The organism is Thermococcus kodakarensis KOD1 (assembly GCF_000009965.1).
Lineage (GTDB): Archaea > Methanobacteriota_B > Thermococci > Thermococcales > Thermococcaceae > Thermococcus > Thermococcus kodakarensis.
The window spans coordinates 1,378,600-1,489,688 of the sequence record NC_006624.1; the positions used below are offsets into that span (position 1 = coordinate 1,378,600).

Annotated in this window: 125 protein-coding genes and 2 tRNA genes (2 of these 127 only partly in view); 64 read left to right on the plus strand and 63 right to left on the minus strand. The window is 52.4% G+C overall.

The genetic code is table 11. From position 1 onward, the window contains the following. Positions 1-875: the 5' portion of an iron-containing alcohol dehydrogenase gene (locus tag TK_RS07830; RefSeq protein WP_011250520.1), read on the minus strand. 190 nt of this gene lie to the left of the window's left edge; 875 of the gene's 1,065 nt are visible here — the first part of the coding sequence; its start codon is at positions 873-875; its stop codon lies off the left edge, out of view. A 114-nt stretch (positions 876-989) separates the two neighbouring features. On the opposite strand from TK_RS07830, the gene TK_RS07835 reads away from it, so the two are divergent. Continuing rightward, positions 990-1,355, plus strand: coding sequence for a hypothetical protein (locus TK_RS07835; protein ID WP_011250521.1), 366 nt, complete (start codon positions 990-992; stop codon positions 1,353-1,355). Here TK_RS07835 and TK_RS07840 read toward each other — a convergent pair. The 3 genes from TK_RS07840 to TK_RS07850 all read right to left on the minus strand — a co-directional run bounded on the left by TK_RS07840 (position 1,322) and on the right by TK_RS07850 (position 4,019). After that, positions 1,322-1,786 (minus strand): hypothetical protein, encoded by a 465-nt coding sequence (locus TK_RS07840; protein ID WP_011250522.1) that lies wholly within the window; start codon positions 1,784-1,786, stop codon positions 1,322-1,324. The two genes, TK_RS07835 and TK_RS07840, sit on opposite strands and share 34 nt — an antisense overlap. Positions 1,787-1,872: 86 nt before the next feature. Continuing rightward, positions 1,873-2,625, minus strand: coding sequence for a Nif3-like dinuclear metal center hexameric protein (locus TK_RS07845; protein WP_011250523.1), 753 nt, complete (start codon positions 2,623-2,625; stop codon positions 1,873-1,875). Next, positions 2,622-4,019 carry an ATP-binding protein gene (locus TK_RS07850; protein WP_011250524.1) on the minus strand — a complete coding sequence of 466 codons (1,398 nt, stop codon included), beginning with the start codon at positions 4,017-4,019 and terminating at the stop codon, positions 2,622-2,624. Before TK_RS07850 ends, TK_RS07845 begins: the two co-directional genes overlap by 4 nt. Positions 4,020-4,125: 106 nt before the next feature. Between TK_RS07850 and TK_RS07855 the strand changes: the two genes are divergently transcribed. Then, positions 4,126-5,913, plus strand: coding sequence for a tRNA uridine(34) 5-carboxymethylaminomethyl modification radical SAM/GNAT enzyme Elp3 (locus tag TK_RS07855; RefSeq protein ID WP_011250525.1), 1,788 nt, complete (start codon positions 4,126-4,128; stop codon positions 5,911-5,913). Here the strand turns inward: TK_RS07855 and TK_RS12370 are convergent. Next, positions 5,910-6,317 carry a potassium channel family protein gene (locus TK_RS12370; protein WP_394295109.1) on the minus strand — a complete coding sequence of 136 codons (408 nt, stop codon included), beginning with the start codon at positions 6,315-6,317 and terminating at the stop codon, positions 5,910-5,912. The two genes, TK_RS07855 and TK_RS12370, sit on opposite strands and share 4 nt — an antisense overlap. Here TK_RS12370 and TK_RS12375 point away from each other — a divergent pair. Next, a complete protein-coding gene (locus tag TK_RS12375) occupies positions 6,304-6,558 on the plus strand; it encodes a hypothetical protein (protein WP_394295110.1) in 255 nt (84 codons plus the stop codon). The genes TK_RS12370 and TK_RS12375 overlap by 14 nt on opposite strands. A gap of 133 nt (positions 6,559-6,691) precedes the next feature. On the opposite strand, the gene TK_RS07865 is transcribed toward TK_RS12375, so the two are convergent. The 4 genes from TK_RS07865 to TK_RS07880 all read right to left on the minus strand — a co-directional run bounded on the left by TK_RS07865 (position 6,692) and on the right by TK_RS07880 (position 11,311). Next, positions 6,692-7,255, minus strand: coding sequence for an HdeD family acid-resistance protein (locus TK_RS07865; RefSeq protein ID WP_011250527.1), 564 nt, complete (start codon positions 7,253-7,255; stop codon positions 6,692-6,694). A 146-nt stretch (positions 7,256-7,401) separates the two neighbouring features. After that, positions 7,402-9,339, minus strand: a complete 1,938-nt coding sequence (locus tag TK_RS07870) for a COG1470 family protein (RefSeq protein ID WP_011250528.1) — start codon at positions 9,337-9,339, stop codon at positions 7,402-7,404. Positions 9,340-9,344: 5 nt separating this feature from the next. After that, entirely contained in the window at positions 9,345-10,391 is a 1,047-nt protein-coding gene (locus tag TK_RS07875) for an ABC transporter permease (protein ID WP_011250529.1), read from the minus strand. Then, positions 10,388-11,311, minus strand: coding sequence for an ABC transporter ATP-binding protein (locus tag TK_RS07880; RefSeq protein ID WP_011250530.1), 924 nt, complete (start codon positions 11,309-11,311; stop codon positions 10,388-10,390). The genes TK_RS07875 and TK_RS07880 overlap by 4 nt, the downstream gene beginning before the upstream one ends. 137 nt (positions 11,312-11,448) lie before the next feature. Here TK_RS07880 and TK_RS07885 point away from each other — a divergent pair, with 137 nt between their 5' ends. From TK_RS07885 to TK_RS07940, 12 genes are all read left to right on the plus strand, one after another. Next, positions 11,449-11,958 (plus strand): YkgJ family cysteine cluster protein, encoded by a 510-nt coding sequence (locus TK_RS07885; protein WP_011250531.1) that lies wholly within the window; start codon positions 11,449-11,451, stop codon positions 11,956-11,958. Between the two features lie 38 nt (positions 11,959-11,996). Further along, complete coding sequence (locus TK_RS07890; protein WP_011250532.1) at positions 11,997-12,506, plus strand: PUA domain-containing protein; 510 nt, start codon at positions 11,997-11,999, stop codon at positions 12,504-12,506. Between the two features lie 231 nt (positions 12,507-12,737). Next, positions 12,738-13,010 (plus strand): hypothetical protein, encoded by a 273-nt coding sequence (locus tag TK_RS07895; RefSeq protein WP_143598703.1) that lies wholly within the window; start codon positions 12,738-12,740, stop codon positions 13,008-13,010. Positions 13,011-13,026: 16 nt separating this feature from the next. Further along, the gene (locus TK_RS07900) at positions 13,027-13,764 is read left to right on the plus strand and encodes a hypothetical protein (protein ID WP_011250534.1); all 738 of its coding nucleotides are present in this window, start codon (positions 13,027-13,029) and stop codon (positions 13,762-13,764) included. A 44-nt stretch (positions 13,765-13,808) separates the two neighbouring features. Then, complete coding sequence (locus tag TK_RS07905) at positions 13,809-14,048, plus strand: hypothetical protein (protein WP_143598704.1); 240 nt, start codon at positions 13,809-13,811, stop codon at positions 14,046-14,048. Then, the gene (locus TK_RS07910) at positions 14,045-14,347 is read left to right on the plus strand and encodes a hypothetical protein (RefSeq protein ID WP_011250536.1); all 303 of its coding nucleotides are present in this window, start codon (positions 14,045-14,047) and stop codon (positions 14,345-14,347) included. The genes TK_RS07905 and TK_RS07910 overlap by 4 nt, the downstream gene beginning before the upstream one ends. Before the next feature lie 44 nt (positions 14,348-14,391). Further along, on the plus strand, positions 14,392-14,814 hold the full coding sequence (locus TK_RS07915) for a hypothetical protein (RefSeq protein ID WP_011250537.1): 423 nt from the start codon (positions 14,392-14,394) through the stop codon (positions 14,812-14,814). Beyond that, on the plus strand, positions 14,811-15,227 hold the full coding sequence (locus TK_RS07920) for a hypothetical protein (RefSeq protein WP_011250538.1): 417 nt from the start codon (positions 14,811-14,813) through the stop codon (positions 15,225-15,227). Before TK_RS07915 ends, TK_RS07920 begins: the two co-directional genes overlap by 4 nt. Further along, complete coding sequence (locus TK_RS07925) at positions 15,224-15,880, plus strand: ABC transporter ATP-binding protein (protein WP_011250539.1); 657 nt, start codon at positions 15,224-15,226, stop codon at positions 15,878-15,880. Before TK_RS07920 ends, TK_RS07925 begins: the two co-directional genes overlap by 4 nt. Continuing rightward, positions 15,837-17,459: a PEGA domain-containing protein gene (locus tag TK_RS07930; protein ID WP_011250540.1), complete on the plus strand. Its 1,623-nt coding sequence runs from the start codon at positions 15,837-15,839 to the stop codon at positions 17,457-17,459. Before TK_RS07925 ends, TK_RS07930 begins: the two co-directional genes overlap by 44 nt. Before the next feature lie 85 nt (positions 17,460-17,544). Then, positions 17,545-18,291, plus strand: a complete 747-nt coding sequence (locus tag TK_RS07935) for a KaiC domain-containing protein (RefSeq protein ID WP_011250541.1) — start codon at positions 17,545-17,547, stop codon at positions 18,289-18,291. 25 nt (positions 18,292-18,316) lie between these two features. Beyond that, a complete protein-coding gene (locus tag TK_RS07940) occupies positions 18,317-18,862 on the plus strand; it encodes a hypothetical protein (protein ID WP_048053855.1) in 546 nt (181 codons plus the stop codon). Between the two features lie 5 nt (positions 18,863-18,867). On the opposite strand, the gene speD is transcribed toward TK_RS07940, so the two are convergent. After that, the gene (gene speD, locus TK_RS07945; RefSeq protein ID WP_048053856.1) at positions 18,868-19,290 is read right to left on the minus strand and encodes an adenosylmethionine decarboxylase; all 423 of its coding nucleotides are present in this window, start codon (positions 19,288-19,290) and stop codon (positions 18,868-18,870) included. A gap of 320 nt (positions 19,291-19,610) precedes the next feature. Here speD and TK_RS07950 point away from each other — a divergent pair, with 320 nt between their 5' ends. The 19 genes from TK_RS07950 (at position 19,611) to TK_RS08040 (ending at position 37,009) form a co-directional block, all read left to right on the plus strand. Then, positions 19,611-20,516: a protein translocase subunit SecF gene (locus tag TK_RS07950; protein WP_011250544.1), complete on the plus strand. Its 906-nt coding sequence runs from the start codon at positions 19,611-19,613 to the stop codon at positions 20,514-20,516. Next, positions 20,513-22,033 carry a preprotein translocase subunit SecD gene (locus TK_RS07955; protein WP_011250545.1) on the plus strand — a complete coding sequence of 507 codons (1,521 nt, stop codon included), beginning with the start codon at positions 20,513-20,515 and terminating at the stop codon, positions 22,031-22,033. The genes TK_RS07950 and TK_RS07955 overlap by 4 nt, the downstream gene beginning before the upstream one ends. Further along, positions 22,033-22,722 carry a potassium channel family protein gene (locus tag TK_RS07960; RefSeq protein WP_011250546.1) on the plus strand — a complete coding sequence of 230 codons (690 nt, stop codon included), beginning with the start codon at positions 22,033-22,035 and terminating at the stop codon, positions 22,720-22,722. The genes TK_RS07955 and TK_RS07960 overlap by 1 nt, the downstream gene beginning before the upstream one ends. 119 nt (positions 22,723-22,841) lie before the next feature. Then, positions 22,842-23,153 (plus strand): V-type ATP synthase subunit H, encoded by a 312-nt coding sequence (locus TK_RS07965; protein WP_011250547.1) that lies wholly within the window; start codon positions 22,842-22,844, stop codon positions 23,151-23,153. 1 nt (position 23,154) lies between these two features. Then, a complete protein-coding gene (locus tag TK_RS07970) occupies positions 23,155-25,146 on the plus strand; it encodes a V-type ATP synthase subunit I (RefSeq protein WP_011250548.1) in 1,992 nt (663 codons plus the stop codon). A gap of 17 nt (positions 25,147-25,163) precedes the next feature. Next, positions 25,164-25,649 (plus strand): V-type ATP synthase subunit K, encoded by a 486-nt coding sequence (locus TK_RS07975; protein ID WP_011250549.1) that lies wholly within the window; start codon positions 25,164-25,166, stop codon positions 25,647-25,649. A 39-nt stretch (positions 25,650-25,688) separates the two neighbouring features. Then, complete coding sequence (locus TK_RS07980; protein ID WP_011250550.1) at positions 25,689-26,300, plus strand: V-type ATP synthase subunit E; 612 nt, start codon at positions 25,689-25,691, stop codon at positions 26,298-26,300. Between the two features lie 2 nt (positions 26,301-26,302). After that, positions 26,303-27,400, plus strand: a complete 1,098-nt coding sequence (locus TK_RS07985) for a V-type ATP synthase subunit C (protein WP_011250551.1) — start codon at positions 26,303-26,305, stop codon at positions 27,398-27,400. After that, complete coding sequence (locus TK_RS07990; RefSeq protein WP_011250552.1) at positions 27,397-27,705, plus strand: V-type ATP synthase subunit F; 309 nt, start codon at positions 27,397-27,399, stop codon at positions 27,703-27,705. The genes TK_RS07985 and TK_RS07990 overlap by 4 nt, the downstream gene beginning before the upstream one ends. A gap of 6 nt (positions 27,706-27,711) precedes the next feature. Continuing rightward, positions 27,712-29,469 (plus strand): ATP synthase subunit A, encoded by a 1,758-nt coding sequence (locus tag TK_RS07995; protein WP_011250553.1) that lies wholly within the window; start codon positions 27,712-27,714, stop codon positions 29,467-29,469. Between the two features lie 5 nt (positions 29,470-29,474). Further along, the gene (locus TK_RS08000; RefSeq protein WP_048053740.1) at positions 29,475-30,866 is read left to right on the plus strand and encodes an ATP synthase subunit B; all 1,392 of its coding nucleotides are present in this window, start codon (positions 29,475-29,477) and stop codon (positions 30,864-30,866) included. Positions 30,867-30,894: 28 nt separating this feature from the next. Next, complete coding sequence (locus tag TK_RS08005; protein WP_011250555.1) at positions 30,895-31,539, plus strand: V-type ATP synthase subunit D; 645 nt, start codon at positions 30,895-30,897, stop codon at positions 31,537-31,539. A 94-nt stretch (positions 31,540-31,633) separates the two neighbouring features. Next, positions 31,634-32,401 carry an MBL fold metallo-hydrolase gene (locus TK_RS08010; protein ID WP_011250556.1) on the plus strand — a complete coding sequence of 256 codons (768 nt, stop codon included), beginning with the start codon at positions 31,634-31,636 and terminating at the stop codon, positions 32,399-32,401. 9 nt (positions 32,402-32,410) lie between these two features. Continuing rightward, positions 32,411-33,166: a methyl-accepting chemotaxis protein gene (locus TK_RS08015; protein WP_011250557.1), complete on the plus strand. Its 756-nt coding sequence runs from the start codon at positions 32,411-32,413 to the stop codon at positions 33,164-33,166. Then, positions 33,159-34,379, plus strand: a complete 1,221-nt coding sequence (locus tag TK_RS08020; protein WP_011250558.1) for an alanyl-tRNA editing protein — start codon at positions 33,159-33,161, stop codon at positions 34,377-34,379. The genes TK_RS08015 and TK_RS08020 overlap by 8 nt, the downstream gene beginning before the upstream one ends. Before the next feature lie 79 nt (positions 34,380-34,458). Then, on the plus strand, positions 34,459-35,172 hold the full coding sequence (locus TK_RS08025; protein WP_011250559.1) for a DUF257 domain-containing protein: 714 nt from the start codon (positions 34,459-34,461) through the stop codon (positions 35,170-35,172). After that, entirely contained in the window at positions 35,147-35,854 is a 708-nt protein-coding gene (locus tag TK_RS08030; RefSeq protein WP_011250560.1) for a DUF257 domain-containing protein, read from the plus strand. Before TK_RS08025 ends, TK_RS08030 begins: the two co-directional genes overlap by 26 nt. Then, the gene (gene pbp11, locus TK_RS08035; protein WP_011250561.1) at positions 35,848-36,153 is read left to right on the plus strand and encodes a tRNA-binding protein Pbp11; all 306 of its coding nucleotides are present in this window, start codon (positions 35,848-35,850) and stop codon (positions 36,151-36,153) included. Before TK_RS08030 ends, pbp11 begins: the two co-directional genes overlap by 7 nt. A gap of 10 nt (positions 36,154-36,163) precedes the next feature. Beyond that, entirely contained in the window at positions 36,164-37,009 is an 846-nt protein-coding gene (locus TK_RS08040; RefSeq protein ID WP_011250562.1) for a TatD family hydrolase, read from the plus strand. A 2-nt stretch (positions 37,010-37,011) separates the two neighbouring features. Here the strand turns inward: TK_RS08040 and TK_RS08045 are convergent, their stop codons facing one another. The 4 genes from TK_RS08045 to rtcA form a co-directional block, all read right to left on the minus strand. Beyond that, on the minus strand, positions 37,012-39,867 hold the full coding sequence (locus TK_RS08045; RefSeq protein WP_048053741.1) for an NAD(P)-binding protein: 2,856 nt from the start codon (positions 39,865-39,867) through the stop codon (positions 37,012-37,014). After that, positions 39,867-41,669, minus strand: coding sequence for an NADH-quinone oxidoreductase subunit NuoF (gene nuoF, locus TK_RS08050; protein ID WP_011250564.1), 1,803 nt, complete (start codon positions 41,667-41,669; stop codon positions 39,867-39,869). Before nuoF ends, TK_RS08045 begins: the two co-directional genes overlap by 1 nt. Continuing rightward, complete coding sequence (gene nuoE, locus TK_RS08055) at positions 41,662-42,126, minus strand: NADH-quinone oxidoreductase subunit NuoE (RefSeq protein ID WP_011250565.1); 465 nt, start codon at positions 42,124-42,126, stop codon at positions 41,662-41,664. The genes nuoF and nuoE overlap by 8 nt, the downstream gene beginning before the upstream one ends. A gap of 134 nt (positions 42,127-42,260) precedes the next feature. Then, the gene (gene rtcA / locus TK_RS08060) at positions 42,261-43,292 is read right to left on the minus strand and encodes an RNA 3'-terminal phosphate cyclase (RefSeq protein WP_011250566.1); all 1,032 of its coding nucleotides are present in this window, start codon (positions 43,290-43,292) and stop codon (positions 42,261-42,263) included. Between the two features lie 88 nt (positions 43,293-43,380). Here rtcA and TK_RS08065 point away from each other — a divergent pair, with 88 nt between their 5' ends. Next, positions 43,381-43,971: a hypothetical protein gene (locus TK_RS08065; RefSeq protein WP_011250567.1), complete on the plus strand. Its 591-nt coding sequence runs from the start codon at positions 43,381-43,383 to the stop codon at positions 43,969-43,971. On the opposite strand, the gene TK_RS08070 is transcribed toward TK_RS08065, so the two are convergent. Continuing rightward, positions 43,952-44,800, minus strand: coding sequence for a hypothetical protein (locus TK_RS08070; RefSeq protein ID WP_048053742.1), 849 nt, complete (start codon positions 44,798-44,800; stop codon positions 43,952-43,954). The two genes, TK_RS08065 and TK_RS08070, sit on opposite strands and share 20 nt — an antisense overlap. 28 nt (positions 44,801-44,828) lie before the next feature. Further along, on the minus strand, positions 44,829-45,341 hold the full coding sequence (locus TK_RS08075) for a metallophosphoesterase (protein ID WP_011250569.1): 513 nt from the start codon (positions 45,339-45,341) through the stop codon (positions 44,829-44,831). A gap of 163 nt (positions 45,342-45,504) precedes the next feature. Between TK_RS08075 and TK_RS08080 the strand changes: the two genes are divergently transcribed. The 9 genes from TK_RS08080 (at position 45,505) to TK_RS08120 (ending at position 55,657) form a co-directional block, all read left to right on the plus strand. Further along, positions 45,505-45,999, plus strand: coding sequence for a hypothetical protein (locus TK_RS08080; protein WP_011250570.1), 495 nt, complete (start codon positions 45,505-45,507; stop codon positions 45,997-45,999). Continuing rightward, positions 45,999-49,472, plus strand: a complete 3,474-nt coding sequence (locus tag TK_RS08085) for an MCM2/3/5 family DNA replication licensing factor (RefSeq protein ID WP_011250571.1) — start codon at positions 45,999-46,001, stop codon at positions 49,470-49,472. The genes TK_RS08080 and TK_RS08085 overlap by 1 nt, the downstream gene beginning before the upstream one ends. 45 nt (positions 49,473-49,517) lie before the next feature. After that, positions 49,518-49,946 (plus strand): translation initiation factor IF-2 subunit beta, encoded by a 429-nt coding sequence (locus tag TK_RS08090; protein ID WP_011250572.1) that lies wholly within the window; start codon positions 49,518-49,520, stop codon positions 49,944-49,946. Between the two features lie 107 nt (positions 49,947-50,053). Next, on the plus strand, positions 50,054-51,622 hold the full coding sequence (locus tag TK_RS08095) for a carboxyl transferase domain-containing protein (protein ID WP_011250573.1): 1,569 nt from the start codon (positions 50,054-50,056) through the stop codon (positions 51,620-51,622). 10 nt (positions 51,623-51,632) lie between these two features. Then, positions 51,633-52,019: an OadG family protein gene (locus TK_RS08100; RefSeq protein ID WP_011250574.1), complete on the plus strand. Its 387-nt coding sequence runs from the start codon at positions 51,633-51,635 to the stop codon at positions 52,017-52,019. Between the two features lie 2 nt (positions 52,020-52,021). Then, the gene (locus TK_RS08105; protein WP_011250575.1) at positions 52,022-52,495 is read left to right on the plus strand and encodes an acetyl-CoA carboxylase biotin carboxyl carrier protein subunit; all 474 of its coding nucleotides are present in this window, start codon (positions 52,022-52,024) and stop codon (positions 52,493-52,495) included. A 6-nt stretch (positions 52,496-52,501) separates the two neighbouring features. Next, a complete protein-coding gene (locus TK_RS08110) occupies positions 52,502-53,695 on the plus strand; it encodes a sodium ion-translocating decarboxylase subunit beta (RefSeq protein WP_011250576.1) in 1,194 nt (397 codons plus the stop codon). A gap of 72 nt (positions 53,696-53,767) precedes the next feature. Continuing rightward, positions 53,768-54,610, plus strand: a complete 843-nt coding sequence (locus tag TK_RS08115) for a CBS domain-containing protein (protein ID WP_011250577.1) — start codon at positions 53,768-53,770, stop codon at positions 54,608-54,610. Between the two features lie 42 nt (positions 54,611-54,652). After that, a complete protein-coding gene (locus TK_RS08120) occupies positions 54,653-55,657 on the plus strand; it encodes a homoserine dehydrogenase (RefSeq protein ID WP_011250578.1) in 1,005 nt (334 codons plus the stop codon). Here TK_RS08120 and TK_RS08125 read toward each other — a convergent pair. Continuing rightward, a complete protein-coding gene (locus TK_RS08125) occupies positions 55,644-56,036 on the minus strand; it encodes a hypothetical protein (protein WP_011250579.1) in 393 nt (130 codons plus the stop codon). The two genes, TK_RS08120 and TK_RS08125, sit on opposite strands and share 14 nt — an antisense overlap. A 49-nt stretch (positions 56,037-56,085) precedes the next feature. Between TK_RS08125 and TK_RS08130 the strand changes: the two genes are divergently transcribed. Further along, positions 56,086-56,610 (plus strand): ASCH domain-containing protein, encoded by a 525-nt coding sequence (locus TK_RS08130; RefSeq protein WP_011250580.1) that lies wholly within the window; start codon positions 56,086-56,088, stop codon positions 56,608-56,610. Here TK_RS08130 and TK_RS08135 read toward each other — a convergent pair. The 9 genes from TK_RS08135 to TK_RS08175 form a co-directional block, all read right to left on the minus strand. Next, a complete protein-coding gene (locus TK_RS08135) occupies positions 56,607-57,311 on the minus strand; it encodes a ZPR1 zinc finger domain-containing protein (protein ID WP_011250581.1) in 705 nt (234 codons plus the stop codon). The two genes, TK_RS08130 and TK_RS08135, sit on opposite strands and share 4 nt — an antisense overlap. Positions 57,312-57,391: 80 nt before the next feature. Then, positions 57,392-57,805 carry a cell division protein SepF gene (locus TK_RS08140; protein ID WP_011250582.1) on the minus strand — a complete coding sequence of 138 codons (414 nt, stop codon included), beginning with the start codon at positions 57,803-57,805 and terminating at the stop codon, positions 57,392-57,394. A gap of 51 nt (positions 57,806-57,856) precedes the next feature. Beyond that, on the minus strand, positions 57,857-58,138 hold the full coding sequence (locus TK_RS08145) for a hypothetical protein (protein ID WP_011250583.1): 282 nt from the start codon (positions 58,136-58,138) through the stop codon (positions 57,857-57,859). A gap of 31 nt (positions 58,139-58,169) precedes the next feature. Then, the gene (rrp42, locus tag TK_RS08150; protein WP_011250584.1) at positions 58,170-58,988 is read right to left on the minus strand and encodes an exosome complex protein Rrp42; all 819 of its coding nucleotides are present in this window, start codon (positions 58,986-58,988) and stop codon (positions 58,170-58,172) included. Then, positions 58,981-59,730, minus strand: a complete 750-nt coding sequence (rrp41, locus tag TK_RS08155; protein WP_011250585.1) for an exosome complex exonuclease Rrp41 — start codon at positions 59,728-59,730, stop codon at positions 58,981-58,983. Before rrp41 ends, rrp42 begins: the two co-directional genes overlap by 8 nt. Further along, positions 59,714-60,487 (minus strand): exosome complex RNA-binding protein Rrp4, encoded by a 774-nt coding sequence (gene rrp4 / locus TK_RS08160; protein WP_011250586.1) that lies wholly within the window; start codon positions 60,485-60,487, stop codon positions 59,714-59,716. The genes rrp41 and rrp4 overlap by 17 nt, the downstream gene beginning before the upstream one ends. After that, the gene (locus TK_RS08165) at positions 60,484-61,194 is read right to left on the minus strand and encodes a ribosome assembly factor SBDS (RefSeq protein ID WP_011250587.1); all 711 of its coding nucleotides are present in this window, start codon (positions 61,192-61,194) and stop codon (positions 60,484-60,486) included. Before TK_RS08165 ends, rrp4 begins: the two co-directional genes overlap by 4 nt. 11 nt (positions 61,195-61,205) lie before the next feature. Beyond that, the gene (psmA, locus tag TK_RS08170; protein ID WP_011250588.1) at positions 61,206-61,988 is read right to left on the minus strand and encodes an archaeal proteasome endopeptidase complex subunit alpha; all 783 of its coding nucleotides are present in this window, start codon (positions 61,986-61,988) and stop codon (positions 61,206-61,208) included. 63 nt (positions 61,989-62,051) lie between these two features. Beyond that, the gene (locus TK_RS08175) at positions 62,052-62,273 is read right to left on the minus strand and encodes a hypothetical protein (protein WP_011250589.1); all 222 of its coding nucleotides are present in this window, start codon (positions 62,271-62,273) and stop codon (positions 62,052-62,054) included. A 53-nt stretch (positions 62,274-62,326) separates the two neighbouring features. Here TK_RS08175 and TK_RS08180 point away from each other — a divergent pair, with 53 nt between their 5' ends. Further along, positions 62,327-62,794, plus strand: a complete 468-nt coding sequence (locus TK_RS08180; RefSeq protein WP_011250590.1) for an HIT family protein — start codon at positions 62,327-62,329, stop codon at positions 62,792-62,794. Here the strand turns inward: TK_RS08180 and TK_RS08185 are convergent. Further along, positions 62,769-63,089: a nucleotide pyrophosphohydrolase gene (locus tag TK_RS08185; RefSeq protein WP_011250591.1), complete on the minus strand. Its 321-nt coding sequence runs from the start codon at positions 63,087-63,089 to the stop codon at positions 62,769-62,771. The two genes, TK_RS08180 and TK_RS08185, sit on opposite strands and share 26 nt — an antisense overlap. 10 nt (positions 63,090-63,099) lie before the next feature. Continuing rightward, on the minus strand, positions 63,100-63,387 hold the full coding sequence (locus tag TK_RS08190) for a hypothetical protein (RefSeq protein ID WP_011250592.1): 288 nt from the start codon (positions 63,385-63,387) through the stop codon (positions 63,100-63,102). 92 nt (positions 63,388-63,479) lie between these two features. Here TK_RS08190 and TK_RS08195 point away from each other — a divergent pair, with 92 nt between their 5' ends. Both TK_RS08195 and iorA read left to right on the plus strand, forming a co-directional pair. Beyond that, on the plus strand, positions 63,480-63,737 hold the full coding sequence (locus TK_RS08195) for a hypothetical protein (RefSeq protein ID WP_011250593.1): 258 nt from the start codon (positions 63,480-63,482) through the stop codon (positions 63,735-63,737). An 85-nt stretch (positions 63,738-63,822) separates the two neighbouring features. Continuing rightward, positions 63,823-65,736 carry an indolepyruvate ferredoxin oxidoreductase subunit alpha gene (gene iorA / locus TK_RS08200; RefSeq protein WP_011250594.1) on the plus strand — a complete coding sequence of 638 codons (1,914 nt, stop codon included), beginning with the start codon at positions 63,823-63,825 and terminating at the stop codon, positions 65,734-65,736. Here the strand turns inward: iorA and TK_RS11840 are convergent. From TK_RS11840 to TK_RS08215, 3 genes are all read right to left on the minus strand, one after another. Beyond that, entirely contained in the window at positions 65,733-66,179 is a 447-nt protein-coding gene (locus TK_RS11840; protein WP_011250595.1) for a PIN domain-containing protein, read from the minus strand. The genes iorA and TK_RS11840 overlap by 4 nt on opposite strands. Further along, positions 66,166-66,387, minus strand: coding sequence for a hypothetical protein (locus tag TK_RS08210; RefSeq protein ID WP_011250596.1), 222 nt, complete (start codon positions 66,385-66,387; stop codon positions 66,166-66,168). The genes TK_RS11840 and TK_RS08210 overlap by 14 nt, the downstream gene beginning before the upstream one ends. A gap of 112 nt (positions 66,388-66,499) precedes the next feature. Next, positions 66,500-67,183: a DUF4152 family protein gene (locus TK_RS08215; protein WP_011250597.1), complete on the minus strand. Its 684-nt coding sequence runs from the start codon at positions 67,181-67,183 to the stop codon at positions 66,500-66,502. 56 nt (positions 67,184-67,239) lie between these two features. On the opposite strand from TK_RS08215, the gene TK_RS08220 reads away from it, so the two are divergent. Further along, positions 67,240-67,626 carry a hypothetical protein gene (locus TK_RS08220; protein WP_011250598.1) on the plus strand — a complete coding sequence of 129 codons (387 nt, stop codon included), beginning with the start codon at positions 67,240-67,242 and terminating at the stop codon, positions 67,624-67,626. A 6-nt stretch (positions 67,627-67,632) separates the two neighbouring features. On the opposite strand, the gene TK_RS08225 is transcribed toward TK_RS08220, so the two are convergent. Next, a complete protein-coding gene (locus TK_RS08225) occupies positions 67,633-67,956 on the minus strand; it encodes a hypothetical protein (RefSeq protein WP_143598706.1) in 324 nt (107 codons plus the stop codon). A gap of 45 nt (positions 67,957-68,001) precedes the next feature. On the opposite strand from TK_RS08225, the gene TK_RS08230 reads away from it, so the two are divergent. Then, on the plus strand, positions 68,002-69,039 hold the full coding sequence (locus tag TK_RS08230; RefSeq protein WP_011250600.1) for an AI-2E family transporter: 1,038 nt from the start codon (positions 68,002-68,004) through the stop codon (positions 69,037-69,039). Here TK_RS08230 and TK_RS08235 read toward each other — a convergent pair. After that, positions 68,975-69,511, minus strand: coding sequence for a nicotinamidase (locus TK_RS08235; protein WP_011250601.1), 537 nt, complete (start codon positions 69,509-69,511; stop codon positions 68,975-68,977). The genes TK_RS08230 and TK_RS08235 overlap by 65 nt on opposite strands. A gap of 54 nt (positions 69,512-69,565) precedes the next feature. Then, positions 69,566-69,967, minus strand: coding sequence for a DUF2240 family protein (locus TK_RS08240; RefSeq protein WP_048053860.1), 402 nt, complete (start codon positions 69,965-69,967; stop codon positions 69,566-69,568). Positions 69,968-70,016: 49 nt separating this feature from the next. Between TK_RS08240 and TK_RS08245 the strand changes: the two genes are divergently transcribed. Then, complete coding sequence (locus tag TK_RS08245) at positions 70,017-70,439, plus strand: PaaI family thioesterase (RefSeq protein WP_011250603.1); 423 nt, start codon at positions 70,017-70,019, stop codon at positions 70,437-70,439. On the opposite strand, the gene TK_RS08250 is transcribed toward TK_RS08245, so the two are convergent. Further along, positions 70,436-70,921 (minus strand): hypothetical protein, encoded by a 486-nt coding sequence (locus TK_RS08250; RefSeq protein ID WP_011250604.1) that lies wholly within the window; start codon positions 70,919-70,921, stop codon positions 70,436-70,438. The two genes, TK_RS08245 and TK_RS08250, sit on opposite strands and share 4 nt — an antisense overlap. A gap of 63 nt (positions 70,922-70,984) precedes the next feature. Between TK_RS08250 and TK_RS08255 the strand changes: the two genes are divergently transcribed. The 3 genes from TK_RS08255 to TK_RS08265 all read left to right on the plus strand — a co-directional run bounded on the left by TK_RS08255 (position 70,985) and on the right by TK_RS08265 (position 73,560). Beyond that, the gene (locus TK_RS08255; RefSeq protein ID WP_011250605.1) at positions 70,985-71,284 is read left to right on the plus strand and encodes a PadR family transcriptional regulator; all 300 of its coding nucleotides are present in this window, start codon (positions 70,985-70,987) and stop codon (positions 71,282-71,284) included. 3 nt (positions 71,285-71,287) lie between these two features. Beyond that, on the plus strand, positions 71,288-72,484 hold the full coding sequence (locus TK_RS08260) for an MFS transporter (RefSeq protein ID WP_011250606.1): 1,197 nt from the start codon (positions 71,288-71,290) through the stop codon (positions 72,482-72,484). Between the two features lie 89 nt (positions 72,485-72,573). Continuing rightward, the gene (locus TK_RS08265; RefSeq protein WP_011250607.1) at positions 72,574-73,560 is read left to right on the plus strand and encodes an asparaginase; all 987 of its coding nucleotides are present in this window, start codon (positions 72,574-72,576) and stop codon (positions 73,558-73,560) included. Here the strand turns inward: TK_RS08265 and TK_RS08270 are convergent. From TK_RS08270 to snatA, 3 genes are read right to left on the minus strand one after another with little or no spacing between them, the layout of a single operon-like run. After that, on the minus strand, positions 73,557-73,769 hold the full coding sequence (locus tag TK_RS08270; RefSeq protein WP_011250608.1) for a hypothetical protein: 213 nt from the start codon (positions 73,767-73,769) through the stop codon (positions 73,557-73,559). The genes TK_RS08265 and TK_RS08270 overlap by 4 nt on opposite strands. Before the next feature lie 58 nt (positions 73,770-73,827). After that, a complete protein-coding gene (locus TK_RS08275; RefSeq protein ID WP_011250609.1) occupies positions 73,828-74,082 on the minus strand; it encodes a hypothetical protein in 255 nt (84 codons plus the stop codon). A gap of 50 nt (positions 74,083-74,132) precedes the next feature. Further along, entirely contained in the window at positions 74,133-74,783 is a 651-nt protein-coding gene (gene snatA, locus TK_RS08280; RefSeq protein WP_011250610.1) for a neutral amino acid NAAT transporter SnatA, read from the minus strand. A gap of 107 nt (positions 74,784-74,890) precedes the next feature. Between snatA and TK_RS08285 the strand changes: the two genes are divergently transcribed. Then, complete coding sequence (locus TK_RS08285) at positions 74,891-75,166, plus strand: hypothetical protein (protein WP_011250611.1); 276 nt, start codon at positions 74,891-74,893, stop codon at positions 75,164-75,166. Here the strand turns inward: TK_RS08285 and TK_RS08290 are convergent. From TK_RS08290 to twy1, 11 genes are all read right to left on the minus strand, one after another. After that, the gene (locus tag TK_RS08290) at positions 75,121-75,873 is read right to left on the minus strand and encodes a DUF2101 family protein (protein WP_011250612.1); all 753 of its coding nucleotides are present in this window, start codon (positions 75,871-75,873) and stop codon (positions 75,121-75,123) included. The two genes, TK_RS08285 and TK_RS08290, sit on opposite strands and share 46 nt — an antisense overlap. Beyond that, complete coding sequence (locus tag TK_RS08295) at positions 75,874-76,992, minus strand: hypothetical protein (protein ID WP_011250613.1); 1,119 nt, start codon at positions 76,990-76,992, stop codon at positions 75,874-75,876. Continuing rightward, entirely contained in the window at positions 76,992-79,583 is a 2,592-nt protein-coding gene (locus TK_RS08300; protein WP_011250614.1) for a hypothetical protein, read from the minus strand. The genes TK_RS08295 and TK_RS08300 overlap by 1 nt, the downstream gene beginning before the upstream one ends. 1 nt (position 79,584) lies before the next feature. Then, positions 79,585-82,074, minus strand: coding sequence for a hypothetical protein (locus TK_RS08305; protein ID WP_011250615.1), 2,490 nt, complete (start codon positions 82,072-82,074; stop codon positions 79,585-79,587). Continuing rightward, positions 82,071-82,574, minus strand: a complete 504-nt coding sequence (locus TK_RS08310) for a hypothetical protein (RefSeq protein ID WP_011250616.1) — start codon at positions 82,572-82,574, stop codon at positions 82,071-82,073. Before TK_RS08310 ends, TK_RS08305 begins: the two co-directional genes overlap by 4 nt. Continuing rightward, positions 82,555-82,998 carry a hypothetical protein gene (locus TK_RS08315; RefSeq protein WP_011250617.1) on the minus strand — a complete coding sequence of 148 codons (444 nt, stop codon included), beginning with the start codon at positions 82,996-82,998 and terminating at the stop codon, positions 82,555-82,557. The genes TK_RS08310 and TK_RS08315 overlap by 20 nt, the downstream gene beginning before the upstream one ends. Further along, entirely contained in the window at positions 82,998-83,663 is a 666-nt protein-coding gene (locus TK_RS08320) for a class III signal peptide-containing protein (protein WP_011250618.1), read from the minus strand. Before TK_RS08320 ends, TK_RS08315 begins: the two co-directional genes overlap by 1 nt. Before the next feature lie 42 nt (positions 83,664-83,705). Then, complete coding sequence (locus TK_RS08325) at positions 83,706-84,320, minus strand: hypothetical protein (RefSeq protein WP_011250619.1); 615 nt, start codon at positions 84,318-84,320, stop codon at positions 83,706-83,708. Continuing rightward, positions 84,317-85,459 (minus strand): cell division protein FtsZ, encoded by a 1,143-nt coding sequence (locus TK_RS08330; RefSeq protein ID WP_011250620.1) that lies wholly within the window; start codon positions 85,457-85,459, stop codon positions 84,317-84,319. The genes TK_RS08325 and TK_RS08330 overlap by 4 nt, the downstream gene beginning before the upstream one ends. A gap of 7 nt (positions 85,460-85,466) precedes the next feature. After that, positions 85,467-87,734 (minus strand): prenyltransferase/squalene oxidase repeat-containing protein, encoded by a 2,268-nt coding sequence (locus TK_RS08335; protein ID WP_083755810.1) that lies wholly within the window; start codon positions 87,732-87,734, stop codon positions 85,467-85,469. A gap of 76 nt (positions 87,735-87,810) precedes the next feature. Continuing rightward, a complete protein-coding gene (gene twy1 / locus TK_RS08340; RefSeq protein ID WP_011250622.1) occupies positions 87,811-88,812 on the minus strand; it encodes a 4-demethylwyosine synthase TYW1 in 1,002 nt (333 codons plus the stop codon). Between the two features lie 168 nt (positions 88,813-88,980). On the opposite strand from twy1, the gene TK_RS12125 reads away from it, so the two are divergent. Further along, positions 88,981-89,118 carry a hypothetical protein gene (locus TK_RS12125; protein ID WP_011250623.1) on the plus strand — a complete coding sequence of 46 codons (138 nt, stop codon included), beginning with the start codon at positions 88,981-88,983 and terminating at the stop codon, positions 89,116-89,118. On the opposite strand, the gene TK_RS08345 is transcribed toward TK_RS12125, so the two are convergent. Together TK_RS08345 and TK_RS08350 are read right to left on the minus strand one after the other, a co-directional pair. Then, complete coding sequence (locus tag TK_RS08345) at positions 89,103-89,687, minus strand: HemK2/MTQ2 family protein methyltransferase (RefSeq protein WP_011250624.1); 585 nt, start codon at positions 89,685-89,687, stop codon at positions 89,103-89,105. The two genes, TK_RS12125 and TK_RS08345, sit on opposite strands and share 16 nt — an antisense overlap. A 22-nt stretch (positions 89,688-89,709) precedes the next feature. After that, positions 89,710-90,231 (minus strand): flavin reductase family protein, encoded by a 522-nt coding sequence (locus TK_RS08350; protein ID WP_011250625.1) that lies wholly within the window; start codon positions 90,229-90,231, stop codon positions 89,710-89,712. Between the two features lie 245 nt (positions 90,232-90,476). Between TK_RS08350 and TK_RS08355 the strand changes: the two genes are divergently transcribed. After that, positions 90,477-91,745, plus strand: a complete 1,269-nt coding sequence (locus tag TK_RS08355) for a S8 family peptidase (protein ID WP_011250626.1) — start codon at positions 90,477-90,479, stop codon at positions 91,743-91,745. Positions 91,746-91,820: 75 nt separating this feature from the next. On the opposite strand, the gene TK_RS08360 is transcribed toward TK_RS08355, so the two are convergent. Then, positions 91,821-92,993: a nicotinate phosphoribosyltransferase gene (locus TK_RS08360; protein ID WP_011250627.1), complete on the minus strand. Its 1,173-nt coding sequence runs from the start codon at positions 92,991-92,993 to the stop codon at positions 91,821-91,823. A 100-nt stretch (positions 92,994-93,093) separates the two neighbouring features. Between TK_RS08360 and TK_RS08365 the strand changes: the two genes are divergently transcribed. After that, the gene (locus TK_RS08365) at positions 93,094-93,885 is read left to right on the plus strand and encodes an SDR family NAD(P)-dependent oxidoreductase (protein ID WP_011250628.1); all 792 of its coding nucleotides are present in this window, start codon (positions 93,094-93,096) and stop codon (positions 93,883-93,885) included. Between the two features lie 38 nt (positions 93,886-93,923). On the opposite strand, the gene TK_RS08370 is transcribed toward TK_RS08365, so the two are convergent. From TK_RS08370 to TK_RS08385, 4 genes are all read right to left on the minus strand, one after another. Continuing rightward, positions 93,924-95,426, minus strand: coding sequence for a hypothetical protein (locus tag TK_RS08370; RefSeq protein ID WP_011250629.1), 1,503 nt, complete (start codon positions 95,424-95,426; stop codon positions 93,924-93,926). Continuing rightward, positions 95,411-95,791 carry a hypothetical protein gene (locus TK_RS08375; protein WP_143598708.1) on the minus strand — a complete coding sequence of 127 codons (381 nt, stop codon included), beginning with the start codon at positions 95,789-95,791 and terminating at the stop codon, positions 95,411-95,413. Before TK_RS08375 ends, TK_RS08370 begins: the two co-directional genes overlap by 16 nt. A gap of 151 nt (positions 95,792-95,942) precedes the next feature. Further along, positions 95,943-96,140, minus strand: a complete 198-nt coding sequence (locus TK_RS08380) for a hypothetical protein (protein ID WP_011250631.1) — start codon at positions 96,138-96,140, stop codon at positions 95,943-95,945. 143 nt (positions 96,141-96,283) lie between these two features. Next, positions 96,284-97,183 carry an MBL fold metallo-hydrolase gene (locus tag TK_RS08385; RefSeq protein WP_011250632.1) on the minus strand — a complete coding sequence of 300 codons (900 nt, stop codon included), beginning with the start codon at positions 97,181-97,183 and terminating at the stop codon, positions 96,284-96,286. Between the two features lie 130 nt (positions 97,184-97,313). Between TK_RS08385 and TK_RS08390 the strand changes: the two genes are divergently transcribed. Both TK_RS08390 and TK_RS08395 read left to right on the plus strand, forming a co-directional pair. Next, entirely contained in the window at positions 97,314-98,243 is a 930-nt protein-coding gene (locus TK_RS08390; RefSeq protein ID WP_232500572.1) for a hypothetical protein, read from the plus strand. 75 nt (positions 98,244-98,318) lie between these two features. Further along, on the plus strand, positions 98,319-98,786 hold the full coding sequence (locus TK_RS08395; protein ID WP_011250634.1) for a hypothetical protein: 468 nt from the start codon (positions 98,319-98,321) through the stop codon (positions 98,784-98,786). A 9-nt stretch (positions 98,787-98,795) separates the two neighbouring features. Here TK_RS08395 and gltA read toward each other — a convergent pair whose 3' ends face one another. Next, positions 98,796-100,241, minus strand: a complete 1,446-nt coding sequence (gene gltA, locus TK_RS08400) for an NADPH-dependent glutamate synthase (protein ID WP_011250635.1) — start codon at positions 100,239-100,241, stop codon at positions 98,796-98,798. Beyond that, positions 100,242-101,096, minus strand: coding sequence for a sulfide/dihydroorotate dehydrogenase-like FAD/NAD-binding protein (locus tag TK_RS08405; protein ID WP_011250636.1), 855 nt, complete (start codon positions 101,094-101,096; stop codon positions 100,242-100,244). A 203-nt stretch (positions 101,097-101,299) separates the two neighbouring features. Between TK_RS08405 and TK_RS08410 the strand changes: the two genes are divergently transcribed. Beyond that, positions 101,300-102,085 carry a 4-phosphopantoate--beta-alanine ligase gene (locus TK_RS08410; protein WP_011250637.1) on the plus strand — a complete coding sequence of 262 codons (786 nt, stop codon included), beginning with the start codon at positions 101,300-101,302 and terminating at the stop codon, positions 102,083-102,085. Between the two features lie 86 nt (positions 102,086-102,171). Here TK_RS08410 and TK_RS08415 read toward each other — a convergent pair whose 3' ends face one another. The 4 genes from TK_RS08415 to TK_RS08430 form a co-directional block, all read right to left on the minus strand. Beyond that, positions 102,172-102,993 (minus strand): cysteine synthase family protein, encoded by an 822-nt coding sequence (locus TK_RS08415; RefSeq protein WP_011250638.1) that lies wholly within the window; start codon positions 102,991-102,993, stop codon positions 102,172-102,174. A 267-nt stretch (positions 102,994-103,260) separates the two neighbouring features. Then, positions 103,261-103,992, minus strand: coding sequence for a helix-turn-helix domain-containing protein (locus TK_RS08420; protein WP_011250639.1), 732 nt, complete (start codon positions 103,990-103,992; stop codon positions 103,261-103,263). Positions 103,993-105,057: 1,065 nt separating this feature from the next. Continuing rightward, positions 105,058-105,135 (minus strand) — tRNA-Ile (locus TK_RS08425). Between the two features lie 13 nt (positions 105,136-105,148). Next, positions 105,149-105,226 (minus strand) — tRNA-Glu (locus TK_RS08430). A 407-nt stretch (positions 105,227-105,633) separates the two neighbouring features. Here TK_RS08430 and TK_RS08435 point away from each other — a divergent pair. Further along, positions 105,634-107,625, plus strand: a complete 1,992-nt coding sequence (locus TK_RS08435) for a S8 family serine peptidase (RefSeq protein ID WP_011250640.1) — start codon at positions 105,634-105,636, stop codon at positions 107,623-107,625. Positions 107,626-107,668: 43 nt separating this feature from the next. Beyond that, on the plus strand, positions 107,669-109,423 hold the full coding sequence (locus TK_RS08440; protein WP_011250641.1) for a membrane protein: 1,755 nt from the start codon (positions 107,669-107,671) through the stop codon (positions 109,421-109,423). 41 nt (positions 109,424-109,464) lie between these two features. On the opposite strand, the gene bpsA is transcribed toward TK_RS08440, so the two are convergent. Further along, on the minus strand, positions 109,465-110,520 hold the full coding sequence (bpsA, locus tag TK_RS08445) for a N(4)-bis(aminopropyl)spermidine synthase (protein WP_011250642.1): 1,056 nt from the start codon (positions 110,518-110,520) through the stop codon (positions 109,465-109,467). Between the two features lie 108 nt (positions 110,521-110,628). Here bpsA and TK_RS08450 point away from each other — a divergent pair, with 108 nt between their 5' ends. After that, positions 110,629-111,089 carry the 5' portion of an ATPase gene (locus tag TK_RS08450; protein ID WP_011250643.1) on the plus strand. Its footprint extends 280 nt past the window's final position, so the window shows 461 of its 741 coding nt (coding positions 1-461); it begins with the start codon at positions 110,629-110,631; its stop codon lies beyond the right edge, outside the window.

Here is a 111,089-nt window from a genome sequence, read left to right on the forward strand (position 1 = left end):
GCGAGCTCTGCAGCCTTTCTGTCGTTGCTCTCGTAGACCCCGAAAACCTCCCTGCCAACGATTGCAAGGCGCTCGTAGGCGTGATCGAGGATGTACTCGAACAGGTATGGCCCCAGGATGCACAGTCCCAACCCGTGGGGCACTTCGGGGTAGAACCCGCTGAGCCCGTGTTCGAGAGCGTGGTTCGCTATAACTCCCGTTAGGGTCTCGGTTATCCCCGCCTCGGTGCTCGCCCAGGCGAGCTGGGTTCTTGCTTCCAGGTCTTGGAGGTTTTCGTAGGCTATCGGGAGGTAGGTAACAACTCGTCTCATCGAGTCGAGGGCCAGGACGTCGGAGTATGGCTGGGCCCTGACGTTGAGGAAAGCTTCGATGGAGTGGTAGAAAGCGTCCATCGATGTGTAGACGGTCTGGTTCTGTGGCAGGGTTACCATGACCTCAGGGTCGACTATTGAAAACTTCGGAAAGAGGACATCGTACCCTATCCCCTGCTTCTCCTTCGTTTCAGGGTTGGTTATGACCGCGTAGGGGTCTGCCTCTGTGCCAGTCCCGTGGGTTGTGGGGATCGCCACTATCGGCAGCGCCCCGCTCGGCTTTTTTCCTCCGCCGACGGCCGGAACGTAGTCCCAGTACTTGCCCCCGCTCTTGGCGGTCATGGCTATTGCCTTGGCGCTGTCTATCGCGCTTCCGCCGCCGAGCCCCACGACGAAGTCCACATTCTCCCTCCTCGCGAGCTCAGCGGCTTCATCCACGTGGGTTGAAATCGGATTCGGAATGACTCTGTCGAAGACGATGCTCTCAACGCCCGCCTTCTTGAGAAGCTCCTGAACCCTGTAGAGGAGGCCAGTTTTCTTAGTGCTGCTCCTCCCCGTGACCATCAGGGCCTTTCCTGAAAGCCCGTGCCTTTCTAAAAGCTCGGGGAGCCTCTTTCTCCCAAAATTTTTGTTCGAGCTATCGCAAAGATTTTGAAGGAAGGGTAGAAAAAAGGAGGGGTGCCAAAAATTAAGGTCAAAACTCTGACCCGCCAGATTGTAGAGCTTTCAGAAAAGCTTGGTCTTCAGGCCGTTCCCGAATACAGAACTCCAGACGGCACGAGAATAGACGTTGCAATTCTCAACGGAGATGAGAAAATTCTCGCCATCGAGCTTGAAGCTTCCTTCAAGTGGTTTCCCCAAAGACTCCTCTACGACGTCGTTAAGGCACAGAGGGCGGGTTTCCCAGAGCTGTGGGTGGTAACTTCAATGCCCCAAAAGCCCGGCTGGATTGAGGGGTACGCAGAAGAGATTGGGATAAAACTCAAATTAATAAAGGAGAAAGAAGTCCTTCAGCTCTTCTCTTCCTTGCGGTACTTAATGTAGATGACATCTTCACTGTGCCAGAATGGGAGTTTATCGCCAGTTATTTTGATTTCTGGAGTTGCCCCTTCGTAGATCACTTTCTTGGTGAGATCCTCCGGAAGCTGAAAATGAACGTAAACTTCCTGAGGAGCGTCTCCCTTGTGAACCTTAACCTTGAACGTTGTCTCTCCCTTAAACTGCTCGGAACCATAGCGGACGAGGTAAGTGGTGCCCTCCGGGAACTCAATCTTAAGCTCGAAGTTGTCCACGTGCGGGCTAACCTTCATTGTGAACAGCCCAAAGCCGTCCTGGGTAACAAATGTAACGCTCTGGTTATCCACGTAAAAGACCTCCGTGTACTCTATACTGGCCGGTGGAAGCTGGGCGGTTTCAAAGGCATAAACCACCAGCGCTATTGTGATGACTGCCATGATGACGAGAGCTTTGTTCATAGTGGTCCCTCCAAATAGGTTACGCCCATTCCGTTATTAACCCTTTTGTGTAGGTTGTTACGCGCCATGATGAAGAAAATCAAAAATCAAAGGCCGGTCGGCTCGTCGATGAAAAATACATCCAGCCCGAACTTCTTCCCGAGGACTGGCATCAGGGCCTTAACGCCAAGGGTCTCCGTTTTGTAGTGGCCGGCAACGAGAACGCTCTGCGGCAGGTCAACGGCCGTTAGGTAGTCCGCGTGCCCAAACTCCCCTGTTATGAGCAGGTCGATTCCCTTTCTCCAGGCCTCTTCAAGGGCAAACGCCCCCGCCCCGCTGATTGCTCCAACGGTCTTTATCTCCCTCTTCCCGAACTCGTAGGCCCTAACCGTCGTGTCGAGCTTCTCCGCGACTATCTGCGCGATCTTCTCTATGGGCTGAGGCTCCTCAAACTCGCCCCAGAAGCCTATGGTCAGCCCCCTATACTCGCCAAAGGGCCCCTTCGGCTCCAGGCCAAGGAGTCTGAGCAGTTCCACGTTGTTCCCCACCTCTGGGTGGGCATCGAGGGGAAGATGGGCAACGTAGAGGTTCAGACCGTTCTCTATGAGAGCTTTCAGACGCCTGTAGTGCACCCCCGTTACGTACTCTAACCCGCCCCAGATCATGCCGTGGTGGACTACCATCATGTCAGCCCCGGCTTTAGCGGCGCGTTCTATGGTTCTGAGTGTAGTGTCAACGGTGAACGCTACCCTCTCAACTTCTTCATTCCCCTCAACCTGAAGGCCGTTGCTCGACTTGTCTGGGTAGGCAGATATGTTTAGGTACTCGTCGAGGAAAGAGACGAGTTCATCGCGGTTCATTCTGATCCCTCCAGGAGTTCTCTAATCCTGTCCTCATCTATAACCTTAACCCCCTCAGGGACGTGCTTGAAACTCTTACCAATCAGGAGATAGTGGGCTTCCCCCTTCCAGCCAGTCAGCTCTACATTCTTTCTGAGTTCTTCCACGAGTTTCTTCCCATTCTGGGCACGGTTTCTCCATTTGCACTCTCCGAATATTGCGCGCTTTCCGGTCTCGTCAAGGGCGACAACGTCTATTTCGTACACCTTCTTAACTCCGTCTTCCCTGTAATATCCCCAGTGTCTTCCGATGGTCGCTGGCCTGAAGGGCAGTTCCTCAAGGAGAACCAGCTCCCTGCAGGCGAAGTCAAACCTCTTGCCCATGTAATCGCCCAGCCCCTTTTTCACTTCTTCCCACACTTTCCTTCTCTCGAACTCGTACATGCTCAGCTTTGGCTGAACGAACCTGAACCAGAAAGCTATCAGCGGGTGGCTTATGTGGAGGATGCTCCTTTTCCCAAGAACTGCCCTGTCGTAGTCAACAAGTCTGAAATAGTAAACGAGCTCCCTGAGCTGTCTAGTCAGAGAAGTTTCGTCCCTGTTGAGATAGCCGGCTATTCCGCTTATCGAGGTGGCCCCGTTGGCTATGGCCTCCAAGATATCATAGTAAACCCCAGATCTCTTTCCGAACTCAAGGGAGAGCATCTTGGGCACTTCTTCGGCGAGAGGGGCGTATTCCTCGAAAAACAGCTCCCTCAGGATTTCCTCTGCGCTTCTCCCTTCCAGACCTTCATCCTCGATGGCCACCCAGTAGCGCGGAAAGCCCCCGAACACCGAGTGAACCTTAAAGAAATCGTCCAGCTTTACAATATCGAGTTCTCTCGCCATTTCGTAGCTCCCACGGATGTCCAGCGGCTTAAGGTGAATCTCACGCTTTATTCTCCCGTACAGGGGCTCCTTTGAATCCCTGAACAGCTTTTCGATCATCCCGATAGTTGAACCTGTAAAGATCAAGAGGAGGTTTTTCCTCTCCTCGTTCTCATCGATGAGCCTCTGAAGGGTAGGGTAAACCGAGGGCTCTACAAACCTGAAGTCCTGGAACTCGTCGAAGGCGACCACTCCTTCAAACCTCTCAAAGAGAACCTCAAAAAAATCGTCCCAGCTTTCTATTCTCTCCCTCTTCGTTATCACGCCCTTTTCCCGGAGGATGTTTTCGTATTCCCTGAGCAACCCTGTGCTTCCCTTCTCCCGATTAACGAAGAAATAAATGTCTTTCTCCCCTAAGAATTCTCTCAAGAGCCGCGTTTTGCCAACCCTTCTCAGACCGTAAATGGCTAGGGTGTAGAGCTTTTTTCTGCTCCTTTCCCTCGCTTTACGCAAGACCTCAAGCTCCCTCTCGCGGTCGATAAACCGCATTATATTCACCAACTGAATTATTCACTAACTGAATATAAACTTTTCCTCAATTCTGTCTCCAAACCCTTTTAAAACCGCCCCTCAAGTAGTGCCGAGAGGTGTTGGTATGGGCGAGATGAGAGACGGTGAGAAATTCAGGAGGGCAGTTGAGGAGATAGCGAGAGCCGTGTTAGCGGGTGAGATAAAGGATAGGGACGAGCTCAACCGCTACAAGATCATCGTGTCGCGGAAGTATCACCTTTCAAAGATTCCAGGCAACTCAGACATCCTGAAGGCCATTCCAGAGGAGGAGCGCGACAGATTTAGGGAACTCCTCAAGAGGAAGCCGACGAGAACCATCAGCGGAGTTGCCGTTGTGGCCATGATGACAAAGCCCTTCCCCTGCCCGCACGGCAGGTGCATCTACTGCCCGGGCGGGCCCTCAGTTGGTTCGCCGCAGAGCTACACCGGAAAGGAGCCTTCAGCACTGAGGGCGGTCCAGAGCGCTTACCATCCATACATCATCATGATGCGCAGGCTAAAACAGCTCACCGACATCGGCCATGACGTTGACAAGGTGGAAGTCATAATCCAGGGCGGAACTTTTCCGGCCGTTGACCTCGACTATCAGGAATGGTACGTTAAGTGCGCCTTCAAGGCCATGAACGACTTTCCGTACTTCAAGGACATAGAGAACCTTGAGGAGAAGCTCGTGAGGCTCATAGTTAAGGGCGACAAGTCTGTTTTCGAGGAAGACCCCGAGTTCAAGAGGGCCTGGGAGCTGACCCACAGGAAGCCCTACTACTACCTCGAAGACGAGCAGAGGAAGAACGAGAAGGCCAAGGTCAGGATGGTCGGCCTCACTATAGAGACCCGTCCCGACTGGGCCTTCGAGAGGCAGATAGACAGGATGCTCAAACTGGGAACGACAAGGGTCGAGCTCGGAGTTCAGACGGTATTCAACTTCATCCACGAGAGGACTAAGAGGGGTCACGGCGTTGAGGAGATAATAAAGGCCACCCAGTTGCTTCGCGATGCCGGCTTGAAGATAAACTACCACATAATGCCCGGCCTGCCGGGGAGTAACTTTGAGAGGGATCTGTACACCTTCAGGAAGATATTCGAAGATCCCCGCTTCCGCCCGGACATGCTGAAGATCTATCCAACCCTCGTTACCGCAGATGCTCCTCTTTACGCATGGTACAAGGCTGGCAAGTACAGGCCCTACACGACGGAGGAGGCCGTTGAGCTCCTCGTTGAGGCCTACAAGCTCTTCCCGAAGTGGGTTAGGGTTATGAGAATCCAGAGAGACATACCGGCTAAGCTCATCGTTGCGGGGGTTAAGCACTCAAACCTCGGCCAGCTCGTCTTCAACGAACTGATAAAGAGGGGAATACGGCCGAGGGAGATCCGCTTTAGGGAAGTCGGCCACATGATGCAGAAGTTCGGAGTCCAGCCCGAGGTTGAACACATAAAACTCCTCCGCGAGGACTACGACGCCGCTGGGGGAAGGGAGATATTCCTGAGTTTCGAAGACGTGAAGAACGACATACTGATAGGCTTTATCCGCCTCAGAATCCCGAGCGAGAAGGCTCACAGGAAGGAGATAAACTGCTGTCCGTCTGCCATAGTGAGGGAACTACACGTATACGGCCCGCTCGTGCCCATAGGTGGAAAGCCGAAGTACGAGTGGCAGCACCGCGGGTATGGCAGGGAGCTTCTAGCAGAGGCCGAGAGGATTGCTCGCGAGGAGTTCGAGGTCAAGAAGATGCTCGTCATCAGCGGCGTCGGTGTCAGAGAGTACTACAGGAAGTTCGGCTACAGGAAGAACGGACCGTACGTGGCGAAGAGACTCGACAAGGACTATGCTGAGTACAAAAAGAGCAAAGAGTTCGACGCACACCTGAACACCTAACTACCGGAGAGCATCTCCTCTTCCATTCTTTTAAGTTCTGCTTTTTTAACGGCCTCTTCGTGCTCTTTATCGCCCTTTATACCCCTGACGCGCTTTGACAGATTTAAGAGTGCCTCTTCGGGACCGTAGCAGATCAAAATGTCTCCTGGAAGAACTTGAGTGTCGCCTCGCGGTGCCCCCAAGTACTTCTCGCCCTCGGGGGTCTTCCTAAATATTCCAAGCACTAAAACTCCCTCTTTGTCCAGTTCAAGCTCTCTCAGCGTCTTGTTCGCCAGCCAGCTGTTTCTCTTAACCTGTATCCTTGAGATCGAATACCCCCTCGAGAGTCCAAGAAGCTGGTTGTAGTCGTAAACTTTGAGCTCTGGAAACCTCTTTTCAAGGAACCTCTTTATGACCCTCCTCATCCACCTCTCGACCCTCTTTGAGGTGAAGAAGACGTATAGGAAGACAAGACTAACAACGAGTATTACAAGGGAATTCAGGGCTTCCCCTCTGCTCTTTCCAACGAAAGTAAGGACGAGCGTCGCTATTGCCGAGGTTATTCCAGCGCTCCCAAGGAATATCAGAAGCCTGATAATCTTTCTCCTGACAGGATGGGAGACCACGTATTCGCTTTCACTCGTTGTGAACCCCGTGCCAGAATAGGCAGACTGTGCCTGAAAAGCTGCCACATCCCTGGATAGGCCCGTCAGCTCGAGGGCTATTGCGCCTATCCTGACGATTATTACAGAGAGCACAACCACGAGAATAAAGGAAAGCAGGGCAAACACTTTCCACATCACCCGCCTGCAGCTTTTGCCTCCGCCTCATGCTCGACCTTGGCAGCGAGGGCTATCGCTATGTAGTTGGCACCGGCCATTATAAGGTCTATGGATATGAACAGGCCAACCGCCCAGAGGCTGGACCACGGCCACTGGAGGACTATCAGCAGGCCCAGAAAGACAGTCAGAACTCCAGAGAGCACCATGAGTGCCCACTGGGAGACGTCCTTGTTCTGGAAGGCAACGGCAATCCTGAGAAAGCCTATGAACATCAGAGACAGGCCGAGGATAAGCGTGTATATTGCAGTCGCGAGGACGGGGTTTATCATTGCGAAGATTCCACCGAGGACATAGATGAGTCCCATTACGATGTGTAAGGTTCTGCTCTTCCACTCCCTAGCCTTTGTGATACCCTGAACCATCTGGAGAACTCCACCGACGACCATGAACGCTCCAAAGAGAGTTACACTGGTTATGCTGAGCAGGGGCAGAACCATCAGCCCGGCAACTCCAAGGGTTATGAATATCAGTCCAAGTCCGAGCATCCAGACCCAGTTCTTCCCGACTTCTCCGTACTTCATCTGACCACCTCCAGATTATTCTCACCAAAGGTTAATTTATTGGTTTAAAAATTTTTCTGTATTTGTGTTATCAAAATAGCAATAGTCTCGATGGAAATCTGCCTCGGATTATGTCTCAAAAAAGATGAAACCAAAAGCCGCCACAATTAGCGGCGGCCGTACTTCCGTAGAAGGATTCCCAGGAGCACCAGAGCACCAAGAATTACCGCTATACCGATGTATTCCGAGCCGCCACCCTTCGTAACAGTGACTCTGATCTTCTCCTCTGACTTGTCCTGGTCACTGACTGCTGAAATCTTGACAACGTAGTCCCCAGAATCAACGTTTGCGGGGACTGTAAACTTTACTGTGAACTCGGCCACTTCGTCCCTCCCTAGCTCTGACATCCTCTCAGGGGTGATTTGGGCCTTTGTTTTCCAGTCCTCTGGTAGCTCAACATTGAGTTTAACATTGGTGAGTGGACTCGTTCCAGTGTTGTAGACCCTAACATGGAGCTCGGCACTCTTTCCAGCTTCTATTTTCAGACTGTACTTGCCAGGGGATAGTGCTATTCCATAGCTGCCCGAGAGGGAGGCCGTGAAGTTTAAGATTTTCTCCTCGCCGCTTCCCAGGGAGGTGATTTTGAGCGCCGCGTGGTAGTCCCCGATTTCGGCGGTGTCGGGTGGGATCAAAACAACGTACAGCCGAGTATCCGAGCCGCTCTCGACGTACACGCTTCCCATGCCCCTTCTCGAACTCGGGTCGTCGGTCACAAGTGCCCCCCATCCCTCAGGAGCTTTCAAATCGAACGTGTATGTATCGTCGTTTTCCCCCAGGTTCTTCAAAACAACCTCGTAAACGAACACATCACCCAGAACTCCGCTCTTGGTTGGGCTAAGTGCATCGGCGGTAAAGTAGTAGGGGAGCTTTTTCAGCGAGACTTTCACTTCAACCTCAGAACCCGCGGTTACCCTGATCGTCCGCCTTACCGTATTGTACGCATCCTTCGTGACGATCAGAGTGTATTCCCCTTCGGGGGCTTCAATAACGGCGGTTCCATCGGAGAGCGTTCTGGCAGAGACAACGGTTTCGCCATCACGAAGGAGCTGAACAGAGGCCCCCGGGATGTAGTTTCCCGACTCGGGATCGAGTACCTTAACGGTCACTGTTCCATTCTCCCCAGCATGGCTTTTTGATACGTAGACTGATAGGGTAGTCCGCGCGTCTCCGGCGCCTACCTCAATGGGATACCAGCCAACCGAAGCGTTGCTAGGCACGCTGACGAGGAGCTCAACGGTGCTTTCTCCAGAGAGGTAAACTCCCCTAACGAAGTCACCCCCGGCCAGGAACTTCCCCTCCCATCCAGAAGGGAGGGTAACGTTGAGGGGCACCGTGACGGGTACCTTCGAAGAAAGAACGAGCGAAAACGAGACGTTCCTGCCCGCTTCAACTTCCTTAACGGGGTAAAGACAGGTTATCTCAACACCCCCACCAACTACAGTAACCCACAGAGTCAGCTCGGAGTCCCCCGCTTGGAGGACAACAGGGTACTTCCCAGGACGGGAGGGAGGCCTCAAAACAACCGAGACCTCAGCGGTCTCGCCGCTCTTGAGGTACACCCCATCAACTTCCGAGTTGCCGGCCAGAACTTTCGCATCCCACCCCCTCGGAGCTGTTACGACCACCGGAACGAACCCTTCCTGGCCGAGGTTCCGTACCCGAACGGTAAACACGACATCCTCCCCTGGCTGAGTAATCTTGCTGGGAAACCTGCTCTCAAGCTGGATGTTGGATGGTTGCTCCCCCATGCTGATGTTTTCCCCATAGAGGACAAGCAGCACTGAACTCTCAGAAAAGCTCAAGCTACCCACTGTCAGGTTTATCCCCTTCACTACCTCGATGGTGTCTCCATAGGAAAGCACGTGAGTAGTCCCCTTGACCTGTACTGCCACCCGCCCGTCCTCTGAAAAGTCTAGGAACCGAACCGTAACCCCGTTCACGGATATACTCTGGCCAGTATGCAGGACAATGGTAAAGGTCTCTGCCGAGGCCAGAGCCGAAGTGGCAAGCAACACTGCAAAAAAGACGATAAAGATGCGCCTCATGGCGATCACCTGATCTCAGCCCTCACGAAGCCCAGGTATGCAATAACCGTCCAGAGCACGAGGTATGCCACCATCATTCCGAGCTCCTTCTTGACGAAGGACAGGCTCTCTGAGAGGCTGTAGCTCGGGGGCTCCTCTTCATCAAAGTCTCTATCGTAATAAACGAACCAATCCTCAGAGCCCTTCTCTGGGTTGAGAACGTACTCAGACACCTGGTCGAAGTCATATTCAGGCGATATTATCTGAACGTACTCTATAGTTTTCCAGTACTTTTTGCTCCACTCCTCAATTTTTTGGCTGTACTCCTCCTGCAGTACCTCCATCTTTTTCTGAATATCCTCCATCTTTGCCATGTCTTCGGGGGTCACATTTTCACTGCTGAATATGCGCTCCATTTCCTCGTAGTAAGCCCTCAGCTCCTCAGGCTCCTGCGGCCTTGGACCGGCGACGCCGTAGGCAACGAGCTCCGCCACGGGGAGGGTTAAAGTGGTGAGAATTAAAAAGGCCACTAAGGCGTACATGAGGGCGCTGCCACTTGAGCTGGAGTGGGCCGAAAACGCCACCCCCATTGTGAAAAAGACCATGAAGTAGAGGTACATTACGAGGAAGTACATCACCATCCTAGCGTAGCTGTCGATAGTAACGCCTATCCACAGGAGAAGCCCGGTCATTATGAGGGCAGTTATGAGGACGGAGACCGCCAGCGTTATAGCCCCCCCAAGTATCTTCCCCAGTATCACCTGGTCTCTGAAGACGGGATGCCCCATCAGAACGTTCATGGTTCTGTTCTCCTTCTCCTTCGTCACGGCGTCGAAGCCGAGGGCTAGGGCAAAGATCCCTCCAACGGAGCCGATAAGGTAGTTGACGCCCCAGAGGACGTGGTACACCTTGGGAGCTTCATCATCCCCGCCCGGCATGTACATTCCGTACAGGTCCAGTTTAACCAGGATCAGGGACAGTACGACTACTGCAAGAAGGAAACCGAACACTACAAAGAACCTTTTACTCGTTAGATTATCTCTAAACTCTTTTTCAGCAATAGCACCGATCATAGATTCTTCCCCCCATAAACAAGCTCCATGAACACATCCTCCAGGGTGGGTTCCTGGAGGTGAACGTCGAGAACCGTGTACCCGGCGCTCTCCAACATCCTGAGGAGCTCAACCCTGATGTCCCTCTCAGAATAAACCACAAGGCGGTTCTGACCCTCGAGCCTAAGGTCCGCTGCGTCGAGATCAAGCGAGCCAACGTCAATCGGCTCCACTGTCTCGGCGACTATCATGTACCTTCCCTCAATGAACTTGCGCTTTATCTCGTCCTGACTGCCGCTGATCAGGAGCTTCCCCTTGGAGATTATGCCTATCTCATCGCTTATGATCTCTACTTCAGAGAGGATGTGACTTGAAAACAGGATCGTCTTCCCATCTTTCTTCAGATCCCTGAGAACGTCTCTGAGCTCAACTACGCCCCTAGGATCGAGTCCGTTGGTCGGTTCGTCAAGGAACAGGACCAGTGGATCATTTATGAGGGCCTGAGCGAGAAGGAGTCTCTGCTTCATTCCTGTTGAAAAGCTTCCAACCTTTTTGTCCGCGACATCCTTAAGTCCAACGAGCTCCAGAAGCTCCCTGGCACGCTTCTCTGCCTCGGATTTGGGCATCCTGTAGAACTTGGCGAAATAAAGCAGATTATCAAGGGCGCTCATGTTGGGGTACAAGCTACCCTCACCAGGCATGTAACCGCTTATCCTCTTAACTTCCACAGGGTTCTCCTGAACATTTATGCCGTTGACGTACGCCTCCCCCTTTGTAGGCTGAATTAGTCCCAGGAACATCAGTATGGTCGTCGTCTTTCCGGCGCCGTTGGGCCCAAGGAAGCCGAAGATCGTTCCTTTTTTGACCGCGAGGTTCAGCCCATCAACGGCGACGGTGTCTCCATAAACCTTCGTCAAACCCCTTGCCTCAATCATGTTCATACTATCCACCATCAATCAGTAACAACTTACAGTTATAAATTTTTTGACTGAAATAGACACGTATTAGTTGATATTGATGAATATTAAATCCAATAGGTAAGGACAAGTTTTTAAGGCACATCCATGAATGGGGAGCCATGCGCTTTAAACCCAAGCCATTTACAGAACCGGTTGGCTTCCGCTGTCTCTACTGCCTCGACTGCTGCAGGGGGAGGCACGTCTACCTGACGCTAAAGGACATCGAAAGGATCGCCAGGACTGGGAAAGACCCACAGGACTTCGTGACTTTCTCCATTGAAGGCGAAAAAATCCGCTTCGTGCTCTCCGTTAGGGAGTGGGACTTAGGCTGCGTCTTCCACGACCCCGAAACCGGAAAGTGTACTATTCATAAGGCCAGACCCCTTATCTGCAGGATTTATCCATTCATGGTGTCGAAAAAGCCGCTCGGCGTTGAAGGGGAGAAGTCCTTTGAATACAGGGGAGAAAGGCTCTGGCTATACTACGACGAGAGCTGTCCGGGAGTAAACGCAGAAGAGCCAGAAACCACGATAACGCCGGAGGAGATAGCGGAGCTCGGGCTAGAGTTCGAAAAGGAGCTGGAAGAGACTGATATGGACGGTTTAGCCGAACTTCTTGAGAGGCTGTGAACGCTCACGTTTTTAAGTACCCCGCCTAAATTTCCCCGATGACCCAGGAAGAACTCCGCTACCGGCGTGCCTCATCATGGGAGTACGACCTCATCCTCCGTGAGGCGGAAAAGTATGGCGAGCTTAGACATCACTTCTTTGCAGTAGTTGAGGGCAAGTTCCGTGACGTTTATGCTGTGAATGAGAGGGTGTGGAGAGAGATAGAGAGCCTGGATCTCAAGCCCTACGCCTACGGAACTTTCGTCGGCACGATAAAGGTCGATAAAAACCTCGTCGAGAAGTTCTATCCAAACATAGAGTTCTTCTACTTCGTAGATGTGCAGAAGAACTACGCAGTTCTAAGCCCAAAGGCGGGCTTTCTCTTCACGACCGGAAAGGACGTGCCTAAGAGAGGTGTAAGGAAGTATGACTGGCAGGGCACCAAAAAGCTCGTGATTTACGACGAAAACGGGATAATCCTTGGAATAGGCAGAATAAATCCAGGGAGCAGAAATAAGTTCATTCTCAACGTCACCGACATCGGGGAGTTTTTGAGGAGAAAGAGGTAACTTATCACCCTCATTTTTAGAATCTGTTCTCCCGATAAAACATCACTGTTTACTAAAAATTTTTATAAAATTTAGATACTATTAAAAAGTGTCAAAACCTCAAGAAAGGTGATACATGTGAAAAAACCCATAAGATTAAGTTTGGTCCTCCTCCTAGTGAGTTTGATTTCAGCGGCCGGCGCGTCCGCTTGGGTCTCAAAGCCCACCGTTCTATCGTCAGAATGCCAAAGAATGTATGACCACGACACAGATACCCCCCAGTGGGGCCAAGATGAGTGGGTCTGGGCAGGTGTCTCCGGATGGCTGATCATATGCAACGGGAGGATAACCGTAGACACCCCAACCGTGAAACACGTCGCGTACTGGTCCAGCGTCACCGTTGACAGATCCCGCGTCCAGGAGTACACGGGAGCGAAAATATCCTTTACCAGAATACCCTACGAGAGGCACAACGGCGAAACCGGTGGGGCACTTGCACTGATTCCCCACTTTTATAAACGTTGAACCCAGGTGACGCCGCGTGCGGGCTAAAATCATTTTCGTTCTTTTGTTTTTGATTCTCGCGGAGACGGCCACTGTGTCCGCCGCCCCGGCCTGGCTTAAATCCGGAACCTACGTGACCTATGCAGTTATCGTTCCGAAGGACGCGAGGTTCGGGACAAACAGCGTTATGATCAAGCTCAACATGCTCAACGGACGCTCCTTCGAGGCGCTTTATCCTTACCTCACCTGGACGATGGAGAGGAACGTCTCAAGGGATGAGAACTACGTCACCGCACTCTGGCCGATGGGAACTTCTTACCTGACCTTCGAGATCCTCTCCGTGAACAACGACACCGCCAAAATCCTCGTCACACTTGAACTCCACGATGTCGTTGTTGAAAGGCCCGACCTCGCGAACGCTAGCAAGCTCGTGCTCTCAGAGGTTCTCACTCTCGACCTGAAAAACGGGATGTACATGCAAAACGGCACACCCGTTGCCAGGCCGAGCTTTTTCATAGACCCATCCAATCCACCCAAACCAGGCGCACTCCTGTTGAACGTCACCGTCCCGGAAGGGGGAGTCTGGGTAATGAGAATCAAAAACCTAAGTTACTCCCGCTACCGGGACGTTGAGGTTTTGACGCACCTGCGCACGTTTAATCCCCCCTTTATCTACCTCGAATCCGACGTGGTGAGGTTCAACCTCCACGGCCCGGACTACAGCTTCTCGGGGGGTACGGGCTTCTCTGCCCTCTACGACCCCCCAACGGCCTGATGATAGCGTCCGACATGTTCTCAACTCCTCCTGAGCTAGTTCTAATGGGCGTGATCAGTTCCACGATGGAGGACGTGAACGCCTCGCGGGCCCTCCGCAGGTTTCTTGCCGAAGGCTCAAACAAACGATGGCTCCAGGGCTGGAACCTCTACGCGACCAACGTGGAGTTTCAGGATGAACATCCCTTCGAGAGACCCAACAGTCCCTTCGTATACTACCTCGTTCTTCTGGCCATTATAGCCCTCGCAGTCGGTATCAGGGACTTCTGGAGGTGGGTTCGATGAAAATCCTCTGCTGGGAGCTCGAAGACCCGCTCAACCTAACGGCTTTTGCCTTCGGCTTCCTGCTCATCGGAACTTCCCTCTTCATCCGGGGAATCAGGGTCTCGACCCATTTCATAGCCTCCCCACCGAGCGAGGACATCATCAGGGCTTCTTCCTGGAGAGCCATGGGCATCACCGTTCCCCTCCTGTCCGATGAGGTTTACACCACCTTCATGCTAACTGCGGTTCTCCTATCATCGCTCGTCCTGCGGAACGACAGGACACACGCTTTGCTCTCTCGCTCTACTCCTTACCCGTAGGGAGAAAGAAACTTGTTCTCACAAAGATTCTGACCGTTTTCATAATGCTCTTTACGGCATCCTTCCTCCCGTTCATTCTGACGGTCACCTACATCTTCGGCGATACCGGTGACTTCATACTCACCGCCCTACTCTCGAAGGGCCTACTTCCCCTGTATCTGTTCTATTGGGCCCTAGCCGTTCTCTACGCGGTCGCGGTTTCTTCCCTGGTGGCGTTGGCCTCTCCCAACACCTTCGTCTCAATAATGGCAGGGCTTGCCCTTCTCCACGTCCCGTTCTCCCTGGGGATATCCTTTCTGCCCCCCACAGTCCTTAACTTGGCGATATTTCACGCTTACACTTCAGGTACTTCCACTTCAGGCTGGGTCTCCGAGTTGGCCTCGTCCGCTTTCATCTCCTGCGTTCTCCTTCCCCTTTTCCTCATCAGACTGACACTGTACGTCGCGGAAAGGAGGGACGTTAGATGAGGTTCCCCAGGCTCATCCTCTTCCTTATCACGGCCTTCACACTGGTGGCGCTCACGGTTCAGCACGTCGAGCTCTCGAAGCCGTATTCGGACTTTGCAGTTGGGGCATCGTGCACCGTCGTTCCCTCCGCGAGGGTTCTCGTCCTCAACGTGAACAGTGAGGGCCACTACTCGGTGACATTCTACGACCCCGTTGAGGATAGGGTCGTCAAATCCACCGTCCAAGATAGTGGGAGAACAGTTGTCGAGTTCAACCATTCCGGCCCCTACTGCGTCGTAGTCTCAGCTGAAGCACCCACTTCCGTGGCGATCTCCGGCCGGGAGAGTTACCCGTCTTCAAAAGCCCTCTCAATCGAGTACATCACAGGAGGTACCTCTGCCCTTCTCTTCACCCTTCTGGGGGTGAGGAGATGATCATTCGGGCAGAGCATCTAACGAAGCATTTTGGCCACGTAATCGCGCTCGACTCCTTGGACCTTGAAATTGAGGAGGGAGTTACCCTCATTATGGGACCCAACGGTGGGGGAAAGAGCACGTTCCTGAACCTCTGCGCAGGAACTTATCGACCGACGGCCGGGACCATAAGGGTGTTCGGCGGTGACCCCTGGGCCAATGAAAAGGTTAGGGTGAAGCTCGGCGTATCCTTTGACCCTCCCGCCCTGCCAAAGCACAGAACGGGCCGTGAGTGGCTTGAGTTCCTGGCTGGAATCCGGGGGAGCCCACTGTCGGATATCGTCGAGGCTTTCTCCCTAATGGGCTTTCTCAACAGGAGGATTTCAACTTACTCGGCAGGGATGGCAAAGCGCCTGAGCATAGCATCCGCCTTTGTGGGTACTCCTGAGCTGATTCTGCTGGATGAGCCCCTCGCCAACCTTGACTTTGACGCGATACCCGAAATAGCGAGCCTGTTGAGACGTTTTGCCTCCGAGGGTATCTCGATGGTTATAGTCTCCCACGTATGGAAGCCCTTCGTCGGGTTCGCCGACAGGGCGGTTGTTATGGCTGGGGGGAGGGTGAAGTTCCATGGGGAAATTGAGGAGGTTGTTTCTGCTCTCAATCTTGTTTAGCGTCCTGATGACGCCGGTGTCCTCAGTGCCGGTCCTCTTTCAGTTCCAGGGACAGATCAGCGTGGGGAACCTGAGCGCAACCGCCCCTGTCCTGCTCAACCTAAGTGTCGGGGAGTGGCAGGTTGAGGCGTCTATTGGAGACATCACCGTTATCTTCAACATGAGCGTTGGGAGTGTACCCCTGGTTGTGGAGATCAACGGCTCACTTTTGGACGATTCCCTAAAAGGGTTCTCAAGGGCAATCGTTTTCTCTGATGGGAAAAGAGTCCCAGCGCTTGAATCGGAGGAAATGCCCTCAGCGTCATCGCCGGACTGGACCACCGGTGAGGGTGCAAGCTTAATGATAGGACCATCAAAGCCAGTCCCTATGGGGACTGTCATTCTTTCACACTCTACAAGAGAATATCTCCTCCTTCCCGGCGGCCTTCCTGTGGCTGCCGAGTATGCGGGTGTTAAGAAATACTGTCTAATCGATATATCAGGAGATAAGAACAGCTGGAGTGCCTACGGCAGCTGCTCCCGCCAGCCGATTAGCAACGCTACTATCCCGGTTCCAGTAGGCATAACTTCAAAACCTGCCAACGCCACCGTTTACGTCAACGGCTTTCATCTTTTCGGTGAGTGGTTTACCCCGATGAGGCTCTACCTCCCCTTTACCTCCCGGCTGAGCTCGTACAACGTCTCGCTCGGCACCAACGGCTACCCATTTGTCTCTGGCGTCGTGGTTTCCGCCGGGAGGAACCTCACTCTCCAGGTAGACCTTCTAGCGCTGTCTAGGTCGGTTTCGATTCATCCAAAGGAAGGAACACTAAGAGTCTCAACGACGCCCCCGAACGCAAGTATTGCAATTTTTGCTGGAAATCAGAAGGTATTCTCCGGAAGAAGCCCACTTAGGCTGTCCCTCCCTGCGGGTACCTATACCATCAGCGCCTATCTGGCAGGATACGGAGGCGTCGTGAAGAACGTGACGGTTCCGGCCAACGGAAGTGTCTCGTTGAACATGACTCTCAGCTCCCTGCCGGCTGAGCTCAACGTTGTCACGGTTCCTCCGGGGGCGAAGGTGAAGGTCGGGAACAGAACGTGTACCTCCCCCTGCTCCCTAAACCTGACTGCCGGTGTTTACAACGTTTCGGCCTTCCTTAGGGGCTACCTTCCGAACTCCACCCTGATCCACCTGTCCCCTGGCACTTTCAGAAACGTCTCGCTGAACCTGGTTAAGATGCCGGTCCTCGTAGTTGCGACCTCTCCAGCTGGAGCCACCGTTGAAGTTGGCGGAGGGGAATGCATTACGCCCTGCAACCTCTCCATAATGCCGGGCAACCACAGCCTCAAGGTCGAGAAAGGGGGCTACGAGGAAGCATTCATGATAATCACTCTCAGGGCAGGAGAGGTGACCCACATCAACATCACACTCAGAAAAACTTCTGATAAAATTTTCACTCGAACTCCCATAAAAACTAGCCCAACATCCAACAAAAACCCCGACCAAGGATACAAGGAGATAAACAATAAATGGCTCCTTCCGGCCGCGCTGGTACTGCTCCTCATTATCGCCCTTGTCCTCAGGAGGAAGCGCTGACTTTTCTTACCCAACGTAATCTTTTTAAGCCCTTCCACACAGGAACATAATGGTAACTAAAAGTAAATTTAAGGGGGTGGTCACGATGATCAAGAGGGTAAAGACCGGCATCCCGGGCATGGACGAGATACTCCATGGGGGAATACCCGAGAGGAACGTCGTTCTTCTCAGCGGCGGGCCCGGAACCGGAAAGTCAATCTTCTCACAGCAGTTCCTCTGGAACGGCCTCCAGATGGGTGAGCCAGGAATCTACGTGGCTCTGGAAGAGCACCCGGTTCAGGTGAGACAAAACATGGCTCAGTTCGGCTGGGATGTCAGGAAGTACGAGGAAGAAGGATTATTCGCGATGGTAGATGCCTTCACCGCTGGAATCGGCAAGAGCAAGGAGTACGAGAAGTACATCGTCCACGATTTGACGGACATCAGGGAGTTCATAGACGTCCTCAGGACGGCCGTCAAGGACATTGGAGCCAAGAGGCTGGTCGTTGATTCAGTTACGACGCTCTACATCAACAAACCAGCTATGGCGAGAAGCATTGTGATGCAGCTCAAGCGCGTTCTGGCCGGCCTCGGGGTCACGAGCATCTTCGTCAGCCAGATAAGCGTTGGTGAGCGCGGTTTCGGTGGTCCCGGTGTCGAGCATGGCGTTGATGGCATAATTCGCCTCGACCTCGACGAGATTGACGGCGAGCTGAAGCGCTCTCTGATAGTCTGGAAGATGCGCGGAACGAGCCACAGTATGAGAAGGCACCCGTTTGATATCACCGACAAGGGAATAATCGTCTATCCCGACAAGGTCCTCAAGAGGAAGGCCGTCATCGAGCTTGAGTGAAAACCGAAGGGAGGTGATGGAAATGGTGGAGGTTCCACTGAACCCGATTGGAAGGGAGGAAATCCACAGGCTTGAGAGCATACTCCTGTTTGCGACGCTCTTCAGGCCCGAGGTCATAGAGCTCATCAAGGACCCGGCGGAGAGGCTTACCTGGGTTGACAGCCTGGCAGTGGCTGCCGGTGCAATAGCCAGGGAGAAGGCTGGCATGACCGTCAGCGAGATAGCCGAAGAGCTCGGCAGGACGGAGCAGACAATAAGGAAGCACCTCAAGGGCGAGACAAAAGCAGGACAGCTCGTCAGGGAGACCTACGAGCTCATCAAGCAGGGCAAGCTCGACGAGCTCGTAAAGAACGTTGAGGTTCTAGCCAAGGGCGGCCAGCTCGTTGCGATGGAGGAGTACGAGAAGCTCAAGAAGGAGAAGGAGGAGCTCGAAGCAAAAGTCAGGGAGCTTGAGGAGAGGGTCAAGACCCTCGAGGAGGAGAACCACCAGCTCAAGGCAAAGCTTGAAAACGTTAGAAAAGTCCTAAACGACGCCCTGGAGAGAGTGAAGGAAATAGAAAAGCTGCTCTGAACTTCTTAGCCGCTTCCGTTTCCGTTCTTTCTTAATGCTTCTTCCCAGGTCATTATCATGTGGGTGAAGGTCTCGTCGTCCTCTTCGATGCCACGCTTTATCTCTGAGACGTGAGCGTACTTGGCCTTAAACTGCTCGAGGATGTAGTCAACGGCCTTCTCGGGGTTGGCCTTGGTGCCGCAGGTGTAGACGTCGAGTGCGGCGTAACCCTTCTCCGGCCAGGTGTGGACTGAGATGTGGCTCTCAGCGACTATGACGACGCCGCTGACCCCTGTCGGGGAGAACTTGAAGAAGTAGCTTGCCTTGACCTCCATGTTGCCCACTTTGGCCGCTTCGAGGAATATCTGCCTTATCCTGTCAGCGTTACCGAGAACCTCAGGATCGCAACCGGCAGCCTCAACAACGTAGTGAAAACCTATCGTCTCTATCTCGGTCATGGCTCTCACCTGAACCTTTGGTTGTTGACACCCTTTTTAAAGTTAATCCCAAAATAGAAGGGCAAGTAACGGGCCGATTCTGGACTGAGCGGACATTTACCGTTTTCTATCGATTTAAACCGACTTTTTCTGGGTGTTTTTGATTATAACTGCAATTTTTATCCCAATTGGGCATAAAGTCTACCACAACGGCCCGAACCCAAAAAACAAACACCGAAGAGTGAATCCATGAAATCCACCACTAATTTTAAAACCGTCGGGGTTTTTATTAACCAACAAGTTACCGAATCAAAACTTTCAGGGGTGAACGTATGGCCAAGGGTAAAACTCAAAAGCCCGGACAAACCGCCGAAGTTCGGGCAAAAAGCAGGGAAAAGCTGAGGTTTCTTGCTGAAATGGAGCCCAAGAAAATGATAACCTACCCGCTTGTTGTTTTCATAGTGGCACTCCTCCTGCTGGCAGTGCACTTCCCGCCCCTCGGAATAGACCTCAAGGGCGGTGTTGTGGTAACTGGAGAGGGAATCAGCGCAAACCCTGACCAGCTGGAGAAGGAACTGAGCGGCTGGCTTGGCATCGAAGCCCACGTTGAGAGCTTCACCAGCGTTAGTGGATCAAAGGGAATAAGGGTCTATGCTCCCGCTGGAACCGATCCTCAAAAAATAATAGACATCCTCAAGGAAAAGTACCCCAACGCAGACTTCACCCACAGCGATGTTCAGCCGACCTTCGGAGAGATGGCAAAGAAACAGGGCACTAGGGCGATCATCTTCGCATTCATCGCAATGGCGATTGTTGTGTTCCTGTTCTTCAGGAACCCAGTGTCATCTCTGGCGATAATCTTCTCGGCGCTCTCCGACATGATCATAGCCGTTGCCGTTATGGGAATATTCGGAATTCAGCTCACAACCGCCACGATAGCTGCTCTCTTGATGCTCATAGGTTACACCGTGGACAGCAACATCCTCCTCACAACAAAACTGACTAAGAGAAAGGAGTACACCATCGAAGAGGCCTATCTAAGCGCTGTTTCAACCGGCTTCACGATGAGCACAACAACACTCGGTGCCCTCCTGATGCTGTGGATAATATCAACCTCACCCGTCCTGGACAACATAGCGGCTGTCCTGATATTCGGTCTGCTGGCCGATTTTATGAACACATGGATTTTCAACGCAGGTGTTCTGCGGTGGTACCTCTCGAGGGGGGTTGAACTATGAACAGAAAGCTCAAGAAAATCCTCCTGAACTGGAAGGTTCTCCTGCTCATTATATTCCTCATAGGCTCAATAGGTTCTCTCTACACAAGGGGACTCACCTTCGGAATAGACATCTCCGGCGGTGTCGCGCTTATCGCGCAGACGGAAGAGCCCGTTGACTCAAAGACAATGGAGCTCGTCGTGGATTCCCTCCAGAAGAGGCTCAACACCTTCGGTCTAAGGGACATCTCAGTTGAAGGTCAGGGCAACAGCATAGTCGTGGTTAAGGTTGCAAACGTGAGCTCAACAGAAGAGGCAAACCAGCTCAAACAGGTTATTGAGAGCCAGGGTGTCTTCTTCATGGAGTTCAACGGTGTTGTCTTTGGAACCGGAAAGGACATCACCTACGTCGGCCCCTATGAGATAAAATCCGACAACAGCTGGGCGGTTCCGTTCAGGATATCGAAGAGCGCCGCCGAGAAGTTTGCGGAGCTGGCCAAGGGAAAGGCGGGATGGCCAGTTGATATGTTCCTCGATCCACCGATTAATTCCCTCCTTGTTGTTCCTCAGGATGTCTTCATGACAATGAACGGAACGGCCTTTAACGCGGGCGCCCCCGATGCACCACCACTGGCCGCCAGGATAGAGAAGGCCCTTAACATAACGACCATAATGTACACCAACCAGAGCGCCACCGAACTCAAGGAAATGGCAAACGGCAGGGCAATCGTCCTCGCAGGAGTTCCCAGGGAGCTCTACGACGGGCTGAAGGATATGAACGTGAGCGTTAAGTACATCCCGAGTGAGCCAAGTGCTGACACTACATCCTTCGTCAAGGAAATACTCGGACTCTACGGCCCGTATTCGCTCGGTGAAGGACTTGCCAACGGTGTTCCTCAGACCGACGTTCAGATAACCGGACGCGCATCCAACAGGGTTGAAGCGGAAAGGGAAGCTAAAACTGTGTACACCGTGCTCAAGAGCGGTTCCCTCCCGGTCAAGCTCAAGGTCATCAGCATGGAGTTCATATCTCCAAAGCTCGGGCAGGACTTTAAGAAGCAGGCCCTTTATGCGGGCCTCGCCGCACTGGTGGCGGTCCTCCTCATCGTTTACTTCCACTACAGGAACTGGAAGATAGCAATACCCGTCGCGAGCACCAGCCTCTTTGAGGTCATAATCATCCTCGGAATAGCTGCCCTTATCAAGTGGAACCTCGATCTGCCGAGCATAGCCGGTATAATCGCGGCAATAGGTACGGGCGTTGACCAGCAGGTAGTCATAACCGACGAGCTCCTCGGCGGAGAGAGGAGCACAAGGATAACCAGACGTGCCGGAGCTCTCAAGAGAATCGGAAGGGCGTTCTTTATCATATTCGCCTCGGCGGCAACCACCATAGCGGCAATGAGCTTCCTCCTCGTGTACTTCGTCGGAACGCTCAAGGGCTTCGCGGTGACGACGATAATCGGCGTCCTCATCGGAATATTCGTGACGAGACCCGCCTATGCAGAGGTTGCCAAGTACCTCATCGGTGAGGAGTGATGTACGTCATAATAATGGGCGCTGGAAGAGTGGGATACCTCGTGGCAAAGATGCTTGAAGAGGACGGCCACGACGTAACGATAATAGAAATGGACCGGGACAGGGCGAAGGAGCTCTCCCTAATGATAAACGGCCTGGTAATCGAGGGAGATGCGACCGACACGAAGACGCTGGAGGAGGCCAACATAAAGCAGGCAGATGCCTTCGCGGCTTTAACGGGAAGGGACGACGCAAACCTCCTAGCCTGCATACTGGCGAAGAGCCTCAACCCGAACATCAAGACATCCCTGAGGGTCAGCAACCCCAAGAACAGGAGGATATTCGAAGAGGTCAAAGACCTGAAAAAGTACTTTGACTTCGTCATATCCCCCGAGGAGATAGCGGCGGAGTACATAAGCAGGAACATCGTTACTCCTGGCTTTGACAGAGTCCTGTTCCCGAAGGAGGGTGCCGAGATAGTTAGGTTCACCATAGACGAGAACAGCAAGGTTGCAGGAAAGCTCGTGAAAGACCTCAACCTTCCGAGGGATGCTCTGATAGTGGCCATCTACGACGGCAAGGGCAACCTGATAATACCATCTGGAGACACCAAACTGCCAGAGAAGGGCCAGATAATAATATTCGCAAAGAACTCTGCCCTCAAAGAGGTCAAAGAGCTGTTTGAGGATAGAAAAGAGGAATCCGAATAAATTCCAATTTTACCTCTTTTTTCTCAAACTTTCTAGACCGACCATAAACTATTTAAAGCGATTAGGCTAGCCAAAGCTGTCAGAGGAACCTGTTTTCACTGTCATCGGAGGGACGGCTCATGGAAGACGTCATCAAGCGGATTGTTGAAGCAGAAAAAGAGGCAGAGACCCGCATTGAAAAGGCAGAGCATGAGGCAAAGGAGATAATAAGGAAAGCAAAGGAAGAAGCTAAGAAAATTGAGGAAGAGACCATCAAAAAGGCCGAGGAGGAGTCACAGAACCTCATAGAGAAGGCCCGCCTTGAGGGTGAAACCGAAGCCAAGAAAATCCTCGAGGAGGGGGAGAAAGAGATTTCTGCACTCCGCGAGAGGGCGGAGTCAAACTTTGAGACAGCTATCCAGGAAGCCATAGAACTCGTCAGGGGGGCCTGATGTGTTCCGGCCCGAAGAGATGGTAAAACTCGAGGTAATTACACTTAACAGGTATAAGGACACCCTTCTAACGTACCTCCACGAGGCTGGAGCGGTCGAAGTAAGAGAGGTTAAAGTCGAGCTCGCCCAGAAAGACACTCCAAACGAGTACCACAGAAAAGCCGCGTCCTACAGCATAAGCATGTCCAGGCTCGTCGAGTTCCTTGGGACATACAGGAAGGCCGCTGGAGGGGGCATCAAAGAGTTCTTCTTCCCGAAGGAAAAGCCGAAGAGAACATATAGATACGAAAGACTTGAAAAGCTCATAAAAGACGTGGAAGAGTTCTTGGGGAAAGTAGAGCCAGAGATAAAGGCCATTGAAGGTAGAATGAACTCTTTGAGCACAGAAATCGAAAGAATAAAAGAGCAAATTGGCATTTTGGACATCCTCACACCCCTCAATATAGACGTAAGTTATCTAAGACATTGTGGTGTCGTGGAGGTAACCGTTGGTCTCGTAGACAGGACAAGAGTGAAGGAGTTAGCAGACGCCCTAAAGAAAGAAACCGAGAACCACGTTGCCATTATCACCAAAGAAGCCAGCGACAAAGCACTTGTAGTCATTGTCAACCTGGCTAGAGACCATGACAAGGTGAACACCCTCCTAGCCAAGTTCTCCGTTGAGAAACTCGAGATTCCAGAAGGCGAGGGCACTCCGAAGGAGCTCATGAAGGAGTACTCAAAGAAGCTCGCAGAAAAAGAGAAGGAACTTGAGGAGGCCAAGAAAGAAGCCTCAAAGCTCGCCGAAAAGTACTACGACGACGTCTTATTCTACAAGGAACTGGTGGACAACGAGCGCGACAAGTCAACGGTACTGCCAATGCTCGCGAGAACCAACATGACGTTCGCTCTTACAGGCTGGGTGCCGAGGCCGGACGTCCAGAAGATACTCGAGGGCATCAAGAGGATAACGGAAGGAAAGGCCTACATAAACGTCCGTGAACCAAGGAAAGAAGAACTCGAAGAAATGCCCGTAAAGCTCAAGAATCCGGGATGGGCCAGACCCTTCGAGATGCTCACCGAGATGTACGGTGTTCCTAGGCACGACGAGATAGACCCAACGCCGATAATAGCCTTTACATACTCGTTCTTCTTCGGATTCATGCTCACCGACTTCCTCTACGGTCTGATAGTCGGCATAGTGGCGGCTCTCCTAGTTAAGGGCCACAAGAAGTTCAACGACGGAACCTACAAGTTTGCATACATCCTACTCTGGAGCGCGTTCTTCACGATGCTTCTCGGAGCACTCTTCGGAAGCTACTTTGGAAACGCTGCAGACATAATGCTCCAATACATAACCGGTGATCAGAACGCCCACGCGTGGCGCCTCCTCGATCCGCTCAGAGAACCTATGCCTATGCTTCTAGCCGCGCTTGCCATAGGCTTGGCACACCTATTCCTTGGGTACACGCTAGGTTTCGTCATCAAGTGGAAGAATGGAGACAGAAAGGGCGCAGTGTTTGAGCAGCTTCCGTGGATGATCATCATCATAGGTGTTGCTCTCCTCGCTAGCCAGAGGGAAGGTCTCGATGCAGCAGCAAAGGCCATCCTCGGTACTGGCATAGCCCTGTTTGCGGTGGGCGAGCTGGTAATCAACGGTGGACTAGCAGCACTGATGATAATCTCAGACTTCTTCGGCTTCGTCGGCAACTGGCTCAGCTACGCAAGACTGATGGCGCTGGCGCTGGCAACGGGCGGAATAGCGATGGTCATAAACGTTCTCGTTGGAATGGTCTGGGCCATAAAGTTCCTCTACATAGGGCCGATAATAGGCCTGATAATATTCTTCGGCGGCCAGCTGTTTTCAACGGCCATAAACGCACTCGGAGCATTTGTTCATGCCCTACGTCTGCATTATGTTGAGTTCTTCGGAACGTTTTACTCAGGTGAGGGTAAAAGGTTCGAGCCCTTTAAATCCAAGAGGGAAGTCTCAAAGCTTGAACTTGAGGTCTAGTTAGGAGGTGCAAAGAGATGGATCCGATAGTTTACGTCGTGTTGGGCGCCGCACTCGCGGCGGGAATAGCGGGTATAGCCTCAGCTTTCGGTATAGGAATCGCTGGAGCTGCAGCGGCAGGAGCGGTTGCGGAGGACGAGAAGAACTTCAAGAACGCCCTCATCCTTGAGGGTCTGCCGATGACCCAGAGCATCTACGGTCTCATCACCCTGTTCCTCATTATGCTCAGCGCTGGGATCATCGGCGGCGGATTCAAGTTTGCCGAAGCGACCACAGAGAACCTTGTGAAGAGCGCCATACTATTCGGCGCCGGTCTTACCGTTGGCCTCACCGGTCTCTCAGCTATACCTCAGGGTATCATCGCCAGCGCAGGAATAGGCGCCGCTGCCAAGAACCCGAAGACCTTCACTCAGGGCGTCATATTCGCGGCTATGGCCGAGACCACGGCGATCTTCGGTCTCGTCGGTGCGCTTATCATGATCGCCACTGGAGTTGGCTTCTGAAGCCCTCTCCTTTTTATAATCTTTGAGGGGGACTGAATAATGGAAGGCGCAGAACTGATAATTCAGGAAATAAACAGGGAAGCGGAGCAGAAGATACAGTACATCCTCAGCGAGGCCCAGAAAGAGGCTGAGAAGATCAAGGAAGAGGCTAGGAAGAGGGCCGAGGACAGGGCCCAGTGGATACTCAGGAAGGCCAAGACCCAGGCTGAGATGGAGAAACAGAGAGCGATAGCCAGCGCCAGGCTGGAGGTAAGGAAGAAGAGGCTCGAAGTCCAAGAAGAGATGATAAGGGCAGTTCTCTCGGCCTTAAGGGAGAGGCTCGCTTCACTTCCCGCTGATGAGTACTTCCAGACCCTCGTCACGCTCACTACCGAAGCCCTTGAGGAGCTCAACATCGACTCCGCCGTCGTCCGCTCCAACGAGGAGACCCTCAAGCTCATCGTTGAAAAGCTCCCAGAGTTCAAGAAGAGCGTTTCAGAGAAGCTCGGGAAAGAGGTCGAGATAACGGTTGGAGAACCGATAAGCACAATCGGCGGCGTCCTGGTTGAGAGCTCCGACGGAAGCGTCAGGGTTGACAACACCTTTGAAGCCAGGATTGAGAGGCTCGAAGCGGATCTGAGGGCCAGGATCGCCAAGGCTCTCTTTGGGTGAGGATGATGAACGTAATCGAGGGAATCCTCAACACGACGCTCGGCGTTGTCTTCACCTGGGTCGGGTGGAAGACATACAAGATACTCTGGAAGTACACACCCTACTCCTACCCGAACGCAAGGGTTAGGGCAATGGAGGCAAAACTCCTGACGGAACAGCGCTTTAACGAGCTCGCCGAGAGCAGAACCCTTCAGAACTTCGTTGCCAGCCTTGAGGACACCGACTACAAGGAGACCCTCTCGAACGTCTCAAGCTATTCGGTGGAGGAGATAGAGAGGGCGCTCGATGCTTCCCTCGCGAAGACCTACGAGCTCATGTTCAAGATACTTCCCAAGCGTTCAAGGGACTTCTTCAGGCTCATGATGGAGGAGTGGGACGTCAGGAACATAGCCAACGTCGTGAAGGCGAAGCTGGCAAACGAGCCCGCCTCGGACTACATTATCGAACTCGGCCCGATGCTTCCGAAGGTCAAGGCAATGGCGGAAGCCAAGACCCTAGAGGAGATACTCGTAATCCTTGAGGGCACTCCCTACGAGGGCCCATATCAGGAGCTAATCGCTGGAAACATCGACGTCAGCACGTTTGAAACCGAACTCTACAGGATGTACTATAAGAAGCTTCTCAACTATGCCCGCTCAAGGAAGGACGATGAAAAAACTCTTCTCACGGAGTTCATTAAGCTCAAGATAGACAAACTCAACTTAATGACCACACTCAGGGGGAAACTGGCAGGGCTTTCAGCCAAGGAAATACGCTCAATGCTCATCCCCGGTGGTTCACTGGACGTTGAGCCCCTCTTGCACATAGATTCCATCGAAATGACGCTTGCCCAGCTGGACTCAACGGAGTACGGTGAGTTCATAAGGAAAGTCCGTGAGGAGGCCGAGAAGGACATCAGCGTCATCGAGAGGGCCTTTGACGAGCACCTGATCAAAAAGGTCACGGAGTTCGACAGGTTCCATCCGCTCAGCATAGCTGCTCCCCTCGCCTACGTGCTCAAGAAGGAGAGGGAAGTCAGGAAGCTCAGGGCCATGGTAAAGCTCATAGGTGATGGCCTCGAACCTGAAGTGATCAAGGAGTTTGTGGGTGAGGTCGCATGAAGATAGCCGTGCTCGGGGACAGCGACACCGTACTCGGTTTCCGCCTTGCAGGTGTCCACGAGGCTTATGCCTTCGAGGAAACTCCACTGGACATTGAAAGGCTCAAGAATAAACTCAACGAACTTATTGAGAGAGAGGATGTTGGGATAATCCTGATAACCGAGAGACTGGCAGAGAAGGTCGAAATTCCCGATGTTAAGCTCCCTATCATCCTTCAGGTGCCGGACAAGTCCGGCTCTAAACTGGGTGAAAAGGCCCTCAGGGAGATAGTAAGGAGGGCCATTGGTGTCGAGTTGAAGAGGTGAAGGAAAATGGGAAGGATAATACGCGTTACAGGACCACTCGTCGTTGCGGACGGCATGAAAGGGGCCAAGATGTACGAGGTCGTCCGCGTCGGAGAGATTGGACTCATAGGAGAAATCATCCGCCTTGAGGGTGACAAGGCCGTCATACAGGTCTACGAGGAGACCGCTGGTATAAGACCGGGTGAGCCCGTCGAGGGAACGGGTTCATCCCTGAGCGTTGAGCTCGGTCCCGGGCTTTTGACAGCAATGTACGACGGTATTCAGAGGCCGCTCGAGGTTCTCAGGCAGCTCAGTGGAGATTTCATAGCGAGGGGTCTCACCGCTCCCGCTCTCCCGAGGGACAAGAAGTGGCACTTCACTCCAAAGGTCAAGGTCGGCGACAAGGTCGTCGGTGGAGACGTCCTCGGTGTAGTTCCCGAGACCAGCATCATTGAGCACAAGATACTCGTCCCGCCATGGGTCGAAGGTGAGATAGTTGAGATCGCCGAGGAGGGCGACTACACCGTCGAGGAAGTCATAGCCAAGGTCAAGAAGCCCGACGGAACCATCGAGGAGCTCAAGATGTACCACCGCTGGCCCGTCCGTGTCAAGAGGCCCTACAAGCAGAAGCTCCCGCCGGAGGTTCCGCTCATCACCGGTCAGAGAACCATTGACACCTTCTTCAGCCAGGCCAAGGGTGGAACGGCCGCAATCCCTGGCCCGTTCGGTTCGGGTAAGACCGTCACCCAGCACCAGCTCGCGAAGTGGAGTGACGCTCAGGTCGTCGTCTACATCGGTTGCGGTGAGCGCGGTAACGAGATGACCGACGTTCTTGAGGAGTTCCCGAAGCTCAAGGACCCGAAGACCGGAAAGCCGCTCATGGAGAGAACCGTTCTCATAGCCAACACCTCAAACATGCCCGTCGCTGCCCGTGAGGCTTCAATCTACACAGGAATCACCATCGCCGAGTACTTCCGCGACCAGGGCTACGACGTCGCTCTGATGGCAGATTCGACTTCAAGATGGGCAGAGGCCCTCCGTGAGATTTCAGGCCGTCTCGAGGAGATGCCCGGTGAGGAGGGTTATCCAGCCTATCTAGCCTCCAAGATAGCCGAGTTCTATGAGAGAGCTGGTCGTGTCATCACCCTCGGAAGCGACGAGAGGGTAGGCAGTGTTTCGGTCATAGGTGCCGTTTCACCGCCCGGCGGTGACTTCAGCGAGCCGGTCGTCCAGAACACCCTCCGTGTCGTCAAGGTCTTCTGGGCCCTCGACGCTGACCTCGCGAGGAGAAGGCACTTCCCAGCTATCAACTGGCTTAGGAGCTACTCGCTCTACATCGACGCCATCCAGGACTGGTGGCACAAGAACGTCGACCCAGAGTGGAGGAAGATGCGCGATACGGCAATGGCGCTCCTCCAGAAGGAGGCGGAACTCCAGGAAATCGTCCGTATCGTCGGTCCGGATGCCCTGCCAGACAGGGAGAAGGCGATACTCATCGTCACCAGGATGCTCCGTGAGGACTACCTCCAGCAGGATGCATTCGACGAGGTCGACACCTACTGCCCGCCGAAGAAGCAGGTAACGATGATGCGCGTCATCCTCAACTTCTACGAGAAGACCATGCAGGCAGTTGACAGGGGGGTTCCTGTTGACGAGATAGCCAAGCTCCCGGTCAGGGAGAAGATAGGCCGTATGAAGTTCGAGCCAGATGTGGAGAAGGTTAGGGCGCTCATCGATGAGACGAACCAGCAGTTTGAAGAGCTCTTCAAGAAGTACGGGGCGTGATGATCATGCCGGGTATGGAGTACTCAACCGTTAGCAAGATTTACGGGCCGCTGATGATAGTCCAGGGCGTCAAAGGCGTTGCTTACGGTGAGGTCGTTGAGATAGAGACCGAGAGCGGCGAGAAGAGGAAGGGACAGGTCCTTGAGGCAAGGGAGGACATGGCCATCGTCCAGGTCTTCGAGGGAACCAGAGACCTCGACATCAAGACCACCAGAGTCCGCTTCACCGGCGAGACCCTCAAGGTTCCGGTTTCAATGGACATGCTCGGAAGGATATTCAACGGTATCGGTAAGCCGATCGACGGCGGCCCGGAGATCATCCCGGAGGACAGGCGCGATGTTCACGGTGCGCCGCTCAACCCGGTCGCTCGTGCCTACCCGAGGGACTTCATCCAGACCGGTATCTCGGCCATAGACGGTATGAACACGCTCGTCCGCGGCCAGAAGCTCCCGATATTCAGCGGTTCAGGTCTGCCGCACAACATGCTCGCGGCTCAGATAGCGAGGCAGGCAAAGGTCCTCGGTGAGGAGGAGCAGTTCGCGGTAGTTTTCGCGGCCATGGGTATCACCTACGAGGAGGCAAACTTCTTCAAGAAGAGCTTCGAGGAGACCGGCGCAATAGAGAGGGCGGTCCTGTTCCTTAACTTGGCAGACGACCCGGCCATCGAGCGTATCATCACCCCGCGTATGGCCCTCACAGTTGCAGAATACCTCGCCTTCGACTACGACATGCAGGTTCTCGTTATCCTTACGGATATGACCAACTACGCCGAAGCCCTTCGTGAGATTTCAGCTGCCAGAGAGGAGGTTCCCGGAAGGCGTGGCTATCCGGGTTACATGTACACTGACCTGGCAACTATCTACGAGCGTGCTGGTCGTGTGAGGGGCAAGAAGGGAAGCATAACCCAGATGCCCATCCTCACAATGCCTGACGACGACATCACCCACCCGATTCCAGATTTGACCGGTTACATCACCGAGGGGCAGATCGTTCTCAGCAGGGAGCTCCACAGAAAGGGTATCTACCCACCAATTGACGTTCTTCCGTCCCTCAGCCGTCTGATGAAGGACGGTATCGGTAAGGGAAGGACAAGGGAAGACCACCCGCAGCTCAGCCAGCAGCTCTACGCGGCCTACGCCGAAGGTAGGTCTCTCAGAGACCTCGTCGCAGTCGTCGGTGAGGAAGCTCTGAGCGAGACCGACAGGAAGTACCTCAAGTTCGCGGACAGGTTCGAGAGGGAGTTCGTCGCCCAGAGGTATGACGAAGACAGGAGCATCTTCGAAACCCTCGACCTTGGCTGGGAGCTTCTCGCTGAGCTCCCGGAAAGCGAGCTCAAGCGTGTCAGGAAGGAGTACATCCTCAAGTACCACCCGAAGTACAGGAAGAGGGGCGAGTGAGCCCCTTCAAAATTTTTAGGTGGTCGAGATGGCAGAGCTGCTCAACGTGAAGCCCACCAGGATGGAGCTCCTCAACCTCAAGAGGCGCATTACTTTAGCCAAGAAGGGCCACAAGCTCCTCAAGGACAAGCAGGACGCCCTCGTCATGGAGTTCTTCACGATCTACGACGAGGCGCTCCGCCTGAGGGAAGAGCTGAACGAGAAGATGATGGAGGCCTTTAAAGCCCTCCAGAGAGCGGAAATTGACGTCGGTACACTCCGCATGAAGGAGATAAGCCTCTCAGTCAAGCCAAACAGGGAGGTTGAGGTAAAGACCAGGAACGTGATGGGCGTTCCAGTCCCGCTCATCGAGGCCGAGTCCTTCAAGAGGAGCGCCGGAGAAAGGGGATACGCCTTCGTCTCAAGCTCGGCAAGGGTGGATCTGGCCGCAGAAAAGTTTGAAGAAGTTCTCGACCTTGCCGTCCGCCTTGCCGAGGTAGAAGAGACCCTCAAAAGGCTCGCCAAGGAGATCGAGGTCACTAAGAGGCGCGTCAACGCTCTCGAGTACATCATAATTCCGCGCATGGAGGCAACCGTCAAGTTCATCAAGCAGCGCTTGGATGAGATGGAGCGCGAGAACTTCTTCAGGCTGAAGAGGGTCAAGGCCCTCATTGAGGCCAGAAGTGGCTCTTAAGTGTTTTTCTTTTTTGTTCCGGTTTATGTAGGTTCTTATGTAGGCAAACTGCTTAAATATTTCCTTTGTTAAACTTTTCTGGAGAGTGGTGGCTATGGGAGAATACTTCATAGAACCTGGACTCGACCCTCGAAAAGACCACGTTCTCTACAGGGATGAGGAGCATACGGTCGTTTACCTAGGCACCCAGGAAGGTGGTGAGGACGTTGACGTCAACAGCTATCTGATAGTCAGCAGAGGGAGAGGTTTCCTCCTGGATCCAGGAGGGTACAAGATATTCTCAAAAGTTCTCGCAAACGCCTCCAAGTACGTCGATCCAAGGAACATAGAGTACATCTACATCTGCCACCAGGATCCCGACGTTGCCGGAAGCCTCCCCCTGTGGAGGGAGATAAGCAACGCCAAAATAGTTACCCACTGGCTCTGGACGAGGTTTCTGCCGCACTTCGGCTTTGAGGACTCCAAGAGTGTAACCCACGAGCTTCCCGATGAGGGCGAAACCCTGAACTTTGGCGCCACTACGCTTGAGTTCATACCTGCACATTTCCTCCACAGTCCGGGGCACTTCACGGTGTACGACCGCAGGAGCAAGTTTCTGTTTACTGGGGACATAGGAATAGCCCTCCTAGACGATCCCTACATAGTCGTTGAAAACATGGAAAGACACATACAAGCTATGAGGCCCATACACGAGAGGCTCATGGCGAGCAACAGGGCCATAAAGGCCTGGCTCAACAGGGTGAGACACCTCGATGTAGAGGCTATACTGCCACAGCACGGCGCTATAATTCCAAAGAGACACATTCCAAGATTCTACGACTTCCTTGAGAACCTCAAGTGCGGGGTCGATCTGCTCCGCTGAGGTGGTAGCATGGATATCAGGAACATAGAAAAGGCATCGAGCGCACTTGCACAATCGGTTAGAATAAAAACCTCGAGCAAAGAGTCCAGCAGGATAATCAGTGAGCTGGCGGAGGAAATCAGTGGGCAGTTCATGGATAACAACACGACCATAATAGAGAACATCGCCAAGCTTTCCGAGGTTATGGAGCAGCTTGAAACGTTTCAGCGGGACTTTCTTCCTTTCTTTCAGCGTTTTGAGACCTTCGCCAAGGAGTTTAACACCCTCGTGGAAAACCTGGAGTACGTTTCAAGGATAAGCGACTCAATAGCAACCGTTGCAAAGCAGACAAACCTCGTTGCCTTAAACGCCTCTATTGAAGCGGCAAGGGCGGGCGACGCTGGAAGGGGTTTCGCCGTTGTGGCTGAGGAGATAAGAAAGATGGCAGTCCAGACGATGGAGCTGGCCAAGGAGATAAAGGACTTCAACTCCAAGGTAATGAACCAGCTTGAAACTCTGAGGGATGCACTGGCGGTTATGGACAGAATAAAGGAGGGAACAGAAATCCTTGGCAAAGATATAAGCACAATAGTTGAGATAAGCTCCGTCCTCAGTGAGATCTCCAAGGAGCAGGAGGAAATCGTTAACGATATCAAAAGGCTCAACGGAATAGCGGTCGCCCTCAAAAAGTTCTCGGAAATGCAGGACAGATACAATAAAGAACTAGCGTCCCTGCTTAGGAATATGGTTAGCGAATACTCGAAGGAGAGTGGTGCAAATGACTGAAAAGCTGTTTTATAAGGATCCCTACCTTCGTGAAGCTAGGGCAAAGATTGAAAAAATTGAAGCCGTAGAAGACGGGAAGATAAGGGTTCTTCTCGACAGAACAATATTCTACCCAGAAGGGGGTGGCCAGCCCTCGGACAGGGGGATTATCGAGGGAGACGGTTTCAGGGTTCTAGTCGAGAAAGTCAGCGGAAAAGAAGAGATATGGCATGAAGGAAAGTTAGAAGGGAGGCTGCCAGAGGCTAGGGAAGAAGTTAGGCTCGTTCTCGACTGGGAGTGGAGATACGAGAACATGAAGAACCACACTGGCCAGCACGTTCTTTCGGCGATAATCAAAGGGCTCTACGGGGCAGAGACAACGGGCTTCCAGATTTTTGAGAACTACAACAAGATCGAGATTGACTATCCTGGAGAACTTACGTGGGAGATGATACAGGAGATAGAGAGAAAGACCAACGAAGTCATCTGGGGCGATCTTCCGGTGGAAGTGGAGGAGTACCAGTACCTCCCGGAGGACGTTGTGAAAATCCTCAGAAAGCATGTCAGCAAAGTCCACGACAGGATAAGGATCATCAAAATCGGAACCGTTGATGCAACACCATGCGGAGGAACCCACGTGAAGAGCACCCGCGAGATTGGCTTCCTCAAGATACTCAGGTTCTACAGGAAGAGCAGGAAGCTCTGGAGGATAGAGTTCGTCGCGGGGAACAGGGCTTTAAGGACGCTTAACGGTATCCTGTCGGATTACTGGAACGCACTAGACGAGATGCCAAACAAAAACCCGCCTCTAGTTGAAAGGATTCAGGAGCTTAAAGAGACAATGGACAAGCTGGAGGCAGAGAAAGATGAACTCAAGGAGGAGCTCTGGGAATGGAAGGGCAAGTACCTCCTAGAGAAGTCCGAGAAGATAGGGGACATCAGAGTGGTAACCCTGATTGAAGGCAAGCCTATGAAAGAAGTCCAGGGCTTTGCGGTGAAATTCGTTGAGAAGAACCCCAGAACGGTACTGCTCGTGGTAGGAGAGAACTATGTACTATTTGCCAGAAACGAGGATGTAAACGTTTCAATGAGGGAGCTCTTTGAGCGAGTGGCTTCGCAGCTGGGAGGAAAGGGCGGAGGAACCGACAACCTGGCCAGAGGGAAAGTTGATGCAGAGCCGAGAGTAATACTGCAGACCGCCAGGGACGTACTAAAAGAACTGCTGGAGGGTTAAGCGGGAGAAAGGATATAAACACCGAACACGAAAGTATGGACACCAATCACACGTTACTAACTCAAAAGTGGTGATCACATTGGATCAGGCAATCCCCAATGTTGAATTCGTGGACTTCTCACATCTAGTCGAGACAATACAGCCAGGTGAGACGGTACTGATAGAGCACAGGACATCATACGTCCCAGAATTCACGTTAAAACTGGTCGCAGATTACACCAAGGAGAATGGAGTACCTCTCGTAATAGACGACAATTTTGACACGCTGTACACTCTAATCCTCCACCTCAGGCTCATGGGCGTGGAAGTCGACCTTGACCATGCATACGTCATAAAAACTGGGGGAACTCACAATATCGGAGGAAAAGTCAAGCGGATAGAGTTCCATCCCGACCCGAGGGTGTTCCTTAGAAACTACACCAACGCAAGTTCTGAGATTTTGGTTGAGGGAAAAACACCTGCGATAAATCTGGTTCTTGGGTTAGAAAACATCCTTATGATCATGCGCGATTCCAGGGACTTCTACCGACTTCTGCTAAGCCTCCAGAGATACGTTGGGAACAAAAATAGAATTGCACTCTACCTGATAAACAGGAACATAGTCGAGAGCATGATGCCCGGCTTCTTCCTCCCAGAGCTTGAGAGGATAGCGACTACCGTCATCGAAACGAACTCCTACCCCACTGGTGCGATTCTGACGTTTAAAAAGAGTATTAATCCTGCCGTGATAGGCACCACTGTTGGAATAGACGTGGGAGGGATCGTTAGTGGAGAACGAAACCAGAACCCATGATTATTCAAGAATCCCATTTTTCCAAGGCAAGAACCTTAAACCAGGTAGTCTTGTTCTTATTGAAAACATCTCCTCCCCAGGTGCGAAACTGAGCTTCTATGCACTTCTAAAGGTATCCAAGGAAAAAGGGATTCCCCTGATCGTGGAAGACATATTCGACACCCTCCCGATTTACGTAAAACACATTGAGCTGATGGGTTTCCATGTCCCATCGGAAAGCATTAACGTCATTAAAGTGGCCGGGATAGATAGCGTTGGGAACGTCGTGGAAAAGCTATCTTTTGAGGCCGATCCAAACTTCTACATCCCGAAGAAGGAGAGAGCAGTTTCAAAGATTGTCGGAGATAATACTCCCCACATCCTCCTCATTCTCGGCCTGGAACGGTTGTTAATGTTCCAGCGCAATCTGCGTGACCTGTATCCAATAGTGAGGTACTTCAGGGAAAACCTAAACTCCCCGAACAGGGCCACGATAAGCATCATAGAAACGCCCGTCCTGAATAGCATTAAGCCAAACCCACTGCCAATGCTCGAATCAGTCGCCTCTTCAGTTATAGAGCTCTACATGGAAAATGAGGCACTGATAGTACGTCCCAAAAAGGCCCTCTCACTATTTACCGTCAATGCTGAGAGGTTCAAAGTCAGCCTGGGCGACATCGTTGAGGTGCTGAGGGAATGGTAAGGATACTCGGGAGGAAACGACATAAAGGGGAAATAATAGCGTCAAGGTACCCCGTTGGAAAGTTCAGGGTCGAGAAAGTCCTAAAAGTCGCGTTCAGAGAGGTTTTGGTGGGGGAAGTCCTCGAAGGGATTATATATCCCGGCTACAAGCTCAAGGGGTCGAGCGTTGGGGTCATCAGGGCTATTGAACGAGAGCACAGAAAAGTTGACTTTGCCGTTGCTGGAGACAAAGTTGCCATTATGATGGAAAGCCCAACAAAAGCCGAGGAAGGCCAGATTCTTGAGGTTTACCAGTCGTGAGGTGGTTAAGATGATAATCTGGGACGACCACTTCCACGTTGACCCGTACCACGGTCTCTTTCTGGAAGCGGTGAAGCAGTTCCACAGGGCAGGGGGAACACATCTCGTCGTTGTTTACAAAACAGCCCACGACTACGGATTTCCAGGACTTAGGGCTGAGGACTTCATGAAGGCGATGGACTTCCACGTTGAACTCGTCGAAAAGATAAACCGGGAGACGCCGGTTAAGGCCTACGCCGTCGTTGGAGTCCACCCGGCTGAGTTCGACTACCTGGCGAGGCAGAAGGGGCTTGAGTACGCCAAAAACGAAGTTATGAAAGCCCTGGAGTACGCCCAGAAGCTCTGCCTCGAGGGAAAAGCGATAGGCATAGGAGAGATAGGAAGACCCCACTACGAGGTTCCAGCGGAGATCTGGGAAGCGAGCATAGAACTGATGAAGTACGGGATGAGCCTAGCGAAGGAAGCTGACTGCGCCGTCCAGCTCCATACGGAGAGCTTCAACGAGGAGAAGTTCAGGGAGCTTGGGGAGTACGTGAAGGAAGTCGGGATAAAGCCCCACAAGGTCGTCAAGCACTTCTCCCCACCTCTTGTGAAAGTGGCAGAAGAAGTTGGGGTCTTCCCGAGCGTCATAGCGAGCAGAAAGAACATCGAAGAGGCAATAAAGCAGGGAAACCGCTTCATGATGGAGACCGACTACATAGACGACAAAAGAAGACCCGGAGCCGTTCTCGGGCCAAAGACCGTCCCCAAGAGGACGAAGGCCTTCCTCCAGCAGGGCATATTCACTGAGGAAGACGTCTACAAGATTCACGTCGAGAACCCGAAAAAGGTGTATGGAGTGGAAATAGAGGGGTGAACTCAGGAGAAAAGCTCCAGCGGAGAGTAACCCTCCACAACCTTCTTCACTTCCAGCTCCATCCCGAAGGCGTTTGTAATGGTTCCTTCCTTGGCCGCCCAGAGGCCCGCGGGAAGAACCAACACGTCCCCATCGAGCTCCCTCTCGGCCCTTCCAATCACTACGTAGGCCTTGCTCTCCGGGATTCCGACTATTCCAGCCCTTATGAGTCCGGCGGCGTTAACTCCCTCGTGGAGGATGAGCGTCGGGGCTTCGAGAGGCTCCGCTGGCCCCTCGAGTATAGCAACCTCGTAGTCTTCCTCGACCACATCCTTGTCCTTCAGCAGGAGCTTTAGGAGCGGGTACTTCTCGGGGTCGGCCTTCAGGAGAACGCGCTTTGCCTTTCTAATGTCTTCGAAAGTCGCGGTTGAAAGCCCTCCCTCGACCGTTGAGCCTATGGGAATGCCGCGCTTCTCGGCGAACTCCTTAAAGAAGGCTATCTCCTCGTTGGTGAGCTCCGGAGTGAGTATGAGCGCGTAGTCCCTCTCGGCTATGAACCTCCTAGCCTCCTCCCAGCTCACGGGCTCTCCGTTTAGGAGTGGTCCAGCTAAGTCCTCGGCCCAGGGTCTCATGAAGCGGCAGACGTCGCAGAGGTGTCCGTTCCAGCCCTCCTCAACCCTCGAAGCCCTAACGAGCATGCCGTCGTAGACCTCTATGTTCATCTCGCACGCAAAGGAACACCCGTTGCAGACCGTTTTAACGGGGGTTGTCTTCCAAGGCCCGGGCTTGAGGAAGGGAAGCTTCTCGGTTATCGCTCCAACAGGACAGAGGTCTGTCATCTCGCCTATGAAGAGCCCTTCAGCGTCCCCGAGAGTGTCGCCCAAGGGCGGAGAGATCATCGTCTTGAAGCCCCTGAACATGTAGTCAACGACGCCCTCTCCCGCAACCTCGTGGGTGAAGCGGACGCACTGGCCGCAGAGGACGCACTTGTTGTTGTCGAGGGTGACGAACGGGTGGCTCTCGTCGAGCTCGAACCTGTTCCCCTCCCCCTCGAAGGCGTCCTGCCTCGCGTTGTAGAGCGTGGCATATTCTCTCAGCTTACAGCGGAAGACCTCCATACAGCCGCAGCTCATACAGCGCTTTGCCTCCTCAAGAACCTGCTCCTCCGTTAGGGGAGGCTCAACCTCCTCGAAGTTCTGCTTCCTGACCTCTGGATCAAGGAGCTCCACCTTCGCCCTCGGCCTTCTCTCCACGTGCTCGTAGTCCTTCTCCGTGGCCTTCTTCCAGTGGTTGTATGGCCTGAGGTCGAAGAGAACCCTGTAAAGGTCTTCATCGTTCAGAACTTCTTCGATGTGCTTCTCGGGTTCAAGCAGAACTTCCCTCGCCTTCTCAAGCTTGCCCTTGAGGTAGAGGTCTATCATTATCGCCGCCCTTCTTCCGGTGGCGATGCTCTCTATGACGGTCGAGGGACCGAGGACGAGGTCTCCACCTGCGAAAACTCCCGGAAGGTTTGTCTGAAGGGTTACATCGTCCACAATGGCCTTCCCGCGCTTGGCCTCGATGCCGAGACTCCTTAGGAACTCCTCATCGCAGTACTGGCCTATCGCCAGGATGACGTTGTCGGCCTTAACGCGGAACTCGGAACCCTCTATTGGTATCGGCCTCCTCCTGCCGCTCGCGTCAGGCTCGCCGAGGCGCATCTTTATCAGCTCGACCTCCTCAACTTTGCCGTCTCCGAGTATCCTAACCGGGTTCGTGAGGAACAGGAACTCGATGCCCTCCTCAATGGCCTCCTCGACCTCGCGCTCGTTGGCCGGCATCTCCGCCTTGGAGCGGCGATAAACGACTGTAACCTTAGCCCCGAGCCTCAGAGCCGTCCTTGCCACGTCCATGGCAGTGTTCCCACCGCCGACGACGATGACGCGCTCGCCGAGCTTCACTTCTTCGCCAGTGTTGACCATCCGCAGGAACTCTATGCCGTGCATCACTCCCTCAAGCTCCTCTCCCGGGATGCCCATCCTCCTGCTCTTCCAAGCACCAACGCCGAGAAAGACGGCATCGTACTTCTCCATTAACTCATCAAGGGTTACGTCCCTCCCGAGGGCAGTATTTGTCTTCACTTCAATGCCCGTCTCGATGACGGTCGCGATGTCCTTGTCAAGGACATCCCTTGGGAGCCTGTAGGGTGGGATTCCATAGCGCATCATTCCGCCTAGCTCGGGCATGGCCTCAAAGATGGTGACCTCGTGGCCCATCGTGCGCAGGTAGTAGGCGCAGGCGAGGCCAGCTGGGCCGCCTCCAACGACGGCGATGCGCTTCCCCGTCGAAGGCGGAATCTCGGGTATCCACGGGCCGTGCTCAAGGTCGTAATCAGCGGCAAAGCGCTTGAGCTGCCTTATCGCCAAGGGCTCGTCAACGAGATTCCTCCTGCAGGCCTCCTCACAGAAGGCAGGGCAGACCCTTCCGAGGACGGCAGGAAGAATGTACTTCTCCTTCATCAGCTTCACGGCCTCGTGGTACTTGCCCATCGCTATGAGAGCTAAATACCCCTGAACGTCGCTGTGGGCCGGACAGCCGTCCTGGCACGGCCCTATACAGTCGCCGTAGTGGTCTGAGAGAATCAACTCCAGGGCGGTCTTCCTCATCGAGACAACTTCGTCCGTGAGCGTTTCAACGCTGAGACCTTCCATAGGCTTTAGGGTGCAGGAGGTTGTAACGCCCCTCGGAGTGCTAACGAGGCAGAGGCGGCAGGAGCCGTAGGGGTCGAGCTCTTCCGTATAGCAGAAGCCAGGGACGTGGGTAATCTCCCTTAGAAACTCTATGAGGGGCTTTCCATCAGGAACCTCGGTTTCCTTACCGTTGAGAATAATCTTGACCATCACTCCTCCCTCCCGGTGAGGATTTCAATGGCGTTGAAGCGGCACACTTCGTAGCAGGTACCGCACTTGATGCACGCCTCTTGGTCAATGAAGTGGGGCTTGAGCCTCTCGCCGCTGATGGCATTGGCCGGGCAGAAGATGGCGCAGGCGGTGCAGCCCGTACACTTATCCGTTATTATGACGTACCTTATGAGCGGCTTGCAGACCTTCGCCGGACAGCGGCCGTTTATGTGCTCTATGTATTCTTCCCTGAAGTAGCGGAGCGTCGTTAGAACCGGGTTCGGGGCGGTCTGCCCGAGACCGCAGAGCGAGCCGGCCTTAACCTGATAGGCGAGCCGCTCAAGCTTTTCAAGGTCCTCCTCGGTCGCCTCTCCCCTAGTGAACCTGTCAAGGATTTCCCACATCCTCTTGGTGCCTATGCGGCAGAAGGTGCACTTACCGCAGGACTCCTTGACCGTGAAGTCGAGGAAGAACTTGGCGACGTCAACCATACAGGTGTCCTCGTCCATAACCACCATTCCGCCGCTTCCCATTATCGCTCCCGTTGCATTCACGCTCTCGTAGTCAACGGGAGTGTCGAAGAGCTCCTCTGGTATGCAGCCGCCGGAAGGCCCGCCGAGCTGAACAGCTTTAATCCTCTTACCCGTCTTCGTCCCGCCGCCTATCTCGTAGAGTATCTCCCTAAGCGTGATTCCCATCGGAACCTCAACGTTGCCGCCGTGCTTTATCTTGCCCGACAGCGCGAAGACCTTGGTGCCCTTGCTCTTCTCCGTCCCAAGTGAGGCGTAGGCCTCCCAGCCATGCCTTATTATCCAGGGCACGTTCGCCCAAGTCTCCACGTTGTTTATGTTGGTTGGTTTGCCCCACAGGCCCTTCTGGGCAGGATAAGGCGGCCTCGGCCTCGGCATTCCGCGCTTGCCCTCTATGGAGGCAATCAGGGCAGTCTCCTCACCGCAAACGAAGGCACCGGCGCCCTCTTTGATGACGATGTCGAAGGAGAAACCGCTCCCGAGGATGTTCTCGCCGAGGAAGCCCCTCTCCCTAGCCTGTTTCAGGGCTATCTTTAGCCTTCTTATCGCCAGCGGGTACTCGGCACGGACGTATATGAAGCCCTTCGTTGCCCCGATCGCGTAGGCGCCGATTATCATTCCCTCGATCACGCGGTGTGGATCCCCTTCAAGGACGTTCCTGTCCATAAATGCCCCAGGATCGCCTTCGTCGGCGTTGCAGATAACGTACTTCTCGTCTCCCGGGGCTTGGCGAGTGAACTTCCACTTCAGGCCGGTGGGGAAGCCCGCGCCTCCCCTACCCCTCAGGCCAGACTTGGTGATTATTTCAATTATCTCCTCCGGATCCATCTTAAGGGCCTTTTTAAGCGCCTCGTAGCCGCCTGCCTGGATGTACTCGTCTATGTTCTCGGGGTCGATGTAGCCAGAGTTCTCGAGGACTATCTTCTTCTGCTTGGCGAAGTAACCATCCACGTCCCACGTCTTCCTCTCGCCGTTCTCCCACCAGTCGCGCTTGACTATCCACTCCTTTATGGGCCTCCCGTTGATGACGTGCTCCTCTATGATCCTCGGAACCTTCTTTGGGTCAACGTGGCCGTAGGTTATGATTTCGTCCTCAGTGATTATGTCCACGAGGGGCTCGCGGTAGCACATACCGACGCAGCCGACTATCTTGAGCTTGATGTTGAGGTTCCTCTTCTCCAGCTCCGCCTTAATTGCCTCGTAGGTCTCCCTGGCACCGGCCGCTATACCACAGGAGTTCATGCCGACCGCTATGGCCTTGATCTCAGACATCGAGCTTCCCCTCCTTGAGTTGCTTGACCAGCTTCCTCACCTTGTCGGGCGTGAGCTTGCCGAAGACCTTCTCGTTGATCATTATTACCGGCGCGAGGCTGCAACAGCCGAGGCAGGCGACGCGCTCAAGCGTTACAAGCCCGTCCTCTGTCGTCTGTCCTTCCTCTATGCCGAGCTCCTCCTTTAGGGCCTGGGCTATGTTGACGGCACCGTTGACGTGGCACGCTGTCCCGTGGCACACCTTCACCACGTACTTCCCGAGCGGCTCAAAGCGGAACTGCGCGTAGAAGGTGGCAACGCCGTAGACCCTGCTGAGCGGAATTCCAAGGTAGTTCGCAATCTCCTCAAGAACTTCCCGCGGGAGATAGCCGAAGCGCTCCTGCGTCCTCTGGAGGAGGGGAATAAGCGAGCTCGGCTCGGGTGGATAAGAGCGGATGTAATCTAAGCCAGCCCCCATTTTTCTCACCCATTAATCACATGTTAGAGAAATCTGAGCGGTGATGTTTATAAAAGTGCACTAAAGTACAAGTTTTTAACAAAAAGTTTAGAACACTAAGTTCAAATCCCCACAGACAAGAAAAATAGAGCAGACTACAAAACTGATTTTACCACTCTCAAGGTTCCTGGCTTTCCGACCTCTCCTTCAACCTCGAAGACATTCCCGAAGAACTTCTCAACCACCCAGACGTTCGTGACGAGATGGTTCGTTATCTCGCTGACTCCAACCTCGCCGCCCGCGAAGGCCAGGAACGGTATGAGCTGGTCGCCGAGGAATCTGTCCGCTGCCATTCCCGTCTTCAACGCCTCGATGAGTTCATCGGCGGCTTCTCTGCCTACGACCTCAGCCGGCTTCCCCCTCTTCCCCAGTGCATCCCCACCAAGCCTGAGCTTATCCGTCTCAGCCCAGACCACTATCCCGCTCCCCGGGCCGAGAGAGCGAGAAACCTCGGTCTCTATCTCAACCGGCGCACTGTAAACCTCACTCAGCCTCTCCCTAGCTGCCTTTGCCTGCCTCTCCGCGACGTGGGCTGGAAGGTTCGTCGCGTGGCTTATCCCGGCAAACCACTCTATCCTTTCCCACTTCAGGGCTTTCAAAGGCTTCTTTTCTTCCCAAGGCTCAATCCTACCCACTACCAGCCCGCCACCCCTGGGGTAGTGGCCGCGCCTCTTTATCTCAAGCTCGACCTTTATGCCCATCTTTTCGAGAGCGTAGAGAGTAACGTGCTTGAGATAATCGACCGGCGGGCTCCAGGGGACGTCCGTCCCTCCCGTTATCTCGAAGCTGCCACCGATGAACGCCATAGCTGGAAGAAGGGCTTGAAGGACGAGCGTAATGCTCCCAGCGGTTTTTATGGGAACCCGTACGTGCTTTGGCTCTGCCTTCCCGGGAATGAACTCCAGCTCGGTCGAGCCGACGCTTGCCCCCTTGATCTTTGCGTTGCTGAGTTCTTTTAGAGCGAGAATACCATGGAGGTGCTGGGGCCTCAGCCCGGGGTTCGGCCTGTTTGCGCGGATGTTGTAAATCCTGACCGGCTTGCCCGTGATCACCGAGAGTGCAACACTCGTCCTGAGTATCTGACCGCCGCCCTCACCGTAGGAGCCATCTATTTCAACCCACTCCATACTCTCACCCGATTGATGTTGATAGCCAGTCCTAAAAACCTGACGAAAGTGTTTTCAGTGAAAAGTCCGACCTTTCACTGGTGGAAGAATGGACGAGCTTGAGTTCTGCCTGAAGAGCATAAGCTACCCCCTCGGCATGCTCCTCGAAGGGAAGGAGCGCAAAGCTGGAGATGTCGTGAGAGTCTCAAGCAAGGCCATTACCCTCCCAAAAGTCCCGTTTGCTGCACTCTGCTACTTAACAGGCCTGGCCCTATTCGATTCACTGGAATTGGTTGATAAGAAGAGGCTGGCTGAGGACTACGATGGGTTGGAGGCCTTTAAAAAGAAGCTCCTCGCCTCAAAGCTCGGGGAAAGCCTAAAGCCATATCTCACAAACCCGGGCCTCTTTATTTCCCCGTTTGAAAGGCTCTCCTTTGACTGGCTTGAGTTTCAGAAGAGGAAGGAGAAAGTCGAACCGCACCTCAAGCGACTGAGAGAGCTAATTCGGGAAAGCAGGAGCAGGAAGGAGTACCTCGAAAGGACTTCGTTCGTGAGAGAACTGACCGTTGATGAAGGACTTCTTTTGGGATATCTAGCGGAAAGCGAGAAGGAACGCGAGCTGATAAACTCTGCACTCGGAAAGCACAACCATGACTACCGGGAAATGGCGAAGATGTACTTCAAAGCCCTTCGAGGTTGAGTCTAACTGCCAGCTTAAGGGCTTCTTCCCTCTCCACTTTCCACTTCTCCACGATCGCCTCAACAAGGCGAACGAGTGCTCTAACGTTCTGCATATTGAGCTTTTCAGGGGGATATGAGGAGAAAAACGAAGGATCAACGTCAATTCCGAGCCTTGAAGAGAGTTCCGCCGAGAACTCCTCAACAGTGAGCGGCGGCAATCTCACGACAACCGCAAAGTCGAGGAAGGAGTATCTCCTCGCGTCTTTGGTCTCGACCACAACTGGGTAATCCCTCTCCTCGGCGAGAAGTTCGGCGACTTTCTCAACGGGTGGCTCTCTGAGAAGGAGAGCGTTTTCAGGAAGGAACTCCGAAATGTCCCTGCCAGAAAGGTTCTCCACGAGGGTGTCGACCCCCAGGGAGAGAACCTCCTCGGGCTCGGGAAGACTCCCGGTTTCCTCTTTTTGCGGCGGTTTCTCAACCTCTTTTCCAGCGATTGAAGAGTACAGGCTCTCACTGACGAGGGTTATCTGATACAGCGTTTCAACGCCGTCCAGGTAGAGGATGCCGTTGGAGAGTAGCCTAAGACCAAGCCTGGCAAGTGCCGAGCTAAGGGCCGTCTCGCTTCTCGTTGTTATAGCTTTTCTGTCGCCAACTGGTTCAGTTCCCCTGCTTACCAGCCGGTAGTCGGTAGGGAAGAGGCCCTTCGCGTTGAAGAACTCCTCAAGGACCCGCTTAGCCCTCTCCTCACTGACGGCATAGATTCGGACGAACTCAACGCTGTCCCTCTCGTCCACCCCTATGAGGACGACGGCATCCCGCCGCTCCTTTGGAAGGAGTATGTCCTCCATTTTCACCGCCTTCGGGAAAATTGGAAGATTAAAGGCTCATGGCGCCGAGAAGCTCCCCGTTGTCGATGTTTATTATCTGCACTTCCCTCTTTCTGGTATCGAGGAGAGCAACGCTCTTCACTCCAGTTACATAGCCGCAGACCTCTCCAGGATTTACGAGGACGGTTCTACCAACTTCCTGTATCTCGTAGCGGTGGGTGTGACCGACAACGACAACATCGTAGAGCCTGCTGTGGGCGAGGGCCTTGACCAAAACCTCGTTCGTACCGTGCGTTACGGCGATCTTCATCCCATCGGCCTCAAGCTCTATCAGCTCGTCGTAAATTCCCAAGGCCTCGTAGAGACCCTTTCTCTCGCCGTCGTTGTTGCCAAAGACGCCCTTGAGAGGTGCTTTAAGTTTCTTAAGCTCCCTGGCAACGAAGGGCGCAACGTAGTCGCCCGCGTGTATAACCAGGTCAACGTTCCTCTCGTTGAAGAACTCAACCGCCTTCCTTATGGCCGGCAGGTTGTCGTGTGTGTCGCTCATAATCCCGATCAACATCTCTGACTCACCTGGAGTAATTTAGGGAGAAGGCTTATAGGGTTATCGTGAACTGCCCTGACAGAATGATCAAAAATGGCCAGCCAATCTCGGTTCATTCAGGCCCAAATGTATTCGGGAAGATTTATTAGACGACGTGACAATCCTTGGAAAGGTGCAAATCATGTTCACGGGTAAAGCCCTCATAGCCGTCAAGGTCATGAAGCCATTCGGAGACTGGAAGAGCGGAGATATCGTCCTCGTGGAAGACTGGAAGGCGAGAGAGCTCTGGGAAGCGGGGGTAGTTGAGATAGTTGACGAGACGGACAAGATAATCGGCGAGATCGATAAGGTCATAGCGGAGGAAAGGGAGAGCGAGCCCCTGACTCTCCTTCCGGAGGGACTCTACGAGAGGGCCGAGTTCTACGCCTATTACCTCGAGAACTACGTGAGGCTGAACCCAAGGGAGAGCGTCGATACTATAAACGTCAAGCTCACCAAACTTGCGAACCTGAGGAAGAAGCTGAGGGATCTAAAGCTCATAAGGTTCAACAAGATTCTGAAAGCCGTGATGCTGAGGCCAAACAGCCTGGAACTTCTCTCGAGGCTCGCTCCCGAGGAGAGGAGAATATACCTCCAGATGTCGAAGATAAGAAACGAGTGGCTCGGTGATGCCTGATGGACAGGGAAGAGATGATAGCACGCTTTGCCAAGTTTCTGCGGGAGTACGTTGACGATGAGGGCAACGAGGTTTACATAAACCGCCTCAAAGACCTCCTCACGGTCACACCAAAGCGCTCGCTGGCAATCGACTGGGCACACCTTAACTCCTTCGATCCCGAGCTTGCCGACGAACTCTTAAACAACCCGGAAGAGGCCATAGCGAGTGCCGAGGATGCCATCCAGATAGTCCTAAGGGAGCCGCCTCTCCTCGTGGAGAGGGAGTTTAAAGTCCACGCCCGCTTCTACAACCTTCCGAAGACCCTCCTCGTCAAGGAGCTCGGAAGCGAGCACATAAACAAGCTCATCCAGGTAGAGGGAATAATCACGCGTGTGAGCGAGGTCAAGCCCTTCGTTGAGAAGGCCGTTTTCGTGTGCCGTGACTGCGGCAACGAGATGGTGAGACTTCAGAGACCCTACGAGAACCTCGTTAAGCCGGCCAAGTGCGACGCCTGCGGAAGCAGAAACATAGAGCTTGACGTTGACAAGAGCCGCTTCCTCAACTTCCAGAGCTTCCGCCTTCAGGACAGGCCAGAGAGCCTCAAGGGCGGCCAGATGCCGCGCTTCGTTGATGCAATACTCCTTGATGACCTCGTGGATGCCGCCCTTCCCGGTGACAGGGTTCTCGTTACGGGCGTTCTGAGGGTCATCCTGGAACAGAGGGAGAAGAGGCCCATATTCAAGAAGATTCTTGAGGTAAACCACATTGAACAGCTCAGCAAGGAGATAGAGGAGCTGGAAATCTCACCGGAAGACGAGCAGAAGATAAGGGAACTGGCAAAGAGGAAGGACATCGTTGATGCCATCGTTGATTCGATAGCCCCCGCCATCTGGGGACACAGGATAGTCAAGAAGGGGATAGCTCTGGCACTCTTCGGTGGCGTCCAGAGGACTCTCCCAGACGGAACGAAGCTGAGGGGAGAAAGCCACGTTCTTTTGGTTGGAGATCCTGGAGTAGCCAAGAGCCAGCTCCTCCGTTACGTCGCCAATCTGGCTCCAAGGGCTATTTACACGAGCGGGAAGAGTTCATCGGCGGCGGGCCTATGTGTTGCACCGGATTCAATAATCAAAACGAATCTTGGACAGTTCAAAATAGGAGAGCTGGTTGAAAAGGCCATACCAGAAAAAGTTCAGGACTACAAGAGCGTTAATGCCGAAAAGCTCGGACTCTACATTAAAACACTGGATGGTGATATGAGAGTCCTTAGACTGTGGAAGCTCAGAGCCCCAGAGAAGCTGATAAGAATAGAAGGAGACGGATTGAGTATTACAGTGACACCCGAGACCAAGCTCCTGACTCCCAACGGATGGGTAGAGGCCAGAAACGTCGATGGAGAAGTCGTCACTGAAAATGGCCCAGTCAAGGTCTCCAAACAGGAAATTGAATCTCCCCACGATTACGTCTACGACCTCACCGTTGAAGGTTCTCACAGCTTCATAGCAAACGGTTTCGTCGTCCACAACACTGCAGCAGCCGTCCGCGATGAGTTCACGGGCTCCTGGGTGCTGGAAGCGGGTGTTTTGGTTCTCGCCGATGGCGGATTCGCCCTAATTGACGAGTTCGACAAGATGAGCGACCGCGACAGGAGCGCGATACACGAAGCGCTGGAGCAGCAGAGCTACCACCACGACTTTGAGCTCCTCTTAGCTGACGGCAGGAAGGTAAAGATAGGAGAGCTCGTTGATAAGCTCATCGAGAAGAACCGCGATAGGGTGATACTCGGCAAGGACACGGAGATACTTCCCGTTGAGGACATCGAGCTTCTGGCTTACGATCTCGAGAAGAGGGAGATAGTAAAGGTCAAAGCAGACAGGGTTAGCAGGCACAAGGCCCCAGAGAGGTTCATAAAACTCCGCTTCTCGAACGGCAGGGAGATTACTGTAACGCCCGAGCACCCAGTTATGGTGTGGGAGAACGGGGAGATAACCGAGAAGCCCGCCGAGAAGATCACACCCGGGGACATTGCTCTTGGCGTTCTCAGGTATCCCATTCAAGTGGATGGAAAATTTAAAGAACGCTACAGAGACATGAGAGAAGCCGAAGATTACCAGGATTATCTCTACTCTCGAGGAGTGGTCTCGAAGATCAAGAGAACTGGCATATACTTCACTGTTGAAAAGGCCAGGAGAGCCCTTCCAAGGGAGCTTGTAAAACCGCTGATCAATGCAGGCAAGATACTCCGAGTAACACAGACACCAAAAGAGCGCGCCAGCTTCAATCAAAAGCTCGTGAGGGAAAACATCATCGAAGGTTATCTTCAGAGGATTATAGAAAGGATGGATGAGCTTGAGAGGCTCTCCAGAGAAGACCCCGCGAAAGCCCTTGAACTCCTGCCAAAGACCCAGCTTTACTATAAGTACGGGATAACGTACGGAAAACTCAAAAAGCTCGCAGAAGCCAGAAATTCCTGGGCAGAGGGCATAATACAGAGTGCGGTTGCGGAGAGAATCTCCCTCGCTAAGAGGGAGCTGGAAGAGTTCTTCAAGTGGTGGAACGCCAACGTGAACTTCCTGAAGGTGAAGTGCGTCGAGGAGATCAAAAACGACCGCTGGGAGTGGGTCTACGATGTTACGGTTGAGCCGCATCATCTATTCGTTTCCCATGGATTAGTCCTCCACAACACAATCAGCATCTCCAAGGCCGGAATTACCGCAACTCTGAACTCAAGAACGACCGTCATAGCGGCGGCCAATCCAAAGTTCGGAAGGTTCAACAGACACAAGAGCCTCCCGGAGCAGCTCGACCTCCCGCCGACCCTTCTCAGCCGTTTCGACCTGATATTCCTGCTCCTCGACGAGCCCGACGAGAAAGTAGACGCCAGCATAGCCGAGCACATCCTCAAGGTCAGAAGGGGCGAAGCTGAGGCGGTGACGCCTAAGATACCCTACGATCTGCTCAAGAAGTACATAGCATACGCCAGAAAGAACGTTCACCCTGTTCTGAGCAGAGAGGCAATGGAGGAAATAAAACGCTACTACGTCAAAATGAGAAAGGGCCTGCGGAGAGGAGATGAAGACGGCGTCCAGCCAATACCGATTACCGCTAGACAGCTTGAGGCCCTCATCAGGCTCAGCGAGGCCCACGCGAGGATGAGATTGAGCGAAACGGTGACGAGAGAGGACGCGAGGGCGGCGATAGAGATAATCGAGGCAATGATGAAGACGATAGCCGTTGACGAAGAGGGCAACCTTGACGTCTCAATCCTCGAAGTCGGCAAGAGTTCAAAGAAGATAAACAAGATCGAGAAGCTTGTTGACATCATAAAATCCCTTGAGAGCGAGGGAGAGTTCGGAGCGCCGGAGGAGAAAGTTATAGAGGCCGCCAAGCAGGCAGGGATAGGAACCAAGGCGGACATCGAGAAGCTCCTCAACGAGCTGAAGAGCGACGGCAGGGTCTATGAACCGAGAGCTGGATTCTACCGCGTCATCTGACAAAGGTTATAAAGCGAAGTGAAGAGGTAAGTAGGAGGTGAGAAAATGAGCGAGAAGGTAGACTTTTACGACTTTGAGAAGCTCCTCGATAAGGCTTATGAAGAACTCCCGGAGAACGTCAAGCACCACCACTCACGTTTCGAGGTGCCGCCGGCACAGGTCACGATAGCCGGAAACAGGACGATCATAGAGAACTTCGTGGACATAGCCGAGGCCATGAACCGCGACCCGAACCATCTCCTCAAGTTCATCCTGAGGGAGGTCGCTACCGCTGGAACCCTCGAGGGCAGGAGGGCAATTCTCCAGGGACGCTTTACGCCGTACCTCATAGCAAACAAGATGAAGAAGTACCTCAAGGAGTTCGTTATCTGTCCCGTCTGTGGAAGCCCAGATACGAAGATTATCAAGAAGGGCCGCTTCCACTTCCTCAAGTGCGAAGCCTGTGGTGCTGAAACACCGATCCAGCACCTCTGAAGTGCCTTTTCTCCACTTTTTGTATCACTCTCGGTGAAAAGAGAGTTGTGAAAAACGCTTTTAAACTTTACAAATAACAAAGGTCAGCAAAAACAGGGGGAGTTCTCATGAGCATGGAGGAGAAGCTCAACGAGCTGTATGAGAGGAAAAAGAAGATTCTGGAGATGGGTGGCGAGAAGGCCATCGAAAAACAGCACGCAAAGGGCAAACTAACGGCCAGGGAGAGGATTGAAAAGCTCCTTGACCCGGGAAGCTTCGTCGAGATAGGAATGTTCGTAAAGCACCGAGGAACTGAGTTCGGCCTCGACAAGAAGGAACTGCCCGCCGACGGCGTCATAACCGGCTACGGAACCATCGACGGAAGGCTAGTCTTCGTCTACGCCCAGGACTTCACGGTTATGGGCGGTTCCCTCGGCGAGATGCACGCGGCGAAGATAAAGCGCATTATGGAGCTGGCCCTCGAAGCCGGAGCTCCGGTCATAGGCCTCAACGACTCCGGCGGAGCGAGGATTCAGGAGGGCGTTGACTCGCTCAAGGGCTACGGCGAGATATTCAAGATGAACACCCTTCTCAGCGGTGTAGTCCCACAGATAACGGCAATTATGGGTCCCTGTGCTGGCGGAGCGGTTTACAGTCCGGCTATTGGAGACTTCATCCTGATGGTGGACAGCGATTCCAGCTTCATGTTCATCACTGGGCCGCAGGTCGTCAAGGCCGTTACGGGCGTTGAGGTGACCCCCGTCCAGCTCGGTGGTGCTATGATACACGCCCAGAAGAGCGGTCAGGCCCACCTCATAGGGAAGAGCGACGAGGAAGTTCTCGCCCTCATAAGGAGGCTCCTGAGCTACCTGCCGTCAAACAACATGGAGAAGCCGCCGCGCGTTAAGACGAACGACCTGCCCTTCAGGAAGACCGAGAACCTGTACAACATCGTTCCAGATGACCCGAACAAGGGCTACGACGTCAGGCAGGTTATCTACGAGATAGTTGACCGCGACGAGAACGGAAACCCGGACTTCCTTGAAATACTCCCGTACTTCGCCCCGAACGCTGTTGTCGGCTTTGGAAGGATGAACGGGCAGACTGTTGGGATAGTCGCCAACAACCCGATCTATTTCGCCGGTGTTCTCGACATAGACAGCTCGGACAAGATAGCTCGCTTCGTTAGAACCTGCGACGCCTTCAACATCCCGATAGTTACCCTCGTTGACGTTCCGGGCTACCTGCCTGGAACAGACCAGGAGTACCGCGGAATCATCAGGCACGGAGCTAAAGTCCTCTACGCCTACGCCGAGGCAACTGTTCCAATGGTCACTGTCATCCTGAGGAAGGCCTACGGTGGGGCTTACCTCGCTATGGGAAGCAAGCACCTCGGTGCCGACTTCGTCTTCGCATGGCCAACTGCGGAGATAGCAGTCATGGGTCCCGAGGGAGCGGCCAACATCATCTTCAGGAAGGAGATAGCCGCCGCCGAGAACCCGGAGGAGGTAAGACAGCAGAAGATACAGGAGTACCGCGAGAAGTTCGCCAACCCGTACGTTGCTGCTGCACGCGGCTACATTGACGACGTCATAGACCCGGCCGAGACCAGGGCGAAGATAATCCTGGCCCTCGAGGCTATGGAGAGCAAGAGGGTAAAGCTCCCGCCGAAGAAGCACGGCAACATACCGCTGTGAGGTGTGAAGGATGGACGTCAAAGCCGTCATGGAGGGCCTTAACATAACTGTCATAGGTGTTGTAGTGGTCTTTACCATACTGGGAATACTGGCCCTCGTCCTCTACTTCGTGGGCTGGCTCGAGAGAAGGTTGGTGGAGAGGGAAAAGCCCGCTACCGCACCCACACCAGCCCCCACTCCTGCCCCTGTGGAGGCCAGGCAAGAGGAGAAGCCGAAGATACCGCCGAGAGACCTGGCCGTTATCACAGCGGCTATACTCGCTTACACGGCCGAAAAGGCCAGCCAGCTCAGGCCCCTGCCATTCAGGAGGAAGGTCTCAGATTCCTGGCGCCTCTACGGCCTCCAGACCCAGATGGAAGATGTTGAAGACTTCAACTACGAGATAGGGAAGTGGTGAGAATGGCGAAGGTTAAGGTCATCGTTGAGGGTGTTGAATACGAGGTCGAGGTTGAGGAACTGCCCGGAGGAAAGTTCAGGGTGAGCTTTGAGGACAAGACCTACGAGGTCGAGGCCAAGGGACTTGGAATAGACATGAGCGCTTTAGCAAGTGCCCAGGTCTCTGCTCCGGCCCCTGCTCCAAGTACCCCCTCTGCACCGTCTCCGGTTCCAGCTCTCGCACCAGCGCCGGCAACTCCATCACCGGCTCCAGCCGCCGCTGGTGAGGGTGTTGTTACAGCCCCAATGCCTGGAAAAATCCTCAAGATACTCGTGAAGGAAGGCGAGCAGGTCAAGACCGGACAGGGACTCCTCATTCTTGAGGCAATGAAGATGGAGAACGAGATTCCAGCACCAAAAGACGGTGTCGTAAAGAAAATCCTAGTCAAAGAAGGCGACACCGTAAACACCGGAGATCCTTTAATAGAGATAGGGTGAAGGACTATGGCAACGTTCGTTGACTTCATCAACACCCTCGGCCTCCTCCACCTCACGGTAGGGAACGTCGTAATGATCCTAGTGGGCCTGACGCTCGTCTATCTGGCTATCAGGTACGAGATGGAGCCTCTCCTGCTCCTCCCGATAGGCATAACGGCGGTGCTCGTCAACTTGCCGCTCTCCCATGTAGCCAACTGGCCGGTGGCCGTGAACCTGCCCGAGAACGTCAGCGACAGCATCTTCAAGACGATAGCCTACATGAGCGAGCACTACGGTGAGCCGGGACTCTTCGACCTCATCTACTACCTCCTCATCAAGACTGAGGTAGTTCCACTACTCATATTCTTCGGCCTCGGAGCAATGACCGACTTCGGACCGATGATAGCGGATCCAAAGACGGCCCTCCTCGGAGCGGCGGCGCAGATAGGTGTCTTCGTGGCCATGCTAACCGCTTTGGCTCTCGGCTTCAACCTCCACCAGGCGGCAAGCATAGGCATCATCGGCGGTGCCGACGGGCCGACGACTATCTACTTAACCACCAAGCTCGCCCCGGAGATACTCGCGGCAACGGCGGTTGCGGCCTACTCCTACATGAGCCTCGTCCCCCTCATTCAACCGCCAATCATCAAGGCCCTCACAAGCCCCGAGGAAAGGAAGATACGCATGGAGCAGTTGAGGCCCGTGTCAAAGAGGGAGAAGATACTCTTCCCAATAATCTCCATGATCGTCATTGGGCTTCTCGTCCCGAGCGCCGCGCCGCTGATAGGGATGCTCATGATAGGCAACCTCTTCAGGGAGAGCGGTGTCGTGGAAAGGCTGAGTAAAGCGGCACAGGAGGAGCTGATGAACATCGTCACGATCTTCCTCGGACTCGGTGTCGGCTCAACAATGCGCGCTGAGAGCTTCCTGACAGCCCAGACCTTAATGATACTCGGACTCGGTGTCGTCGCCTTCGCCAGTGCAACCGCTGGAGGAGTTTTCTTCGGCAAGATCATGATGAAGCTCAGCGGCGGAAGGATAAACCCGATGATAGGCGCCGCCGGAGTTTCGGCAGTTCCGATGAGTGCAAGGGTCGTCCAGAGGATCGCGAGGGAGGAAGATCCAGGCAACTTCATCCTCATGCACGCCATGGGGCCAAACGTCGCTGGAGTTATAGGAACGGCAGTCGTTGCAGGTGTTTTCCTCGCCCTTCTGGGCTGAGCCTTTTCCCTTCTCCCATCTTCCAAAACATTAAAATACAAAGAGGGCGCTTTAGATAGAGCGGTGGTGAAAATGAGAGTAAAGACCCTAATGACGAAGGATCCGGTTGTAATTCAGCTACCTGCAACGAGGGAATACGCCATCGAGCTGTTCAGAAAGCACAAGGTACGCTCATTCCCCGTCGTTGGAAAGGACGGAAAGCTAGTTGGTATAGTCAGCATCAAGCGCGTCCTCCTCCACCCTGATGAGGATCAGCTGGCCATGCTCGTTAAGAGGGAAGTCCCAACCGTCAAGGCAAACGATGACCTGAAGAAAGCCGTTAAGAAAATGCTTGAAATGGACTACAGGCGCGTCGTTGTGGTTGACGATGAGAACAGACCCGTTGGCATTCTGACCGTTGGCGACATCGTGAGGAGGTACCTATCAAAGAACGAAAAGCTCAAGGAAGTAACGATAGAACCCTACTACCAGAGAAACGTCAGCGTCGTGTGGCGCGGGACACCGCTAAAAGCGGCCCTCAAGGCCCTCCTCCTGTGTAATGCAATGGCCATACCGGTAATAGACGACGACGGAAACCTCATAGGCATGGTGGACGAGACTGACCTCCTCAGGGACAGCGAGGTCGTTAGGGTAATGAAGAGCACCGAGCTGGCAGCTTCCAGCGAGGAGGACTGGATACTCGAAAGCCACCCAACACTGCTCTTTGAGAAGGCGGAACTTCAGCTTCCAAAGAAGCCAGTCGAGGAGATAATGAACCCCAATGTCGTTGTGGCGACACCCCACATGAGCGTCTACGACGTTGCCCAGAAGATGGTCAAGTACGAGATAGAACAGCTTCCCGTCATAAGGGGACAGGACGAGCTCGTAGGCATCGTAAGGGACATGGACATAATAAAGGTAATCCTGAACAAGTAAAAGGCTTTAAGCTTTCCTCCCTTCTTTACTTTGGTGGTGTTCTTGAGGGAGATCAGGGTTTCTCTTATCGGTTTTGGAAACGTTGGAAGGGCCACGGCAGGGGTTCTTCTCGAAAAGAGCAGGCTTTTTGAGGAACGTTACGGAGTAAGGATAAGCGTCGTCAGCATTTCAGACACCAGCGGGACAGTCTGGCTTCCCGAGGGGATAGACCTTAGGGAGGCCCTTCTCGTTAAGGAGAACTTCGGCAGGCTCTCCGCGTGGACCAACGACTACGAGGTCTACGAGCTAACTCCCGAGGAGATAGTCGGGGAGGTTGACTCGGAGATAGTCGTGGACGTCACCAACGACAAGGAGGCCTGGACGTGGCATCTCAGGGCTTTGAAGGAAGGAAAGGGCATCGTAACGAGCAACAAGCCCCCCCTGGCATACCACTACCGAGAGATTCTCAACGAGGCTGAAAAGAGGGAACTTCCATACCTGTTTGAGGCGACAGTGATGGCCGGGACGCCGATAGTGGGCCTTCTTCGGGAGAACCTGCTGGGTGATGACGTCCAGAGAATTGAGGCTGTACTCAACGCGACAACGACTTTTATCCTGACCCAGATGGAGATGGGTCTGAGCTTTGAGGAGGCACTTGCGAAGGCCCAGAGACTTGGAATAGCAGAGAGAGACCCGAGTGGCGACATACTCGGCATAGACGCCGGCTATAAGGCAACTATACTGCACTGCCTTGCATTCCATCCGATAACGTACAATGAGATAGAAGTCAGGGGAATAGCAGAAGTCACGGAGGGAGATATTGAAAGGGCAAAGGCGAAGGGAAAGACAATCCGGCTGGTTGCGAGGATAGAAAAGGGAAACGTTGCCGTAGAACCCGCCGAGATACCAAAGGAAAGCCCGCTCGCGGTGGAAAGCCACGAGAACGCGGCAGTCATAAAGACCGACCTCCTCGGGGAGCTCCTCATAAAAGGAGCGGGAGCGGGGCTCAAGGAGACCGCCAGTGGTGTCATAAGTGACGTGATTAAGGCGGCGCTCAGACTAGTTTGAGCTTCTCTCCCTCGAACTCGATCAAAACGGAGGGAAAGAAGCGTCTCGGCACCAGATAAACCGCAATTACCTCCCCACGAACCTCGATTGTGTTTTTTCCTGGAAGAAGGGGAAAAGTTTTCCTTTCTTCACCTTCAACCACAACCTCAGAGAAGTTCCAGCTTGGGTATATCCGATAGACCGAGCCCCCGACATCGAGTTCAACGGCAGGGATGCCGAGTCTGTCGAGGAGAATGAAGAAGAGTCCAATGGCCAGAAACATCAGGAAAAGGCCTGGACCAGAGATGAGATAGCTCACTATGGCAATGACAAAGTTCAATAACGCGGAGCGCACAAGAAACCTGCGTCGCCTTTCATCAACAAGGCGGATCTTCCGCATCGACCCAAACTCTTTTTAATGGTTCATATACCTTTCGAACGGTGGAAGCATGGAGCACGTCATAGCCCTGCATCAGGTCTACGCGGAGCTGATATTCAGAGGACTTAAGACGGTGGAGCTCAGGAAGAGCAGGGCCTTCGGTGAGGGGGACATAGTCTTCCTCTATGTAGCAAGGGGAAACCCCTACGAGCTCAGGGATACCCTGAGGAGGCTTGGCCTCCACGAGGAGCAGACTCTAACGCAGAGGGGGACGATAGCTGGCGGCTTTGAGGTAGGCGAGGTCATCAAGGCCGACTTAGAGACCCTCTGGGAGATGACAAAGGAGGCCAGCGGGCTAACGTTGGTTCACGGGGAGAACGGTAGGAAGTGGCTCGGCAATTACATAAGGGAGTACGGCTACGCCTTCACGATCGAGAGGCCGTTCCTCTTCAAGGAGCCGATGAGCAGGGAAGAAATGAAGGAGCGCTATGGAATCCACGTGGAGGGCATAATCCACCTCTCAAGAAAAACGAGAAAGCCGTGGGTGAGGGCCCTCATTGAAGACCTTCTCGCGAGGGACGTCGTTTACCTCTAACTCCCATCAGAGTTTCCTTCACCAGTGTCCTTCTTCTCTTCCTCAAGAGCGTCCTCTTCCTCGACTTCCGGGACGAGAACGTACGGGCCAAGGCTCAGCTTATTTATTTCCTCCTCGGTCAAGAGCCTGCTCTTCACCTTCTCACCTATAAGGGCGCTGTTGCCGAGCGGATCCATTATCCGCACCGTTATCGGCTTCTTGCCTTCCTTAACGTCCTCGATGTACTGGAGTATCTCGTCGGCCTTCTTAACGGCCTCCTCGTCGCCCTCCTGCCTCCTGAACTCCCTGGCCATTAGGAGGGTCTCCCTGACCCTTTCAAGGACTCCTTCAACGTTGGTGATAAAGCCCTCCGAAGCTGGGCCGGGCTCGATCTTGACGCCGATTTCGTCAAGTTCTATCGTCCCGCTCTTGCTCCTGACAACACGAGTGAAGAGATCCTTCTCCCCCTCCACTTTGACAGTGTAGAGCTTTGGCGGCCTGTCTTCGAGGATCATGACGTCGGCGTTGCGGTAGCCGCATTTCTCGCAGATTATCGTGCTCTCCATGACCTTGCCGAAGTAGGGTATCTCATGGATGTGCTGAATGGCCTTGAGTGTACCCTTTCCACCGCAGATTGGGCAGTCACCGAGGGATATAACCTGAACCTCACCGAGATCCTCGCGAACTTCAACTTTCTGTCTCTTCTCGCCGTTTTCACCCATGAGCATCACCGAAGCTAAAGTACCGAGAACCGTTTATAAATTCATGGTAGGGTTGAAGAAGGGCGAGATAAAAGATAACCTCACTTGGCGATTCTTATATCGTTTGGCAGGAGGATGAGCTTTATCTCATGTTTGCAGACCTTGGCGGCCTGTCCGTCGAGGGCACTGACCATACCCTTGAGCTGCTGGACGACCTTCTCGAGTACATCGGGCCTCTTCTCAAGGGGAGTCAGGTCAACGAGCACGATGTTGCCGTTCTGGAGCTCCCTGGACACCTTTTCGAGGTCTGAGTAGCTGGTGACAGTTATCTTGTGCAGATACCTAAGCTGAGGTTTAACGAGCTCCTTAGCAAGAACATCCTCCTCAACAGGGATGACCTCAACCTCCGTCCTCGTGGGAGCGGGAGCCCTTTCACCTTTAACCTCCTTCTTTATGCTGGGAGGCTTTACAGTTGGCTTTATATCCTTCTTTTTTAAGCTGTCAAACAGTCCCATAACTATTCCCCCCGATTGACCGTGAACTGTCTTACTTTTTGATGTTTTCCTTTATAGCTCTTTCCCAAACTCCGATGGACTTTCCTCAAGAAGCCTGAACAAACCTATGAACGAAAGCACAAACGCGGTCAAACCAAACACAACCACCACAAAGCGAACCGGGGTCTTCCCCCTAACGGTAATGAGATACAGTCCCCAGACAACGAGCGCCAAGCCCCACATGGCAGTGGTCAGAAGAAGATCCTTCTTGCGCTCCTCGCGGAGGAGGAGATAGAGCGTCCTTACCGCGAACCCAATGAAAACTACCGCCGCCAGTGCCATAATGACGTCCATAGCGACCACCCAAAACAGAAAAGAAGAGACATCAGGCCCTTCCGACGGCCTTCAGAACCTTCTCCCTAATCTCGTTGCCCTTCTTCAGGGCAACTTCGAGGGCGTACATGACTTCCTCCATCTTAAATGCTCCTGCCTCGCCCTTCTGGGCCGCTGAGATGTGTCCCGTCTCGTCGGTCGTTATAGTAAGCCTGCCGTCCATGACGCGCTCCTCGTCGAGGCTCGGGTCAACGACTATGGAGTTACCGATCTTGGCGAAGGTTACAGGGATTGGGACGTGGTTAACTGGGAGAGGCTCGTACTCGTCGAGTATCTCAACCTCGCCAGTTTCTTCGTTGTAGTTGACCTTTGGCAGCTTCGTGCTGAGGAGAGCCGCTATTGCACCGATTCCGCTGGCGTCGAGGAGGTTGCCGCCGTGGTCGAGAACGTGGACGTCTATGAATATAACCCTGACGAGCTTGCCGGGAACTATAACGAGCTTCTCCAGGTCAACAGCCTGACTCTCCCTGATGCCCCTGTCAACGACGCGCGCCAGTTCGATTGCGTTCTCGTCTGGCGGGCCGGGTTCAAATGTCGGTGAGGCGAGCGGGACGAGCTCAACGTTTGTCGTTATGACGCCCCTGTCGGGCAGGTCAGGGAAGGGTTCGCCAAGTTCAGCCTTAATGCCCACTAGAACTTGGGTGTCACCCAGCCTGACCCAGGCGGAGCCCTCGGCCTTCTCGATAACGTTGACCTTAATCTCAAGGTCGCGGTAGTCCTCAAAGGAGCGGCCGTCTATTCTCTTGCCCTCGCGGAGCAGTTCGATGATGTGATCGCGCATTATGCTGGCCATGACTTCCATCTCACTCATTTCCCTCAACCTCCTGGGCTATTTTGAGGTACTTTTCCTTGAGGGCCTCCCTCTGCTTCTGGTAAACGGCCTTGGCGCCCTTTATAGCAAGTCTCACTGCCTCAAGGAACTCATCCTTCGTCAGGTAGCCGTCCATCTGGAGGAGAGTTATGTCGTTCTTGAGCGGCATTATGGCAACCGGTACGTCAGCTTCACCGTAGTTGTCCTCCTCCTTGTTGAGGTCGAGAACTATCTCACCGTCTATCTTTCCAGCGGCGCACGCGGCAACCAGGTCTTTCATTGGAATACCTGCATCAGCCAGAGCTAGCGAAGCGGCCGTTATTCCAGCAACCCTCGTACCGGCATCCGCCTGGAGTATTTCGATGAAGACGTCTATGGCAGTCCTCGGGAACATGTGAAGGAGCAACGCCGGCTCAAGCGCACCCCTTATGACCTTGCTTATCTCAACGCTCCTTCTGTCCGGCCCGGGCTTCTTCCTCTCCTCAACGCTGAAGGGCGCCATGTTGTACCTTACCCTGAGTATAGCCCTGTCCGGCCTCTGGAGATGCTTGGGGTGTATCTCCCTCGGGCCGTAGACGGCAGCTAGAACCTTGTTCTTGCCCCACTCAACGTACGCCGAACCGTCGGCGTTCTTGAGGACGCCAACTTCCATCTTGATAGGCCTAAGCTCGTACTTCTTTCTACCATCAATCCTCTTACCGTTCTCATCGATGAGCTTTAATCCTTCAGGCCTGCCCATCATCTTCTCCACCCTCTTCTCCGTTAACCTCGGGGATTTCCTCTATTACTCCCTGCTCCTTAAGCTCCCTGAGCCTGCTAAGGAGGAACTCCTTAACGCGGTCGGTAAGGCCCTGGGTGTGGCTCTCCCTGTCAACCTTGAGTATTGCCTCGATTGCGAGCCGCTCAAGCTCGTCGTTCTTTCCGCTGACCCATACCCATCCATTCTGCCCCACGATTATCCTCGTTCCAGTTAGGGTCTTTATCATGTTGATCATCGAACCGCCCTTGCCTATGAGCCTGGGGACTTTGGACGGTGTTATTGTGACAAGCTGGCCGCCCCTGAGCGGTCCGCCCTTGAAGGGCATCCCCTTGGTCGTCAGATCAATCTGGTTTACCTCGTTGAAAGCCTTAACTTTGGCGTAGATTATGTCCCCGATGTCGAATATCTTCCTCAGGTCGGTCTTGAGCAGGTCTATCCTCTCTTCAACGGCATCCTGAACCCTGAGGCTCGCCTGGTAGGGTGCTCCGATGTCCACAGTCCAGCTGGAGAACTTGACGTCAACGATCTTCCCCAGGACGTTGTCCCCAACCTCTGGGATATAGGGGCCTTCGAGTGGTATGACCCTTATCACGTTTCCCCTGATCTCAACGAGGCCGATGACGGTGGAATAGATTGCGTTGCCTTCCCTGAAAGTCCCTCTTCCGTTCTTAAAAGGCCCCTGGGCGAGTAAAGTCCCAGGGACAACGAGTTCTCTGGGTTTTACAAAAATCTTCTTCATAGGCCCTTCCTCTCTAACAGTTTAGTTATCGCTTCGCCCTTTGTAAGGGCGTTGAGCTTTTCATAAAACTCCTCCTCAACTCCACCGGGTATCTCAATCACGAACATCCAGGAGCCGTCGCTTCCCCACTCTTCCCTCTTGATGTTGCCGAACTTCCTGACCTCTCCATAGGCCCTCCCAACGTAGTCTCCAGGTATTTTGACCGCTATGACCTTGACCTCAAGCTTTAGCGGGAGTATCGGCCTTATAGCCTTGATGACCTGGGGAACCTGAGCCTCGGCATCTTTGAATATGTCGATGTGCACTCCTGCCTCTTCCATAGCCCTGAGAATTCTGTCAACCGGGTGCGGATAACCAGTCCTCGGGTCAACCGCGTGCCTGTGGATCACCGTGGCTATGTAGCGCTTTTTGTCCTCGAGCATCTGCCTCCTCTGCTCAGCCGTCAGCTGAACCTCACCCTTTCGGAGGATTATCTTGGCGACTTCGTACGGGTCGCTGGTGCCGAATATCTTCTCCATCTCGTGCTCGCTCGCCTTGTCACCCTTGTGGGCGTCCTTAAAAACGTAGGGAGTGGCGAGGATCTCCTCTATCGGAACGTCCTTGCCCTCCTTGAAGTCCCTAGCCAGGTAAGGATCGACCAGTATCTCGAAAGTCTCACCATGGGTCTTCAGACGGGCGATGACGGCCTTATCAACACTTATCGGCATCGCCCGTCACCTCAGTAGTTCTGATCGAGTTCGGAGTAGTCTTCCTGTTTCTCCTCAACCTCTTCCTCCTTAACTTCCTGGAGGATCTCGTTGATGTACTTCTCAAGCTCCTCCCTCGGGAGCTTCTTCCAGCGCTTCTCGTCCATGGTTATGTAGGCAACCTCTATACCCTCAGCAGTTGGCTCTTCGAGGGTCTTCGCAAGGGCAAGGATTGCGAGCTTTATGGCATCGTCTTTTCCGATGTCGTCCCTGTAGTGCTCCTCGAAAATGGCCATGGCGGTGTTCCTGCCGCTTCCTATGGCAACTGCTTTCCACTCGAAGTAGGCGCCGCTCGGATCGGTCTCAAAAAGCTCGGGCTTCTCGTTTACGCCCGCCATAAGCAGGGCGGCGCCGAAGGGCCTCACACCGCCGTACTGGGTGTGGGCCTGCTTAAGGTCGCATATCTTCTTCACCAGAACGGTGAGCGGGACGGGTTCGCCGTAGGTGAGGCGGTAAATCTGGGCCTCAAGCCTGGCCCTGTCAACCAAAACCCTGGCATCGGCAATAATGCCGCTCGGAGCGGCCGCTATGTGGTCGTCAATGAGGAATATCTTCTCGTAACTGCTCGGTTCGATGAGCTTGCTGGTGATCCTCTTCTCAACGGCGAGGACAACACCGTCCTTCCACTTAACACCGACAGCGGTTGCTCCCCTCTTCACTGCCTCCCTGGCATAGTTGACCTGGAAGAGCCTTCCGTCAGGGCTGAATACCGTAATCGCCCGGTCGTAACCGGCCTGCGGTGGTACAAACGCCATTTCACATCACCTCTATTCCCTTTACTCCTTTAGCTTACTCTACGGGCCATCTATTAAGCTTTTCTATTCTCCCCTAAAAGCGATGACCGCCATCCTCCTGGCGGTTCTCCTCGCAAGCTCCAGCGGGATGAAAGACACTGCAAAGATGACCGCTCCCAGTATCAGGGATGCGGTCCATCCCAGGGGCTTAAAGATAATGAGCCCAAACCCTACCAGAAGCAACAGCAGGCCCGCGAGGAGAAGCTTTCGGTAAGCAATTTCGAGTTTTTTAAGTTCTTCACTCATGCTCCCACCGGGGGACTTTTTAAGATGGGTGGTTTTAAGTCTTTGGTGGTTCTATGAAGTGTCCGTTCTGCAGTCCAAAAAGGGAAAACCTGCTGTACGAAGATGAGCTGATAAGGGTAATCCTCGATGAATACCCAGCGAACAGGGGGCATGTGCTCGTCGTCCCAAGGAGACACATCGAAGCGTGGGAAGAGCTGGACGAGAAAGAAAAAATCGCCCTAATGCAGGGCGTTGACCTCTCCATGAAGGCCCTGAAACAGACCCTAAATCCCGACGGCTTCAACGTCGGCATCAACCTCGGAGAAGCAGCCGGCCAGACAGTTTCCCACATCCATATCCACGTCATTCCGAGATGGAAGGGAGACTGCAACAGGCCGAGAGGCGGAGTGAGAAAGGCAGTACTGGATATCGAGGACGAAAACTTGACTATGAAAGAGCGCTGGGAGAAAAACAGGCTAGGGAGAGAAGAAGTAGAATCCTTAAGGAAAGCCTTTCTCAGTCTCCTGGGAGAGGGTACTTAGCCTCGTTCTTTCTGATTTTCCTGCCAACGGCCTCATCCAGGTCTATTCCAAGCTCATGCGCCAGGAGTACGAGGTAAATTATGACGTCCGCTATCTCATCCGCGACCTCCTCCTTTTTCTGAGGATTCTTTACAGCTTCGAGGATTTCCTCATCGCTGAGCCACTGAAAGTGCTCGAAAAGCTCTCCCAGCTCAACCACAGCGGAGATGGCCAGATTCTTTGGTGTGTGGTACTTTTTCCAGCTTCTAGCGTCCCTGAATTCAACGACTATTCTTTCAAGCTCACGGAAGTCCATACCCATCACCTCAGTAGAAGTGAGCCTCGCTATTCCTGAGGAGCTCAAGAAGTTTGAGGAACCTCTCCAGCTCCTCCCTTGAGAAGTGCTCTTCGGCATCCGTCTCGGGATCGAGGGATAGAAGAAATTCCCTGGCCTTTAAGAGGTCGTCCAGATCCTCCTGAAGCTCAATGGCCCGCTGGGTGAACTCCAGGCTCGTGTAGGGTGTCTCCATAGCCCTCTGCTGGTTGGCAACTATGGCGATCTTGAGACTCGCTATGGCCTCGTCAAGGATTTCCACCAATTCTTTTATTTTCATAGACCTCACAAAGGAATTCGTGCTCTAGGTATTTAAAGCCTGCGAGAATACTTTATAAGGTTCAACGCAGATACAATAACAGGTGTCCACGAATGGACTTCGCGCTTTTCATGGAAAGGTATGGGTACAAGATTCTCCTCGTGATCATGCTCTCCATCGTGTTTGGGATCATCGGAATATTCGTTGGTGCGGTGTTTGTGACCTTGAAGTCATACGGTCTATACGTTGGGGGAATGATACTTATAGTCACAGCGATTTACGCATTCACAGTTAGAAGGAAATACTTGCAGTCTTACGGTGACGCAATGGGCAAGTACTTCTACGACCCGAAGCAGGGAAAGAGACCTTAATAAGTCGAATATTTTTCGGCTTTTTTGGGTGTTTTCCTGAGCATAGAGTTTTAACCTTATTCACGGAAAGCCTACGGTGGTCATCGTGGAGGCTCTAAAGAACGCTCCTTCTAACGCTTCACTTGGAGTATCGGCTAAAAAAGAGAGAAAGCTCCTCATGGGAAACGAGGCGATTGCCTACGGCGCACTTGAAAGCGGTGTTGTCTTTGCTACCGGTTATCCAGGAACCCCCTCAACCGAAGTCATCGAGACAATAGCGAGGCTGAAGCCGGAGGTCTTTGCCGAGTGGGCGCCGAACGAGAAGGTAGCCTTAGAAGAGGCCGCTGGAGTGGCTTATACTGGGCTAAGGGCCCTCGTTACAATGAAGTGCGTCGGCCTAAACGTTGCCGCCGACCCGCTCATGAGCCTCGCCTACTCCGGCGTTGAGGGTGGACTTGTAATACTTGTCGCGGACGACCCCGGGCCGCATACGAGCCAGACCGAGCAGGACGACAGGTACTACGGCAAGATTTCTCTCCTTCCCGTTCTTGAGCCGGCTGATCCTCAAGAGGCCCACGACCTCATAAAGTACGCTTACGAGCTGAGCGAGAGATACAAAGTCCCGATAATCTTCAGGACAACGACGAGGGTGAACCACACAACGGCCGACGTCGAGGTCGGCGAGTTCGTCGAGCTTAACAGGAAACCCGTCTTCAAGAAGGACATTGAGAGATACGTGAGGGCCAGCATGGAAGGCAACAGAAAGAGGCACAAGTGGCTCAACGAGACGCTGAGGAAGATCGAAGAGGAGTTCAACGAGATGCCCTTCAACTGGGTCGAAGGGAAAGAAGACGCCAAGCTGGGAATAATCGTTGAGGGTGCACCCTACAACTACGTGAAGGAGGTTCTCCCGAAAATAAACGCCGAATTCAAGGTTCTCAAGCTCTCAACTCCCCATCCGCTCCCGAAGAAGCTCGTTGTGGAGTTCCTGAAGACCGTTGAAGAGGCTATAGTAATTGAGGACGGCGCCCCGTTCCTTGAGGAGGAGGTCAAGATAGCCGCCTACGAGGCTGGCCTGAACGTTCCAATCTACGGCAAGAGGACGGGACATCTTCCGCTTGAGGGCGAGCTTACGCCTTCGCTCGTTAGAAACGCCCTGCTGAAGGTCATCGGCGAAGAAAGTGAGGAATACGTAAAGCCCGAAGAGGTTGCCTACGCCGAGAACTTAGCTCCGAAGAGGCCGCCAGTAATGTGTCCCGGCTGTCCTCACCGCGGCTCATACAGGGCAGTACTCGATGCCCTCAGAGACCTCAAGCTCGGCCGCTACAAGGTTCCAATACACGGCGACATAGGCTGCTACGCCCTATCCCTCCTCCCGCCGCTTGAGGCCATCTGGACCGAATACGTAATGGGTGCTAGCATAAGCCTCGCCAACGGTCAAAGCGTTGTTATGGACAAGAAGATCATAGCCACCATTGGCGACTCAACGTTCTTCCACAACGGAATCCAGCCGCTCATAGATGCCGTCTACAAGAACCTAAATGTTCTCGTGATGATACTCGACAACAGAACCACTGCTATGACAGGCCACCAGCCGCACCCGGGAACCGGCGGAAGCGAGACAGGAAGGAAGTTCAACGAGATAGACATAGAGGCCCTTGTGAAGGCTCTGGGAGTCAAGTACGTCAAGACCGTTGACCCCTACGACCTCAAGGCGACGAGGGAGGCTATAAAAGAGGCGATGCAGATCGAGGGGCCTGCGGTTATAATAGCGAAGCGCGAGTGCGTCATTCCTGTGATAAGGCGCGGCGAGATCGGAGAACTCCCAGTGGTCATCGAGGACAAATGTACCGGCTGTAAGGCCTGCATACTCCTTACGGGCTGTCCAGCGCTCGTCTACGACCCTGAAACAAAGAAGGTCAGGATAGACGAGCTCCTCTGTACTGGCTGTGGAGTCTGCAACCAGACGTGCCCGTTCGACGCCATCAAGTTCCCGAGCGAGCTGAAGAAGGGGGCCTAGCCCCTTACAATTTTTAAGAAGGGAACGTTGTCAAAGTCGCTGTCAAAGGTTGCTATTTTCGTTATTCCGTGCTTAACGCACGTTGCAACGATTATAGCGTCGTTTGGAAGAAGTCCGTACTCCCTGGAGATATCTTTTAAAATCTCAAAATCGTCTTCCTCTTCCACAACTGTTATTCCAGAAAGCTGCACAAGTTCCATAACCGTGGAGTAAGCCTGCTCAAGCAGATACTGCCCTTCTTTTAGCTTCGCGAACTTCTTTGCTTCATAAACGTTCGTTATCCCCTTATCGCGGGCCAGTCTTCTGAAGACAACGTACACAGCCTCGTTTATTGCGACTTTGGACGTTACCTTCTCAGGCAGTTCAAGAATTCTCTCAGCGTTCTCGCTTATGGGCGTCTCAAAGAGGTACGAATAGAGCACGTTGGTGTCAATATAGATCACCGAACTCAGCCTCCAGCTCGTAGGCTTTGAGTTCTTCCATTTCGGCCTTACCCAGGATACCCCTCAATTTTCTGAAATCCTCAGAGGTCTTTCTCTCTAGATTTTTTCTCATGAGCTGGAGTTTGACGACCTCGAGCTCAACGAGTCTCCTAATTTCCTCGGGATCAACGTCAGCAGGAACGGTTATCTTAACCGTTACGGTAGGCACACTCCCTCACCTAGGAACATTAACTCGGGGAGACCTTTAAGTTTTGTCCTCTAAAATAAGCACTGCAGACCACCAATTTTTCCCCGCGAGCTGAAGAAGGGGGCTTAAGCCCCTATTCTTTCCACACCTCAAGCACCATGTATCTTCTCACAAGCGGATTGGGATAGAGTTCCCAGTTTATTCCGTCAGTATTGGTCTCAATTTTTCCGAAGAGTCCGCCCTCTCTCGGGTCGAGGCTCTCTCCGTATATCTCCCCGGGTTTTATATCGACTCTCATGTACCTAGGCAGCCCGACTAAGACCTTTCCGTTCTTCCTGGCGTATTCTATTGCCCACTTGGCAGTGTATATTCCGGAGTATATCTCCGCTATCCTGACGGGAACGCTCCACTTTCCTATGGCAATTATCTCAATGCCAGTTTCTTCCCAAAGCTTCTTTGCCAGCGGCTGGAGGTCTCTGGAGAGGTCTTTCCAGACTTCCTTACCTCTATCGGTTATGCCAAGCGCCTCTATCGTTGGTTCATCGAGCTTCCTGACTTCTATTCCCCCAATTGTAGAGTCAAGGTGCACGACGTCGGGCTTAACTTCCCTGGCAAGTTCAACGGCCAGATAGGCCTCGTCCCTGATGGCCTGCCTGCCGCTCATGTCGTAGTTGAAGGGGTCAGCGTACTTGACCCTGCTCAGCGAAGCCGTCCTGTAGGGCTTTTCAACGAGCACGGCGACGGTCGCTATCAGCCCTAGGGGGTTATATGCATCATCAAGAAGTGCACCACCCGTGTCAGCAGCGACTATCCTCATGGTAACCACCGAATACCAATATACTTTCACATCCAAAACTAATATGGGGTATCAATATGGGAGACGCCACGATTTATGAAGTTTTGGGAAGGTACGTTGATGGCCTCGCAAAAGCTACTCCAGTCTGCATCGCGTACGGGAGAGCGCTTCTGAATGGGGAGCTGATAACACCCGCGGAAAAACCTGTCAAATTTACAGTTTTCATGTACTCCCAAACCTTAGAGGTCGATGCCATATGGAGTGAAGACCACCTTGGAGGGCTTTCGATCAGAGGTACTCCCGCACTTCCTCAGAAGGGGTCAGTGGTCACTCTGCAGTTCCCTATACGAGAAGGAGAAGTCCTGGTAGAGCTGATGGGTGGAAGAGAAATAGGGAGAGCCCTACGGAGAGTGTCATCGTTTTGTATCGAGGGAATTGGAACAGTGATGTGGGTCAGAGGTTAGTCCTCGTCACCGCTCGGAACTCGGCAAACTCATCATTCCCCGAAGCCTCTCGAGCTCTTCCCTTAAAGACCTTACCTTTTCTTCGCCAAGAGCACTCCCCGAGTACCTCCGTATCGCATCCTCAAGCTCTGGGAACCCGCCAAGAAATCCTGGAAGCCGCTCGGGTGGAACCAGCATGCCAGTGCTCCGATACACCACAATCGCTGCCAGGGAGTAAAGGGCGTTTAGATACGACTCGTAGGCACCGCTGTAGTCTCCGCGGGAGAACATCCTATCGCCTTCAGCAATTAGCTTTTCAAACTTCGAGAGCAGCTCTTTCATCCCAACCACCGGGAGGTTTTTATAATCCTGACTAAATAAATCCTCCGGGAAAACATGAGGGCTGAAACTGCAGTTTGGGCGGCTGTCATTGCAGTTATCTTGTACGTATCATGGAGGGTTATTCTTCCCTTTCTTGAGCCGCTTTTCTTCGGGCTTATTCTAGCCTACGCTTTCTATCCTATCCACCGAAGGTTGAGAAAATTCGTTGGAAACCGTGAGTCAGCGGCCTTCATCAGCTTTACCTTCCTCGTTCTCGGAGGAACCTTAACGTTTGAACTGGCAATGATGTCCCTGAAGTTGGCATCATCGTTTGCTGGGAGCATAAGGGATGTCATTAACTGGATTCTAACTCTCCCCCTTCCAGAAGACGCTAGGACTTTCATCCTCAACATCAAGGCTGAAGCAACAACAAGAATAGCTGAGTACGTCTCAAGCAGGGCGTTTTCGATACCGCTGTACGTAATTCAACTCACCGTGTTCTTTCTTGCCTTTTATTACGGGCTCGCATATTCAGAGCAGATAGCACGAACTATCAGAGAACTTCTGCCGGAAGAAAACCGGGAATTGGGTGAGGAAATACTCACCAGCGTCCACAAAACTCTCTCTGCCCTCGTGAGGGCATGGCTCCTCCTGAACGTTGCGAAGGGCATCCTGATGACACTTGGATACATAGTCTTTGGCGTTTCTGACGTTTACACCGCAGTCATAGCTGGTTTCCTGACTTTCGCGTTCTCCTTCGTGCCGCTCTTCGAAGGCTGGATGATATGGCTGGCGGCGGCCATATACTTCGCCCTCAACGGGATGTACCTCCACGCCATCGGCATCTCAGTCTATGGCGCCTTTCTGGTCTCGCCGATGCCGGATTACACCATAAGGCCCATGCTCGTCGCCAGAGACACAGAACTGGACGAGACCCTGGTCTTCATTGGAATGGTAGGCGGAACATGGGCCATGGGGCTTAAGGGCATAATAATCGGCCCAATCGTGCTGAACGTATTGTTAGTCCTCATAAAAGAGTGGAAAAAGCTCACAGAATCTTCACACCAGCTCTCTTCATCTCCTCAAGGGCCTTCTTCTCGTCCTCGGGGTTGATGCCCTTAACTGCATCGCTCAGGAGGTAGGTCTCAAAGCCGTGCCTGACCGCGTCGAGGGCTGTCGCCTTCACACAGTACTCAGTGGCAACACCGCAGATGTAAACCTTCTCAACGCCGTTCTCCCTGAGAATCTCCGCGAGGTTCGTACCTTCAAAGCCCGAGTAGGCCTCCTTATCAGGTTCGGTCGCCTTTGAGATTATTATGGCGTCCTCTGGCAGGTCCACAACGAACTCCGCTCCAGGAGTGTTCTGAACGCAGTGTGGCGGCCACGGCCCGCCCCTCTCCTTAAAGCTGATGTGGTTCGGGGGATGCCAGTCCCTCGTGGCCACTATGAGAGCACCCTTCTCCTTGAACTTTTTGATGTACTCGTTGCATTTGGGAATGATGGTGTCGCCCTCCGGTACTGGGAGCGCCCCCCCGGGCATGAAGTCGCGCTGCATATCAACAACTATGAGGGCCTCCTTCGGCATAGAACCTCACCCGATTATATATGGAAGTTGAGACTTAAAAGGCTTAAACGGAACTCAGAACTCTGGAAGCCTGTCCCTGAACTTCGACATATCCACTCCTTTCTCCATGCCGAACAGGTACGCTAAGATGGCCTCGTCGAGGTCTCCGTAGCGTTCGCGCATCTTCTTAACGCCTTCCAGAACCTCAAGTTCGCCCCATCCAAGGGAGCGGGCAATATAAGAGACCATCTCACCGAGCAGGGAACCAGCCTCTTTCTCTTCTTCCAACTTTTCAATAACGACAAGGAGTTTCCCTTCACTCTCCTCCAGAAGACCTTCTTCGATCCATTCCTCGATGGCCTTTTTGGCCTCAGTGGGCGACATCCTTCTGAGCCTGAAGCTGAGAATACCAACTAACTCGCTCCTCGTGAACTCAGGGGAGCCTTTAATCTCGATGGCCTCCTCAAGCGGGTGCATATCCATCAAACTTATTACCTCCCCAGATTTAATAAACCTGGTGGTTGGAATGGAGATAAGGACGCATAAGCTCGCCTCGGAGAGGCTTCTTGGAAAGCCCGTGAAAGTTGGACCGCCCGAAGCTGAAGTCATTCTGGAAACTACTGAGGAGATGGCCGTTGACGAATACGGACTCGTTCACGGCGGCTTCACGTTCGGGCTGGCCGACTACGCAGCGATGCTGGCCGTGAACGAGCCGACGGTCGTTCTCGGAAAAGCAGAAGTGAGGTTCCTCAAGCCTGTGAAAGTCGGGGAGAGGCTTCTGGCGAGGACAAGAATTTTAGAGAACTCAGGAGGGGGTGTGGGGGACGGAACGTCCCCCCAAAGGAAGAAAGTGGTGAAGGGTGAAGTCTTCAACGAAAAAGGAGAAAAAGTGTTCGAGGGGACGTTCCACTGCTACGTCCTGGAGAAGCACGTGCTGGAGAAGGGTTAAGAAAGCAAAACAACCGCTCCAAACAAAGCCGCCTGGAGAACGCAGAGAGCAGTAAGAGTCCAGACTAAGGGGTTGAACTTCTCACTTTTACGGAATTCTTCTTTTCTGGCCAGTAATATCGACAGAACATCGAAGGTCAAAAAGGACAGAAAGCCTACTGCATCCATGCGAAACGCCATTAGCAATGAGAGAGTCAGACTCAGAACGCCGACCGCAGTTAGAAAGGGAGCGATGGCCCCTAGATGCTTGATCTTCTCGGGATAAAGCAGGCCAGCGAGCAGGAAAAACGACAGAGGTACTGGAAGGTAGAGGAAGAATATAACGATCATCAGACCAAAGGACACATACCTACCCTCGTTCTCAGCTGGAAGTTGGGGGAGTGAAAATCTAGCGTGGAGAACCATCAGTATCTCGGCCACCAGCATCAGAACTCCGATGGTTGCGAAAAGTACGGGGAGTGCTCTGAACCTCTTGCCCTTCATCAGTGGTAATTAGACAGAAACTCTTTTATACATTTCTATCGAAATCCGATATCGGTGTTCGATATGATAAAGAGGGTTCTCCTCGGCTTCATGGGCATCCATATACTCCACCACGCGAGCAAAGGAGAGGTGACGGGCTCGTTCATGATGGAAGAGCTGAAGAGACACGGGTACAGCGTGAGCCCTGGCACGATCTATCCGCTCCTTCACAGGATGGAGGAGTTGGGCCTGCTGGAGAGCCAGTGGGGAGTCAAAAACGGAAAGCGCGTCCGACTTTACAGGACGACACCCGAGGGGGAGGAGCTTCTCAAACGGGCAAAGGAAAAAGTCCGTGAGCTATGCTCAGAACTCTTGGAGGAGTGAGCCATGGGAAACGGAGAAAAGGGTACAAATGAGCGAAAAATCTTTGGAATAAGCTGGAACGTCTTCCTGCTCGGAATAGTCAGCTTCCTGAACGATATGAGCAGCGAGATGATAAGCCCAATAGTGCCGAGCTACCTTACCGACGTTCTCGGGGAAGGCAAGCTTATCAGCGGTTCGATTATGGGTGCCATAGAGAGCATGAGCTCCCTCTTCAAGGTGGCGTTCGGCTACGTAAGCGACCGCTTTAAGAAAAGGAAGGCTTTCGTATTCATCGGCTACGCACTCTCAACCCTCGCCAAGGGGGCCCTGGCTTTCACCCGCTCTTGGTGGGACTTTCTGACGCTGAGGGCACTTGACAGGATAGGTAAGGGAATAAGGACGGCGCCGAGGGACGCTCTAATAGCCGAGTCAAGCGAGAAAGGTAAGAGCGGCAAGTCCTTCGGCTTTCACAGGATGATGGACACGCTAGGAGCAGTAGCTGGCCCGCTCGTCGCCATAGGCATCCTCAAGCTCCTCGAAGGCCTGCCGGTTGAAAAGGCCTACCGCTACGTCTTCCTGCTGTCAGCAGTTCCGGGGCTGATCTCACTCTTAGTTATTCTGCTCTTCGTTAAGGACAGAGGGGCTGAGGTCAAAAAGAAGATAACCGGAATCTCAACGCTCAGGGACAGAAACCTGCAGCTCTTCCTCGCGGTCGTTGCCCTTGGAGCTCTCGGAAGGTACAGCTACGCCTTTACCCTCTGGAAGGCGGAGGAGCTCGGCTACACGGTCGTTCAAGGAATGGCATTCTACGCCCTCTTCAACACAATCTACGCGCTCTCGGCATACCCAATAGGCATCTACTCTGACAGGCTCGGGAAGAAGAGGATGATAACGGCTGGCTTTGCCGTTGCAGCCTTGGCTTCCCTAGCCTTTGCCTACGCCAGAGACCTGGCAACTCTGGTTGGTGCGTTCGCCCTCTACGGCCTCTACATAGCGATTGAGGACACCGTTCCGAGGGCTTACATGGCAGATCTAGCCAAGGACTACGAAAAGGGTACTATAATAGGTGCCTACCATACAGTTTTCGGTCTCTTCGTGCTTCCGGCTTCGGTGATAGCTGGCTACCTGTGGAAGACGTATTCCCTGACATACAGCTTCCTTTTTTCCGCGGCGATGAACCTGCTGGCACTCGTCCTTATGTTGCTCGTCCCCGAACGCTGATGTCATTTTGACAAACTTTTTTCCAACATTCCCATATTTTTTGTCAAAAAGACTAAAAAGGGAAGGACGTAGAAGATGCGGGTGGGGACATGAAACTTCTGGTTCTCGGCACGGGGGGCACCATAGCGAGTGCAAAGACGGAGATGGGATACAAGGCAGCGCTCAGTGCAGATGATATCCTTCAGCTGGCGGGCATTAGGCGAGAAGACGGTGCCAAGATAGAAACCCGGGACATCCTGAACCTTGACAGCACTCTCATACAGCCAGAGGATTGGGTGACTATCGGACGGGCGGTTTTTGAGGCTTTTGATGAATACGACGGTATAGTAATAACACACGGAACAGACACACTCGCCTACACTTCTTCCGCCCTTAGCTTCATGATAAGGAATCCGCCGATACCCGTTGTTCTGACCGGTTCAATGCTCCCGATAACCGAGCCAAACAGCGACGCACCCAGAAACCTTAGAACGGCACTCACCTTTGCAAGGAAAGGATTTCCCGGGATATACGTGGCTTTCATGGACAAGATAATGCTCGGGACGCGCGTTTCTAAGGTTCACTCCCTCGGCCTCAACGCCTTTCAGAGTATCAATTACCCAGACATAGCCTACGTGAAGGGTGACGAAGTCCTCGTTAGACATAAGCCCAGAATTGGGAATGGTGAACCATTGTTTGATCCAGAGCTTGACCCTAACGTTGTCCATATCAGACTTACTCCAGGGCTTTCACCGGAGGTTCTTAGGGCAGTCGCCAGGGCCACAGATGGAATCGTCCTCGAGGGTTACGGAGCAGGTGGTATCCCATACAGGGGCAGAAATCTCCTGGAGGTAGTCTCTGAGACAGCGAGAGAAAAACCGGTTGTCATGACGACGCAGGCTCTCTACGGGGGAGTTGATCTGACGCGCTATGAAGTTGGGAGAAGGGCCCTTGAAGCCGGCGTGATCCCAGCGGGCGACATGACAAAGGAAGCGACTTTGACAAAGCTCATGTGGGCGCTGGGACACACCAGAGATCTTGAAGAAATCAGAAAAATTATGGAACGAAACATCGCGGGCGAAATCACTGGGAGTTAAGCAAGCTTTTTCAGCTCATCATCTCCCACGATAAGGGGTCTCTTTGACTCAATGACATAGCTGAGCTCCCAGGTTACCTCGCCTTTGTTCATCAGCTCGGCGTAGCGTCTGGCCTTCTCTTCTGCCTCTTCAAGGCTCTCAGCCTCAATGATCCTCCTCACATACCACTTCCTGTCTCCAAAGCGGAGCTTGAACTCTGCCATGAACATGGGCACCACCGGAAAACCTAACGTTCACGTGCTTAAAAAGTTTGAGAGGCTACATAACTCAAAGCTCGGCGGCCATGTAAACGCCGTCCCGCTCAAAGGCCTCGTAGGTTTTCGTGCCTTCCTTTGTGTGCAGCTCAACGACCACTTTTTTGGGCCTCTTCTCAACTTCGACTTCAACCTTTCTGTCGCTGAGAACCTGAATGTAGGCATCTCCGCGGCGCTCGAACTCAAAGACCAGGGTATCTCCGTCCCAGCGGTGTCCCCTAAAATCGACACCGCCCATCCGAAACGTAACTTCCAGGGTAACCTTCATGTTTGTACCTCCAGTACTGATAGAGGGCGGGAGTTATAAACGTTGACATTCTAAAGTCCAAACGCGCCCTTTATGCCGTTGATTATCATCTGAACTGCCATTGATGTCAGTATCAGACCCATCATCCTCGTCATCACCTTGATCCCGACCCGCCCAAGCCGGGCCTTTATCCTGTTGGCGGAGCAGAGAACGAACCAGACGGTAATCCCAATCAGGATTATCGTCAGAATTACCGCGAACCTCTGAAGGTTGGTCGTGCTTTTGGCCATGTAGAGCATAACCGTCGTTATCGCACCCGGGCCGGAGATAAGTGGTATCGCCAGCGGAATTATTGCAACTTCCTCAAGAGTTACAACTTCCTCGCTGAACTCCTCGGTTTCTTCGTTGCTGATCTTTACCGATGACAGCTTTCCGGAGAGCATATCGAGGGCCATCCTGAATAACAGTATCCCACCTGCTATGGCAAACGCATCTGTGCTCGACCCGAAGAACTTGAATATCCACTGCCCGAGCAGGGCGAAGACCACAAGGGTTGCAACTACCGATATGGCTGTCTTAGATGCGATCTCCCTCCGCTCCCTCCAGGACAGGTCGTGGGTAACGCTCAAAAAGACGGGGACTGCACCCACGGGGTTCGTTATCGCAAACAAGCCTCCGTAGAGAAGTATCAGATACTTGAGAAACTCCACCACTTCTAACATGCCACCACCAACACCGATATGTTAAAGCGGTTAAAAATGTCCCGCCCAATTGAGCAGTTACAACAAAAACTTTTTTAAGGGCAAAAGTTACTTTTTATTGATGTATTATGGGACACACGATTTATTATAATACTTCGATACAAAAATGGTGCGGATTCAAGAAATTCATGAGGAGAGTATGTTCTGGCGTTGGTTATCAGTTAAAAGAAGAGAAAGGAACTCTCATAATATTTCCCCAGAAGAGGGGCGTCGAACCCCTCAGAATCAAAAAAGAGGGGGATGGCTTCGCTAAGACCAACCTAATCGAGCCAGAGCACTCGATATACCTGCTGATACTTCACTCGGTTTCGTCCTTTGGCTCGGTCTCCGTTTGGGAGGATTGAGTGTCAAGGTAAACTTCAAGTATCCTAATGGGTCTGGAGCTCCTGAACACCCGCTCTTCCACGAGTAGCTTAACAACAACCCCAGGCTCGGCATCAGGAACCGCGGGCACCCAGTAATAGCCGGGTTTAACGTTGGCTGCCATGTCGTCGTGGACAAAGACCTTAACCAGGTCGTTCTTGACTTCCTCGACGACGCCGTAGGTGTAGTCCCTGCCGTAGCGAGACTTAAAGTAGTGACGGAAAAGGATAACTACAAGTCCAATAACGCCAAGGTATGCGTAGTACCAGTAGGCATCCAGAGATAGCCTCCTCAAAAGTACGTATCCCACATACGAAACAAAAGCTATGGTGCTAACCACAAGATAGAACACCCGATAAGCCTCAAAATCCAAAATGTAATCAGAGTACCGCACGAGAATAAATCTCAAAACTAGGAAATAGAAAGCGCTGAGAATTATTAGGGCTAGAAAGTAACCGAGATAAGCTACAACCACGCCGGTTACTAGGTATCCTAAGAATATCAACTGGAGCAGCAAACTAGTGACCTCATGGGGAGTCATCCACTGTTTTTGTATTGGCCACGACTTGGGTGGACGAGCTGAGGGGATTGGCTTGAGCATCATTTTCATGACTCCAGCAGTTCTTTTAGCAACTTTCTCTACTCTCTCCCCAATACTATAAAGGATATCTCCCACGTCCAATTTCATTCACCCGGATGCATTATCAAATAGGGCCTTTTTAGTATAATTATCGAGTTGGAACCGTCGCTGTTCAGGACTAACAGGCGTTCCGGTAACATTACAGCTATACGGGGGAACTACGCATTTGAGGAAGTAGTAGTCAACACTGTCATAGTTATCTGGGATTGAGCCCCCAATGCTCTGAATAGCACCTAGAAGCGCTTTATCAATAGTTCGGTTAGGAACAATAAACGTTGTAAGGCCCACAGGAGTGGGCTTCATCCCAAGGGCATTTTGAAAAGTCTCAGCAAGATGAAGATAATAGCTGTGGTGGCCATTTGGATTCGTGTTCACAGTTCCTTCAAATCTCTCAAGCACAGTCGGATAGTATACTCCTGCAGAGGCATTGTCATAGAGTCCTACATAGCACCAGTTCAGGACAAGTTCGTTTATATCCTCAGATTTGTTGACATTATAGTAACCATATTCTTCTCCAGGATACGGAATTCTACATGGTTCTATTATTCTTGTGTATAGACCGTTCAGCATTCTAACAATGAACGGATCTTCAAAACCCTCAACACTTACTATCGAGTACACGTAACCGTTGGCGGGAAAATCGCCCGAGTACCGTACTCTACCTGAGCTATCAGTTATTGTTATATTCCTTAACTTCACTCTAACAGCAACGTGGAACGAGTCAACAGGCCCGATAAGCATCTCCATGTGAGAATTAAAAAGTTCCTCCGGGGTAGATGGCTCAATACTCATCCCCATTGAGGAGAGATAATTAACAAAATTAGAATACCAGGACTCCAGAGTGACACCCCCCATAGTAGGACTGATATTCCCACCTATTGTTCCATACTTCATAAGCTCTTCTAGGGCTTCAGATGCATTTGAGACAAAGCTGTGGTTGATAACGTACTCAGTGAGGGCGATGTATGCCCTCTTGAAGCTCAAATCAACGGCATTCTGAAGGTCGTCCCTTAGGGTGACAGTGCTGAAATACTGCCTCTCCATCAGACCCCTCTCAGCTTGATTCACAACGACGGCGCTGGAAATGCTCTCGTAAGTTGCGGCAAGGAGAAGGAGTGGTATCAGGAGGAGCAGCACGGTCATGTTTATTAGGTACCCCCTGCGCATCAGCCTCCCCTCCATATCCTCAGGGTAACTGTAATGGGCTCAATGGACGTTGGAACGTTCCTGATGCCAATGGCCTTCCCCTCAATCCCAACCAGCCGGATCCTTATGGGGTTCTTACTTCCACCCGGAATGTATCTACTGTCCCCGAGATGCTCCTTCCACAGCCTCTCGTCCGCCCCCAGCTGCAGGAAGAGGCGCACAATTGCATCGTCCAAGGCATATTTTGAGGGATCCAAATCCTCAACAGATTTTTTGAGGGGGGTATCCGAGGGCTTGCAGTTCCCGACTATGACGCTGTCTCTAGTGCCATCACCGTTTCCAGTTAGGTCGTACCAGTATGTTAAGTTATACCCACAGGCATTGTCTTGGGCGTAGTAGGTGAAAACTTTTCCATAGGGGGCGTAGCCGTTGAGGAAATAGTGGACGATTGCGCGACTTACCGCGGGCCTGAAAGTATAATAGTCGTCTGTACTCTCGATTTTAAACTTATTAATTGAACCATTAACCATTATATCCTTTGAGATTTTCGTGTATGCAACGCGGATCAGGTATACATCTAGGGGAAAACTGAGAAACTCCGTTTGATCTGGTCCTTCGCTTAGGGTTATATTATTAGATGTGTCAATCAAACCAGGAGTATAGATTATTCCTGTCCATACATCAACGTACCAGGGGATGGCCTTTCCGGGGAGGTAGTAGCTGAAGTGCATCTCGGTGTCATCTAAGGATTCCAAGTCGTGAGTCTCCTCAATTGGAATGTAAAATCTGCTCCCAGTAACCGTGGGATTGTATGATATTCTTATCCACGAGTAGGGGTACCCATAGAGTATCCTTTTGTTGTTCCATTCACGATGATAATCTTGCCCTGCATATAAAACTGAATCAAGGCCGTATTCGGCATCGAGCATGATAACGAGGTTGAAATTCTTTCTGGAGAGGCTTTCCAGGGTAGTGTACCTTAGCAGTCCCCTCATTATGGTTGAATTGCTAATATAAAGGTTGTTTCCTATGATGCTCGTGTTTTCATAGATTAAATTAAGGACAGTGCCGTTGGAGTAGTAAACCCTAACTTCATGTACCCCACTAAAGGTAAGGTTCATCTCAATCCCCGTTACATTACCCGGGACGAAGATGGAGTTAAGATAGTAGATACCAGTACCTTTGCTAGTTACATCGTAGAGTTTTATTAACCCAGGGTCATCGGCGTGCGGCGTTGAGGTTACGTAACCCAGATCAACCCAGCTACCGCTTCCCAGGCCAACTTCACGAGAGTCGTCATAACGCGAGACTTTCAAATACACTGTATTAGTTTCTGGCCATATTGAGGATAGGGGTATCGTAAGGTTACCTTCGGAGTTCTTCCAAGTCTTGTTGTTGAATTTGATTACATCAAAAACGTTCCCGTCTTGTCTAGTGTACACGCTGAGTACTCCATACCTTGGCCTAGTATCGGAGGGAAGGTCTATATCAAATTTAATATCAATGTTATTGTTATTGTAATAATCCTCATCTCTACAGGAGTAGCCTGGTATAATTTCAGCATAAACACCCCTTATGATTCTCGCTGTTCTGGTATATGCCTTAGAAGACGAGATAACCCAGTGCCCCCCTAACCAACTCCGCTTCCATTTCCGAGTTATTTCCACATAGACTCCCGAGTTAAGAACGATACCCAGCTGGTCCCCACTGGGGTATTCAAACAAAATCTTAGTCACTTTATATTTCCTCGTATTGCCAACACTACTCAAGTATGAAAGATATAGCTTTAAACTATACCCATCTTTAGATAGAGTAACACCCCCTTTGTATGATACACTCCACCCACCTAAATCGACGTTTAAGTCCACAGTACCACCACTGTACCTTCCCATAACCCGGAATCTTCCAGAAGAAACTTGAGTTGGTTTGCCTGAAGGCGTCTGGTACTGAATGGATAAAGAATTAACGGATAGGGTATAAAAATTGTAATCATGTCCACCCGGCCGGGGATTGGTGCAATACCCTCCTCCAGCAAGAACCCTCTGGATTCCGACGAGCTTTCTCTGCTCTGTCAGGACCTTCGTCAGATAAGCCTTCGCAACATAACCCCTAGGGCTCTGGTTGAAGAGATAACCACTGACCATCATCGTAGCCGTTCCGACGTCACTGGCATTCTCATAGGAGTTGTCAAACGTGAGGAAGGGATCCGTGTAGTTGTTGATTATGAGCTGATATTTGTAGCCCCCAGCTAGATCCCTCAATATTTCACCGAGTATTAAACTTGCGTATCCTTTAAACTCAGGATGCTTGACTGAAAGTGCCCAATATGTGGCCGCTATCTGGAGGGGAGGCATCTTTGGATCAACGTACGTTAGATTTAGGGTTCCATTGGAAATCCACGTATTGATAAGCGAGGGAGAGACGAGCTGGTCTAGGGGAACAGTCCTCAATGTTTGGAGGATTCCTTCTGCAAGCTGTTTGTTTTCGGCACGCAACTGAGTAGCGTAAATACTAGAAGAGTTCTCCGTTACTGCAACTACGCTAACCAAAACGAGAGAAACCAGTACAAGGGAAAGAATAGCGTCAAGAGTGAACACAAAACCCCTTCTCATATCACTCACCCCATACCCAGAGTTTTAAAATGGCCACACGATAAATCGGCTGCATAACGGCACCAATATTACCAACGTCCTCAATCTTGACCTGTGGGAACGTGTTATGATACACCCACAGTGAGAACGTTATACCCTCACCCATCTTAGATGAGGATGGTACAAAGCACTTCATGGGAACGATAAGGCTATTTCCTGTCCTCTGCACTACACAGTCTTGAGGGGCTTCAGTATAGTTGAACTTCGGGATAAGGGTCAAGAGTCCATAGTACAATTTAGAGTTATTTCTAACAACGACCATCACAGTATACCCAACGTATTCCCCGGTACTGAACGAGGAGATAAGGGTGAAATTACCGTCGGAATCCGGAACAGTCACATTGAGTGCCCCGAGAGGCATCCATGAAAACATTCCCTCATAAAGCAAAACTTTTTTATTGCCCGCAACGGTATAGCTCTGGTTGTACGTCCTATATGACACCCGAACAGTCCTCTCCGAATGCTGGATCCACGTTGAGTTTTCCATAGATTGTTCAATTAAGTTTTCATTGCTCACAAAAAATCCGCCCACCATAGAGATATTAACCCAAGCAGATTTTTCTGGAGAAAACTCATAAGTTACGTTAACGCTAGTAACGTTAATACTAACGGAGCTACCCTCCCCAGAGGCTCTACATTCGGGATACTGGAATTCCGGAGCGGGGGGCATAAGCAGGGAGGGGAGATCGAAGTCAAATGCCTCGTCCTTATCAGGGGGAAGAGATAACGAGCCTGTGCCGTTAATCTGGATGTCAAAGTTCCAGTTAACGGACATCATTTCAAATTCTATTTGATAAAACCATCCTTCCCAAAAATCATCCCAGTAATAATACCCAAGGAGAATCTCGTTGTTATAAATCAATACGTCTCTGTGCTTCCATCTTCCTGTCATTAAGTTGTACCTGTATCCATCAAAAGAATAGCTACTCTGGCTTGTCCCAGTCCCATTCATTGCGTACCATGTGTCGCCTTTGGCATAGAGCCATCCATTTACGTAAAAGGGATTCCCAGACTCAAGCCCGATAGGAGGCTGAGTATCGTAGTACTCGTAAACATTTCCCTTAACTATCAAAGTCCCCCTTACAGTGAGTTTGCCCGAAACATATAGGTTGCCATAAACGATAAGTTTACTGTTCCAATCTATGGTAAGATCTCCATCAACATATAAGTTACCATAAACAACCAATCTTCTGCCCGAATCAATTGTCAAGTCGCCATTAACGTGAAGATCTCTGTGGAATATATTAGTTCCCGCTACCTTCATATCCCCATTGATAAACGCGTCCCCGTATACATCAACAGTAGTACTAGGATTCTGGGAAAAGTCCCCATTAACGTAGAGCTCGTCTTCAACCTTTAAGTTCCCAGATGGCAAACTCAATGAGCCATTGACAAAGGCCGTTCCTCCCACGTAGACTCTAAGACTTGACTGTCCATTAAAGTTTCCATTTACAAAAAGGTTTCCCCCAACCCACAGCTTCCCACTGTTTCCAACAGTGGCATCGCCACCGACATAGAGGTCATTAGAAACGTTGACGTTGCCGTTGCTCTGAACATCCAGACTACCGAGAGAGTAAAGACTCTCATTAACCGTTAAGTATCCGCTTGATCGAACAGTCGTATCACCATACACATAAAGGTTTTTACCAAAAGTTGCATGTCCATTTGATCTAATATCAAGAGCTCCGCCAATATAGGAGTCATCTTTTATATTGGTAGCATAACCACTGCTTCCTATATGGGCATCTCCCGTAACGTAGATAGCAGAAGTCGATAGCCATCCAGCCGAACCAACATCGAGACTGCCATTAACAGCCAAATATTGGCTTATATTAACCTTAAAGTTGTCCCCAATCTTAGTATTTCCATATACACACACGTAATATGGATTGTAATAACTACCAAACGAAACTCCCCTATGAGTAAAATCAAACTCCCCTTGTGAACACTGGGAAGCGTTTATCAGGACAGGTGTGTCCGAGTGGTTTCCAAGCTCACCCACGCTACATGCCGTCAGTAGTTCAGCACCTGAAACAGGGGATATTGTATAGTTATAAACTAGTTGGACAGATTGATTTGGCATGGATACCATCAACTTAAAATTATATCCGTTGGAGAGATCCCACAGAGCGCTCTGAAGAGAGGGATTTCCAGCTTTCACCCCCTCAACAAGGGCCATTACTTTTGAGTAATCCAAATTGTTACCCCTAAGCGACCTTAAACCAGGAACAATTACCGAAGCTATGTTCTTCTCCCAGTCTTCAGGTTCCCCAGGACTTCTCGTTAAAACATCCAGCATGTTCTCGGCTATGTTCGCCCTCTCGTACCAGCCAACGAGGGAAGTTATCTCGTTCTTAAGGTTCTCAGAGGTCGCTGAAACAGTCCCAACCACCATTATTATTATGACGAGTGACAGCATCGCATCCAGGGAAAAAATCTGTCCCCTCCTCACGGGAACTCCCCCCACTCGTCGTTCACGCTCACGTTCAGCACAACTTCAATACCGCCGTAGTACAGCTTACCGTCCCTCTCGCCGAAGCCCCTGATTTCCTTCAGGGACTCAACCATGGCCTCGCCGACGGCGCCCACGAGTTCTTTATCTACCGTTGAGTTACTCTCGCCGAGGGTTTTAAACTTAACCAAGACTGTCATACTGTCTTCCGTTTCATTCTGGACTTTCAGACCCTCGAACACAAACCTTCCAGATAGGTAATCATAGTAGGCGGTGATATTATCATTAAGGCAGTCAAACTCAGTCCTGTTCTCGGCTATCACTCCAACGCTGACGTACGATGCGACGTCCGAGGCGACCGACCTAATTCCCGCCAGGACAGAAACTTCGGAGTTGTTCTGCATATAGGAAGGGAGAATAACGACTACCCCCATGAAGATAACGGCCATTATGAACAGCATTTCAAGGGCCGTCTGGCCCCTACTTCTTAACGCGGACATCAATGGCACCCGCCGTTTGGTTGTAGGTGGCGTAAACCCAGAGATCTGGGGACGTCGAGTTCAGCGTAACATTGGTAGTCGCCACGAGGGGAACGGGGAGGTTCTGATAGACCCTGTAGTGTTCACCCCCTATTACCGCCGAGACATCTAGGCGTCCAGATGTGGAGTTGAGCACGACGGTTATTTTATCGCCAGCCCTAAGGTTCATCGGCACAGTTTTTTTAACGGAAAAGCCAGGCCCGGAAGAGTAAACTTTAGTCACTGTGTCCCTGAGATCAATCGCAAAGACCTTGAGCTTTGACGTCTTGTCCGTGAGCTCCGCACTCTCGACCTGGCGGGACGCAAGGGAAACTAGGCTGAGCACGGTGAGGGTAATCAGGGTGAAGGCAAAGATGACGTCAATGCTCAGCTGTCCGCGTCCCATCACGACTCACCTGGGTTGATGTAGATGTGTATCTCCCCAGCGGTCTCGTTATAGGTCCACATCTCGTCTTGATGCGGATTCCACCCCGGAGTCCACTCCACAACTATCTTCAGGTAGGAAGGCAACGTCTCGGGGGGAATTACAAGACCATAGACAGTTGTGGAGGTGCTCGACCCATCAAGCTTAATTTGAGTGCTGTTCCCAAAGGTGGAGTTCCAAACGGTAGAGTTCCCGAGGAGGTTGACGGCGTATAAGGATCTGCTCCAGAATACGCTCTTATTGTCGCCACTCAGAGCAGCGTTTGTTGTTCCCGTTCTGTTTATGATCGTAATATAAACCCCATAGTCACTTCCATAGGGCCCATAGGTGATGAATATTCCAGGATCAGTAACGCTCCACGCTCTCTCAAGATAGGAGGGGTTCCTAAGATAAACCAGCTTGACGTAGGATGTAGCCTTGGATCCCGGGCCCTGGGCATAGACCTGGCTGATCGTGTTCGAGATCGTATTTGCAAGGTTTTTCTCCTCAAGGGCCGTCTGGATTTTGAGAGTTTCGACCGATGGAGTACCCTCGCTAAACGACGTGTTCCGTATGGAGTACAGGAGTAGTATCGTAAACAGCCCGAAGATTATTATGAACTCAAGCGATATCTGACCCCTTCTCACAGATGTTCCCCTCCGTTCACTACCCAATACGGCACCCTCTATTTAATCATTGCCCTCCACTTCTACAACAAAAGTACCAGAGCGCTGGTTAAACGTTTTGACGCCAAAATAATCGTTTCCAAAGAGCTTAAAGCGATAGTTCTCAGGCCTTAGCCCATGCCTTCTCACGAGTTCGGCCATCTCATCTATGAAGAGCTGAGTCAGTTCGTAGTAGCTGAGATCCATTCTATCCCTAATCCACCATCTAAGGAAAAGAACCAGCGGAGCAATTGACAGAACTGGGAGTATGACGAGAGACCCGGATAACACCAAAAGGCCTGTTGAGACCGCAATGACAGCACCATATAGGGCATAGGCAGTTTTTTCGGCCTTCTTCAAAGTCTTTACCTTCTTCACTTTAGCCTCCCAGATGTCAAGAAGGGCAGGATTGTAGAAGTCAAAGGCCGTGTGTCTCTTCCCTTTCGCTATTCTCTGCCTGATTAGATCATCCCAGTCATCCGTGTAGTATATGACTTCCCCACGAAGCCTGGCCCGCTCGGCATCTATGGAGGAGATTATCCTGATGATATCCTCCGCACTCTCGTGGGCTATGTGGGAATAGACGGACTTCTCATCGAGGTCGAGGGCAGCTTCAACAGAGTCCTTTACTATGCTCATCGGGATACCTCCCGATACTCTGCAAATCCCTCAGGATCGTCTGAGCCTGTTGCCTCCAAACTTGGGTATACATCATCAAAGTCGGGAAGGCCAGTGAGCAGTTCCTTCTTCTTTGTTTCGGCCTCGCTCTTTGCCTGCATGAAAGACCTTGCGTATTCCTTAGCCGTCCTGACGATGTTCTCAATGCTCTTGCTCTCGTATATTCCACTCAAGAGCGTGACGACCTCGACGTCCCTTTCCCGAGGATCCGGGTAGAACCCCCTGAATATCTGCTTGCCCCTTATTTTCGATGTGAGATAATCCAGTGCCTCAAAGATATCGCTGGCCTTCAAAACCTCTGGCGGTCCGTGGATGGCGACAAGACCGTAGAGGGCAGATTCAATGTTCGCATCCAGGTAGAGCCCCTCGCTTTCAAAGGACTTGATGATGAGCCTGGAGAGGTTCTTTACCTTGGAAGCGTCTGCTTTGGCATAACCTACGGTTGCAAAGCTACCAAATGCCTTCAGAACGAACTTCAGGTCGCTCGCGTCGAGGGTCTGCTCACCGGGCACGTCCACGAGAGCAAGCAGGGAGGCTATTCTCTCGACAATGGTGTAGTTTATCTTCTCGTAGGCACTGCTTATATCGTCCCCGCTCTCCTTGAGCTTGTTGTTGTCAATGGCTATGATTGAGTCCGCTACCTTGGAGAGCTTGTCTATCGTTATAGCCGCGTTTATTGTTGGCCTTATCCCTTCCTCCTTTAGTGGGAGCGCCCCGATGGCAACGACGAGAGAGTCCGGGTATTCCTCCTTGAGGGCCTCTGCCAAAACCGGAGTTCCCCCTGCACCAGTCCCGCCGCCGAAGCCGAAGGTAAGGAAAAAGATGTCCACGTCTTCGTAGCCAACGATGGAACCTATCTTCCTCATCACCAGCGGCAGGTCGCGCTTCATGGCCTCTCTTCCAAGCAGAGGGTTGGCATTAACTCCCTTGCCCCCAGTTATGCTCTCCCCTATGAGTATCCTCCTGTCGTGGGGAATGTGCTTGAGGTATTCCAGGTCTCCCCTGGATGTGTTCAGCGCGATTGTATCAAAGTCAACCAGCGCAAACAGATCAGCTATCTTCGTCCCGCACTGTCCAACTCCTATTATCAAGGCCCTCAAGACGTTATCACCCCTCGAAAAGTATTTTGACTTCATCAGGAGTTATTGCGCCGTCTCCATTGAGATCCTTAACGCTGAACACCACGTAGGCACCGTGCAGATACTTGATCATCGTTGGGTTAACGATCAGGTCAATTGCCGGGAGAACTTCCTTCTCGGCCAAGAGCACTAGAACATAACCGTCCTGGGTTCTTCCAGGGATTATGGCTACTAGATTCTCCTTTGAGTACTTTTGACCATTTATCTCGACGTAGTTGCCCGCAACAGAGATATTGACATAGGGGTTGTAGACGCTTGTGTCAAAGCTACCGAATGGACCAACAAAGATGTGATTGCCCGTGAGTTCTCTGCCCATGTCGCCCTCTTTGAGGAGCGGTACGCCGCCAAAGGACTCAATTATTCCGCTGAGTTTCTCCGCCGCGGAGGCATAATCCGGGCTGTAATGAATGTACCAAGTTCCGCTGCCCAGCTTGCTAACCACGGACGAGATAAGGACAGGCGGCAGGAAGCCCGACTCCATGGCAAACTTGAATGCCAAAGCCTTTTCTACTATCCTGTTGCTGTTCTTTATCCCCTGGAGCAACGTACTCGCCATATCAAAGTAGTTCAGGTCATATCCATGCTCTATGAGCAGTTCGAGCGCTCTAACAGTGTACTCAATCGACGGAGAAGCCGTTGAAACCTGGCCGAGGATGTTTACGCTCTTCTTATAGTGACCCCAAAAGCCATCCTCAAGCCTCTGAGCGAGGAGCCAGTCGAGGTGGGGCTTAAGTTTGGCCTCGTCCACCGTGTCTGAAAGAGCCTCAAGGACTAGCAGGGTAGTCGGTACGTCAGGGGTACTCATGATGGTGAACGGAGTGAACGGATAGTTTATGAGCAGTCCCCAGCCGCCGTCAGTAAGGGAGAGCAGCCAGCTAGCGGGAGCATTAACCCCAGTAATGTTGAATGCCTTGAGTAAGTTTATTCCCATCGCCGTCTGGAGGGGCTGTGGTATTGAGAAGAACCCCCTCCAAGCGAACTCTGAGTACCTGTATTCGTTTATGAAATCAATGACGGATTGCCTCTCCTCGGGAGGCATATCGGAATACCTGGCGAGGATTAAGGCAGTATAGTAAAAGTCCTGGGTGAGCATACCCTCTGTCTCAACCTCTTCCATAGCGGACTTCAGATGATTTTCTGCCCATGCCGTTGCCTTGTCAATTGCAACCTGAGGCTTGGGAGTGCAAAGGCTCAAAAATTCGAGGGCATAATAGGTTGGCTTGGCCCGGGAATCTTCTCCGGGGGTGTAACCCCAGCCACCATCAGGGTTTTGTAGCGAGAGAATTTCATCACACATCTGGGAAACTGTCGGATATTCCTCACTGGAGATGACGTCTGAGAGAGAAGCAAAGGCCATGACCGCAAAGGAGGTAGGAGTGACGGAATCCAGCTCAGGGAGAGGCCAAATTGGCTCGGTGAGGACGAAGGTCTCGTTATGGGAGCCGAGGCTCTCCAGTATCACCAGAGAACGTGGAAGTTCTGAGGTCATGTTTTCAGTATACAGCGTGAGAGCGTACGTGAGCATGGCCCTTTCAGTGGGTTTTAGCTCTCCTGAAAGCATGGCGTAGGCAGTTTCAATAAGAGCAGAAACGTTGGCGTAGCCGATATAGTGGTACGCAATAAGCTTAAGAGCGACCATCTTGGGGGATGTCTCATTAATGGACTCCAGATAAGAGACGGCCTTGGATACAGTCGAATCCTCAATGGTGTATCCGTTTGCACCCAACCCCCATAGCGCGACAACCGTTAAGTAAGGCTCCGCAGGGGTTTTCGAACCGTATCCCCATCCCTGACCATTGAAGGAGTCTAAAAGGTATCTGACACCAGATTTAATTTCACCGGAAACGTCAATGGTCTTAAGGGGGAGATCTTTCACAGCCCCCAGGGCCGCCAGTGCGTATCCCGTGTCGAGGGGGTTACTGATTTCATTCGGGTAATAACCCCACCCACCATCGGAGTTTTGAGCGTTTTTAAGGTAATCAACAAGCTCCAGAATAGAGCTTTCAACCGTGGACTGATTCTCAACTTTTCCATAGAGCGAAGCCATGGCCATCAAGAGCAGAGACGAGTCCCTAACGTTATTGACGTAACCCTGGGCACTAGAAAGGTAGAGCACCGACTCGTCCAACATTGAGGCGCTTGCAACGGGGGCAGTAATAATCATCACAGTAAGGATTACAAGCAGCACCCTCGAATTTGCACACATACCTTCACCACCTAAGGGAAACGTTGTCATGAGAATAAATAAAAGTTTCCCATAGAATTCCAGATTAACAATGGGAAATCAAAAGGAGAAATCAAAACTCAATCACTCAATCTTTAATGAACCTTCCGTTCAGACCTCGTCCCTGCGGATCAACGTCGTCCCTCATTATGAGGACGACCCTGCTCGGCTCGTACTCGTCCTCAATGTGGTAGCCAGGGAGGTGCTTTACCAGCTCCTCGGCGAAGGCCCTTATCTCCTCGTGCCTCGGCATGTTGTTTATCGTGAGCCTGTTCCTTGAGAAGCCCACGAACATGTAGGCCTTGGCCTCGACGAACATCGGGTTGGCGAGCCTTATGAGCTTGGCGTAGCCTTCTGGATTGTGCATGTTCTCCCCCTTGACGAGGGTCAGCCTTATCACAGTCCTCGTCTGGGCGTCGCTCATAAGCCTGAGGAACTCCTTTATCCTCTCCCAGCCGTCGGGGATCATGGGGACGTTGACGCGGTTGTAGGTCTCAAGGTCTGGGGCGGTAAGCGAGACGTAGAGCTGGGTCGGGAGCTTATCTTCTCTCTTCATTTCCTCAAGCCTCTCGGGGAGGGTTCCGTTGGTGACTATGAATGTTGTGAAGCCCCTCTTGTGGAACTCCTCGACGAGATCACCCATATAGGGGTAAAGCATCGGCTCGCCAGAGAGGCTTATGGCCGCGTGCTTCGGATTCCAGGCCTCCTCGAACTTCTCCTTTGGGACGTTAGGGTTGCCCTTGTAACCCACGAGGAGCTTCCTCTGAGCCTTTATGCTCTCCTCAACTATGAAAGCCGGATCATCCCAGGGCTGGGGAAGCTCGGTTCCCAGGAAGCCTTCCATCGGGCGCCAGCAAAAGATGCAGTTGTGGGTGCACCAGGCCAAAACGGGCGTCATCTGGAGGCAGCGGTGGCTCGCTATACCGTAGAACTTCTGCTTGTAGCAGAAGCGGCCCTTTGTAAGGCTCTCCTTGAGCCAGTGGCAGAGCTTGACGCCGCTGTGGTGGCCCACTATCGCGTAGTGCTGTTTTTTGAACAGCTCGGCTATCTCCTCGGGCATGTTGGGGGTTGATACGAAAGTTATCGCCATTAGCCTCACCTAATTCCTCTCTCTAGGTTCAACTCAGGGGAGGTTTTTAAAAATGTGATGGGTCAGAGGTGGCCAATTGAGAGATTAATTTTTGCCCAATATTTTATCGTCGAAAAATACTTCGTCAATTTGCGAAAGGTTTAAAAGCAGTCCCTTCCTTCTTCCCCCATGTTCGAGAGAATAAAGCCAACTGGAGAGCTGAAAGCAAGGGAGATTAAAATTGAGTTTTTCGAGGACGATGCCAGCGACGCCGAAAGGCCGAAGGTAAAACTCCTTCACGAGATAAAGCGCTACTCCTTGGCATAAGCGTTTATCAGCACGATGTCCTCAAAGAAGATGTGCCTCTTAGCAACAACCTCAGCGGTTAGTCCCGCTTTTTCCAGCCTTTTAAGAGTCTCTTCCACCCCCGTTATTGAACTCTGGACTATCTGAACCACTCCACCCGGCTTTAGGTAACAGGGAACCTCATCTATGAACCTGTCGAGGACTTCTCTGCCAGTTTCTCCACCAACCAGGGCAAGGTCTATCGGTTCTTCAGGTTCGCCGGGCAGATAGGGGGCGTTGAACGTTATAACGTCGAACTCACCCGAAACGTTCTCAAATAGGTCGCTGAGTCGGAATTCAACGTTGATTATACCGTTTATCCTCGCGTTTTCTCTGGCCAGTTCAACAGCTAGGGGATTAATATCAACCCCAAGGACCCAGCGGGCTTTCCTCGCCAGGAGGAGGGCGATTATTCCCGTTCCCGTGCCCATATCAAGGGCTATGTCCCCTACTTTGACGGCGAGGTTTTCAGCGAGCAGGAAGGTGTCCTCAGCGGGCTCGTACACCTGGGGATGAAGCTTTATCCTGAGGCCTTGATATTCTAGGAACATAGTGAAAAAAAGAAGGGAGAAGTTAAAGCCTTTCCGCCGGCTTGTAAATGCGCTTCTCAAAGGTGACGAAATCTGCCCAGGAAACGTGGGCGAGAAGGCCCGCCTCAAGGTTGACGCTCCTCGGGCTGAAGACGTTCTCATCGTAGGTGTAGTCCACAACTTCACCGACGAAGAAAGTGTGGTCACCGTAGTCCCTCGCATCAACGACCCTGCACTCAAGGTTGGCAGCGGCTTCCTTTATGCTTGGAACAGAGACCTTTTTTGATGGAACCAGTGTGATACTCATTTCCTTCAGCTTTGAGGGGCCGCTTTTAGTTCCCGCGATCCACACGTCATCGAGCATCTTCAGGGTCGGCACGCTGATCACGAACTCCCCGTACTTTTTGATAAGCCCGTGAGTGTACCTTCTTGGGGACACAGCAACGCCCACCATGAAGGGCCGGTGAGAGAGCACCGTAACCCAGTCCGCCGCCATAACGTTGGCTTCCTCGTCCTTTCCAGAGATCACAAGGTAGGTGCGCATGGGGTAGAGCAGACGGTACATTGGAATGCACCTCCTTTAGTTCATATCTGTTATACTCCTGCCTCAAACTTAAAACTTAATCTCACACATGCAGTCAAAATTATTCGGAAGTAATTTGAAATTATGAACAATTTTTGCCAAAGTTCAGGTCAGAATAATGAATTTTCTGGATTGATATTGACAATAGTCCCAAAAGAAAAACAAAAAGCTTATTAGATGTTCTTAAATGTATTTTGTTGCACACTTTAGAACGGAGGTGTCTATAGATGAAGAAATCAATTGCCCTGGTGCTGTCTATAGTGTTGCTGGCGGCGCTCTTTGCAGTCCCTGCAAGTGCCGGAGAGCAGAATACAATAAGGGTTATAGTCAGCGTCGACAAGGCCAAGTTCAACCCGCACGAAGTTCTCGGGATAGGGGGGCACATAGTCTACCAGTTCAAGCTGATTCCAGCGGTCGTCGTTGACGTGCCGGCGAACGCCGTCGGAAAGCTCAAGAAGATGCCCGGTGTTGAGAAGGTCGAGTTCGACCACCAGGCGGTTCTCCTTGGGAAGCCGTCATGGCTAGGAGGCGGAAGCACCCAGCCAGCACAGACCATCCCCTGGGGAATCGAGCGCGTTAAGGCCCCGAGCGTGTGGAGCATAACCGACGGCTCCGTTAGCGTCATCCAGGTTGCCGTTCTTGACACTGGCGTCGACTACGACCACCCCGACCTGGCTGCCAACATAGCCTGGTGCGTCAGCACGCTTCGCGGTAAGGTCTCAACGAAGCTCAGGGACTGTGCGGACCAGAACGGCCATGGAACCCACGTTATCGGAACAATCGCGGCCCTCAACAACGACATAGGTGTTGTTGGCGTCGCCCCTGGAGTCCAGATCTACTCGGTAAGGGTTCTCGATGCGAGGGGAAGCGGCTCCTACAGCGACATAGCCATTGGAATTGAGCAGGCCATCCTCGGTCCGGACGGGGTTGCCGACAAGGACGGAGATGGAATAATCGCCGGCGACCCGGACGACGATGCAGCCGAGGTCATAAGCATGTCCCTTGGAGGCCCTGCCGACGACAGCTACCTCTACGATATGATAATCCAGGCCTACAACGCTGGCATAGTCATCGTTGCTGCCAGCGGTAACGAGGGTGCCCCAAGCCCAAGCTACCCGGCTGCCTATCCGGAGGTTATTGCGGTTGGCGCGATTGACAGCAACGACAACATCGCGAGCTTTAGCAACCGCCAGCCAGAGGTAAGCGCTCCGGGCGTTGACATACTCAGCACCTACCCGGACGACAGCTACGAGACCCTCATGGGAACCAGCATGGCCACTCCGCACGTGAGCGGTGTGGTTGCACTCATTCAGGCGGCATACTACCAGAAGTACGGAAAGATTCTACCTGTTGGAACCTTTGACGACATAAGCAAGAACACCGTGAGGGGAATTCTCCACATAACCGCTGATGACCTTGGTCCGACAGGATGGGACGCCGACTACGGTTACGGTGTTGTGAGGGCTGCCCTTGCCGTCCAGGCCGCCCTGGGCTGATTTAAAACACTTTTTACCCTTTTCTCCATTTACTTTCCTTCCAAAAAGAGATAAAGAAAACAAGAAAGAAGACGCTCAATCAATGCTCAAGTTGAGCTTCTTCGCCTGCTCCAGCACGTACTCTCTTATCTCCTTCGCCTTTGGAAGCTCCGCCACTATCTTGCCGTTCTCTATGAGCGGCTTGAGGAGCGGCTCGACCTTTGCACCGCAGACGGGACATTTCTCAAGCTTCTTCTCCACGGGAACGCGGTGGTAGTGGCCGTTCTCGCAGCGGTAGATCTGCTTCCTGCCGCTGAGCTTGCCGCGCTTCGTTATCGGCTTTCCTTCGACTTCCACGATATCAAGGGAGAAGTCAACCGGCTTAGCGCTCGCTATTGCACTGCCCACACCAAAGGCATCGGCCACATCCGCCAGCTCCTTCAGGCTTTCCTCGTTCAGTCCTCCGCTGAGGAATATTTTGACGTGGTTGTACCCCCTTAAATCTAGCTCCCAGCGAACCTCCTCGACGATCTTTCTGAAGTTGCCGCGTCTAGAGCTGGGTGTGTCAAGTCTTACTGCGTTGAGCCTATCTCCAAGGGCCTCTGCCGCCATTAAGGCCTCAAACTTCTCGTCGCATAGGGTATCCACAAGTGCCGTCCTCGGGACTTCGGGGGGCATAACCTCGTCGTAGTACTTCCAGGCCTTCACCTGGTCGCCGATTGTTAAGATCAGCGCATGGGGCATCGTGCCAACGGGCTTTTCGCCTATCATCTCAGCTCCTAGGACACCTGAGACGCCATCACAGCCACCAATGAATGCGGAGCGGTCTATCATTGGAGCTATCGCCGGGTGCATGTGCCTTATCCCGAAGGAGTAGACGGGCTTAAACTTGGCAGCTATCTTGATCCTGAGGGCGGCGGTGGCTATGCCGCTCGCTTGACTGAGCATGCCGAGCAAAGCCGTCTCGTAGATGCCAAACTCGTCGTAGTAGCCCTCTATCTGCAGAACCGGTTCGTAGGGGTGGAATATCGTTCCTTCAGGCATCGCATAGACGTTCACAGGGAGCCCCTCGAGGAGCTTCGCAACCTCTTCTATCCCCGCTAAAACACCCCACTTCCAGCCGTGAGGAAGGCTTGTGGTGCCCACGTCTGCGAAGACCCTCTTCTTTATCCCTTTCTCACGGAGGATTTTTTGGGTGCGGATGAAGTAGACGTCGGTCGTTTTGCCCGCCTTTATATCATCCTCATGGGCAATGTAGAAGTCGCGCATGGTTCTCACCTTGGAAAATAGTTAAGCCCCTCAATATAAGGGTTTTTGGTCTCCACAGACCTTATGAGGGACGAGTTCGTAATAACCCGTGGGGATTCCTATGAGAGATCCTATCTCCAAACTCGTATCCCTCACTGGAAAGAGGGCCCTTATCACGGGAGCGGCCTCTGGGATAGGGAAGGCAACAGCACTCCGCTTCGCCGAGGCAGGGGCTGCACTTGAGCTGGTTGACATAGACGAGCTGGGCCTCAAAGGCGTCAAGAAGGAGGCCGAAGAGTTCGGCGTCGAGGTGAATACCCACCGCGTTGACATCTCGCGTAAGGTCGAGATCGATGCCCTCTGGAAGGCCCTTGAGGGGAGAGAACCCAACATCCTCGTCAACAACGCGGGCGTCTACTGGTTCAAGGACTTTACCGAAGTTAATGAGGACTTCTATGAGAGGGTGATGAACATCAACCTCCACTCCGTCTTCTGGACGTGCCAGCACTTCGTGAGGGCAAGGAAAGATGAAGGCGGCGTTATCGTCAACGTGAGTTCAATCGAGGCATTCCTGCCCTTCGCGAGGGGTCTCGTCCACTACGACGTTGCGAAGCTCGGGGTCGTCGCCCTCACGAGGGCCATAGCCAGGGAGTACGGAAAGAAAATAAGGGCCAACGTCGTCGTCCCAGGGGGTATAGAGACGGAGGGTGTAAAGAGACTCAAAAAGGAGGCGATAATGAAGTTCGACACCGAAAAGATTGGCATATCCTTCCACTTTAACGCACGCCTTCCGATGGGCCGCTTCGGAGAACCCGACGAGGTTGCAAGGGTAATCCTCTTCCTCGCTAGCGATTTAGCAAGCTACGTGAACGGGGCTATAGTTCCGGTGGACGGGGGCTTTCTGTCCACATAGAGAGCACACAGCCAATTATGACACACCACAACTCAGTGTCATCGCTTCCCATCGTTTCTCCGTCTAAGGATGGCGACCGCCACCAACGCGGCAATAGCAGCAAGACCGCTCTTGATAACTGCCCCCAGCGGAATGCCACTCCTTGGTTTTTTATACAGCGCCAAAAGCATCTCCCGAGTTAAGTCGCTGAACTGACCGTTCTTAAAGGCGTACACGCTATCATCGCCGAACACTAACCACTCTCCACAGCAAAACGCCACTTTATACTCACGCCCTTTGAGAGAACCCGGCAGCTCAACGCCCTTCCCCGATGTGAGGTTAAAGACGTGGGTTAGATTAAAAAAGAGAACCGAACTTCCGCCGGAGACCACAAGAGGGAATCCAGGTTCGACTTTCAATCCTGATAGAGTCCACCAGGGCCAGGTCGCTCCGAAACTGCCGTAATCCCTCACGTAAGCTATCCTGACAAACGAATCGTTGACGCTAAGGGAGTTTACCGGATCGAGCGAGAGGTTCCTGAGCTCGAACAGCTCAAGCCTTAGGCTGGCCCCCTCGGAATTCCCGAAAATCGGGGTGGTCGATAGGATGTAGCCCTTATTGGAGGTCACTAACGCGTGGAGTTCAGTGTAGTCGTTTTCGTCTTCAAAAGTGCGAATTTTGGCGAAGTCCGTGCCGTTGAACACCCAGACTGTCACAGAGGAATCGTTTTGAGATTCTCTAAAGAGTATCGGGCTCCCGATCCAGAAATCGGGTAGATAAATTCCCGCGTTTTCTGGAGTCCTGTTTTCTAGCCTCCTATTGTAAGTCAACACCAGCGACGAATTCTCTATGGTGAACATTCTAACCCATCCACCGTCAGCCGAGACTACCAGGAAGGTTCTGTTACCATCGACGGCTATTTCAGTTGAGTACCAGCCTGTTTCGCTAATTTTGCGCTTCGTGAGAACATTGCCATTCTCATCAACCAGATAGATCCAGGAATCAGCGAGGACCAACCAGGCGTTGAGCTGGGGCACCCATCTCTCAAGCCCCGTGACGTTGAGGGGTATGAGGGTTCCATCCTTCAGGAGGTAGTCCCTGAACTCGTAAGAACACTCCCCGTGCGCGAGGTCGTCGTTTGGTCCAGCCCCCAGGAAGGTAATGTAGTACTCCCTGCCGTTCCAGGTGATATCAAGGTCGTTGTCGGTGCACGCACTTCCCCCACGGAAGGTGTGTACGAGCTCAAACTTGCCGTGGCGGTAGAGATAGAGCTTCACTGTTACGGTGTCCCCCTTCTGAAGGAGCCAGTATTTTCCATTCCAGTGCCTCACGATGTACTCCCTGCCGAAGGGGAGCTTCTCGGCCTCGAAGGAGCGGCCGTCGTAAACCACGCCGTAGAACCCGTTTGAGGTTTCGTTGAGGAGCAGGAACGCAATTTTATCGCCTGCAGGGTAGGCGTTCACGATTTTTAAGCTACTTTCAATGCCCAGTGCCGGAGCGGGGCTCACGATCAGAAAAATAAAGACAAAAGCGAGGGCAGCGCAGGTCACCAATCGGGGCATTTCTCCCTCACCAGGTTAACATTCCTCAGGTTGGTACCATAGTAGTAAGCTCTATTGGGCCATAGTTCGCTTGTATGGATATACACCCCATCAAGCCATCCCCTCCAATAGTCCAAACCTCTGATCCGGGGTTTTATTGTGTAATTTGAGTTATTAAAGAGCTCCCACTGCTCTTTATCATCCCTGACGAGTACAGGAATCTCGACGAGATAGGGGAGTTCAGGGTTTACCTCTTGTTCCAGCCATTGTGCCAGCTGCTTGCCGTCGTTGTAGCCATTATCGTAGGACTGACCTCCTCCCCGCCGTGAATGGCGAGGGTTCCAACGAATTAACCCCTCGCTAAAGGCGGGAAGGTTTACGGGCACATTACCTACTCCCGTTACCGGTTTCGGTTCAGCCCGAGGGCACGGTCTTGTGCCCATTACCCCTACCGCAAAGCGGTTTGGGGTTATGATTTAGAGGCCAAACCCCTTGGTTTTTGACTGTCTCAAAGGGCAGTTTTTTGAAGGACGCTTGTCAACGTCCTAACCACCCCAAAGCGGAGTGGTAACCGCTCATCGGCATCTGCCCATACTCTCCATCCCTACCAGGGGCATGGAGGACTATCATGTAGTCAAACCCGAGATCCCTCAGCTTAGAGGTCGGCATGTTGGTATCAAAGACCGCGTAGCTCCCGTACTGCGGCTTGAAATACCACAGCACATACGTCGTCATGATACCACTCCACTTAGTTTTTACCTTAGATACTTATAAATTTTTTGGATTTAGCATTTAAATAATGTGATAAAATCCATGTTTCAATAATAAACTCCAATGCTATGTATCAAGACACAACAGAATAAGGGGGAAAGCGTTGATTACAGTCTGAAAGGAACCTCAGCCCCTTCTCCTTTCTCTATCTTGTGGAGCTCCCGCCTGTATGCTTCAAGCGGCCTATCTTCAACCTTAAGGTAGCCGGCGAAGGTCTTCGGCCTTTTTTCCAGCTCGTCGAAGAACTCAGGATAGCGCTTGTCGCGAACTATGTGGTGGTCGAGGATTACCTCCGCGTTCGTCTCCAGGATTATCTCGTTGAGGTTCTTAACGCCGGTTTCCCACGATCCCGTTGCTCTCGGGCCGAGATAAGTTGGGGGTCCGCCGGTTATGAGCAGGTCGGGGTTCTTTTCGATTATCCACTTGACAGATCTCCTGTTCAGCAGTTGAATATCACTGGCGTGGATTACCCTTTTGGAGCCATCGTCGATGAGAACCATCACGACGAAGCCGAGCTTACTTCCCTCGCTTCCATGCGGTACTGCCGGTGAAAACTCGATTGTAACGCCGCCAAGGTCGAAGCTTCTCCCGTCCGCGTACTCGATCTTCTTCGCTATCGCCTCTGCGTTCTTGAGGAATGCCCATGCCCTCTTTCTCTGGCTGAAGTTGATGTTTTCGGTAGGGTGTTTGATGAAGAGAATCTTTCCCGCATAGATTTCCCTCGCGTAATCCTCGCTGGAGCTCTCGTAGAGGCCTTCAAAGAAGGGGGTATGATGGTCGTAGTGGTAGTGGGAGATAGTCACGATGTCGGCCTTCCTCGCGTAGCCTTGCAGTTTCTTCCTCATCTGCTGGAGAGTTTTAAGCTCGACTTCCGCAGGAGGGAGGCCGTAGCGCTTCGGGCCGAGTGCTACACCCGGATCAATCAGTATCCTCAGCCCCCCAGCTTCAACGAAGGTCGCCAGGCTCCTAACCCCAAGGCTTTCAGATGCGAGTGGGATGACCCTCATTTTATCACCCATTAGCCATGTTGATGAGCTGATTAATAATCCTGACTACTAACTTTCGGGTGTACAAGGCATAAATTTAAATAACATCCATGTATATCATGCGGATGTCATGGGTGTGTATAAAGCGGCTGTGGTTCCTGTGGTAATATTATTCTTCATAACTGGACTACTCGGCCACAATACTGGCCGACTTAGCGATATTCCTGTTATTGGACCCCCCTGGGACCAGTTAACTACCAAAATGATAGACAGTATCTACGATGCCCTCGGAATTTACCTCGGTGTTGTTGGAGCTTTAGATAAGAGCATTTCGGATCATGTCCCCGTTATTGGCTACTATCGGGGGGATGATTATCTATCCCAGAAGCTTAACGGTACATGTGCGTATCCATACTGGAGTTGCACTGGCTTCCCCCGTGAAGAACTACCCGAGATACTTCAGTCAGAAGTCGTTCAAAACTTTGTAACTTCCGTCATTGCGGATGCTGAGAAAAGGGTCGAGGAAGCAAATGTCCCAAGAGAAGATTACCTCCTTTACCTTAGAGGCACTGCATATGAGGCAATGGTAGAGCGAGCAAAGTACTGCGCAGGTGGACCAACGAAAGATCCCCGCTATGTTGTCTCTCACTGTGGAGACTGCGATGACTGGCATGTAATAGCCTACGCAATAATCTCCCGGATAAATGAAAAGCACGATATAAACGCAAGGTATTTCCTCACAATGACTATGGACCACGCGTTTCTGACGGTTTATTATCCGGACGAAGGCATGTGGGAGATATACGATTGGTTCCCTCCGATAGGTCAGCTTTATAGTGAGAACTCTTCAAGCTACATAGAGCTTAATGGACATTGCCCGTATCTATATCAACAAGATAAATGCGTAGTAAAAATTAGAAGGTTTGGGAAATATTATGATCTCCAAGATTTTTATGCCCATGAGGGAGAAGGAAATATAGGCTATATCTACGAGTTCCCCAACTTGAGGTACGTCTCTCTGGATGATCTCCTGGCCATAGAAGGAGACCCCGTGGTAAAGCATTTAAGCGGTAACCATTAGGTAATTCCGACCGATGAGGAGTGTCATCCCTCCTGATGTCGAGATGATGACATTATCCCCACCTGAGGTGTTCCCATGCTCGGGCTGTTCAGGAAAAAGAAGGAAAAAACGGGGCCGTTCGTTTATCTGAGCGAGCCTACCCTGCTTTACAACACCAAAACGGAGAAGGCCATAGTTGGGATAATCCGTGAGAAGCTCAACACCGATAATATACTCGTTCCCTCAAAGTACGGAATGAGAGACACCAGCAAATACATCCCCAAGGCGAGCTACTTCGTAGCGATAGCTCCCCTCGGGAAGTTCACTTCTCTAGTCGGAAGGGAAGTCAGGATAGCCCTTGAGAACGGCGTCAAAGTTTACACCCTCCTGATTGCACGGGAAGGGGACGAGCTTGTTTACCTGTGGGTTGAAGGTGTTCCAGAGGACGTCGAGTGGCTTTCACCTGAAGAGACCATGGAGTTCACCAAAAGCTTCCTGAACAGCGAGTTCATGGATATTCTCAAACATGGCCTCGTTTTTGGCTCAAGAAAAAGAGAATGGTAAAGAAAAGGCTCAGGCGTTTGCTTTTCTCTTCGCCTGTATGTATTCGTGGATTGCCTTCGCAGCCTTCTTTCCATCGCCCATAGCCAAGATGACGGTCGCCTCGCCCCTTATCGCATCGCCACCTGCGAAGACACCCGGTATGCTGGTCATGAGGTTCTCATCCACAACGAGCGTTCCGTTGGTGTTCGTCTTGAGGCCGGGGGTCTCGGTGATGATCCTGTTCGGCTCGAGGCCGATTGCTATGATGACAGTGTCCGCTTCGAGGGTTACATACTCGCCGGTACCGACTATCTTTCTCTTGCCCCTGGCGTCCCTCTCATCGAGGGGTCTCATCTTCTCGAACTTCACAGCCTTGACTCTTCCGTTCTCGTCGCCTATGAACTCAACCGGCTGGAGGAAGAACTCGAACTTAACGCCCTCCTCCTCGGCGTGCTTGATCTCCTCTATACGAGCCGTCATGTCCTCCCTTCCGCGGCGGTAGGCTATGGTAACCTCGCTTCCCAGCCTGAGGGCCGAACGGGCCGCGTCCATTGCGGTGTTTCCGGCGCCTATAACTATCGTCTTCTTTCCAATTGCTATCGGCGTGTCGTATTCTGGGAACTCGTAGGCCTTCATGAGGTTGACCCTCGTGAGGAACTCGTTGGCCGAGTAAATCCTGTCGAGCAGTATCCCTGGAACGTTGAGAAGCTTAGGCGTTCCCGCTCCAGTCCCGATGAAGACGGCGTCGTACTCCTGAAGGAGTTCCTCAATGGTAACAGTCCTCCCAACAACGTGGTCCGTCCTTATCTCGACACCAAGACGCTTGAGCTTGGCCAGCTCTTGATCAAGTATCTCCTTCGGAAGGCGGAACTCAGGAATGCCATAGGCGAGGACTCCTCCGGGCTTATGGAGTGCCTCGAAGATTGTAACCTTGTATCCCATCTTCGCGAGCTCTCCAGCGGCGGTGAGGCCAGCGGGGCCAGCACCAACGACGGCCACCTTTCCAAGTTCTCCCGTGCATCTCTCCTCGAACTCGCAGAGAAGCTCTTCTTCTATTCCATGCTTCCTCGCATAATCCGCGACAAACCTCTCGAGCTTGCCGATGTTAATCGGGTCTCCGACCTTGCCCATCACACAGACGCCCTCACACTGGTCTTCCTGGGGGCAGACCCTTCCGGTTACAGCGGGTAGGGTATTGTCGTTCCAGATTATCCTCAGAGCTTCCCTAACGGCCTTGTCAGGGTTGTCGCGATACTCAACGAGCTTGCTTATGAATCCTGGAATGTTGATGTGAACCGGACAGCCCTTGATGCACGGAGCGTACTCCACCGGACACTGGAGGCACCTTTCCGCCTCTTTAACTGCCGATGCGAAGTCGTAGCCGAGGTTGACCTCCACGAAGCTCTTTATCCTCTCTTCAACCGGAACTTCAGGGGTTGGGACCCTCTCCTTGATGAGCTTCCTTCTAACGGCCATTCAGATCACCCCCTTCTCGCGGAGCTTGGCGAGGTATCTTTCCCTCGCGAGGGCCTGCTGCTCGGCAAAGCGGGAGTCTCTCCTTATCACGTCGTCCCAGTCAACCTTGTGGGCATCGAACATTGGCCCGTCCCTACAGGCGAACTTTACCTCGCCGTCGTAGAGAATCCTGCACGAACCGCACATCCCGGTTCCATCCACCATTATCTGCCTCACCGTCGTTATCGTGGGGATGCCGTAGGGCCTGGTGAGTTCGGCGAGCTTCTTGAGGCTTCCCAACTTTCCACCCGCGAAAACGATGTCAACCTTGTCCTGCTCGATCAGCTCCTTTAAGACGTCAAGATAGTGGCCCTTCCTTCCAACGCTCCCGTCCTCGGTCGTTATGTAGAATTCATCGGCAACCGGCTTCGAGAGGAACTTTTCAGGATAGACGTGGTCTTTGGTCTCGAAGCTGTGAATCGCTATGGTGTAGTTGCCCGCCTCCTTCATCGCCTTGAGTGTGGCATAGCACTCAGCTTGGGCACAGACGGCATCGGCTGCAAAAACAACGTTGCCGTAGTGTTTGACTTCAATTGGCTTCCCAAGCGGCCCGGCAACGCTCAGAAGCTCGTCTCCAACCTGCTTCTCGTACCAGAGCTTGAAGGTCGTGACGCCGTGGCGCCTTATGAACATGCCCACCCTTCCAGTGTCCTTATCCGCATAGTAAACCGACATCGGCACCCTTTCGCCCTTCTCGTCCACGATGAGGACTATAAACTGTCCCGGCTTCCAAGAGCGGGCCACGTGCGGCGCTTCAACCTCCATGAAGAAGTCTATCACTGAAAGGTTCTCCTTGGCCGTTATCTTATATCCCACAGTGCACCACCTCGAACACGTGATCAGATATGTTCACCTTTAGTTTTGAACTCAAGGTTTATACGCTTTTTTTGAACCAAAGGTTTAGAACCCCAATTTTCACCAGAAAAGCCCTGAAGAACCTTCTTCAAAGAAAGGAGAAAGCTCTATTTCGACAGGCAATACTTTTTAGTTAGTTCAGCAAACTGTGAGCAGGTGATAGTATGGTGAACATCCCGAAGAGTCACCCACGCTACTGGAGCCTCTACTACCGCGAAAAGATAATCGAAGGAATGGAGAAGGGAATGACTGCCAAAGCTGGACTAATAGCCCACGGACGTGGAGAGGCCTTCGACTACCTGATCGGTGAGAGGACGATAGAACCAGCTGAGAGGGCCATGAGAGCTGCCGTTGCGAAGTTCCTTCTGGCTGAGCATCCAGTAATCTCAGTGAACGGAAACGTTGCTGCCCTCGTTCCAAAGGAAACGATAGAGCTGGCAAAGGCCCTCAACGCGAAGCTTGAGATAAACCTCTTCTACCGCACGGAGGAGAGGGTTAGGACCATAGCAGAGGAGCTTAGGAAGTACGACCCGGAGATAGAGATACTCGGCATCAACCCGACGAAGAGAATCCCCGGCCTTGAGCACGAGCGCGGGAAGGTCGATGAAAACGGCATCTGGAAAGCCGACGTTGTTCTTGTCCCGCTCGAAGACGGCGACAGGACGGAAGCGCTTGTGAGGATGGGCAAGTTCGTCGTTACCGTTGACCTGAACCCTCTCTCGCGGAGCGCCAGGATGGCCGACATAACGATAGTAGACAACATTGTAAGGGCTTATCCAAGAATGGTAGAGCTCGCGAGGGAGATGAAGGACTACAGCAGGGAAGAACTCCTCAAGATTGTCGGGGAATACGACAACGGCAAAACCCTCAGCGACGTGCTGCTCCACATAAGGGACAGGCTAACGAGGCTGGCTGAGGAGGGGATATGGAGGAGAAAGGAGCTTGAGTGAAGCCTTTCCTTTTGTTACCTTTTTGTTGTCAGCCTTAAAAACAAAGAGAACCCCTCAAGAAGGGATAAGGGAAGATTAAAAAAGATTCACTGGCATTCACGTAGGTATTTCTCAAACACCTCAACGTACTTAAACGCGTCATCTGGAAGTATCAGGATCGCCGTTCCGGGATACCTGTCCCTGACCTTCTCAAGGGCACTGACTACGGCACCAGAGCTGAGGCCTATTAAGATGCCTTCCCTCCTAGCCACCTGGATGGAGCCCTCAATCGCTTCCCTCTGTGTTACCTCGACGACCTCATCAATGCCAGCGTCAAAAAACCACTTAGGCCTTGTTTCGAGCCGTTTTATGCCCGGAATCTTCTCGTTCTTAGCTGGAACCACCCCAATGACTTTCGTGTCGTAGCGCTCCTTGAAGTACTTTGCAATACCCGCTATGTGTCCAGATGTTCCGACTCCAGCGACTATTACGTCAGGGCTTACTCCTATGCTCCTGAGCTGTTCGTCTATCTCCCTCGCGGTGTACCTGTAGTGGGCCTCAAAGTTGTCGTCGTTCTCGAACTGGTTCAGGTTCACTGCCCCAGCTTTCTCCGCCTCATCCCTGACGAATTCAATCATTTCCCTGTCAATTACCTCGAAGTCCGTCTTCACGACCTCTGCCCCGAGGACTTTCAGAAGGGTTACTGTCGCGTCTGGAGTCGGCTTCGGCAGATAGGCCCTGAATTCAACGTTAAAAATGTTCGATATCGCTGCCATTGCTATTCCAACGTTTCCAGAAGTTGCCTCGAAAAGCCGCCTGGTGCCGTTAATGTCCCCGCGCTTCAGAGCCTTCATAACGAGGTTAAAAACAGCCCTGTCCTTTATGCTCCTGCTGAAGGGGTTAAAGAATTCCAGCTTGGCAAAAGACATCCCCCCTCTCGTCCGAAAGGGAAAGCCTGAGCAGGGGGGTCGGTTTGTACTTCTCGAAGAGTTCTATTGGGCTGTTAAAGACGTTCATCTGGAACCACCGAACCTGTTTAAAATACTTGCATTATAAATGTTTTGTTTTCGACCATATTACACAATAATGAGTAAGCCGTGGACATTCATATGGATGTGGATAAACCGCCCATTGAAATATAGAAGCGGGGGTATGCCCTCTCAACGTTAGGGTGGTTGCTAAATTTAAAAAAGCTGTCAAAACTCCTTTTCAGTTTTTTCAACGAGCTTTCTGAGGCCGTTGATTAGTTCATTCTCGTTTGAGGCCTTGGAGACGACGAGGGGTATCCTTTCACGTTCAGCAAGCTTGACCGCTAGCTCGTCTAACCTCTTGACGCCGTGCAGCACTATCACAGCTGGCTTAAGCCCCTGAACGCGGACTGCTATCATGGGGCTTCTGCCCGTGGTCACCTTTGTAAACACCAGTGCCCTCTCAGTAGTCCATCCGTAGAGCTTAAGAAATTCCTCGCTGCTCATCTCAAGGATCGCCCGTATGCTGTCAACCACCGTGTAACCGTAAATCTTTCTGTCGAGAAGGTCATGGTTTGCCGCAACCTCGCCCTTGACGGCCTCAACAACGGCTCTTATCGGAACGGGGACCGCAAACTCGCGAATATCGAGAATAGCATCCGTCGGAAGTTCGCCCTCGATGGTCTTGCTGAAGGCTCTTATGACGTTCCCGCCCCTTTTCTCATCAATTTCAATGAGGGCCTCAACGAACTTTCTTATCGTTGAAGCACCGGGACTTTTTCTCCTCCCACCCTCATAATCGCTGATGACGGAGGATGAGACTCCAAGGTAATCCGCAAGCTCGGTCTGGCTTATCCCAAATATCTCGCGCCACTTTCTCATGGTCTTACCGGGGTCAGAAGAAAGTGTTATCTCTCCCGCGATCCTCTTGGCAAGGGCTTCCTTTTCTTTCTCCAGCATAATCGTTGCTAACTCTAAAATATTATAAGTCTTTCGGCAATTGCAGAAAGAGGTTAGTGCCCAGTTGATACAACAAGAGGGAAAGATAAACCATTTTGGGCAATACCAACACAGAATTTAATGTTTAGCCTGCAACTAATCTCAAATCTGGGCTTACCTTTAAACTTCGCGAGAAAGTTTTTAGAAAAAGCTTGACCAAAGAAACTTTGCTGGGCAAAGTTTCATCAAAGTTTGTGATGCTTGACTAAAGGGCTGTTTTGATAGGATTTTCCTTATTGAATGCTGTCTTGGGTTGTGAATTCTATTCTTATTCGCTCGCTCTTTGTGAGTTTGCTTTTTAATTGACGCCCTACGGGCGTCAAAGTGAGAGAAACTCCTTTTTAGCTAGCATGTTTGAAGAATTCACTTATTTTTTAGTTTGTTTATCGCGAAAATCCTGTAGAAGTGCAATTCTAAGAAGAACCACGAGCCTTGATCAAACTCAATGGGACTGTCGTCCCATGCGTTGAAGCAGAGCTTCAACGTCGCGCAGGAAGCTTTTAGACAAAAGCTTGACCAAAAGTGCGCCCTTCTTCTCGAACTTGCTCTTCGATGAGTATATGCTTGCTCAGAAAGCAAGTTCGCTTGGGTTTACTCCCAAAATCTCTCGTTAATTGTAATTTCGAACTTTCTTTTTAGCGCTCAAAGAGCGCTATACTGTGAGGAAATCCTGTAAATCTAGCAACTCGGTAAGTAAACCCACTCAAAAGCCAGCTCATTAAAAACGCATACTACTCTTCCGCCATCCTTCAAGGACGCTTGAACGACAGTGAAAGCGGCGCTGAAGCTTTTAGAAAAAGCTTCACCAAAAAGTTTGAATGTCCTCGAGAATTGGCTTGATTCGGATTCTATTCTCTTAGTAGGTGGCCAAATAAATGCGGGTTTTCTTCTTTTTAACGCTCTTCGAGCGTTATATCGTGAGTAAACCCCTTGAAAACCGCTGATTGATGACTGAGAATCACTGGAAAACAGGAAGCTCAAAAGGACATTCTACTTTTGATGAAACTTTGCCCAGCAAAGTTTCTGTGGTGGGCCCGCGGGGCTTCGAACCCCGGACCTCCCGCTTATCAGGCGGGCGCTCTGACCAGGCTGAGCCACGGGCCCGCGAGAAAGGTTTTGGTGCCCCGGCCGGGATTTGAACCCGGGTCGCGGGATCGAGAGTCCCGCATGATTGACCGGGCTACACCACCGGGGCGCGTCCGAGATTAGAGCAGAGGGAGGGTTTATAAACTTTTCGGCTCTCTGTGCCCCAGGTTGCCGCCGTACTTGATGCACTCTTATGTTCTTTAACTTGGTGTTCCGATTTGAATATTTTAATTTAACTTTACTTTATGCCATTTTGTATTTGTTCGCCTCAGATTCCCAATATTGGCAATAACTGTTACTAAATGTCATGTATTTTAAAACAAATAAGTCAGTTCCCGCCGTTGAAAATTATTAACAACGCTATCTCACATAACTTATGTTAAGGAGTATGCAAAATTTTGGATGTTCTCTTTTGAATTTTGATTAATACACAATGTTGCGCAAGACTTATAATTGAAGACCCAATACATCCCTGGATGCCCATATGGGGGCATCCGAGAATATGGAGGTGTCACAATGAAGAAGTTTGGAGCGGTAGTGCTGGCCCTGTTCCTTGTTGGTCTTATGGCTGGCAGTGTCCTTGCAGCCCCCCAGAAGCCGGCAGTTCGCAATGTTTCCCAGCAGAAGAACTATGGTCTTCTCACCCCTGGACTCTTCAAGAAAGTCCAGAGAATGAGCTGGGATCAGGAAGTTAGCACGATAATAATGTTCGACAATCAGGCCGACAAGGAGAAGGCCGTTGAAATACTGGACTTCCTTGGAGCCAAGATCAAATACAACTACCACATTATCCCCGCCCTCGCAGTCAAGATAAAGGTTAAGGATCTTCTTATAATCGCCGGCCTTATGGACACCGGCTACTTTGGAAACGCACAGCTCTCAGGTGTCCAGTTCATCCAGGAGGACTACGTGGTCAAGGTCGCCGTTGAGACCGAGGGTCTCGACGAGTCCGCTGCCCAGGTTATGGCCACCAACATGTGGAACCTCGGCTACGACGGTTCCGGAATAACCATCGGTATCATCGACACCGGTATTGACGCCTCCCACCCCGATCTCCAGGGCAAGGTTATCGGATGGGTTGACTTCGTCAACGGAAAGACAACTCCCTACGACGACAACGGCCACGGAACCCACGTCGCTTCGATAGCCGCCGGAACCGGTGCGGCAAGCAACGGCAAGTACAAGGGTATGGCCCCAGGCGCCAAGCTCGTTGGCATTAAGGTTCTCAACGGTCAGGGAAGCGGAAGCATCTCAGACATCATCAACGGTGTTGACTGGGCTGTCCAGAACAAGGACAAGTACGGAATAAAGGTCATTAACCTCTCCCTTGGCTCAAGCCAGAGCTCCGACGGTACCGACTCCCTCAGCCAGGCCGTCAACAACGCCTGGGACGCCGGACTTGTCGTCGTTGTGGCTGCTGGAAACAGTGGGCCGAACAAGTACACAGTGGGCTCACCGGCAGCGGCCAGCAAGGTCATCACCGTCGGTGCGGTTGACAAGTACGACGTCATAACCGACTTCTCAAGCCGCGGCCCAACAGCCGACAACAGGCTCAAGCCAGAGGTCGTTGCTCCGGGCAACTGGATCATCGCTGCCCGCGCCAGCGGAACCAGCATGGGACAGCCGATAAACGATTACTACACCGCCGCTCCAGGAACCTCGATGGCCACTCCACACGTCGCTGGTATAGCCGCCCTTCTCCTCCAGGCCCACCCGAGCTGGACTCCCGACAAGGTCAAGACGGCCCTCATCGAGACCGCCGACATAGTAAAGCCCGACGAGATAGCCGACATCGCCTACGGTGCAGGTAGGGTCAACGCCTATAAGGCTGCCTACTACGACAACTATGCAAAGCTCACCTTCACTGGATACGTCTCAAACAAGGGAAGCCAGAGCCACCAGTTCACGATAAGCGGTGCTGGATTCGTCACGGCAACCCTCTACTGGGACAACAGCGGAAGCGACCTCGACCTCTACCTCTACGACCCGAACGGCAACCAGGTTGACTACTCCTACACCGCCTACTACGGCTTCGAAAAGGTCGGCTACTACAACCCGACAGCAGGAACCTGGACGATAAAGGTCGTCAGCTACAGCGGTTCGGCAAACTACCAGGTTGACGTCGTCAGCGACGGGAGCCTCGGCCAGCCCAGCGGTGGCGGAAGCGAGCCGAGCCCGAGCCCCTCACCAGAGCCGACCGTTGACGAGAAGACCTTCACTGGAACAGTCCACGACTACTATGATAAGAGCGACACATTCACCATGACCGTCAACAGCGGCGCCACCAAGATCACCGGCGACCTCTACTTCGACACCAGCTACCATGACCTCGACCTCTACCTCTACGACCCGAACCAGAACCTCGTTGACCGCTCCGAGAGCTCCAACAGCTACGAGCACGTCGAGTACAACAACCCAGCTCCAGGAACCTGGTACTTCCTCGTCTACGCCTACGATACCTATGGCTACGCAGACTACCAACTCGACGCCAAGGTTTACTACGGGTGAAGTCTTTTAACCCTCTCTTCTTTTCTTCCTTGAGGTGGTTGGAATGAGAAGGGTTCTCGCTACTATACTCATTGTGGGCTTTATGCTCTCTCTCATCTCCTCACCCGTTCTTGTCTCGGCTGAAATCAGGCCGTACGTTTACGAGCCTACAGTTCCGGACACGGCCTTTGCTGTTCTCGCCCTCTACAAGACAGGCGATTACGACAGAGTTCTGGAAGGCTGTGAGTGGCTCATGGCCATTAGGACGCCCTTTGACTCCTGGGGCTACGCTTACAGCGAGGAGCACGAGGCCAAATACACAGCTATGGCAATAATGGCACTCATCAGAGGAGAGAGCATAGCCAACGGCAGGTATAAGGATGTTATCAACAGTGCTGCATATTGGCTCATATACAAGCAGAAGGCCGACGGCTCCTGGGACGACTACCTTGATGCCGCTATGGCTGCCATAGCCCTGAAGGAGCTCCTGGGAAGCAAATACGTTGAAGAGAACATGACGGGACTTGAAGACCAGCTCAGGGAAGGTTTGAACAGAGCACTTGGCTGGCTTCAGATTAATGAACCAGAAAACGACGTGGAGAGAATATTCCGTGACATTGCGCTGGAGGATAAAGATGACCTTGAGAAGCTTAATGTTGAGGGTGAGCTGAAGGCCTACAAAGCCTTTGCACTCGCTTACCTCGGAGAAAAGGTCTCACTGGAAGGGAACTTCTCATCGCCGATGGCCGTTGCGATGGCGCTTTACGCGACAGGAGATGAAAAGTACAGGGAAGAGCTCCTCGATATGGAACACTTCGGCTTCTGGGGAAGGCTCCACTACCGCGTCCTCGACCTGCTCGACGTCTCCCAGATCAGCGGCTTTGAAGAGCTCAGAGAAATTGCCTGCCCATACCTCGAAAAAATCCCCGCCACTGAAGAGTGGCAGAAAGCGGTTTATGCCCACTACTTTGTCCTCTGCTCAAAAGAGCCGGAGCTCCCTGAGAACTACAGCTCTCTCCTTCCCTGGCAGGTAGCGGAAGTTGCGAGGATAAAGGCCCTCCTCGGAAAGCCCTACGACGATGCAGTTGAGTACCTTCTCTCCAGCCCGAATAACGGAACCTGGAAGGACTTTTACAACACCGCCTACGTCGTCTGGGTGCTCAAGAGCCTCAACGTTTCCTACGACTACGAAAAGTCTCTTCACTACCTTTCGGCTAATCTCACGTGGATGCTGAGCGAAAAGAATTCAAAGACAGGAGATCCTGTTTACTACTCGATACCGACTTACTACTTCTCGCAGGCAGCCATAGTTTTCAGCCAGTTTGGAATGAAAGATGAGCTGAACAAGACTCTCGAAGTCCTGAAGGAAAGACAGTATCCCAACGGAGCTTTTGCTTACACCCACCAGTCGGTGACGGGTATAACAACAACAGCCAGAGTTGTCTGGAACCTTGAGGTGGCGGGATTGACTGACACTGAAATTTACAGAAAGGGTGTGGCTTTCCTGAGAGATATGCTCTACGCGGAAATTCCAGAGGTAAAGCCGGAGATGGCCAATACCACTTTCCTTAGGGTAGATGAGGGGAAATACGTCGGCAACACCACGGGAAGAGTGAATCCAACTGGACTTGACGGGTACGTTGCGATTTACCCCCCAAAGAACCCCCTGATGATAAAGGCAGTTGCCGTGGAGGGCTTCAGGGCAGAGAGCCCGTGGAAGAACCGCGGACTTCAGCATGCTCTAGTAATCGTCGCGGTCGGGGTGCTTCTCGTTGCTATGTACGGCGTAGTCTGGTTTGAGAACAGGAAGAAGAGATGAAATTCTTTCTCTTTTTTAAATTTAAAATAAATCAGAAAGGCTCAGGTAGTCGAGCTCTCCTCGTCGTCGTAGAGCTCCTGACCGACGGTTATCTCGTCCTCGAAGCCCTTCGAGCCCTCAAGGGTCTGGATCCTGAACATGTAGCTCTTGTACCAGTTGTAGCTCGGCTTTACCTTTATCGGAAGGAGCCTCCAAGCCCTCGTCTCCTCGACGTAGCCCCAGTTGACGTACTCATTGAAGTTCCTGATGATGTCGGTAATGACGACGCCGAACTCGTTGAGGAGAACCCTCTGTATCTCCCTCCACTTGTCGAGGGAGCTCTCTCTTCTAGTTATTCCAAAGTAGCCGGCGCAACCTGGCCCCTTGAGGGTCGCTATGCCTCTTCCCACGAAAGCCCTGATGGCTTCAACCGTCTCGGGCGGGTCCGTGATAAAGGTGTCGAACTTGTGGAGCGCGTAGTCGGGGAGCGGCTTCCTGAGGTCGAAGGTGAATATCTCGATGTTCTCGTAGCCTATCTCGTCGGCGGCCTTCTCGATGAACTTCGTGAGCCTCTCGTCTATGTCGAGGACGGCTATCCTCTTCGGGAGACCGCTGAGCATCAAAGCGACGCTCGTGAGGTCATCGTCCCCGAGGACAAAGACCTCCTTGTTCTCAAGGTCGCCCCTGCTGTGCATAAGGGCAACTCTGGCGACGGTGGTCTCTGGAGTGACGTAGGCCTGGTCGAACTGGTGGGCCGGCTCGGGCCTGTCCCTGGTTATCTCCTTGAACTGCTCGAGAAGCTCGGAGAAGGCGTCTATCTCAACCGTCCTTCCCTGGCAGTGGGAGCAGGTGTAGTCAGCCCTGGGGCCGATTCCATACTTCTCCACCAGCTCCTTGCCCTTCCTCGTGAGGATCACCTGGTTGTTCTCAAAGGCCACGTAGCCGAGCTCGTAGAGGGCAGTAACGACAGCAACGACGAGCGGAAGCGGCTCCTCGCTGAGGTCAACGATCCTCCAGACGTCACCGCTGGCCTGAATGGCGCTCAGAACATTCTCTATCGTCCTCTCGTAAACGGGAATGGTCGTCTTCTCCTTGACCCTCTCAATTATCTCCCTCATATCTCACACCTCCAGAAGGATTCTTGGTTCGTAAAAGAACCTTGTGGAGGCCCCTTTTAAGGGTTTTCCCGCCGGCAGATTTTAAAGCTCATTCCTGAATTTAACCCCATGCTGAAGCCGGTTGGAGAGGACTTCGTGAAAAGGTACCGCCTAGAGTACAACCTTGAGGCGCTTAAAAGGGTTAGAAGAGACATCGGAGAGATTGCCCATACTCGTTTGAGAGCCCTGATAGAGTACCGCTTGAGCGGGAAGGACTTCGACCGCTCTCCGACGGGAGCAAAAGTGGCCGTAGCGTTCTCAGGAGGATCTGACAGCACTGCCACGCTGAAGGTGCTTCGCTGGGCCGGTTTTGATGCGATCCCCATAACGGTTAAACTCCCCCAGATGGGAGAAAAGACCCTCGAAAAAGCCCGGAACTATGGGGCTGTTTTCATCGAAATTCCGGAATATTTGGATATCATACGGCCCCAGATTGAAAAAGGTGCCCCGATCTGCGGCAGATGTCACGCTCTTGTAATGAGTGCAGTTGAGGGATATGCCAGAAAATCCGGAATAAAAATCGTTGCCTC

Coding starts and splice junctions, on each gene's coding strand:
- snatA (WP_011250610.1), bottom strand. CDS start 74,783: ATGTTAGAAGTGGTGGAGTTTCTCAAGTATCTGATACTTCTCTACGGA.
- TK_RS08255 (WP_011250605.1), top strand. CDS start 70,985: ATGATAAAGAGGGTTCTCCTCGGCTTCATGGGCATCCATATACTCCAC.
- TK_RS07880 (WP_011250530.1), bottom strand. CDS start 11,311: ATGAACATGATTGAGGCAAGGGGTTTGACGAAGGTTTATGGAGACACC.
- TK_RS08105 (WP_011250575.1), top strand. CDS start 52,022: ATGGCGAAGGTTAAGGTCATCGTTGAGGGTGTTGAATACGAGGTCGAG.
- TK_RS08100 (WP_011250574.1), top strand. CDS start 51,633: ATGGACGTCAAAGCCGTCATGGAGGGCCTTAACATAACTGTCATAGGT.
- TK_RS07850 (WP_011250524.1), bottom strand. CDS start 4,019: ATGCGGTTTATCGACCGCGAGAGGGAGCTTGAGGTCTTGCGTAAAGCG.
- TK_RS08070 (WP_048053742.1), bottom strand. CDS start 44,800: ATGGAGGACATACTCCTTCCAAAGGAGCGGCGGGATGCCGTCGTCCTC.
- TK_RS08140 (WP_011250582.1), bottom strand. CDS start 57,805: ATGGGACTGTTTGACAGCTTAAAAAAGAAGGATATAAAGCCAACTGTA.
- TK_RS08110 (WP_011250576.1), top strand. CDS start 52,502: ATGGCAACGTTCGTTGACTTCATCAACACCCTCGGCCTCCTCCACCTC.
- rrp4 (WP_011250586.1), bottom strand. CDS start 60,487: ATGAAGAAGATTTTTGTAAAACCCAGAGAACTCGTTGTCCCTGGGACT.
- TK_RS08380 (WP_011250631.1), bottom strand. CDS start 96,140: ATGACGACGTATGTGCTGTGGTATTTCAAGCCGCAGTACGGGAGCTAC.
- TK_RS08015 (WP_011250557.1), top strand. CDS start 32,411: ATGGATATCAGGAACATAGAAAAGGCATCGAGCGCACTTGCACAATCG.
- TK_RS08370 (WP_011250629.1), bottom strand. CDS start 95,426: ATGCCCCGATTGGTGACCTGCGCTGCCCTCGCTTTTGTCTTTATTTTT.
- TK_RS08095 (WP_011250573.1), top strand. CDS start 50,054: ATGAGCATGGAGGAGAAGCTCAACGAGCTGTATGAGAGGAAAAAGAAG.
- rrp41 (WP_011250585.1), bottom strand. CDS start 59,730: ATGATGGGCAGGCCTGAAGGATTAAAGCTCATCGATGAGAACGGTAAG.
- TK_RS07960 (WP_011250546.1), top strand. CDS start 22,033: ATGTACGTCATAATAATGGGCGCTGGAAGAGTGGGATACCTCGTGGCA.
- TK_RS08165 (WP_011250587.1), bottom strand. CDS start 61,194: ATGCCGATAAGTGTTGATAAGGCCGTCATCGCCCGTCTGAAGACCCAT.
- TK_RS08235 (WP_011250601.1), bottom strand. CDS start 69,511: ATGCCGAAGGAGGCCCTCATAGTTGTTGATATGCAGCGCGACTTCATG.
- TK_RS07870 (WP_011250528.1), bottom strand. CDS start 9,339: ATGAGGCGCATCTTTATCGTCTTTTTTGCAGTGTTGCTTGCCACTTCG.
- nuoE (WP_011250565.1), bottom strand. CDS start 42,126: ATGGGGGCTGGCTTAGATTACATCCGCTCTTATCCACCCGAGCCGAGC.
- TK_RS08245 (WP_011250603.1), top strand. CDS start 70,017: ATGGAGATAAGGACGCATAAGCTCGCCTCGGAGAGGCTTCTTGGAAAG.
- TK_RS07965 (WP_011250547.1), top strand. CDS start 22,842: ATGGAAGACGTCATCAAGCGGATTGTTGAAGCAGAAAAAGAGGCAGAG.
- TK_RS08220 (WP_011250598.1), top strand. CDS start 67,240: ATGGGAGACGCCACGATTTATGAAGTTTTGGGAAGGTACGTTGATGGC.
- nuoF (WP_011250564.1), bottom strand. CDS start 41,669: ATGTCTGAGATCAAGGCCATAGCGGTCGGCATGAACTCCTGTGGTATA.
- TK_RS08175 (WP_011250589.1), bottom strand. CDS start 62,273: ATGAGTGAAGAACTTAAAAAACTCGAAATTGCTTACCGAAAGCTTCTC.
- TK_RS12370 (WP_394295109.1), bottom strand. CDS start 6,317: ATGAGGAGGGTCATAAAGAGGTTCCTTGAAAAGAGGTTTCCAGAGCTC.
- TK_RS08440 (WP_011250641.1), top strand. CDS start 107,669: ATGAGAAGGGTTCTCGCTACTATACTCATTGTGGGCTTTATGCTCTCT.
- TK_RS08180 (WP_011250590.1), top strand. CDS start 62,327: ATGAAGTGTCCGTTCTGCAGTCCAAAAAGGGAAAACCTGCTGTACGAA.
- TK_RS08190 (WP_011250592.1), bottom strand. CDS start 63,387: ATGAAAATAAAAGAATTGGTGGAAATCCTTGACGAGGCCATAGCGAGT.
- psmA (WP_011250588.1), bottom strand. CDS start 61,988: ATGGCGTTTGTACCACCGCAGGCCGGTTACGACCGGGCGATTACGGTA.
- TK_RS12375 (WP_394295110.1), top strand. CDS start 6,304: ATGACCCTCCTCATCCACCTCTCGACCCTCTTTGAGGTGAAGAAGACG.
- TK_RS08090 (WP_011250572.1), top strand. CDS start 49,518: ATGAGCGAGAAGGTAGACTTTTACGACTTTGAGAAGCTCCTCGATAAG.
- TK_RS08270 (WP_011250608.1), bottom strand. CDS start 73,769: ATGTTCATGGCAGAGTTCAAGCTCCGCTTTGGAGACAGGAAGTGGTAT.
- TK_RS08185 (WP_011250591.1), bottom strand. CDS start 63,089: ATGGACTTCCGTGAGCTTGAAAGAATAGTCGTTGAATTCAGGGACGCT.
- TK_RS07845 (WP_011250523.1), bottom strand. CDS start 2,625: ATGAACCGCGATGAACTCGTCTCTTTCCTCGACGAGTACCTAAACATA.
- TK_RS08115 (WP_011250577.1), top strand. CDS start 53,768: ATGAGAGTAAAGACCCTAATGACGAAGGATCCGGTTGTAATTCAGCTA.
- TK_RS08420 (WP_011250639.1), bottom strand. CDS start 103,992: ATGCTGGAGAAAGAAAAGGAAGCCCTTGCCAAGAGGATCGCGGGAGAG.
- rrp42 (WP_011250584.1), bottom strand. CDS start 58,988: ATGAGTGAGATGGAAGTCATGGCCAGCATAATGCGCGATCACATCATC.
- TK_RS08075 (WP_011250569.1), bottom strand. CDS start 45,341: ATGTTGATCGGGATTATGAGCGACACACACGACAACCTGCCGGCCATA.
- TK_RS08290 (WP_011250612.1), bottom strand. CDS start 75,873: ATGAAATTGGACGTGGGAGATATCCTTTATAGTATTGGGGAGAGAGTA.
- TK_RS08065 (WP_011250567.1), top strand. CDS start 43,381: ATGGACGAGCTTGAGTTCTGCCTGAAGAGCATAAGCTACCCCCTCGGC.
- TK_RS07895 (WP_143598703.1), top strand. CDS start 12,738: ATGTATGACCACGACACAGATACCCCCCAGTGGGGCCAAGATGAGTGG.
- TK_RS07995 (WP_011250553.1), top strand. CDS start 27,712: ATGGGAAGGATAATACGCGTTACAGGACCACTCGTCGTTGCGGACGGC.
- TK_RS08435 (WP_011250640.1), top strand. CDS start 105,634: ATGAAGAAGTTTGGAGCGGTAGTGCTGGCCCTGTTCCTTGTTGGTCTT.
- TK_RS12125 (WP_011250623.1), top strand. CDS start 88,981: ATGTTCGAGAGAATAAAGCCAACTGGAGAGCTGAAAGCAAGGGAGATT.
- TK_RS08310 (WP_011250616.1), bottom strand. CDS start 82,574: ATGTCCGCGTTAAGAAGTAGGGGCCAGACGGCCCTTGAAATGCTGTTC.
- TK_RS08135 (WP_011250581.1), bottom strand. CDS start 57,311: ATGGGTGAAAACGGCGAGAAGAGACAGAAAGTTGAAGTTCGCGAGGAT.
- TK_RS07975 (WP_011250549.1), top strand. CDS start 25,164: ATGGATCCGATAGTTTACGTCGTGTTGGGCGCCGCACTCGCGGCGGGA.
- TK_RS07930 (WP_011250540.1), top strand. CDS start 15,837: ATGGGGAAATTGAGGAGGTTGTTTCTGCTCTCAATCTTGTTTAGCGTC.
- TK_RS07875 (WP_011250529.1), bottom strand. CDS start 10,391: ATGATCGGTGCTATTGCTGAAAAAGAGTTTAGAGATAATCTAACGAGT.
- TK_RS08230 (WP_011250600.1), top strand. CDS start 68,002: ATGAGGGCTGAAACTGCAGTTTGGGCGGCTGTCATTGCAGTTATCTTG.
- TK_RS08080 (WP_011250570.1), top strand. CDS start 45,505: ATGTTCACGGGTAAAGCCCTCATAGCCGTCAAGGTCATGAAGCCATTC.
- TK_RS07985 (WP_011250551.1), top strand. CDS start 26,303: ATGATGAACGTAATCGAGGGAATCCTCAACACGACGCTCGGCGTTGTC.
- rtcA (WP_011250566.1), bottom strand. CDS start 43,292: ATGGAGTGGGTTGAAATAGATGGCTCCTACGGTGAGGGCGGCGGTCAG.
- twy1 (WP_011250622.1), bottom strand. CDS start 88,812: ATGGCGATAACTTTCGTATCAACCCCCAACATGCCCGAGGAGATAGCC.
- TK_RS08240 (WP_048053860.1), bottom strand. CDS start 69,967: ATGCACCCGCTTGAGGAGGCCATCGAGATTAAAGGCTCCCCTGAGTTC.
- TK_RS07950 (WP_011250544.1), top strand. CDS start 19,611: ATGGCCAAGGGTAAAACTCAAAAGCCCGGACAAACCGCCGAAGTTCGG.
- TK_RS08145 (WP_011250583.1), bottom strand. CDS start 58,138: ATGGACGTCATTATGGCACTGGCGGCGGTAGTTTTCATTGGGTTCGCG.
- TK_RS07855 (WP_011250525.1), top strand. CDS start 4,126: ATGGGCGAGATGAGAGACGGTGAGAAATTCAGGAGGGCAGTTGAGGAG.
- TK_RS07980 (WP_011250550.1), top strand. CDS start 25,689: ATGGAAGGCGCAGAACTGATAATTCAGGAAATAAACAGGGAAGCGGAG.
- TK_RS07910 (WP_011250536.1), top strand. CDS start 14,045: ATGAAAATCCTCTGCTGGGAGCTCGAAGACCCGCTCAACCTAACGGCT.
- TK_RS07935 (WP_011250541.1), top strand. CDS start 17,545: ATGATCAAGAGGGTAAAGACCGGCATCCCGGGCATGGACGAGATACTC.
- TK_RS08250 (WP_011250604.1), bottom strand. CDS start 70,921: ATGAAGGGCAAGAGGTTCAGAGCACTCCCCGTACTTTTCGCAACCATC.
- TK_RS08300 (WP_011250614.1), bottom strand. CDS start 79,583: ATGAGAAGGGGTTTTGTGTTCACTCTTGACGCTATTCTTTCCCTTGTA.
- TK_RS08010 (WP_011250556.1), top strand. CDS start 31,634: ATGGGAGAATACTTCATAGAACCTGGACTCGACCCTCGAAAAGACCAC.
- TK_RS08335 (WP_083755810.1), bottom strand. CDS start 87,734: ATGACAACGTTTCCCTTAGGTGGTGAAGGTATGTGTGCAAATTCGAGG.
- pbp11 (WP_011250561.1), top strand. CDS start 35,848: ATGGTAAGGATACTCGGGAGGAAACGACATAAAGGGGAAATAATAGCG.
- TK_RS08285 (WP_011250611.1), top strand. CDS start 74,891: ATGGGACACACGATTTATTATAATACTTCGATACAAAAATGGTGCGGA.
- TK_RS08130 (WP_011250580.1), top strand. CDS start 56,086: ATGGAGCACGTCATAGCCCTGCATCAGGTCTACGCGGAGCTGATATTC.
- TK_RS08265 (WP_011250607.1), top strand. CDS start 72,574: ATGAAACTTCTGGTTCTCGGCACGGGGGGCACCATAGCGAGTGCAAAG.
- TK_RS07905 (WP_143598704.1), top strand. CDS start 13,809: ATGGGCGTGATCAGTTCCACGATGGAGGACGTGAACGCCTCGCGGGCC.
- TK_RS08345 (WP_011250624.1), bottom strand. CDS start 89,687: ATGTTCCTAGAATATCAAGGCCTCAGGATAAAGCTTCATCCCCAGGTG.
- TK_RS08085 (WP_011250571.1), top strand. CDS start 45,999: ATGGACAGGGAAGAGATGATAGCACGCTTTGCCAAGTTTCTGCGGGAG.
- gltA (WP_011250635.1), bottom strand. CDS start 100,241: ATGGCCGTTAGAAGGAAGCTCATCAAGGAGAGGGTCCCAACCCCTGAA.
- TK_RS08045 (WP_048053741.1), bottom strand. CDS start 39,867: ATGGTCAAGATTATTCTCAACGGTAAGGAAACCGAGGTTCCTGATGGA.
- TK_RS08415 (WP_011250638.1), bottom strand. CDS start 102,993: ATGTCTTTTGCCAAGCTGGAATTCTTTAACCCCTTCAGCAGGAGCATA.
- TK_RS08365 (WP_011250628.1), top strand. CDS start 93,094: ATGAGAGATCCTATCTCCAAACTCGTATCCCTCACTGGAAAGAGGGCC.
- TK_RS08040 (WP_011250562.1), top strand. CDS start 36,164: ATGATAATCTGGGACGACCACTTCCACGTTGACCCGTACCACGGTCTC.
- bpsA (WP_011250642.1), bottom strand. CDS start 110,520: ATGAGGGAGATAATTGAGAGGGTCAAGGAGAAGACGACCATTCCCGTT.
- TK_RS07920 (WP_011250538.1), top strand. CDS start 14,811: ATGAGGTTCCCCAGGCTCATCCTCTTCCTTATCACGGCCTTCACACTG.
- TK_RS08215 (WP_011250597.1), bottom strand. CDS start 67,183: ATGAGGATAGTCGCTGCTGACACGGGTGGTGCACTTCTTGATGATGCA.
- TK_RS07885 (WP_011250531.1), top strand. CDS start 11,449: ATGCGCTTTAAACCCAAGCCATTTACAGAACCGGTTGGCTTCCGCTGT.
- TK_RS07915 (WP_011250537.1), top strand. CDS start 14,392: ATGCTCTTTACGGCATCCTTCCTCCCGTTCATTCTGACGGTCACCTAC.
- TK_RS08385 (WP_011250632.1), bottom strand. CDS start 97,183: ATGAGGGTCATCCCACTCGCATCTGAAAGCCTTGGGGTTAGGAGCCTG.
- TK_RS08410 (WP_011250637.1), top strand. CDS start 101,300: ATGGTGAACATCCCGAAGAGTCACCCACGCTACTGGAGCCTCTACTAC.
- TK_RS08315 (WP_011250617.1), bottom strand. CDS start 82,998: ATGGGACGCGGACAGCTGAGCATTGACGTCATCTTTGCCTTCACCCTG.
- TK_RS08325 (WP_011250619.1), bottom strand. CDS start 84,320: ATGAGCATAGTAAAGGACTCTGTTGAAGCTGCCCTCGACCTCGATGAG.
- TK_RS07955 (WP_011250545.1), top strand. CDS start 20,513: ATGAACAGAAAGCTCAAGAAAATCCTCCTGAACTGGAAGGTTCTCCTG.
- TK_RS08020 (WP_011250558.1), top strand. CDS start 33,159: ATGACTGAAAAGCTGTTTTATAAGGATCCCTACCTTCGTGAAGCTAGG.
- TK_RS07840 (WP_011250522.1), bottom strand. CDS start 1,786: ATGAACAAAGCTCTCGTCATCATGGCAGTCATCACAATAGCGCTGGTG.
- TK_RS08005 (WP_011250555.1), top strand. CDS start 30,895: ATGGCAGAGCTGCTCAACGTGAAGCCCACCAGGATGGAGCTCCTCAAC.
- TK_RS08350 (WP_011250625.1), bottom strand. CDS start 90,231: ATGTACCGTCTGCTCTACCCCATGCGCACCTACCTTGTGATCTCTGGA.
- TK_RS07925 (WP_011250539.1), top strand. CDS start 15,224: ATGATCATTCGGGCAGAGCATCTAACGAAGCATTTTGGCCACGTAATC.
- TK_RS08275 (WP_011250609.1), bottom strand. CDS start 74,082: ATGAAGGTTACCCTGGAAGTTACGTTTCGGATGGGCGGTGTCGATTTT.
- TK_RS08195 (WP_011250593.1), top strand. CDS start 63,480: ATGGACTTCGCGCTTTTCATGGAAAGGTATGGGTACAAGATTCTCCTC.
- TK_RS08295 (WP_011250613.1), bottom strand. CDS start 76,992: ATGCGCAGGGGGTACCTAATAAACATGACCGTGCTGCTCCTCCTGATA.
- TK_RS08395 (WP_011250634.1), top strand. CDS start 98,319: ATGCTCGGGCTGTTCAGGAAAAAGAAGGAAAAAACGGGGCCGTTCGTT.
- TK_RS07990 (WP_011250552.1), top strand. CDS start 27,397: ATGAAGATAGCCGTGCTCGGGGACAGCGACACCGTACTCGGTTTCCGC.
- TK_RS08360 (WP_011250627.1), bottom strand. CDS start 92,993: ATGCGCGACTTCTACATTGCCCATGAGGATGATATAAAGGCGGGCAAA.
- TK_RS07865 (WP_011250527.1), bottom strand. CDS start 7,255: ATGAAGTACGGAGAAGTCGGGAAGAACTGGGTCTGGATGCTCGGACTT.
- TK_RS07890 (WP_011250532.1), top strand. CDS start 11,997: ATGACCCAGGAAGAACTCCGCTACCGGCGTGCCTCATCATGGGAGTAC.
- TK_RS08355 (WP_011250626.1), top strand. CDS start 90,477: ATGAAGAAATCAATTGCCCTGGTGCTGTCTATAGTGTTGCTGGCGGCG.
- TK_RS08000 (WP_048053740.1), top strand. CDS start 29,475: ATGCCGGGTATGGAGTACTCAACCGTTAGCAAGATTTACGGGCCGCTG.
- TK_RS08125 (WP_011250579.1), bottom strand. CDS start 56,036: ATGCGGAAGATCCGCCTTGTTGATGAAAGGCGACGCAGGTTTCTTGTG.
- TK_RS08260 (WP_011250606.1), top strand. CDS start 71,288: ATGGGAAACGGAGAAAAGGGTACAAATGAGCGAAAAATCTTTGGAATA.